The sequence below is a fragment of the [Clostridium] aerotolerans DSM 5434 genome (assembly GCF_000687555.1).
Lineage (GTDB): Bacteria > Bacillota > Clostridia > Lachnospirales > Lachnospiraceae > Lacrimispora > Lacrimispora aerotolerans.
The window spans coordinates 173,014-288,356 of the sequence record NZ_JHWJ01000002.1; the positions used below are offsets into that span (position 1 = coordinate 173,014).

Annotated in this window: 113 protein-coding genes, 1 pseudogene and 2 riboswitches (1 of these 116 running past the window's edge); of the genes and pseudogenes, 15 read left to right on the forward strand and 99 right to left on the reverse strand. The window is 42.7% G+C overall.

All coding sequences use genetic code 11. The features are described 5' to 3' along the window. A protein-coding gene (locus T546_RS0103510; RefSeq protein WP_026890425.1) for a spore germination protein crosses the window boundary here: on the forward strand, positions 1–1,100 show its 3' portion. It extends 310 nt beyond the left edge of the window; only the last 1,100 of its 1,410 coding nucleotides appear in the window; its start codon lies beyond the left edge, outside the window; the stop codon is at positions 1,098–1,100. A gap of 94 nt (positions 1,101–1,194) precedes the next feature. On the opposite strand, the gene guaB is transcribed toward T546_RS0103510, so the two are convergent. The 4 genes from guaB to T546_RS0103530 all read right to left on the reverse strand — a co-directional run bounded on the left by guaB (position 1,195) and on the right by T546_RS0103530 (position 5,444). Beyond that, positions 1,195–2,649: an IMP dehydrogenase gene (gene guaB / locus T546_RS0103515; RefSeq protein ID WP_026890426.1), complete on the reverse strand. Its 1,455-nt coding sequence runs from the start codon at positions 2,647–2,649 to the stop codon at positions 1,195–1,197. Positions 2,650–2,853: 204 nt separating this feature from the next. After that, positions 2,854–3,363: a DUF6106 family protein gene (locus tag T546_RS0103520; protein WP_051629609.1), complete on the reverse strand. Its 510-nt coding sequence runs from the start codon at positions 3,361–3,363 to the stop codon at positions 2,854–2,856. A gap of 85 nt (positions 3,364–3,448) precedes the next feature. Beyond that, complete coding sequence (groL, locus tag T546_RS0103525; RefSeq protein WP_026890428.1) at positions 3,449–5,068, reverse strand: chaperonin GroEL; 1,620 nt, start codon at positions 5,066–5,068, stop codon at positions 3,449–3,451. 85 nt (positions 5,069–5,153) lie between these two features. After that, positions 5,154–5,444, reverse strand: coding sequence for a co-chaperone GroES (locus T546_RS0103530; RefSeq protein WP_026890429.1), 291 nt, complete (start codon positions 5,442–5,444; stop codon positions 5,154–5,156). A gap of 269 nt (positions 5,445–5,713) precedes the next feature. On the opposite strand from T546_RS0103530, the gene T546_RS0103535 reads away from it, so the two are divergent. After that, positions 5,714–6,274, forward strand: coding sequence for a hypothetical protein (locus tag T546_RS0103535; RefSeq protein ID WP_026890430.1), 561 nt, complete (start codon positions 5,714–5,716; stop codon positions 6,272–6,274). Between the two features lie 131 nt (positions 6,275–6,405). Here the strand turns inward: T546_RS0103535 and T546_RS0103540 are convergent, their stop codons facing one another. The 7 genes from T546_RS0103540 to T546_RS0103570 form a co-directional block, all read right to left on the reverse strand. Further along, positions 6,406–6,753 (reverse strand): VOC family protein, encoded by a 348-nt coding sequence (locus tag T546_RS0103540; protein WP_026890431.1) that lies wholly within the window; start codon positions 6,751–6,753, stop codon positions 6,406–6,408. A 48-nt stretch (positions 6,754–6,801) separates the two neighbouring features. Continuing rightward, positions 6,802–8,022 (reverse strand): SLC13 family permease, encoded by a 1,221-nt coding sequence (locus T546_RS0103545; protein WP_330371849.1) that lies wholly within the window; start codon positions 8,020–8,022, stop codon positions 6,802–6,804. Positions 8,023–8,201: 179 nt separating this feature from the next. Further along, positions 8,202–9,362 carry a sialidase family protein gene (locus T546_RS0103550; protein ID WP_026890433.1) on the reverse strand — a complete coding sequence of 387 codons (1,161 nt, stop codon included), beginning with the start codon at positions 9,360–9,362 and terminating at the stop codon, positions 8,202–8,204. Positions 9,363–9,981: 619 nt separating this feature from the next. Beyond that, positions 9,982–10,890 carry a 4-hydroxy-tetrahydrodipicolinate synthase gene (dapA, locus tag T546_RS0103555; RefSeq protein WP_026890434.1) on the reverse strand — a complete coding sequence of 303 codons (909 nt, stop codon included), beginning with the start codon at positions 10,888–10,890 and terminating at the stop codon, positions 9,982–9,984. A 19-nt stretch (positions 10,891–10,909) separates the two neighbouring features. Next, on the reverse strand, positions 10,910–12,163 hold the full coding sequence (locus T546_RS0103560) for a four-carbon acid sugar kinase family protein (protein WP_026890435.1): 1,254 nt from the start codon (positions 12,161–12,163) through the stop codon (positions 10,910–10,912). A gap of 18 nt (positions 12,164–12,181) precedes the next feature. Next, positions 12,182–13,222, reverse strand: coding sequence for a 4-hydroxythreonine-4-phosphate dehydrogenase PdxA (pdxA, locus tag T546_RS0103565; RefSeq protein ID WP_026890436.1), 1,041 nt, complete (start codon positions 13,220–13,222; stop codon positions 12,182–12,184). A gap of 13 nt (positions 13,223–13,235) precedes the next feature. Further along, complete coding sequence (locus T546_RS0103570) at positions 13,236–14,390, reverse strand: iron-containing alcohol dehydrogenase (protein WP_026890437.1); 1,155 nt, start codon at positions 14,388–14,390, stop codon at positions 13,236–13,238. Positions 14,391–14,607: 217 nt separating this feature from the next. On the opposite strand from T546_RS0103570, the gene T546_RS0103575 reads away from it, so the two are divergent. Beyond that, positions 14,608–16,398 (forward strand): sigma-54-dependent transcriptional regulator, encoded by a 1,791-nt coding sequence (locus tag T546_RS0103575; RefSeq protein ID WP_026890438.1) that lies wholly within the window; start codon positions 14,608–14,610, stop codon positions 16,396–16,398. A 153-nt stretch (positions 16,399–16,551) separates the two neighbouring features. On the opposite strand, the gene bioB is transcribed toward T546_RS0103575, so the two are convergent. The 18 genes from bioB to T546_RS0103665 form a co-directional block, all read right to left on the reverse strand. Beyond that, positions 16,552–17,508: a biotin synthase BioB gene (gene bioB / locus T546_RS0103580; protein ID WP_026890439.1), complete on the reverse strand. Its 957-nt coding sequence runs from the start codon at positions 17,506–17,508 to the stop codon at positions 16,552–16,554. A gap of 18 nt (positions 17,509–17,526) precedes the next feature. Then, positions 17,527–18,051 carry a biotin transporter BioY gene (locus T546_RS0103585; protein WP_026890440.1) on the reverse strand — a complete coding sequence of 175 codons (525 nt, stop codon included), beginning with the start codon at positions 18,049–18,051 and terminating at the stop codon, positions 17,527–17,529. 201 nt (positions 18,052–18,252) lie between these two features. Then, positions 18,253–19,080: a rhamnulose-1-phosphate aldolase gene (gene rhaD, locus T546_RS0103590; RefSeq protein ID WP_026890441.1), complete on the reverse strand. Its 828-nt coding sequence runs from the start codon at positions 19,078–19,080 to the stop codon at positions 18,253–18,255. A gap of 13 nt (positions 19,081–19,093) precedes the next feature. Next, a complete protein-coding gene (locus tag T546_RS0103595; RefSeq protein ID WP_026890442.1) occupies positions 19,094–20,344 on the reverse strand; it encodes an L-rhamnose isomerase in 1,251 nt (416 codons plus the stop codon). A 23-nt stretch (positions 20,345–20,367) separates the two neighbouring features. Beyond that, a complete protein-coding gene (rhaM, locus tag T546_RS0103600) occupies positions 20,368–20,682 on the reverse strand; it encodes an L-rhamnose mutarotase (protein WP_026890443.1) in 315 nt (104 codons plus the stop codon). 13 nt (positions 20,683–20,695) lie between these two features. Continuing rightward, positions 20,696–22,132, reverse strand: a complete 1,437-nt coding sequence (gene rhaB, locus T546_RS0103605) for a rhamnulokinase (RefSeq protein WP_026890444.1) — start codon at positions 22,130–22,132, stop codon at positions 20,696–20,698. 95 nt (positions 22,133–22,227) lie between these two features. Then, positions 22,228–23,136: a LysR family transcriptional regulator gene (locus T546_RS0103610; RefSeq protein ID WP_051629584.1), complete on the reverse strand. Its 909-nt coding sequence runs from the start codon at positions 23,134–23,136 to the stop codon at positions 22,228–22,230. A 52-nt stretch (positions 23,137–23,188) separates the two neighbouring features. Further along, positions 23,189–24,373, reverse strand: a complete 1,185-nt coding sequence (locus T546_RS0103615; protein ID WP_242842180.1) for an isocitrate/isopropylmalate family dehydrogenase — start codon at positions 24,371–24,373, stop codon at positions 23,189–23,191. A 3-nt stretch (positions 24,374–24,376) separates the two neighbouring features. Then, positions 24,377–26,332: an aconitate hydratase gene (locus T546_RS0103620; RefSeq protein ID WP_026890447.1), complete on the reverse strand. Its 1,956-nt coding sequence runs from the start codon at positions 26,330–26,332 to the stop codon at positions 24,377–24,379. Positions 26,333–26,551: 219 nt separating this feature from the next. Beyond that, positions 26,552–26,794, reverse strand: coding sequence for a hypothetical protein (locus tag T546_RS0103625; RefSeq protein ID WP_026890448.1), 243 nt, complete (start codon positions 26,792–26,794; stop codon positions 26,552–26,554). A 203-nt stretch (positions 26,795–26,997) separates the two neighbouring features. After that, the gene (locus T546_RS0103630) at positions 26,998–27,972 is read right to left on the reverse strand and encodes an AraC family transcriptional regulator (protein ID WP_026890449.1); all 975 of its coding nucleotides are present in this window, start codon (positions 27,970–27,972) and stop codon (positions 26,998–27,000) included. Between the two features lie 16 nt (positions 27,973–27,988). After that, the gene (locus T546_RS22770) at positions 27,989–28,846 is read right to left on the reverse strand and encodes an MORN repeat-containing protein (protein ID WP_051629585.1); all 858 of its coding nucleotides are present in this window, start codon (positions 28,844–28,846) and stop codon (positions 27,989–27,991) included. Between the two features lie 13 nt (positions 28,847–28,859). Next, positions 28,860–30,287, reverse strand: coding sequence for a MocR-like pyridoxine biosynthesis transcription factor PdxR (pdxR, locus tag T546_RS0103640; protein ID WP_026890450.1), 1,428 nt, complete (start codon positions 30,285–30,287; stop codon positions 28,860–28,862). A 104-nt stretch (positions 30,288–30,391) separates the two neighbouring features. Next, a complete protein-coding gene (locus tag T546_RS0103645) occupies positions 30,392–32,065 on the reverse strand; it encodes a glutamine--tRNA ligase/YqeY domain fusion protein (protein WP_026890451.1) in 1,674 nt (557 codons plus the stop codon). Between the two features lie 96 nt (positions 32,066–32,161). Next, on the reverse strand, positions 32,162–32,437 hold the full coding sequence (locus tag T546_RS0103650; protein WP_026890452.1) for a hypothetical protein: 276 nt from the start codon (positions 32,435–32,437) through the stop codon (positions 32,162–32,164). A gap of 9 nt (positions 32,438–32,446) precedes the next feature. Then, a complete protein-coding gene (locus tag T546_RS0103655) occupies positions 32,447–32,995 on the reverse strand; it encodes a PadR family transcriptional regulator (protein ID WP_026890453.1) in 549 nt (182 codons plus the stop codon). Further along, entirely contained in the window at positions 32,979–34,184 is a 1,206-nt protein-coding gene (locus T546_RS0103660) for a macrolide family glycosyltransferase (protein WP_026890454.1), read from the reverse strand. Before T546_RS0103660 ends, T546_RS0103655 begins: the two co-directional genes overlap by 17 nt. A 187-nt stretch (positions 34,185–34,371) precedes the next feature. Then, positions 34,372–36,102 carry a L,D-transpeptidase family protein gene (locus tag T546_RS0103665; protein WP_026890455.1) on the reverse strand — a complete coding sequence of 577 codons (1,731 nt, stop codon included), beginning with the start codon at positions 36,100–36,102 and terminating at the stop codon, positions 34,372–34,374. A gap of 196 nt (positions 36,103–36,298) precedes the next feature. On the opposite strand from T546_RS0103665, the gene T546_RS0103675 reads away from it, so the two are divergent. After that, the gene (locus tag T546_RS0103675) at positions 36,299–36,790 is read left to right on the forward strand and encodes a hypothetical protein (RefSeq protein ID WP_026890456.1); all 492 of its coding nucleotides are present in this window, start codon (positions 36,299–36,301) and stop codon (positions 36,788–36,790) included. A gap of 61 nt (positions 36,791–36,851) precedes the next feature. On the opposite strand, the gene T546_RS0103680 is transcribed toward T546_RS0103675, so the two are convergent. The 16 genes from T546_RS0103680 to T546_RS0103755 all read right to left on the reverse strand — a co-directional run bounded on the left by T546_RS0103680 (position 36,852) and on the right by T546_RS0103755 (position 50,025). Next, positions 36,852–37,367, reverse strand: a complete 516-nt coding sequence (locus T546_RS0103680; protein ID WP_330371850.1) for a transcription repressor NadR — start codon at positions 37,365–37,367, stop codon at positions 36,852–36,854. Between the two features lie 15 nt (positions 37,368–37,382). Continuing rightward, complete coding sequence (locus T546_RS0103685) at positions 37,383–39,095, reverse strand: ABC transporter ATP-binding protein (protein WP_026890458.1); 1,713 nt, start codon at positions 39,093–39,095, stop codon at positions 37,383–37,385. Continuing rightward, positions 39,086–39,859, reverse strand: a complete 774-nt coding sequence (locus T546_RS0103690) for an energy-coupling factor transporter transmembrane component T family protein (protein ID WP_026890459.1) — start codon at positions 39,857–39,859, stop codon at positions 39,086–39,088. Before T546_RS0103690 ends, T546_RS0103685 begins: the two co-directional genes overlap by 10 nt. Positions 39,860–39,877: 18 nt before the next feature. Further along, positions 39,878–40,480, reverse strand: a complete 603-nt coding sequence (locus T546_RS0103695) for a hypothetical protein (protein ID WP_026890460.1) — start codon at positions 40,478–40,480, stop codon at positions 39,878–39,880. 1 nt (position 40,481) lies between these two features. Then, a complete protein-coding gene (locus T546_RS0103700; protein WP_026890461.1) occupies positions 40,482–41,237 on the reverse strand; it encodes a nucleoside phosphorylase in 756 nt (251 codons plus the stop codon). A gap of 100 nt (positions 41,238–41,337) precedes the next feature. Then, entirely contained in the window at positions 41,338–42,747 is a 1,410-nt protein-coding gene (locus T546_RS0103705; RefSeq protein WP_026890462.1) for a L,D-transpeptidase family protein, read from the reverse strand. 88 nt (positions 42,748–42,835) lie between these two features. Further along, on the reverse strand, positions 42,836–43,588 hold the full coding sequence (locus T546_RS0103710; RefSeq protein WP_026890463.1) for an ABC transporter ATP-binding protein: 753 nt from the start codon (positions 43,586–43,588) through the stop codon (positions 42,836–42,838). Positions 43,589–43,602: 14 nt separating this feature from the next. Further along, a complete protein-coding gene (locus T546_RS0103715) occupies positions 43,603–44,625 on the reverse strand; it encodes an ABC transporter substrate-binding protein (protein ID WP_026890464.1) in 1,023 nt (340 codons plus the stop codon). Positions 44,626–44,647: 22 nt separating this feature from the next. Further along, a complete protein-coding gene (locus T546_RS0103720) occupies positions 44,648–45,409 on the reverse strand; it encodes an ABC transporter permease (protein WP_026890465.1) in 762 nt (253 codons plus the stop codon). Then, positions 45,378–45,674: a thiamine-binding protein gene (locus T546_RS0103725; RefSeq protein WP_024836898.1), complete on the reverse strand. Its 297-nt coding sequence runs from the start codon at positions 45,672–45,674 to the stop codon at positions 45,378–45,380. The genes T546_RS0103720 and T546_RS0103725 overlap by 32 nt, the downstream gene beginning before the upstream one ends. An 85-nt stretch (positions 45,675–45,759) precedes the next feature. Beyond that, positions 45,760–45,871: riboswitch (TPP riboswitch) on the reverse strand. Then, positions 45,864–46,538 carry an HD-GYP domain-containing protein gene (locus T546_RS22780; RefSeq protein WP_084326142.1) on the reverse strand — a complete coding sequence of 225 codons (675 nt, stop codon included), beginning with the start codon at positions 46,536–46,538 and terminating at the stop codon, positions 45,864–45,866. (Overlaps the previous riboswitch by 8 nt.) A gap of 41 nt (positions 46,539–46,579) precedes the next feature. Further along, complete coding sequence (locus T546_RS0103735) at positions 46,580–47,071, reverse strand: transcriptional repressor (RefSeq protein ID WP_034597744.1); 492 nt, start codon at positions 47,069–47,071, stop codon at positions 46,580–46,582. Between the two features lie 48 nt (positions 47,072–47,119). Continuing rightward, positions 47,120–47,257 (reverse strand): FeoB-associated Cys-rich membrane protein, encoded by a 138-nt coding sequence (locus tag T546_RS22785; protein ID WP_034597746.1) that lies wholly within the window; start codon positions 47,255–47,257, stop codon positions 47,120–47,122. Positions 47,258–47,320: 63 nt separating this feature from the next. Next, positions 47,321–49,504 carry a ferrous iron transport protein B gene (gene feoB, locus T546_RS0103745; RefSeq protein WP_026890467.1) on the reverse strand — a complete coding sequence of 728 codons (2,184 nt, stop codon included), beginning with the start codon at positions 49,502–49,504 and terminating at the stop codon, positions 47,321–47,323. Between the two features lie 73 nt (positions 49,505–49,577). Beyond that, positions 49,578–49,796, reverse strand: coding sequence for a FeoA family protein (locus T546_RS0103750; protein WP_026890468.1), 219 nt, complete (start codon positions 49,794–49,796; stop codon positions 49,578–49,580). A 16-nt stretch (positions 49,797–49,812) separates the two neighbouring features. Beyond that, positions 49,813–50,025: a FeoA family protein gene (locus T546_RS0103755; protein WP_026890469.1), complete on the reverse strand. Its 213-nt coding sequence runs from the start codon at positions 50,023–50,025 to the stop codon at positions 49,813–49,815. 186 nt (positions 50,026–50,211) lie between these two features. Between T546_RS0103755 and T546_RS0103760 the strand changes: the two genes are divergently transcribed. Further along, positions 50,212–50,571 carry a metal-dependent transcriptional regulator gene (locus T546_RS0103760; RefSeq protein ID WP_026890470.1) on the forward strand — a complete coding sequence of 120 codons (360 nt, stop codon included), beginning with the start codon at positions 50,212–50,214 and terminating at the stop codon, positions 50,569–50,571. A 40-nt stretch (positions 50,572–50,611) separates the two neighbouring features. Here T546_RS0103760 and T546_RS0103765 read toward each other — a convergent pair whose 3' ends face one another. The 12 genes from T546_RS0103765 to T546_RS0103820 form a co-directional block, all read right to left on the reverse strand. Beyond that, positions 50,612–52,744, reverse strand: coding sequence for a M13 family metallopeptidase (locus T546_RS0103765; protein ID WP_242842181.1), 2,133 nt, complete (start codon positions 52,742–52,744; stop codon positions 50,612–50,614). A gap of 14 nt (positions 52,745–52,758) precedes the next feature. Beyond that, positions 52,759–53,853, reverse strand: coding sequence for a 30S ribosomal protein S1 (rpsA, locus tag T546_RS0103770; RefSeq protein ID WP_026890472.1), 1,095 nt, complete (start codon positions 53,851–53,853; stop codon positions 52,759–52,761). Continuing rightward, positions 53,834–54,685 (reverse strand): 4-hydroxy-3-methylbut-2-enyl diphosphate reductase, encoded by an 852-nt coding sequence (ispH, locus tag T546_RS0103775; protein WP_026890473.1) that lies wholly within the window; start codon positions 54,683–54,685, stop codon positions 53,834–53,836. The genes rpsA and ispH overlap by 20 nt, the downstream gene beginning before the upstream one ends. 2 nt (positions 54,686–54,687) lie before the next feature. Next, a complete protein-coding gene (gene cmk, locus T546_RS0103780; protein WP_026890474.1) occupies positions 54,688–55,374 on the reverse strand; it encodes a (d)CMP kinase in 687 nt (228 codons plus the stop codon). Next, the gene (locus T546_RS0103785) at positions 55,371–56,627 is read right to left on the reverse strand and encodes a BaiN/RdsA family NAD(P)/FAD-dependent oxidoreductase (protein WP_026890475.1); all 1,257 of its coding nucleotides are present in this window, start codon (positions 56,625–56,627) and stop codon (positions 55,371–55,373) included. The genes cmk and T546_RS0103785 overlap by 4 nt, the downstream gene beginning before the upstream one ends. 66 nt (positions 56,628–56,693) lie before the next feature. Beyond that, positions 56,694–58,193, reverse strand: coding sequence for a polyphosphate:AMP phosphotransferase (pap, locus tag T546_RS0103790; RefSeq protein ID WP_026890476.1), 1,500 nt, complete (start codon positions 58,191–58,193; stop codon positions 56,694–56,696). Positions 58,194–58,218: 25 nt separating this feature from the next. Beyond that, positions 58,219–59,340 (reverse strand): aldo/keto reductase, encoded by a 1,122-nt coding sequence (locus T546_RS0103795; protein WP_026890477.1) that lies wholly within the window; start codon positions 59,338–59,340, stop codon positions 58,219–58,221. 126 nt (positions 59,341–59,466) lie between these two features. Then, the gene (locus T546_RS0103800; protein ID WP_026890478.1) at positions 59,467–60,786 is read right to left on the reverse strand and encodes an aspartate kinase; all 1,320 of its coding nucleotides are present in this window, start codon (positions 60,784–60,786) and stop codon (positions 59,467–59,469) included. Between the two features lie 156 nt (positions 60,787–60,942). Beyond that, positions 60,943–61,530, reverse strand: a complete 588-nt coding sequence (locus T546_RS0103805; RefSeq protein ID WP_026890479.1) for an HD domain-containing protein — start codon at positions 61,528–61,530, stop codon at positions 60,943–60,945. An 18-nt stretch (positions 61,531–61,548) separates the two neighbouring features. After that, positions 61,549–62,010 carry a DUF523 domain-containing protein gene (locus tag T546_RS0103810; RefSeq protein WP_026890480.1) on the reverse strand — a complete coding sequence of 154 codons (462 nt, stop codon included), beginning with the start codon at positions 62,008–62,010 and terminating at the stop codon, positions 61,549–61,551. A 64-nt stretch (positions 62,011–62,074) separates the two neighbouring features. Then, positions 62,075–62,659: an ATP-dependent Clp protease proteolytic subunit gene (locus tag T546_RS0103815; RefSeq protein ID WP_026890481.1), complete on the reverse strand. Its 585-nt coding sequence runs from the start codon at positions 62,657–62,659 to the stop codon at positions 62,075–62,077. Beyond that, positions 62,656–63,057, reverse strand: coding sequence for a helix-turn-helix domain-containing protein (locus tag T546_RS0103820; protein ID WP_026890482.1), 402 nt, complete (start codon positions 63,055–63,057; stop codon positions 62,656–62,658). Before T546_RS0103820 ends, T546_RS0103815 begins: the two co-directional genes overlap by 4 nt. Before the next feature lie 263 nt (positions 63,058–63,320). On the opposite strand from T546_RS0103820, the gene T546_RS0103825 reads away from it, so the two are divergent. Further along, positions 63,321–64,520 carry an FprA family A-type flavoprotein gene (locus T546_RS0103825; RefSeq protein WP_024836916.1) on the forward strand — a complete coding sequence of 400 codons (1,200 nt, stop codon included), beginning with the start codon at positions 63,321–63,323 and terminating at the stop codon, positions 64,518–64,520. A gap of 35 nt (positions 64,521–64,555) precedes the next feature. On the opposite strand, the gene T546_RS0103830 is transcribed toward T546_RS0103825, so the two are convergent. From T546_RS0103830 to T546_RS0103855, 6 genes are all read right to left on the reverse strand, one after another. Continuing rightward, positions 64,556–65,140 (reverse strand): accessory gene regulator ArgB-like protein, encoded by a 585-nt coding sequence (locus T546_RS0103830; protein WP_026890483.1) that lies wholly within the window; start codon positions 65,138–65,140, stop codon positions 64,556–64,558. Between the two features lie 12 nt (positions 65,141–65,152). Beyond that, positions 65,153–65,299 (reverse strand): cyclic lactone autoinducer peptide, encoded by a 147-nt coding sequence (locus T546_RS22790; protein WP_034597749.1) that lies wholly within the window; start codon positions 65,297–65,299, stop codon positions 65,153–65,155. A 96-nt stretch (positions 65,300–65,395) separates the two neighbouring features. After that, on the reverse strand, positions 65,396–66,052 hold the full coding sequence (locus tag T546_RS0103840; protein WP_026890484.1) for a 3-oxoacid CoA-transferase subunit B: 657 nt from the start codon (positions 66,050–66,052) through the stop codon (positions 65,396–65,398). Continuing rightward, positions 66,052–66,711, reverse strand: a complete 660-nt coding sequence (locus T546_RS0103845; RefSeq protein WP_026890485.1) for a CoA transferase subunit A — start codon at positions 66,709–66,711, stop codon at positions 66,052–66,054. Before T546_RS0103845 ends, T546_RS0103840 begins: the two co-directional genes overlap by 1 nt. Continuing rightward, complete coding sequence (locus T546_RS0103850) at positions 66,701–67,471, reverse strand: acetoacetate decarboxylase (protein ID WP_026890486.1); 771 nt, start codon at positions 67,469–67,471, stop codon at positions 66,701–66,703. Before T546_RS0103850 ends, T546_RS0103845 begins: the two co-directional genes overlap by 11 nt. A gap of 30 nt (positions 67,472–67,501) precedes the next feature. After that, entirely contained in the window at positions 67,502–68,689 is a 1,188-nt protein-coding gene (locus tag T546_RS0103855; RefSeq protein WP_408643054.1) for an acetyl-CoA C-acetyltransferase, read from the reverse strand. Positions 68,690–69,059: 370 nt separating this feature from the next. On the opposite strand from T546_RS0103855, the gene T546_RS0103860 reads away from it, so the two are divergent. Beyond that, the gene (locus T546_RS0103860; protein ID WP_034597753.1) at positions 69,060–69,491 is read left to right on the forward strand and encodes a GAF domain-containing protein; all 432 of its coding nucleotides are present in this window, start codon (positions 69,060–69,062) and stop codon (positions 69,489–69,491) included. 17 nt (positions 69,492–69,508) lie between these two features. Next, positions 69,509–71,137 carry a thiamine pyrophosphate-binding protein gene (locus T546_RS0103865; protein WP_026890489.1) on the forward strand — a complete coding sequence of 543 codons (1,629 nt, stop codon included), beginning with the start codon at positions 69,509–69,511 and terminating at the stop codon, positions 71,135–71,137. A 15-nt stretch (positions 71,138–71,152) separates the two neighbouring features. Here the strand turns inward: T546_RS0103865 and T546_RS0103870 are convergent, their stop codons facing one another. From T546_RS0103870 to T546_RS0103935, 14 genes and pseudogenes are all read right to left on the reverse strand, one after another. Continuing rightward, a complete protein-coding gene (locus T546_RS0103870) occupies positions 71,153–72,463 on the reverse strand; it encodes a sensor histidine kinase (protein WP_051629587.1) in 1,311 nt (436 codons plus the stop codon). 8 nt (positions 72,464–72,471) lie between these two features. Beyond that, entirely contained in the window at positions 72,472–73,215 is a 744-nt protein-coding gene (locus T546_RS0103875; protein WP_026890491.1) for a LytR/AlgR family response regulator transcription factor, read from the reverse strand. A gap of 191 nt (positions 73,216–73,406) precedes the next feature. Continuing rightward, entirely contained in the window at positions 73,407–74,162 is a 756-nt protein-coding gene (locus tag T546_RS0103880; protein WP_026890492.1) for a LamB/YcsF family protein, read from the reverse strand. Between the two features lie 26 nt (positions 74,163–74,188). Next, complete coding sequence (locus tag T546_RS0103885; RefSeq protein ID WP_026890493.1) at positions 74,189–74,995, reverse strand: putative hydro-lyase; 807 nt, start codon at positions 74,993–74,995, stop codon at positions 74,189–74,191. Positions 74,996–75,029: 34 nt separating this feature from the next. Continuing rightward, positions 75,030–76,058, reverse strand: coding sequence for a 5-oxoprolinase subunit C family protein (locus T546_RS22795; protein WP_051629589.1), 1,029 nt, complete (start codon positions 76,056–76,058; stop codon positions 75,030–75,032). A 4-nt stretch (positions 76,059–76,062) separates the two neighbouring features. Further along, positions 76,063–76,749: a 5-oxoprolinase subunit PxpB gene (gene pxpB / locus T546_RS0103895; protein ID WP_026890494.1), complete on the reverse strand. Its 687-nt coding sequence runs from the start codon at positions 76,747–76,749 to the stop codon at positions 76,063–76,065. An 81-nt stretch (positions 76,750–76,830) separates the two neighbouring features. Further along, complete coding sequence (locus tag T546_RS0103900; RefSeq protein WP_026890495.1) at positions 76,831–77,895, reverse strand: DUF4392 domain-containing protein; 1,065 nt, start codon at positions 77,893–77,895, stop codon at positions 76,831–76,833. 38 nt (positions 77,896–77,933) lie between these two features. Continuing rightward, on the reverse strand, positions 77,934–78,791 hold the full coding sequence (locus tag T546_RS0103905; RefSeq protein WP_026890496.1) for an aminotransferase class IV: 858 nt from the start codon (positions 78,789–78,791) through the stop codon (positions 77,934–77,936). Then, positions 78,788–79,447, reverse strand: a complete 660-nt coding sequence (locus tag T546_RS0103910) for a cytidylate kinase-like family protein (protein WP_242842182.1) — start codon at positions 79,445–79,447, stop codon at positions 78,788–78,790. The genes T546_RS0103905 and T546_RS0103910 overlap by 4 nt, the downstream gene beginning before the upstream one ends. A 12-nt stretch (positions 79,448–79,459) precedes the next feature. Then, positions 79,460–80,158 (reverse strand): ABC transporter ATP-binding protein, encoded by a 699-nt coding sequence (locus T546_RS0103915; RefSeq protein ID WP_026890498.1) that lies wholly within the window; start codon positions 80,156–80,158, stop codon positions 79,460–79,462. Continuing rightward, positions 80,151–80,957, reverse strand: coding sequence for an ABC transporter ATP-binding protein (locus T546_RS0103920; protein WP_026890499.1), 807 nt, complete (start codon positions 80,955–80,957; stop codon positions 80,151–80,153). Before T546_RS0103920 ends, T546_RS0103915 begins: the two co-directional genes overlap by 8 nt. A 158-nt stretch (positions 80,958–81,115) precedes the next feature. Then, positions 81,116–81,949: pseudogene (locus T546_RS22800) on the reverse strand (branched-chain amino acid ABC transporter permease); the annotation flags it as partial. A 10-nt stretch (positions 81,950–81,959) separates the two neighbouring features. Then, positions 81,960–82,850, reverse strand: coding sequence for a branched-chain amino acid ABC transporter permease (locus tag T546_RS0103930; RefSeq protein WP_026890500.1), 891 nt, complete (start codon positions 82,848–82,850; stop codon positions 81,960–81,962). 89 nt (positions 82,851–82,939) lie between these two features. After that, complete coding sequence (locus tag T546_RS0103935; protein WP_026890501.1) at positions 82,940–84,160, reverse strand: ABC transporter substrate-binding protein; 1,221 nt, start codon at positions 84,158–84,160, stop codon at positions 82,940–82,942. 367 nt (positions 84,161–84,527) lie between these two features. After that, positions 84,528–84,600, forward strand: a riboswitch (Fluoride riboswitch). A 33-nt stretch (positions 84,601–84,633) separates the two neighbouring features. Between T546_RS0103935 and T546_RS0103940 the strand changes: the two genes are divergently transcribed. Continuing rightward, a complete protein-coding gene (locus T546_RS0103940) occupies positions 84,634–85,842 on the forward strand; it encodes a chloride channel protein (protein ID WP_034597757.1) in 1,209 nt (402 codons plus the stop codon). A gap of 55 nt (positions 85,843–85,897) precedes the next feature. Here the strand turns inward: T546_RS0103940 and T546_RS0103945 are convergent, their stop codons facing one another. Beyond that, entirely contained in the window at positions 85,898–87,637 is a 1,740-nt protein-coding gene (locus T546_RS0103945) for an ABC-F family ATP-binding cassette domain-containing protein (protein ID WP_026890503.1), read from the reverse strand. 481 nt (positions 87,638–88,118) lie between these two features. Between T546_RS0103945 and T546_RS0103950 the strand changes: the two genes are divergently transcribed. After that, positions 88,119–89,105 (forward strand): ABC transporter substrate-binding protein, encoded by a 987-nt coding sequence (locus tag T546_RS0103950; RefSeq protein WP_026890504.1) that lies wholly within the window; start codon positions 88,119–88,121, stop codon positions 89,103–89,105. 154 nt (positions 89,106–89,259) lie between these two features. Here T546_RS0103950 and T546_RS0103955 read toward each other — a convergent pair whose 3' ends face one another. The 17 genes from T546_RS0103955 to T546_RS0104045 form a co-directional block, all read right to left on the reverse strand. Next, entirely contained in the window at positions 89,260–90,417 is a 1,158-nt protein-coding gene (locus tag T546_RS0103955) for an endo-1,4-beta-xylanase (RefSeq protein WP_026890505.1), read from the reverse strand. 467 nt (positions 90,418–90,884) lie between these two features. Then, on the reverse strand, positions 90,885–91,475 hold the full coding sequence (locus tag T546_RS0103970) for a TetR/AcrR family transcriptional regulator (protein WP_026890507.1): 591 nt from the start codon (positions 91,473–91,475) through the stop codon (positions 90,885–90,887). A gap of 45 nt (positions 91,476–91,520) precedes the next feature. Then, the gene (locus T546_RS0103975) at positions 91,521–92,291 is read right to left on the reverse strand and encodes a flavodoxin family protein (protein WP_026890508.1); all 771 of its coding nucleotides are present in this window, start codon (positions 92,289–92,291) and stop codon (positions 91,521–91,523) included. A gap of 189 nt (positions 92,292–92,480) precedes the next feature. Then, positions 92,481–94,568: a sodium-translocating pyrophosphatase gene (locus T546_RS0103980; protein ID WP_026890509.1), complete on the reverse strand. Its 2,088-nt coding sequence runs from the start codon at positions 94,566–94,568 to the stop codon at positions 92,481–92,483. Between the two features lie 447 nt (positions 94,569–95,015). Beyond that, positions 95,016–97,121 (reverse strand): beta-galactosidase, encoded by a 2,106-nt coding sequence (locus tag T546_RS0103985; RefSeq protein ID WP_330371852.1) that lies wholly within the window; start codon positions 97,119–97,121, stop codon positions 95,016–95,018. 4 nt (positions 97,122–97,125) lie between these two features. Then, the gene (locus T546_RS0103990; protein WP_026890511.1) at positions 97,126–97,932 is read right to left on the reverse strand and encodes a carbohydrate ABC transporter permease; all 807 of its coding nucleotides are present in this window, start codon (positions 97,930–97,932) and stop codon (positions 97,126–97,128) included. Beyond that, the gene (locus T546_RS0103995; protein ID WP_026890512.1) at positions 97,925–98,815 is read right to left on the reverse strand and encodes a carbohydrate ABC transporter permease; all 891 of its coding nucleotides are present in this window, start codon (positions 98,813–98,815) and stop codon (positions 97,925–97,927) included. Before T546_RS0103995 ends, T546_RS0103990 begins: the two co-directional genes overlap by 8 nt. A gap of 28 nt (positions 98,816–98,843) precedes the next feature. Next, positions 98,844–100,166 carry an ABC transporter substrate-binding protein gene (locus tag T546_RS0104000; protein WP_026890513.1) on the reverse strand — a complete coding sequence of 441 codons (1,323 nt, stop codon included), beginning with the start codon at positions 100,164–100,166 and terminating at the stop codon, positions 98,844–98,846. Positions 100,167–100,254: 88 nt separating this feature from the next. After that, positions 100,255–100,638 (reverse strand): cupin domain-containing protein, encoded by a 384-nt coding sequence (locus T546_RS0104005; RefSeq protein ID WP_026890514.1) that lies wholly within the window; start codon positions 100,636–100,638, stop codon positions 100,255–100,257. A 144-nt stretch (positions 100,639–100,782) separates the two neighbouring features. After that, positions 100,783–101,712, reverse strand: a complete 930-nt coding sequence (locus T546_RS0104010) for an AraC family transcriptional regulator (RefSeq protein ID WP_026890515.1) — start codon at positions 101,710–101,712, stop codon at positions 100,783–100,785. A 25-nt stretch (positions 101,713–101,737) separates the two neighbouring features. Then, complete coding sequence (locus T546_RS0104015; RefSeq protein WP_026890516.1) at positions 101,738–102,253, reverse strand: DUF6622 family protein; 516 nt, start codon at positions 102,251–102,253, stop codon at positions 101,738–101,740. Positions 102,254–102,367: 114 nt separating this feature from the next. After that, the gene (locus tag T546_RS0104020; protein ID WP_034597759.1) at positions 102,368–102,766 is read right to left on the reverse strand and encodes a hypothetical protein; all 399 of its coding nucleotides are present in this window, start codon (positions 102,764–102,766) and stop codon (positions 102,368–102,370) included. Continuing rightward, positions 102,766–103,224, reverse strand: coding sequence for a LytTR family DNA-binding domain-containing protein (locus T546_RS0104025; RefSeq protein WP_026890518.1), 459 nt, complete (start codon positions 103,222–103,224; stop codon positions 102,766–102,768). The genes T546_RS0104020 and T546_RS0104025 overlap by 1 nt, the downstream gene beginning before the upstream one ends. A 109-nt stretch (positions 103,225–103,333) precedes the next feature. Further along, the gene (locus T546_RS0104030) at positions 103,334–103,846 is read right to left on the reverse strand and encodes a ferritin (RefSeq protein WP_026890519.1); all 513 of its coding nucleotides are present in this window, start codon (positions 103,844–103,846) and stop codon (positions 103,334–103,336) included. A gap of 163 nt (positions 103,847–104,009) precedes the next feature. Further along, a complete protein-coding gene (locus T546_RS0104035) occupies positions 104,010–106,172 on the reverse strand; it encodes a protein translocase subunit SecDF (RefSeq protein WP_026890520.1) in 2,163 nt (720 codons plus the stop codon). A gap of 21 nt (positions 106,173–106,193) precedes the next feature. Continuing rightward, on the reverse strand, positions 106,194–106,634 hold the full coding sequence (locus T546_RS0104040; protein ID WP_026890521.1) for a hypothetical protein: 441 nt from the start codon (positions 106,632–106,634) through the stop codon (positions 106,194–106,196). Positions 106,635–106,733: 99 nt separating this feature from the next. Further along, positions 106,734–107,309: a MarR family winged helix-turn-helix transcriptional regulator gene (locus T546_RS0104045; protein ID WP_026890522.1), complete on the reverse strand. Its 576-nt coding sequence runs from the start codon at positions 107,307–107,309 to the stop codon at positions 106,734–106,736. 324 nt (positions 107,310–107,633) lie between these two features. Here T546_RS0104045 and T546_RS0104050 point away from each other — a divergent pair, with 324 nt between their 5' ends. Next, entirely contained in the window at positions 107,634–108,167 is a 534-nt protein-coding gene (locus tag T546_RS0104050) for an ECF transporter S component (RefSeq protein WP_026890523.1), read from the forward strand. Between the two features lie 89 nt (positions 108,168–108,256). Beyond that, positions 108,257–109,411, forward strand: a complete 1,155-nt coding sequence (locus T546_RS0104055) for an SLC13 family permease (protein ID WP_242842183.1) — start codon at positions 108,257–108,259, stop codon at positions 109,409–109,411. Between the two features lie 62 nt (positions 109,412–109,473). Here the strand turns inward: T546_RS0104055 and T546_RS0104060 are convergent, their stop codons facing one another. Beyond that, complete coding sequence (locus T546_RS0104060) at positions 109,474–110,097, reverse strand: undecaprenyl diphosphate synthase family protein (RefSeq protein ID WP_026890525.1); 624 nt, start codon at positions 110,095–110,097, stop codon at positions 109,474–109,476. Positions 110,098–110,196: 99 nt separating this feature from the next. After that, on the reverse strand, positions 110,197–110,337 hold the full coding sequence (locus tag T546_RS0104065) for a cyclic lactone autoinducer peptide (protein ID WP_026890526.1): 141 nt from the start codon (positions 110,335–110,337) through the stop codon (positions 110,197–110,199). Positions 110,338–111,110: 773 nt separating this feature from the next. Here T546_RS0104065 and T546_RS0104075 point away from each other — a divergent pair. From T546_RS0104075 to T546_RS0104085, 3 genes are read left to right on the forward strand one after another with little or no spacing between them, the layout of a single operon-like run. Beyond that, positions 111,111–111,848, forward strand: coding sequence for a LytR/AlgR family response regulator transcription factor (locus T546_RS0104075; protein WP_026890528.1), 738 nt, complete (start codon positions 111,111–111,113; stop codon positions 111,846–111,848). Then, positions 111,817–113,118, forward strand: a complete 1,302-nt coding sequence (locus T546_RS25865; protein WP_051629591.1) for a sensor histidine kinase — start codon at positions 111,817–111,819, stop codon at positions 113,116–113,118. Before T546_RS0104075 ends, T546_RS25865 begins: the two co-directional genes overlap by 32 nt. A gap of 49 nt (positions 113,119–113,167) precedes the next feature. Beyond that, on the forward strand, positions 113,168–113,737 hold the full coding sequence (locus tag T546_RS0104085) for an accessory gene regulator ArgB-like protein (RefSeq protein WP_026890530.1): 570 nt from the start codon (positions 113,168–113,170) through the stop codon (positions 113,735–113,737). Positions 113,738–113,773: 36 nt separating this feature from the next. On the opposite strand, the gene T546_RS0104090 is transcribed toward T546_RS0104085, so the two are convergent. After that, positions 113,774–114,250, reverse strand: a complete 477-nt coding sequence (locus T546_RS0104090; RefSeq protein WP_024836961.1) for a phage holin family protein — start codon at positions 114,248–114,250, stop codon at positions 113,774–113,776. Between the two features lie 42 nt (positions 114,251–114,292). Then, on the reverse strand, positions 114,293–114,832 hold the full coding sequence (locus tag T546_RS0104095; protein WP_026890531.1) for a hypothetical protein: 540 nt from the start codon (positions 114,830–114,832) through the stop codon (positions 114,293–114,295). Positions 114,833–115,343 lie beyond the last annotated feature (511 nt).

Consider the following 115,343-nt stretch of genomic DNA (forward strand, 5'->3'; position numbering starts at 1 on the left):
TCTTCATCGACGGCTATGACCGGTGCTTTGTGGTTGACAGCAGAAGTTATCCTGCAAGAAGTGTTGCGGAACCGGAAAAAGACAAGGTAATGCGCGGCTCCAGAGACGGTTTCGTGGAAACTCTGACCTTTAACACCGCCCTGATCCGTAGAAGAATCAGGGATCCGAAAATGACGGTGGAAATCATGAATATGGGAGAAAGTTCTCACACAGACATTGCCATCTGTTACTTTAAAGGCAGAGTGGATGATGCACTCTTAAACAAAGTCAAAAGCAAGATTAAAAATGTAAAAGTAGATGCACTTACCATGAATCAGGAAAGTCTTGCCGAGTGCCTTTATCCCCATATGTGGTTCAACCCATTTCCAAAGTTCAAATATTCCGAGCGTCCGGATACGGCTGCCGCATGTATTTTAGAGGGCAACATTGTTATTCTGGTGGATAATTCTCCTTCCGCCATGATACTTCCTTCTTCCATCTTTGACATCATTGAAGAAGCTGATGATTATTATTTCCCTCCGGTGACAGGAACCTACCTCCGTTTGTCCAGATTTTTAATTTCGCTCCTGACCCTTTTTCTCACACCTCTCTGGCTGCTTTTTATGCAGAATGCAAATTATATTCCGTCCTGGCTTCAATTTATCAAGCTGTCGGAAGATCCTCAGGTACCTCTTTTGTTTCAGCTTCTTATCTTTGAATTTGCCATTGACGGATTAAAGCTTGCCGCCATCAATACCCCCAGCATGCTGACCACACCCTTAAGTATTATCGCCGGTATTGTCCTCGGAGAATATTCGGTAAAATCAGGGTGGTTCAACAGTGAGACCATGCTTTATATGTCCTTTGTCACCGTTGCCAACTATTCCCAGTCGAGCTTTGAGCTGGGCTATGCCTTTAAGTTCATGCGTATGATCATGCTGATCTTAACGGCGATCTTTAATCTATGGGGCTTTATCGGAGGCGTGATTTTAACCGTGTGTGCCGTGGTCTTTAATAAGACCATAGCCGGAAAGAGTTATATCTATCCGCTGATCCCATTTCATATCAAAGAATTAAAAAAGCGGCTGTTTCGTGGACGGCTGCCTAGTCAGTTAAAATAAAGAGTCTGGCAGGAATTTTTATATCATAGGGAGTAATTTCCTATTGCATAAAAAAGGCGGGGGATGCAAATGCATTCTCCGCCTATTCCTATTTTTACTGATCGATGCTGTAGTTTGGTGCCTCTTTTGTTATATGGATATCGTGAGGATGGCTTTCCTTTAAGGAAGCGGCAGTAATCTTTACGAATTTACCGTTTTCCTGAAGCTCTACGACAGTCTGCGCTCCGCAGTAACCCATACCGGAACGAAGTCCGCCTAACATCTGGAATACAGTATCCTCTACCAATCCCTTATAGGCAACACGGCCTTCCACGCCTTCTGGTACCAGTTTCTTGGCATCAGACTGGAAGTAACGGTCCTTGCTTCCATTTTCCATGGCTGCAATGGATCCCATTCCGCGGTAAACTTTGTACTTTCTTCCCTGATATAATTCAAAGGTTCCCGGGCTCTCATCGCATCCGGCAAATAAGCTTCCCATCATACATACGCTGCCGCCTGCTGCGATAGCCTTTGCTAAATCTCCGGAATACTTGATTCCGCCGTCTGCAATGATAGGAACGCCGTATTCCTTAGCCACCTGATAGCAATCCATAACAGCAGTGATCTGCGGTACACCGATTCCAGCTACGACACGGGTGGTACAGATGGAACCAGGTCCGATTCCTACCTTAACGGCATCTGCGCCTGCTTCAATGAGGGCTTTGGTGGCATCTCCGGTTGCTACATTGCCTGCAACCACCTGAAGATCCGGATACGCTTCTTTAATCATCCTTACGCAGCGGATTACATTCTCAGAATGTCCGTGAGCAGAGTCAAGAACGATCACATCTACTTTCGCATTCACCAGGGCAGCCACACGATCTAAGACATTGGCAGTAATTCCAACGCCTGCACCGCATAACAGTCTTCCCTGGGCATCCTTAGCGGATAAAGGATACTTGATCTGTTTTTCAATATCTTTGATGGTGATAAGTCCCTTTAAGTTGAAATCATCATCAACGATTGGAAGCTTCTCTACTCTTGCTTTTGCAAGAATCTTCTTTGCTTCCATCAGAGTAATTCCTTCTTTGGCTGTCACCAGATTCTCAGAGGTCATGCATTCCTTGATCTTTCTGCTGAAATCCTCTTCAAACTTTAAATCACGGTTTGTAATAATACCTACCAGTTTTTTGCCTTCTGTTACTGGTACACCGGATATACGGAACTTACCCATAAGCTCGTCCGCATCTTTTAATGTATGTTCTGGGGAAAGATAAAATGGGTCGGTAATGACGCCGTTTTCTGATCTCTTTACCTTATCAACCTCATCCGCCTGCTGCTCAATGGTCATGTTTTTATGGATGATGCCGATACCTCCCTGTCTTGCCATGGCAATCGCCATGCGGTGCTCGGTTACAGTATCCATACCTGCACTCATAAGCGGAATGTTCAGCTTTATGGTCTTTGTAAGGTTTGTCGTTAAATCAACCTGATTTGGTATTACCTGAGAATATGCCGGAACCAACAGCACATCATCAAATGTAATGCCTTCGCCAATTATTGTACCCATTAATGTATTCTCTCCTTCTTTCGATTTTAATACACAACGCTGTCATGCGATTTGTTTATTTAGTTACATAGTTTAACAAATTTTGTAAGGGTTGTCAACGGACATTTTATTGTATATTTCCGTCCAGGGTGGACAACAAAACTGGCAAAATGTAAAAAGAGAAAAAGAACAGGGACAGCTTTTACTGTCCCTGCCTTTTTCCCTTTATAACTGCGAAACCACCTTACGGGGGGCTGTCATCTTCATACATTTAAGCAGCTTGTCATTGGGCTCAAAAATAATCTTTGTTCTTTCTGAGCTGGACTGGCTGATCAGTGTATAAGTGTTGGCACCAGGAGTCTTAGAGGAAAAGTCCAGTACCTTCATTTCCTTAGTCTCATGATCCCTGGCTTCTGTGGAGCCGGTGGGAGCGACGATCTGTATCTCTTCCATGGTAGCTTCCCAGGCTTTCTTTCTCTTGCTTTTGCCGTAAATACGGTCAATGGATAATGAGCTGGTGACAAACAGATACTCATATTCCACTTCACTGTTTCTAAAAACCAGATAGGTGGCACCTCCCACAGCAAAGAGAATGATTACTCCGAAAATCCCAAAAGCCGGAGAAATGGATAGTAAAAATGCGATGACGCATAAAACTCCCATTAAAATCTTAAGCACCATGGTATAGGCCGGAGCTTTTCGCTTCACAAGCCATTCTGCATACATTTCATTCATAATGATACTGGATCCTTTCTTCCCTGCCCACATTACCAGGGCATGAAGACTTACCTTAAAGGTGTTTCTTCTGTAGGATTATGTCTTACATCATATCCATTCCGCCTGGTGCAGGCATTGCAGGTGTCTTTTCTTTAATATTAGCAACTACGGACTCAGTTGTCAATAAGGTAGATGCTACGCTGGTAGCATTCTGAAGGGCACTTCTGGTAACCTTGGTAGGATCTAAAATACCAGCTTCCACCATGTCTACATACTCTTCTTTATAAGCATCAAAGCCAACGCCGACTTTAGACTCTTTTACCTTATTAATGATAACGCTTCCTTCCAGACCAGCGTTAGCAGAAATGTGGTATAATGGAGATTCCAGTGCTTTTAAGATGATCTTTCCGCCTGTCTTCTCATCGCCTTCTAATCCGGCTACTACATGTTCAATTTCAGTGATTGCATGGATATAAGCAGAACCGCCGCCTGCGATTACGCCTTCTTCTACTGCTGCTCTTGCTGCAGATAAAGCATCTTCCATACGAAGCTTTGCTTCTTTCATCTCAGTCTCTGTGGCAGCACCTACACGGATTACTGCAACACCGCCGGATAATTTAGCAAGTCTTTCCTGTAATTTCTCACGGTCAAAGTCAGAAGTTGTTTCTTCGATCTGGCCTTTGATCTGTCCGATTCTTGCAGCGATTGCGTCTTTATCTCCGCAGCCATCAACGATAACTGTGTTTTCTTTCTGGATCTTAACGGATTTTGCACGTCCTAATAAATCAAGAGTTGCATTCTTAAGCTCATAGCCTAATTCGTCAGAGATGACTGTTCCGCCAGTTAACACTGCGATATCCTGTAACATCTCTTTTCTTCTGTCGCCGTAGCCTGGAGCTTTCACACCTACTACATTGAAGGTTCCTCTTAATTTGTTCACGATAAGAGTGGTAAGTGCCTCTCCTTCGATGTCTTCTGCGATGATTAAAAGTCTGGCTCCAGACTGTACCACCTGCTCTAATAAAGGAAGAATCTCCTGAATGCTTGATATCTTTTTATCTGTGATAAGGATGTATGGATCGTCTAAATTAGCTTCCATCTTCTCCATATCGGTGCACATGTAAGCAGAGATATAACCTCTGTCAAACTGCATACCTTCTACTAAATCAAGCTCTGTCATCATGGTCTTGGATTCTTCAATGGTGATAACACCGTTGTTGGAAACCTTCTCCATAGCGTCAGCAACCATCTCGCCTACTACGTCATCAGCTGCGGAAATAGCTGCAACTCTTGCGATGGAAGCTTTGCCCTTAATCGGCTCGCTCATGCTCTTGATCGCTTCTACAGCTGCTTCTGTTGCCTTCTTCATTCCTTTTCTAAGAACGATTGGGTTAGCGCCTGCTGCTAAGTTCTTCATACCTTCGTTGATCATTGCCTGAGCAAGAACGGTAGCGGTTGTTGTTCCGTCACCTGCTACATCGTTGGTCTTTGTAGCAACTTCTTTTACTAACTGTGCGCCCATGTTTTCAAAGGCATCTTCTAATTCGATTTCTTTTGCAATTGTTACACCATCGTTGGTAATAAGAGGTGCTCCAAATGATTTATCAAGTACAACATTTCTTCCTTTCGGTCCTAATGTTACACGAACGGTATCTGCTAACTGATTAACACCTGACTCAAGTGCTTTTCTCGCGTCTACGCCATATTTAATCTGCTTTGCCATGATTCATTCCTCCAGTTTTCTTCTAAAATGATAGAAAGCTCAAAAAGGGCTTTCTTAATGATTGACGAAAGATCCGTCACTTTATTTATTCGATCACTGCTAAAATATCGTTCTGCTTTACGATTACGAACTTCTCGTCTTCTTCGCCAGCCTCAATTTCTGTTCCTGAATACTTGGAGAAGATTACCTTATCGCCAACCTTAACCTGCATGGTAACTTCCTTGCCGTCTACCAAACCGCCAGGTCCTACTGCGATGACTTCCGCCTGCTGTGGCTTTTCTTTTGCCTGACCCGGCAGAACAATACCGGACTTTGTTGTCTCCTCTGCAACCAATGGTTTTAACACAACTTTGTCAAATAATGGTACTAATTTCATTGCAATTCCTCCTCATAGCTTTCTGCTTATTTTCTTTCTTTTGGCCTCCCGAAAGAAGTTTTTTTATTATTCACATACTAAGTTATATCACTCATTATTAGCACTGTCAATAGTTGAGTGCTAACTTTATATTTTTTTTACATTTTTGCCATATTAGACCCATTTTTTTGCCTTACCTACTTAGTTTATAGAAATTTTCTTATTATATACCTTTCTTTTTTCCAATAGAAGTATTACAATAACAAGGAGAATGAAAGGAGTGTTATTTTATGGCAAAAAAAGGTTATGGTTTTGGGAAATTCGTGGCATTCGCTACAATCGCCGGCGCAGTGGCAGCAGGCATCTCTTATTTTACGAAATACAAATCTTTTCACAAAGAGCTGGAAGAAAATTTTCATGACTTTGAAGATGATGGCAATGACGATATTTCCAAAATTGACAGCACGATGAACCGTAACTATGTTTCTTTAAATGCCAACAAGGACGAGCTTAAGACCGCAGCTTCCGATATGGCTGACGCAGCCAAGGATGCCGCCGTTGCTGCTAAGAACCTTGTGAAAGACGCAGCTAACATCGTAACCGATACGGCAAAGGAAGCGGCTTCTGCTGTGGCATTTACTGCAAAGGACATGTTTGACTCCACATTAGAAAAAGAAGATACCGAAGAAGACACAGAGGATATCACAGAAGACGGCGGTCTTGATTATACCGCATCCCAGGCTCTGCCCGAGGAAGAGGAAGTCATGACAGAACCGGAGCAGGTGACAGACTCTATAAAAGAAGCATCTGAAGACGATACAACAACCATCGAAGAGGATGACATCGAATAATTTTAAGAATTAACAGGATAAGGAGCTGTTTCCAGATGTAATATCAATGGGAACAGCTCCTTATTTTATTTCCAGAACTACTTTGTCAGTTTCGTGTATGTTGGAAAGCAGTTTCTTCTATAGATAATCTGTTATTTTTCCATAATGTGAATGGCAAAGCCGCCAAACTCACCGTCTAAATAGACGTTCTTTAATTTCCCATCCTCGGTATAAGCGGCAGTATCCATATTAAAGGAGAAGCCTTTCTCTTTCAGTTCTTCTGTGGCAGCGGTCAGATCAGGAGTCCGCATAGCGATATGCCCATTACAACCAAGGAACGGGGCTTTCATACATTCAAAGTATGGACCGGCAAATTCAGATTTCTGTCCATGGCGTGGTTCTATATTAAACATCATGGCTAAAAGCTGTGCAAGTTTCTCTGCCTCTTTTGCATCGGGTGTGTTGATGCCAACATGCTCTAATTCAAACCTGGCTTTCACAATGATACCTCTTTCTATATTTAAGTTTTTGGGGTTCCTTCTTTGTCCTTACATAGGGAACATCAGGAGTGAACCGGCTGTCAAAGCAATCAGACGAATAAAGTATTGGGGAATCGTAAATTTCCAGAATTCTGAAATCTTATAATTACCAACCCCCATAACCATTGCAGGCATACCATCAATAGGAAGGAAATGTCCACACCAGCCAGATATTACGATGGCACATGCGGCAGCCGTAGGATCAAGTCCAAGACTGGTGCAGGTGGCAATGGCAAGTGGTGTAAATACATAAACGGTTCCAATGGTTGATCCCGTCATGGTTGCCAGCACGCTTGTAAGAATACAGAATGCAAGGATCATAAGGAAAGGGTTAATATTAGTTCCAAGCATACCTGCTACGGTGGAACCTACCAGATTGGTTAATCCAGTGCTTCCAAGTGCATCAGCAATTCCGATTACACCGGCTGACATCAGTATAATAGGTGCACAGATGGCATCACGTATTTCTTTAAAATCCATAACTCCAATGACTAGAATGACTGCAACAGACAGACCAGGAATTGCATAACCTGCATCACCAATAAAGCCCTGGAGTATCATTCCTATTACTGCGGCTACGAAAGCAACGTATGTTACCTGCTCTTTCCACTTTGGCAGGTTACTTACCGTCTCTCCCTGAGATTTTGCTGCCTCTGTTGCCTTAGCAATGGGATGATCTGGAAGGAACTTATACTGGATCACACAGTTAAGTAAAAAACCAAGAGACAATATTAAGTTAATAATTGCAAACTTTACGACTGATACCTGTGCAAGAACACCTGCACTGTTAAGTACTGCTATTACGATTCCATACTGCAGTGCAGTATTAAATGGTAACAGTGGGTGGTTCGCTGCAAATCCGGCAGTCATAATAACTTTTGATGGAGGCAGCTGTTTGTTTTCTGGTAACGTTGAAAGTAAACCTATGGTCAGTACGTAATATGCAGTGGAACCAGTTCCGAATAAGCTGCAGCCAATCATAACAATTAAAATGATCAATAAAAACGCTTTGAATTTCCCTTTATTTGCTATGTTAAACATGGAACGCTTAAAGGCAGTAATAAAACTTGTTTTTTGAAGTGCTGCAATAATTGCCATAAATTCAGCAAGCATAATAATTGTGGAATTTGAAAATCCAGCAAATGCGCCCTTAATATCAGTGATTCCAAATATGACAAGCAACAGGCATGCTAGTAATGGAGGCGCGCCGAATGGTAGTTTGTCTGTCATAATCAGTATAATCATGAATACAGTGATTGCTAACGCTATCATCATTTGAGGTGTCATATTATTTTCCCTCTAGCCTTTCTTGGTGTCATCGTGCACGGCTAACGCTATGTCATGTACATTTATGACACATTTCGTTATATTTTTGTGTATCACTTCAAGGTGTAACATAGCAATAAATATCAGTGGCTCTTAGCCGCTGTAGGATTGTACAGACCGACCTGCTCACGCTTATCCCCAAGAATATCTTTTTCACTGAACTTTATATACTTTACTCCTTTGCGAGTACGAGCAGCATATACAAGATGTAACATTCCATCTTTGCTTTGCATGAGATAGGGATATTCATACTGCTTATTGTTTGTCTTATTCTCATCGCCCACATATCCTTCTCCCCGCTCCATGAAACGTATCACAGGGAAGGTCTGGCCTCCATCTTCTGATAATGCTACTGCCACAGGACAGCGCAGTCCTGGCCAGGCTGCTTTTCCAGGCTCAGGAGATGGGGTACAAGTTGGATTGTAAGCAATCGCGATACGTCCGCTTAGAAGCTTTATGGCGCTTATGCTGGAGTTATTGTTTGGCAAAGGGGTTGGTACCGGCTCACTCCAGCTCTCTCCCCAGTCAAAGGATTCGCTTCGATGAATGCGGTAAGCTTCCCGATTCCGCATAAAAGCCACTAAGTGCCCTGGATCAAGCTCAACAACATTGGCATGAACATGCCCGTTGCTCTTAGGCATCATAACCGTTTTCCAGGTTTCTCCCTGATCATACGAGATACGAAAAGCAGTTGGATCACCTGACAGACCGTCTAAAGAATCGGTACAAATCCAGTTTGAAAATATCCATGTCCCGTTTGAAAGAACCTGAATCGGCTGCCTACAAAAGGTACCTTCCTCAGGGAAATAGGTTTCATATGGTCCCCAGGTTTTTCCGCCATCACTGCTTTTTTGACAGCGGACTACCGCAGTATACTGCATGTTATCTTTCCCCTCCTGGCGATCAAGCTGAGCCGTGTACATTGCCCATACCTTATGATCAGGACCATAAAACAGAGAAGGATTTTGTTCACTACGTGTTGGATCGTTGGAAATATCTTCTGGAGGCAGCCATCTTGCGCTTCCTTCTGGAAGTATGGAGCAGATAATATGAACATCAGCGCTGCCTTCATAGCTTCCTGCAAACCAGCAGCAAAGAAGATCACCATTAGGAAGCTCCAGCAATGCCGGGGCGTGGGCAGTGGGATAACCACCATCAGGCAGCAATGCTTCATATACTTTCATTTCTTCATTTTCGTAGATTGTTCCATCCCAGGTGAGACCTGGAAGTTTTGGATATTGCATACGTTTCCTCCTTATTACCAGTAAATATAACATGACTCGCGATTACAAATTTTAACGCCAGATAAGTTATCAAGTAGTTGTAATCACCCTCCCCTCTTCTTCTACTGCCAGATAAATTGCTGATTAAGAAGAACTGTTTTATTCTTGATCACATTATGACATATCAGTTGGTAATTTACATCAAATTAAAACTCAAATACGTTGCATTTTAGAACAACATTGATAAAAATAGTGTTTAAAATTGAAATACATTTACAATAAGCAACTAATTTATTTACAAAAATTCATTGTTTTTATTCAATACACATAAAAAAAAACGGAAACCAGATAATAATCTGTTCCCGTTTTATGATTCCTTGTGTCAATCTTAAAACTATATATTGCAAACCATACGAAAGTACATAGTCACATTCTAACTTATTTTTTGGCTGGATACGTCTAACAAACTTCATGACTTCCATGATAGGGATGATAGAAACAGCAATTAGAATTGCTTCAAAATATTCCGTTAGTGAAATATGCCAAAAGAGTCAGAGATCCAATGACGGCTCCTAGGAATCATGTTTCGCCAGCAACCCCATCTGCAAAAAACCCATCCCCTGCATGAACAGATTCTTAATTAATTCATGCCCTTATCTGTGTTTTCCTTAAGCACTTTTGAAAGAGCTTCAATCCCTTCCTCACAAAGGTAGTTAAACGGTCTTCTGCAATCTCCTACAGGATAACCTAACATAGCCACTGCTTTCTTAACAACTGTATTGGGATTGCCATATTTAAATACACCTCTAAAACTTGCAATGGATTCCTGAACCACTTCTGCCTCTTCTAGTTTACCCTCAATAAATAAGTTGTAAATAGATGATAATACTTCTGGATATACATTAGAGCAGCCCGCAATGCCACCAGTGCCACCTTCCTTCAGGCAGGGAAGTATCAGAGAATCATTTCCGGAAAGTACATAGAAGTCTTTTTCAAGCTCACGAGTTTCTGTAATATAAGCTTTTAAATTATCCCAATCACCGCTTGAATCCTTGGCTCCAACAATTAAATCTACGTCCTTTGCAAGTTTTGCAATGGTTTCAGGCAGCAGCTTGTTGCCAGTACGGGCAGGAATATTATAAAGTACGATTGGGGTATCAACATGCTTTGCAATTTCAACATAGTGATCATATAATTCTTTCTGTGACGCAACTGCAAAACTTGGAGTGATAATGGATAAAACATCTGCGCCAAGCTCCTCTGCTTTCTTACTCATACGGATTGTATCTTTTGTGGATATTAAACCGGAGCCAGCATATACAGGTACTCTTCCCTTGACCTGATCGATGGCAGCTTCCAGTACTTCAACCTTTTCGTTTTCACTTAATATGTAGCCTTCCCCATTCGTTCCAAATGGGAAAATTCCATGTACTCCACCCTTAATAAGGCGTTCAACCTGATTGCGCAGTTCTGTAAGATTTACAGACTCATCCGGATTCATTGGGGTTAAGATTGGGGTAATAATGCCATTTAATTCTACTTTTTTCATTTTTGCTGTCCTCCTAGAGTTATTTGATTATTTTTAGTGCGATTCTACACAAAATATCTTCGGTTCCAAATCCTCCAGACTTAGAGATGATCTGTTGGCTATATCCATTCCAAATGAGCTTAGAAACAACCAGCCCTGGCTCTATCTCGCACACTGGTTCTATTTGGGTACACCCAACTAGTTTCATATATCCCATAAGTGTATCTCCTCCTGTCATAAGGATGGTCAAATCAAGCTTTTCCTCTGCAAGAGCTTTCACAATATGCCCATGTGCCTGTGGTATCAGTGTTCTTAGCTCATCAATCTTCTTGTTTTTGTCTGCCACGTAATTCACAATATTTTCTTCCGTGTCAAAAGAATCCACAATTACTTTTTTATTGGTTTTACACATCTCTACAATTTCTTCTAAAAAATTCCTGCCTTTTTTAGTATTGTAATAATCAGTATCGTATTTCTGCTCCATGGTGAGTTTTTTTCTTATAAAGCTATCATTTCGTTCTGCATATTCTAATTGGCTAAGTGTTATCTTATTTAGGCTTCCACATGCCACATACAAACCATCCGTCTTTTCATAGGATGATACCTTTTTGGAATTGCATAGAACCTTTTCTGCCAATCTCTCTCCAAGCACTGCACAGCCTGCGATGAGTTTCAGCCCATTCATCTTGACTAATTCGTCTAATCTATGATCAATATCTCTCACAGTCAGAGTGTCGCATACAATAATTTCTGACCTGGAATTCATCTGAGCCGTAATGGGTTCTTCTGCACGTTTACAAATAACAGAGATGTCACTTTGTTCCTTTATAATGTCTGGTATATACGACTTAGTAACTGGATCAAATGGATCTTTTCCAAATACACTGTCCTCCAGTAATTCTCCAGATATATAGTGGACTCCGCCCTTTGTAATTCTTCCTATTTCCGGGTGCCCTGGGAGAAAATAAATGGGAAAGCCTTTCACCGCATCAGCTACCGCCTGAAGTTCGGAACCAATATTTCCACGTAAGGCGGAATCCGTTTTTTTAAATATGATTCCAATCTCATTTTTAAGCGCCCAATCAGCAATGCTGTATACAACCTCATAGGAATCCTTTGCTGACATCGGTCTGGACTCTGAATCCACAACAATAATTTCAGTGTCTGTTTTTATATCGCGTTCCTCTAGCTTACCTTCTGTGAAGACCTGAGTACGAATGCCACGTTTGGCAAATTGTATGCCTGTATCTAACGCCCCAGTAATATCATCTGCTATGATCAACATCTTACCCATACAATCCCCCTCCATTCATTACTTATTTGACGCCAGGCGAATCGCATAGTCAATTGAATTAGCAAGGCTTAATTCGCTGGATATTCCTTTTCCAGCTAAGTCAAAACCGGTTCCATGGTCCACAGATACTCTTATAATGGGAATACCAAGTGTTATATTTACACCAGATACTGCATCCCATTTTTTAAGCTCCTTATTATAATGGAAGCCCTTGACCTTTAAGGGGATATGTCCCTGATCATGATACATTGCAACGACGATATCATACCAGCCACCTAAGGCTTTTGAAAAAATAGTATCAGGAGGTGTTGGTATTCCTTCGGGAATGCAGATACCTTCTGCTATGGCCTCATCAATTGCTGGTTGAATCTCTTCTATCTCCTCTGTACCAAACAGGCCATTTTCTCCGCAATGGGGATTTAATCCAGCTACTCCAATTTTCGGATTTTCGATACCAATGGCTTTACAGCCCTCATTTGCGATTCTAATCACTTCTAACACCCTTGCTTTTTTTACTTTATCACAGGCCTGACGAAGGGATACATGAGTGGATACATGCACTACCCTTAAATTTTCATGAGCCAGCATCATGGTATATCGATCAGTATGAGTGTATTCTGCATAGATTTCCGTATGTCCTGAGTAATGATGTCCAGCCATATTGATTGCTTCTTTATTTAATGCATTGGTTACCGTTGCATCAATGGATCCATTCAATGCCAGTTCAATTACTTTGACAACATATTGAAATGCTGCTTCGCCGCACATCTTAGATATTTTTCCATAGATATGCTTTTCCATATCAACCAGACCCATGTCATAAACATCAATGGTTCCATATTCAAAGACTGCATCTTCCACTTTTTTAACTCCATGGATCTTTATTTCATTTTCCTTATTCAGTCTTTTTATGATATCTTCCATACAACTGGCATCCCCGATTATGATAGGACGACACTTTTTATATACATCTTTATCCAGCAATACCTTTACGGATAACTCAGATCCATTACCAGCCGGATCACCCATAGTAATTCCGATAATCGGTCTTTTCTTCATTGTCTCACCTTCCTTATTTAAGAACCTTTAAATAAATATTTCTTATATCTTCAAGGCTTAATTCCTTCCTATTGTTAACGAGTAATCTCTGTTGTTTGCTTCCTGCTTCTACTAAGGATTCCAAATCTTCTTTCTGAACACCAAATTCTTTTAAATCTGTAGGAATGTTGGTCGTCTTTACAATATCAGCAATCTGGTCAATGACATACTGTGCTTTCTCAGCTTGCGTTTTTACTGAAAGGCCATGGAAAACAGCATCATATAATTCTGCAAGTCTGTCTTCACATGCATCTTTATTAAATTCCATAACATGCGCAAATAAAATTGCATTGGATACACCATGGGCAATATGATATTTTCCTCCAAGGGGGTAAGATAGCGCATGAACTGCTGTTGTACCGCTTCCTGTAATGGCTACGCCACCATAAAAAGCACCTAATAGCAGATTGTTTTTTGCTTCTAAATTATCAGCATCCTCATATGCTTCTCTGATATTATTAAAAATCAATTTTGCTCCTGCAAGCGCATAGGTGTCAGAGAATGGAGTTGCTTTCTTTGATGTATAACACTCGACGACATGAGCCAGTGCATCCACACCAGTGGCTGCAACGATTGATTTTGGAAGTTTCTTAATGAAATTTGCATCAAGGATTACGTAATCTGGTATCATATTGTCATTTACAATACCTTTTTTTGATTGTTCTTCTGGAATTGCAACAATTGCATTACAAGTCGCCTCGGAACCAGTACCGCAGGTAGTAGGAATCATGATTGTTTTCAGTTGTTTTCTTGCCTGTGTGGGATCATTAAGTAGATCTTTTACGGAGTATGCAGCACCTTTTAAAACAGAGCAAAGTTTTGCAACGTCCATAACGCTTCCGCCGCCAATGGCAATAATCAAATCGCCGTCATAATCCTCCACTTCCTTCATCACTCTTTCTGCATCCTGGTAAGCAGGTTCTGGTGTTAAACCATCATATACTCTGTACTGGGTATTTGATTCATCTAACAGATTTGTTAAAATATCTAAGAGTCCATGTTCGCGTATCCCTTTATCTGTAAATATAATTATTTTCTTTGAATCTTCTTTCTTAATTATTGCATTTACATGTTCAATACATCCTTCTCCGCCATATACGCAAGATGGGATTTTAATCTGATAGCTCATTTTAGTTCCTCCTAGTCATTTTCTCGTCTCAATATAAAACATCCTTTTCATATACTTATCTTACACTATCATAGTGCGGCGATTCAAGCGATACACTTTGCGTTTTACGTCTTATATTAATACATCTTATTACTAAATCGTTGCTTTTTGCGACATTTGATCATATAATAAGATTAAAATCAACGAACAAAACAGTTTTTACACATTGGGAGAGCTTATGGAGAAGGTTAAGATACTTGTTATTGCACCATACCAGGGAATGGCGGAAATATTTGAGAATATTTCTAAAAATCGTGATGATATAGAATTGACAATTCAAACGGGGGATTTAAATACCGGGCGAAAAATTGTTGAAAACTTGGCTCACAAAAATTATGATGTCATTATTTCAAGAGGGGGTACGGCTGAGCTGATTCGATCCTCTGTGGAAATTCCCGTTGTTGATATATCAATTTCGGGCTACGACATTCTTCGTAGTATTAAAATGGCTGAAAGTTACTCTGGCAAGCTTGTGATTGCTGGATTTTCCGGTATTACCAAGCAGGCAAGGGTACTCTGCGATCTGCTTCAATATGATATCAACATTATTACATTTGCAAGCGAAGATGGCGCACTTGCTGCTCTTCGCGCAGCAAGAAACGACGGTGCATCTCTTGTACTTTGTGATATGACTGGCGCGAATTACGCAAAAATATTAAATATGAACTCCATTCTCATAACTTCAGGTATGGAAAGCATTAACGATGCCATCAATGAAGCGAAAAAATTAGTCCATTCATCCAATCATGTGCACAAGCAAAAGAATCTTTTTCAGAGCCTTCTCACGGATGAGGACCGGGAGTTCCTGATTTATGATCCTGCAGGTTCTCTATGGTTTTCTAGTTTTTCCATTGACGGTATGAATGTATCGCTGATGAATGTGGTTCAGACATACCTAAAAGCCTTCTTAAAGGTTCCAAACCAAAGTGTTGCCAGACAGATACGTGATAAAGTTTACACGTTCACATGCCGTCATCTCTATATTGATGAGCAAAAATATACAGCTATCATTATAGACCAAAAACCTGCACTTTTTACGGAGGATGATATCGGAATCACCATATATAATAAGCCAGATTCGGATTCAGCCAATTTTTCAAGCTTCTTTGGAGGTTCCAATAAAATCGGTATCACAGCTCATATTATAGAGGAATACAGCAAAAGCTATCTGCCTGTTTTAATTACTGGAGAAGATGGCACTGGCAAAGATAAGGTGGCATCTCTTATGTACGAAAATGGCCCTTATAGTACATCACCTTTTTATGTCATAGACTGCAAATTTATCAGCGAGCGTAAATGGAACCATATTATGAATCATGAGAATTCTCCTCTTGCAGATGTACATTCTACCATATACATTAAAAATATCTGCATGCTCTCTCATTCTCAGCTTGAAAAACTATTTCACTATATCGATCACACTGACCTGGTAAAACGAAATCGCATGATATTCTCTCTTTTGATTACCAATGAGATATCCCCAGAAGCAACAGCTATGAAAGATCACCTAGAAAAGCGACTCTCCTGTTTAACCTTACACCTACTTCCATTAAGAGAGAGGAGTGACGATATCCCAAGTATTACCGCATTATATCTTCATAAATTAAATGTATCACTTGGAAAACAGATTATTGGTTTAGAAGCAGAGGCCATGGAGCTTTTCACTGTTTTTCCCTGGACTCACAATTTAGATCAACTGCAGCACGTGCTTAAGGAGCTTGCGGTAGTCACGAAAACTCCTTATATCACCTATAATGATGTGAAATATTTCCTTGATCAGGAAACGCCAGCAATACCTTCGCTTCCTTCCTCTGACTTAGATCTAACTCAGACTTTAGATGAAATCAACTATCAAATTATACTAACTGTATTGGCGGAGGAGCACGAAAATAAAGAAAAAACTGCAAACAGACTTGGAATCAGCCGTAGCACTTTATGGAGAATATTGAAGACTCACAATGGGATATAGATAATATTTAGATTCGAGAATCCTGCTTGCAGGATTCTCGTACTGAGGAAAGTTGCGTTAGCAAGAACTACCGATGACACTAAAACGCATCCTGTGGAGATTTATAATATAAAAAAAGCATTTTTCCATAAGAGATTTTTTCCTTTATCGTTATCACGGCTCAACGTAATATTGAAACCCTGCATCAGTAATCATCTTTATGGTATCATCAATGCCCTGACCATCTGCCGTCAAATAACCAGAGGCGAAAATGGAATCTGCTGCGTAGAACATCTGCTTTTCTCTTCCTTTTAGATAAACCTCTCTGCCTGCTGCACAACGAATGTCCGACTGAGGGCATAAAAGGCGGGCAAGACATAAGATCTTTAAACAATAATCCCCAGTTAAATACGAGGTATCTCTATGCTCCAGAGCGGTTCCTTCTAATGGGATAAGAAAATTGATCGGTACTGCCTTAGGCTGTATGGACTGTATCTGAAAAAGCATATCAACCACATCCGTGTTACTCTCTCCCAATCCGATGATTCCTCCGCAACATAATTCAAAACCAAGGCTTTTCAGTCTCTTAATATTGTCCAGGCGTTCCTCATATGTATGGGAGGTGCAGATATTGGGATAATGCTTTCTGCTGGTATTTAGGTTATGATTGATTCTGTCCACGCCTGCTTCTCTTAACATCACCCCCTGTTGTTCCGTCAAAAAGCCGATAGAACAGCATATGGGGCTGCCTGTTTCTTTTTTCAGCATTCTTACTTCATCAGCAAATTCCCTGATCTCTTCATCGGAAAAACGGATTCCGCTTAAGCCAATGCAATGACGGGCCAATTTTTTCTCCTTTACCGTATATCCGTCATGTTGCAGCTTCTCATAGGTAATTAGCCTGTATTTATCAATATCAGCTTTGGAATCCTTGGATTGAGCACAATAGGTACAGTTTTGGGAGCAGTCTCCGCTTCGTGCGTTGGTAAGGAGGTGAATTCCCACGGTATTTCCTTTATACTTTTTTCTAATTTCATATACCTCTTCTAAAAGAACTGGAAGCTCCTTGTCTGGCAATTCTAATATGGATAATGATATCTCTCTTGTCATATTCTTAAGATCATATTTCATGTTCCTACTCTCCTTTTATTATCTCATAGCCGGATACAGCTTTTTTATCAGCGATATACTTAGAACGGTCTTCAAACAGTCTCCCGCCAGAAATGGCAGAACACAAACCAATAAAGCTGCCACAAAACCGGTACCAGTGATGAGGCAATACCACAGTGTCCCAAATAAATATGTAAGAATCCAGCCAGCATAAATGGAGACAGCCATTGCTTTCATGGATTTTTTCCCAAGCCGTTCCATTAAAAATCCACTAAGATAGGCAGAAAAAATGTAGGCGACGATATATCCCCCTGTAGGACCAAAGATCCGACCAGGACCACCAGCGAATCCGGAAAAGACCGGAAGCCCTATCACTCCCAATAAAACATACACGAGCTGACTGACAGCCCCATATCTGGCCCCTAAAAGGCCCGCGGCTGTATAGGTGGACAAATGGGTCAGATTAACTGGAACGGGACCAATGGGAATGGTAATTTGAGCGAGTACTGCATTTAGAGCGGCAAAGAAAGCACATAGAACCCATTTTCTGCTTGTTGTAATCATGATCATAACCTCCTGATGTAATTTCAATTCTTTGCCATTATACAAAGACAAGTTCTTATTGTCAACCATTTTATCGTTTTAGGTTAACATTTAATTTCACCATAAAAAACCATGCAAAACAGCGTCTTGCTCTGGTTTTAAGCAGAACAAAACGCTGTTTTCATTTTCCTTTTGGTATGGTTATGATTTTTGGTTTAACTATTATTTCTCATAAAGAAATTCTTCTGGCAGCGTTACTTTAAAATCACGGGCCAGATCACGGAAGTTTCCTGCTGTGATGGTCTGAAGCTTATCCGGTCTTATGGAGAGGACCTTTACGAGAATTTCAGCAGATTTCTCCACCGTATGCATGAGGCCAAAGGTCAAGTCAAAGTCTTCTCCTGAGGCAAACAGGCCGTGATGAGCCCAGATAGCCACGTCATACTTTTTCATAAGCTCACTGGTAGCAACTGCAATTTCACGGCCTCCCGGCACCATCCAGCCAACTACACCAACACCTCCGGGAAATACCACAGGGCATTCAGTAGCCATTTCCCATAATTCTCTTGTAAATATCTTATCTTCTAAGGGAAGAACAAAGGTAAGGGCAATGATATTGGTTGGGTGGGCATGGTAAATGACCCTGTGAGCTCCGCCTGTGGCTTCCTTTTTTACCTCATGGTTCATCAAATGAGAAGGAAGCTCACTGGTTGGACGTCCGCCTTTTGTCAGTCCCCAAAGGATTCTGTAGTTTTCTCCGCTTTCATCCAGTTCTATGATGCAGGTATTGACTTCCGGCTCAAGAATTACATTGCGGAAATACTTTCCGCTTCCCGTTACCATAAAGCACTCTTTAGAAAGCCCCTTTACCGTTGTTCCAATGGGCTGCCATGGAGCATCAAAGGTAAGCTCCTCCTTGATAGATTCCACCTCTTCCGGCTTAATCCGGTAGCTTAAGTTGCCGCCGTTTCTCTCATGCCAGTTCTGTTGAAATCCATCATCACACAAACGGATAAAGCCTTTTACAAATTCTGTATCTAAAATTTTCATGTTTATTTTCTCCTTATTTCCGGTTTAACAGTACGTCTTTTTCATAAGCAGCCACTGTTTTAAACCAGTCTTCCTTTGCTGGGACTCCATTTAACTCACAGAAATAGTTCCACACATCACCAATGGGATAAAGCTTTAATTCTTCCTGAAGCATCATAAGCTCCGTAAAGCTGCGGGTATTCTGAAGCTCAGCCAGTTTTTCATTTGGTAAAAGCAGAGCATTTAACAAAGCCTTCTGCATATTTCTCATTCCAACCACCCAGGCACTGATGCGGTTAATGCTGGCATCAAAAAAGTCAAGGGCTAAAAGTACACGGTCTGAGCCGCCGCGAATGATTTCCTTTGCAATTTCCTTTGTCTCATCGTCAAATAAAACTACGTGGTCACTATCCCAGCGCACCGGTCGTGTTACGTGCAGGGCAACCTTGTCAAAGAATAAAAGCATGGATGAAATCTTATCAGAAACCACCTCGGTCGGATGATAATGTCCGCTGTCAAGGAGGCAGAGGATGTCATTTTTAGAGGCGTAGTTCATATAGAATTCATGGGAGCCTACGGTACAGCTTTCCATACCGATTCCAAATACCTTTGACTCCACGGCTACCAGCACCTTTGTTTTATCATACTCCATGGAAAGGATCTGGTCCAGAGAATCCTTAAGTCTTGCTCTTGGAGAGGTACGGTCAGCCGGAATGTCCTTAAATCCATCAGGAATCCAGATATTCATGGTACAAGGGGTTCCCTGCTCTGTAGCTAAGTACTCTGAAATCCGGATACATGCTTTTACATGGTCGATCCAAAATGAGCGAATCTTATTATCTTCGCTTGATAAGGTGGCATGCTCTGCATTGGCATGGGAGAATAACGTGGGGTTAAAATCAATGCCAATGCCCCGTTCCTTTGCAAATTCCACCCATTTTTTAAAATGCTTTGGCTCCAGTTTATCTCTGTCAGCCCATTCCCCATCTTCAAATATGGCATAGCTGGCATGTAAATTAATGCGGTGCTTTCCAGGAATTAAGTTTAATGCCTGATCCATATCCGCCATTAATTCCTGTGGGTTTCTGGCGCGGCCCGGATAATTTCCGGTGGTCTGGATTCCTCCGGAAAGAGCGCCTGCCCCATCAAATCCAGTTACATCATCTCCCTGCCAGCAGTGCATGGAAATGGGAATCTCCTTTAATGCGTTTATAGCCGCATCGGTATCCACACCAATCCCTTTGTAGCTTTCTTTTGCTGCCTCATATCTCTCTTTTATTGTCATCGCTTTCCTTCTCCTTTTCTCCATTAATCCAGATGAAATACTGGTGTTAAGCCAACCGATACCGGGCTGTTATCCGGATTGGTCTTCATGATGTCTGCCATGAAATCCCACCATTTGCGGTTGATTGTAGTATCGGCTGATTCTGCCCACCGCTCTTCGTCCTCAATTTCAATGTATCCGTAGAGTACGTTGGTCTCTTCGTCTAAAAAGATGGAATAATTATGGCCGCCGCACTGGCGTATCATCTCTTTCATCTCCGGCCAGAGCAGGTTATGTCTTTTTTCATATTCCTCAGCCATTCCTTCATTTAAATACATTTTAAATGATTTTCGGATCATAAAATTTCCTCCTTTATTTTTTCCCTTTTAGGGGCCTGTATTCCTTCACTGCAAAAGAACGGTATACGCCTTCTCTCGCCTGCTTTAAATCGGTAAATTCATGGAACGAAAGCATCTGGGCCAGTAGGTTTCCAATGGCAGTTGCTTCTCCTGGTCCTGCATAAACGGTTCTTCCAGTCATGTCTGCCGTCAGCTGGTTTAGATATTCCGCTTGGGAGCCGCCGCCTACCACATGAATGTCAGGATATGTTTTCCCGGTAATGGATTCTAATTCCTTTATCGTTTTTTCATAGCAGACTGCCAGACTGTTATAAATAACGGCTGAAATCTCTCCTGGTGTCTTTGGCTCCTGCTGATGGTGATTTCTGCAATACTCCCTTACTGCTTGTATCATGCTCTCCGGTGCCAGAAATACGCTGTCATTGCAGTCTACGAGAGAAGAGATAGATTCCTTGGAAGCCATCTCGCAAAGCTGTGCAAAGGAATACTCCTCTCCTTGCTCGGAAAGCTCTTTTCTTACGGACTGGATCATCCAAAGTCCCATAATGTTTTTTAAATACCGGTAACGGTAATCATAGCCGCCCTCGTTGGTAAAATTCGCTTCCATGCTTTTGACGGAGCAATCTGCTTTTAAAAGCTCTGTGCCCATGAGGGACCAGGTACCGGAGCTGATATAGAGTAAGTCTTCCATGGAACCGCCTGGGACCACGGGAACAGCCATAACTGCTGATGCCGTATCATGAGTGGCCGGAAGCACTACCTGACAATCAAACCCTACTTCTTCTATTATTTGGGGAGTCAGTCCGCCTGCCAGTGTTCCTGGCATGGAAAGGGGTGAAAACAGTCCCTCAGGAAGTCCCAGGCTCCGAATCAGTTCATAATCCCAGGTTCCCGTCTCCGGACTCACCAGCTGTGTGGTGGTAGCATTTGTGTATTCCTGTTTTTTTACTCCGGTAAGGAGATAATGAAAATAATCCGGTATCATTAAAAATGTTTCTGCTTCTTTTAACTGCTCAGGAGTTTGTTCCTTTACTGCCATCAGCTGATAGATGGTATTAAAAATCTGCTTCTGGATTCCGGTCCTTTCATAAAGGCTTGAAAGAGGTATGGTCTTATATACTTCTAAATCCATCCCCTTTGTCCGGTCATCCCGGTATCCAACGGCTTTAGAAAGAAGCTTTCCTTCCCGGTCAAGAAGGACAAAATCCACAGCCCAGGTATCAATGCCCATGCTCACCGGTATCTTACCAAGCTTTTTACACACTTTCATGCCTTCTTTGATTTCTGCAAATAAGGACTCCACATCCCAGCAAAGCCTTTCCCCCATCCGCTTCATGCCATTTTCAAAGCGGTATATCTCCTCCAGAACCATGTTTCCATCTTTTACTGTTCCAAGAATATGACGTCCGCTGGAAGCACCAATGTCTACGGCAAGATAGTATTTCTCCATGCTTACCCCTCCTAGTTTTCTTAGTTTAATCATAGTTTATTTTTCAACAAAAAATAAGGACGCTGTTTATTTAAAACAGCGTCCTTATTTGCACATTATCGCGATGATACGATTATAAGCTTCTCTTCTATATACCGAATAAAATCTTCCAGCATTTTTGATTTTCTCTTATTTTTTGAATAGATAAACCATGTATTTCTAGTAACCGGAGTTCCATCCCTTTTTGTTAAGGGTGTCAGACAAAGATCATGTTCGTTCACAAAGTTACTGGGCAGAAAACATAACGTGTACCCCAGTCCCTTGCCAATCAGCTGCCAGGCAAAATCAATAAACCCCACTTCCATACCCAAAGGGGGTTCTGTATGAAAATGATCCTGCCACCAATCACCTAAAAGCTCCTTGGTTCGGTCATTGGTGCTGTATGCAATCCACTGCAGATCGGGAAGCTGGTCCATATCGACCTTTTCCTTGGTAATGAGATATGCCTGATCCTCAGCAATCAGAACCTTATTAACAGCCCCCTCATAATCACCGCGGATAAAGGCAACGTCTACCGCTTCCTCTAACATCTTTCTGAACAGGATATTGCTTTGTTCATTCACAATGTGAAAATTTACATTGGAGTGGGTTTGATTGTATTGGTATAAAACATCAGTCAGAGTATATTTACTATAGGTGTAGGAAGAACCTATAACAATGGTCTCTTCACCGCTTTCTTTTAATTCGGCCAGTCCCCGATTGGTCTCTTTCATAAAATCCAGATATACGTTTGCCTGGCTTGCCAGAAATTCGCCTTCTTTCGTAAACTCCAGGCCCTTTGGGGTTCTGTTTACAATGGTCACCTGAAATTCTGACTCCATCTGCTTCAGCCTTTTTGTAAGGGAAGGCTGGGTCATGAATAACAGGCTGGCCACCTTTGACATATTTGGATTTTTGTAAAGCTCATACAGGATCACCCAATCAGAATCTTTCATTGCCATTACCTCTTTATCCGTTTCCTCCATTTTATCAGACCTTTTCCTTCCATACAAGGAGGAAGTTACACGTGAAAAGAGGTTATCCTATTTGATCTATGGTATTAAGAAGGTAATCCGTAAATTCAGCGGCACTGGCATCTTCTTTTCTGGTCGTGACCACTGCTTTTTTCTCTGTCACCGTACAAATATTGAGTGCCTGATCCAAAAGTGCTTTCTTTTCTCCAAATCCAATATGCTGGAGCATCTGCCCCATAGCCCGGATTAAGCTGCATGGATCTGCATATTCCCCTCTGCCCTGAGACATCAGATAGGGGGCTGTCCCATGGATTGCTTCAAACATGGCATATTGATTGCCCATATTGGCAGACGAGGCAGTGCCAAGCCCTCCCTGATGTTCCGCTGCAACATCGGTGACAATATCCCCATATAAATTAGGAAGAATGATTACTTCCATTTCTTTATTAAATTCTGGATCCATCATTTTGGCACACATGGCATCCACGAACCGGTCCTGAACCTTAATTTCCGGATATTCCTCTCCCACCTTATGGACCATTTTACTGAAGTTTCCGTCAGTCAGTTTCACGATATTTGCTTTTGTCACCACAGTAATGTTCTTTTTTCCATTCTTTCTTGCAAAGTCAAACGCAGCTCTGGCAATGCGCTCACTGCCTCTTGTTGTCTGGATCTTAAAATCAATTGCAAGATCTTCATTCACCTGAATTCCCTTATTGCCCCAGATATACTCTCCTTCAATATTTTCCCGGAAGAATGTCCAGTCAATATTTTTTTCTGGTATCTTTACCGGGCGGACTGCTGCAAACAGATCCAGCCCTCTCCTTAGGAGGCTGTTGGCACTGATGAGATTTGGCAGCCCGTCTCCTTCCTTGGGCGTTACCATGGGGCCCTTTACCAGAACATGGCATTTTTTAATCTCTTTCAATACCTCCTCAGGCAGGCTGTTCAATTTTTCCACCCGGTTTTCAATGGTCATTCCTTCTATGGTCCTTAATTCTATTTTCCCCTGGTCAATTTCTTCTGAAACCAGCTTTTTTACCACCCGAAGCGCCTGTTCCATGATAATAGGACCAATGCCGTCTCCAGGCAGGATTCCCACTATGATTTTTGGAAGCTCATTAAAATCCGTCACTTCTGTATTGGATTTCATGCGCTCAATTCTTTCATACTCTCCTTCAATTAAGCTTCCGAAGGTCTCCTGGGCTATTTTTCTGCTATCCATGATTTCTCCTTTTACTCCGGCCATATCTTATGCCTCCTGTGTCAGCTGCTTTTTTAAATAAGCCAGCTGTCCTCCGTTTAAGACGACCTCCATCTCATTGTCTGTGATGTCAAGCTTCACATCAAACTGAAAATGGCGTGTTTTATTCTTTATGGTTACGGTCCTTGTAGGAATCTGTTCCAGCAGGTTTTCGATTTCCAGTTCATCTTCCAGTTCCAATCCCTCGTAATCCTCAGAATTTGCAAATATCATAGGAATGATGCCATGATTGATTAAATTCCCCTTATGAATTCTGGCAATGCTCTTTGCAATGACTGCCTTTACCCCAAGATACATAGGATTTATAGCGGCATGCTCTCTGGAAGAACCTTGTCCATAATTTTCTCCGCCAATGATAATGCTTTTTCCCATGGCTTTTGCACGCGCCGCAAAATCAGGTGCATAGCGATGGTAGCAGTACTGCGACATAAGGGGGATATTGGAGCGCATGCTGCTGAATTCTGCACTTGCCGGTGTGATGTCATCTGTGGAAATGTTATCTCCACCTTTTAAGCTGATGGGGGCGCACAGATATTGCTCCGGTGCATCGGGTATTGGAAGGGGTTTGATATTTGGGCCCCTCACCACGGAAACCTCCACTGCTTCCTCCTCTGAAAGGGGCTTTACGAGCATTCCGTCATCAACTGCGAATTCTTCCGGCTCTCTTACTTCTCCCAGTTTCCAGATTTCTTCTCCCATAATATCCTCTGCCGTAGCAAAGGTACCAGCAATTGCGGTAGCGGCAGCGCTTTCGGGGCTTACCAAATAGATCTCAGCCGTAGGATTTCCTGCTCTTCCTTTAAAATTCCGGTTGGTGGTGCGAACGGCAATTCCTTTTGTGGCAGGAGTCTGTCCGATGGCACAGCAGGGACCGCAGGCAATTTCCAGCATCCTAACTCCTGCATCAAGCAGCATATCAATATATCCATCCTGCATCAGCTTTTTATATATCTGTTTTGACGCCACTGCACAGGTACAGCTTACCGTTTCATTTACCAGATGACCCTTAAATACCAGTGCGGCTTTTGCTATATCAGAATAGCTGGCATTGGTACAGCTTCCGATAAATACCTGCTGCACAGGCTTTTTTTCCACATCTCGGATAGGCTTCACGTTATCTGGCTGGTGGGGACAGGAAACCAGAGGCTCCAGCTCACTTAAATTGATTTCCATACAGTCATCATATTCCGCATCTGAATCAGGGATCAGCTCTTTGTAATCCTGTTCACGCCCCTGGGAGGCTAAAAATTTGCGAACCTGTTCATCTGCTGGAAAGATTGATGTTGTTGCCCCCGTTTCTGCCCCCATATTTGCAATGGTCGCCCTGGCAGAGACTTCTAACGCCTCAGCACCTGGTCCTACATATTCATATACATTTAAAAGGCCGCCTTTGATGCTGACACGGCGCAAAAGCTCCAGAATGATTTCCTTGGAATTACAGCCTGGCTTTAATGCACCAGTCAAATTCACCTTTATGACCCTTGGCATGGTAAGGCGCATGGGAACTCCTGTCATTGCGGTAGCCACATCCATGCCCCCGACTCCGATACAGAGCATGCCAATGGAGCCACCATGGGGCGTATGGCTGTCACCGCCCATACTGATTTTCCCCGGCACTCCAAACCGGGCCACATGGACCGAATGGCAGATGCCGTTGCCTGGACGTGATACATAGACTCCGTAGCGTTTTGCAACGGACTGGAGATAAATGTGGTCATCCGGCGTTTTATGATCTACGTACAATAAGTTGTGATCCAGATAGCTGACGCTGCACTCTGTTTTTACGCGGTCAATTCCCACCGCCTCAAAGGCCAGATAAGTCATGACTGCATTGATGTCATGGGTCAGTGTCTGGTCCACCTTTACAAATACTTCCTCTCCAGGAATCATGTTTCCTGAAACTAAATGTGATTCAATAATCTTATGTGTTAATGATTTTCCCACAAGTATGCCTCCTTATATGACTCTCCTATGATTTTATCCTCCCTTTATGCCCCTTGCATAATGAAATTTAGGAATGCTCTTATAAAAAATAAGAATAGGTTCCTTTTGTCCTAAATATAAATAAAAAAAGACCAGAGCCCTTCTTTTAAGGTTCTGGCCTGATCATCGATTTAACTTCTTATAATGAATGATTATAATATGTTATCTCCCATGATTATGTTATTCTGCTAGCTCCGTTTTTGATGAGATCAACAGTTCTTTTAAATCCATAATAGACATCTCGTGCTCGTCCAATATGGAGGATACTTCTTTAAACTGTTCCAGTTTTATCTTATCTTGAATTTCTTTTTCTTTTTCCTCTAATGTAACCAGACAATCCTTATACTGTTTCATGGATTCTCTTACCTCTTTTAATTCCTCGCTCAGTTTTTCAAGCGGTGTCTTTCTTACTCCTCTTGGCATTTCGGTTCTCTCCTTTACAGTAATTATTTGTCAACCTTATATAACAAATATATGCCAGCTCTATTTCTTTTATTACCATACATACCCATTTTAAATAAGATTTATCTTAAACTTTTTTTGATATTTAAGATATTACTTAAACGTTAAGTTCAGGAATGGAACCATTTTTAAGGAGTCAAGAGTTTATAATTTAACAATGTATTCTAAGGATTGGCTGTTTTATTCTTTTCCCTGTATTCTTTCGGTGACATACTATAATAACCTCGGAAGATTCTGTGAAAATAACTGGTGTTATCATAACCTACAGCTATGGAAATATCGGTAACAGATAACCTGGTGTTGAGCAAAAGAAAGGAGGCCTGATTTAACCGTTTGATCTGTAATAACTCTTTATAAGTCCGTCCGGTCAGTTTCTTTATGGCTCTGCTTAACCAGTATATATTATAGTTTAAGGATTTTGCAAGCTCCGTAAGTTCCCCTTCTTTATAATTTTCATCAATGAAGGTAAGAACCTGAAAAATAAGCTTTTGTTCAAAGCCTTCTCTTGTATGGCTGATCTTATCGGTATAATGCATCAGCTGCAAAAACAAGAGTCCCATGGTTACCTGATTGATGCTTCTTTTATTGGGCTGGTCGTAAAGTAAGGTCCATACCATATTTTCCACCAGATTCTGAATGGGAAGTACATCTGCCACTTGAAAATGAAGGTAGCTGGCATACCGGGGATCAAAGCAGAGACTGCCCACTAAAAAGTCCCGTAAAAGGTTTTCTTCTTCTCCCATCATCTCAAAAGCAGTATCAAAGAATTCAGGAAGAATGATGAAATTCACCGCAATATCACCTTCTCCTGCCGGGAAAATCTCCTGATCGGCATGCTGATTTAAAAACAGAAGCTCTCCTGTTTTTAAAACCACCCTCTCTCCATCAATGATATGAGTCGTCTCTCCCTTGCACATGTAAATCACTTCAATGTAATTATGCTTATGCCTTGGAAAATGAACAAATCTGGTATGAGGCCGTATCCGAATCATTTTCCCGTGTTCCAGCATCTTTTTGCTGTCGATGACCAGATCTCTGCCTTCTGTATACCGCTTTATGTCTATCTCTGTCCGGCCGTTTATGATTTCCCGTTCCTCATCAGTTATGACTCCAAGACGGTCTATGATTTCCTGATTCACAGGGCAAAGCCTCCTTTTAATCTGTTGAAAACTCAATAAAATTCTTCCATCGGTCTTCTTTTATGCCGCTCTCACTTAAGGTATATGCGTGATTTTCATCCTGGTCTGCCATCCGTTTATAAATGACTTTTCCCTCATCGTCATTTTCCTGAATCCAGCGGTCATCTGGCACGATAACTCCATCAGCCGTCTGAAAATCCCATTTGGCAGTCTCACCCGAAGCATTGGTGGTGGTATAGATCACTTCCCCTTCCATGAGATTGTCTTTAAAATTTCCTTCTTTTGCGCTTTTCTTGTTAATGTCTCCGATTGCTCCGTCATAATAATTATAGCCGCTGGCGCCGCTTCCGTTCATCTTTCCCTGAGACCAGGTACCGTAAGAGTAATCATACCGCTTTCCTTCGTCAAGGGTAATCACCTGGAGAGCCGTACATTTCCCCTGGGGCAGACCACCCGCAAATTCTCCATAAAAAACAGTGGTCCGCTTTAAAAACACCATGCCTTTTGCTCCTGTAATCTCCTTTGATAAAGCGGTTCCATCATACATGATGGGAAACTCTGTCCAGCTAAGCCCATAGCTGTCTATCAGCCTGGCTGCTCCTTCCAAATCCCCGCTATCAAAATATGAAGTAAGGCTATTTAAAAACTCTTTATCCGCCTCCGTAAGGGGAACTTCTGCCTTATCAGCCACCGGTTCCCCGCCGGCTTTCTCCTTTGCCACAGGCGCTTCTTTCTCCGCCGGAGCCGGTGTCTTTTTCCCATTTTGAAGAGTGCCTGCCACGGATAAGAGAAATAGTAAAAGAGCGGTCAGTCCTATAGCAGCCAGTACCCGGATATTTTCCTGTTTTTTAATTTCCTTCCATTTGTGATTCACAGCATCCCTCCCTCTATTCCTCCACCCTCCAGGCCTTTTTAAGAAGCTCTAGTCCTGTGGCAATCTCTTCTTCTTTCAGGCTTGCAAAACCCAGTACTATGGTCGGCGGGTAATTATTATGTTCCTCATGAATAAAGTATCCTGACATTCCATATACCTTAACTCCCGCCTGTTCTGCCTCTTTTATAAGCTCTTCTTCGGTCCTTCCCTTTAAATCCGTAAGCAGCAGATGAAGGCCTGCGTATTCCCCCTTTATGAGAAACTGTTCCTCAAATGGCTTAAGACCTGTAATTAAAACGTCATGCTTTGCCTTATATACGGCTCTCATCCGGTTTAAATGACGCTCATAGTGGCCTTCCTCCATAAACTGATAAAGAATATTCTGGTCAATGCGGGAAACCGTGGAGGCATAAAAGCTTACCTTTTCCCGGTAAACTGCCAGCAAAGATTTTGGAAGCACCATATAGCTCACCCGAATGGCCGGTGCAATGGATTTAGAAAAGGTCCCGATGTAAATGACCTTATCCTTCTGATCCATACCCTGTAAGGCTGGAATGGGCTGTCCCTTATAACGGAATTCACTGTCATAATCGTCTTCTATCAGATATCTGCCTTCTTTTTTACAGGCCCAGGAAAGAAGCTCCTGACGGCGCTTCACCGGCATGACAATTCCCGTTGGATACTGATGGGAGGGCATAACATAGGCGGTATCAGCCCCGCTTTCCTCTAAAAGTCTTACATCCATCCCCTGCTGGTCCATGAATACAGGGACTACCTGATAGTTTAAGCTATAGAAGACCCGGTATGCCTGTTTGTAGGTTGGATTTTCCATGGCTATGATCCGGTCACTGGAAAGAATCTGGGACAAAAGCATAAGAAGGTATTCGCTTCCCGCACCAACAATAATCTGTTCCGCCAGACAATTCACGCCTCGGGCCGAATGAAGATATGTGCGGATGGCTTCCCGAAAACCGGCCTCTCCTTTCGGGTCCCCGGTAACAAACATCTCTCTGTTATCATCCACCAGAGTATTTTTCGATATCTTCCTCCAGGTATTGAAAGGAAATGCACCAAGATCAATACCTCTTGGCGAAAAATCCACAAGAAAGCCGGACCCGGTCCTGGAATCTGGAGAGCCTGATTGTAACAGGGAAGCTCCCTTTTCTTTTATTTCCTGGCCGGTATGCACAAGGCCATCAATTTCCAAGACGTAATAGCCTTTATAAGGAACCGCCTCAATATAGCCTTCTGACAGCAATTGTTCGTATGCCATCTGGGTGGTGCTCCGGCTCACCTTTAAATGCTCCGCCAATAATCTGGTGGAAGGAAGACGGGTCGCCGGCTTTAGATTACCTTTTTTTATCTCTTCTTTTATATAAGTGTAAATCTGACTGTAATAGGGAAGACCAGCCTGATTTTTCAGAGGAATCATCAGCTCCAAGATATCGCCTCCTTTTTTGCTTCCAATGGAAAAAATGCCCCACGCCCTTTCTTTCCTCGGTCATGCAGCACTTCTTCCTTTGACCGGCATCTAGCCTGTCATCATTATTTTGTTATTTTAAAGGAACTCTTTAAGGATACAATCCGGTTAAATACTAAATGTTCTGGCGTGCTGTCCTTACAGTCCACACAGAAAAATCCGTTTCTAACAAACTGGAAGCTGTCATAAGCTCTTGCTTTTGTAAGCTCAGGTTCCACAAAACAGTTCTTTATAATGGTCAGAGAGTTGGGATTTAAGTTTAAGCTTCCGTCTTCATTTAATTTCCCTTTTTCTTCATCCACAATGTTTTCATACAGACGGCATTCTGCTACTACAGCCGTTTTTGCTGCCACCCAGTGAATGGTGCCCTTTACCTTTCTTCCTTCAAAGCCGGAACCGCTTCTTGTCTCAGGATCATAGGTACAGTGTACGACGGTTACATTGCCGTCTGCATCTTTTTCACAGCTTGTACAGGTTACAAAGTAAGCATTCATAAGGCGAACTTCATTGCCGGGGAAAAGGCGGAAATACTTTTTCACAGGCTCTTCCATAAAGTCTTCCCGTTCAATATAAAGCTCTTTGCAAAATGGTATCTTTCTCTCTCCAAGTTCCGGATTTTCCAGATTATTGGGAGCATCAAGATACTCTACGGTATCTTCCGGATAATTATCGATGACAAGCTTAATGGGATCTAAAATAGCCATCACTCTTGGTTTTTTCAGCTTTAAATCTTCCCGGATACAATATTCAAGCATGGCATAGTCAACAGAACTGTTGGCTTTTGAAACACCTACTAAATCCACGAACATACGAAGTGCTTCCGGTGTATAACCTCTTCTTCTTAAAGCGGCAATGGAAACAAGACGGGGATCATCCCATCCGTCTACGATGTTGTCCTCAACCAGCTTCTTAATATATCTCTTACCAGTTACTACATTGGTAAGATAAAGCTTTGCAAACTCGATCTGACGAGGAGGATTTGGATATTCGCATTCTTTTACCACCCAGTCATAAAGAGGTCTGTGGTCTTCAAATTCCAGAGTACAGATTGAATGAGTGATGTTTTCTATGGCGTCCTCAATGGGGTGTGCAAAATCATACATGGGATAAATGCACCAGGCATCTCCGGTATTATGATGGGTCATGCGGGCCACACGGTAAATAACCGGATCACGCATGTTGATGTTTGGAGAAGACATATCAATCTTCGCACGGAGCACCTTTTCTCCGTCCTTATATGTTCCATCCTTCATCTCTTCAAACAGCTTTAAGTTTTCTTCCACGCTTCGGTTTCTGTATGGACTTTCTTTTCCCGGAGTTTTGAAATCACCACGGTATTCTCTGATTTCCTCCGCAGTTAAATCACAGACAAATGCTTTTCCTTTTTTAATTAAAAGAACAGCACAGTCATACATTTCCTGAAAGTAATTGGAAGCAAAGAAAAGACGGTCCCCAAAGTCAGCTCCCAGCCACTTTACGTCTTCCATAATGGATTCCACAAATTCTGTCTTCTCTTTTGTCGGGTTTGTATCATCAAAACGGAGGTTGAATTTTCCACCATACTTCTGAGCCAGGCCGTAGTTAAGCAATATGGACTTTGCATGTCCAATGTGCAGATAACCGTTTGGTTCCGGAGGAAATCTCGTTTGCACGTGATTATAAACTCCTTCGGAAAGATCCTTGTCTATCTCCTGTTCAATAAAGTTTTTAGAAACAATTTCTTCTTTGTTATCTTCCATCTCTCTTCCTCCATGTCAGTATTTCCAATAATACATTATCATACCATACTTCATCCATTTAGAAAAGGGGGAAAAGAACAGGGATTTGCTCATTTTTCACTTTCTTCTGGCGGATTCCCATATTTCTATTTTCGCTTCATACTGCTGGTTGATCCAATCCAAAGCCTGTTCCCGTCCTTCTTCCGAAAATGGAAAGACTTCTTTTGTTTTTTGTTCGTCAGGAGTTGCCTCATAACAGTAAGGCTCCGGATATACCGTCGCTTCCAGACCCTCTTCTTCTTTTTTGATCCGATAACGCATTCCCATCATGCTTCCGGTGTACGCTTCTTTTTTAAAGAACTGTATTGGCACAAATGTCTCTTTTTTTAGCATAGCTTCTCCTTATTTCAGTAAATCAATTTCGTTTAGCATCTCATCGCACCATGCGATTACAGACTCTGCAGAAATGATTCCATATCTTAGTGGGGCATGGATAAAAAATCCCTGCTGTGTTTCCAGTGCCCCTTCCTTTTGTTTCATATATTCTTCCATTTTACCATATCCATCGAGTTTTTTCACGTGATCTTCTTTGTATTCTAAAATCATGCTCCTGATCTCATCTTTTTGAAGATCCTTAAAGAAGGAAAGCTTTAATAGAAACTCCGATCTGGCAGGCTGGTAATGGACCGGTTCTTTCAGCCAGCTTAAGAATTCCTCCCTTCCTTTCCCTGTTATGGCATACTTCTTTTTCCTGTCATTCGTCTCCTCCTCCACCCGCTCAATGAGACCTTCATCCTGCAGCACTTTGAGCACCGGATAGATATGGCCGTAATTTTCATTCCAGAAATGGGCGATGATCCGGTCGCAGTATTTCTTAATATCATAGCCGGTACAGGGGGAATTATTTAAAACTCCTAAAATAGCGTAACGTGTTTTATTCTTCACCGACATCTTTTTTCTCCTTCCAGGCTGCAAGCAGCTTATGAATCTCATCTGCTGCCTCTTTCATGCCTGCTGTTTTCTCAAACTCAAGACGCAGCTTCTGACAGGCTTTCTCATAATCTGGCTCATTCATGACCTCCCAGGCCTTTTCTTTTATAATAGAAGAAGTCGACTCCTTCCATGTCATCCTGATTCCGCAGCCCATAGATTCCACCTGCTTTGCCACCAGGAACTGGTCATTGACCATGGGGAACAGGAGCATAGGTACACCGCTTAGAATGGCCTCTTTGACGCTGTTTAAGCCACTGTGGGTAAGAAATAAGCTGGCATGCTTTAAGACCTCCAGCTGAGGCACATACGGCCTTACGATGAAATTGGCTGGGATATGAGTAAAATCAGATATCTGACACTTCTTTCCCACAGAAAGAACCACTACACCATCAAAGTCTATAAAGGCTTCCATGCACATTTCATAAAATTCTGATATCTGATTGTTTATGGTCCCAAGGGAAATGTAAATAACCTTCTTATCCTGAAGCTGTTCTATCGGGAAATCTCCCATGTCCTCTTCCCGGAGCATTGGGCTTACAAACCGGTAGGAATCGTCAAGAAACTGACTGCCTGGGTTAAATGCCTTTGAAGTATAAACAATATTTAAGTCCCCCTGATTCTGAAAAAAAGAGAGAGGATCAGGAACCGGCAAGTGATAGGAAGAGCAAAACCCATTAAGTCTTTGGTAAAACTCATCAAGCTGGGGATGGGTCCCCCGCTCTAACATGTTGTCAGGAATGGGAAGGCTGCTTAATGCAAAGGAGGAAACGGAACCAATCACAGGCACGCCAAGAATACCTCTTAAAAACTGTCCGGCTCCCAGAACGCTGTCACAAATCAGACAGTCAAAGGTCCTCTCCTTCCATACCTCTAAAATTACCGGGATCAGTATCTCATCAAGACGGATCATATATTCCAGTATGGTGAAAAACGGGTGGTTTCCCATAGGACGATATCCCTTATAAAATTCATCCAGTTCTTTCCCTCCATCTATGCAAATAGCCCCAGCCTCCGAAAGTGCATTACAAAAAGAATCAGCTCCAAAATACCATACCTTATCTCCTCGGTTCACAAGCTCTTCTACCAGAGGAAGGGTGGGATTTACATGACCGTGAAGATTGCCATTGACAAACAGTATATTAGACATACGCTTCTCCTACTATATCAGATTGATATACCCATACTATATCAGGCTGATATAGTTGTCAAGTAAAATTCATAAGGGAGGAGACGAAAGGCAGACAGGAAGCTGCTGCCTGTATTACAACGAAAAGAGGCAGCCTCCCTTCAATATTTGGAGACTGCCATCTGATTTTATTGTATGATTCATTTCCTTACATCCCAGGTCCGGATTTATTCTTTCCCGAACTTTTTGATGAACCAGGCCCTGCCTCCTGGTCAAAGGAGGGGTGGGCGGAAACTGTGGTGGGGGTGGTTGCCGCCGGAGCCGTGGTGGGAGCTGCTGTCGTAGGTGCTGCGGTGGTTGGTTGTGTGGCTGGCTGAGTAGCTGCCTGTGTGGTTGAGTGAGTAGCAGCCGGTGTGGTTGGCTGGGTACCTGCCTGAGTCGTTGGCTGCTGGGCACCTTTTGTCTCATCCTTTTTTCCGGTTCCATTGGAAGTGGTCAGAGACTCGGTTCCTGGCAGATGATAACAAAGGACCGGAATTCCTGCACTTATGTTCTCAAAAATGGTCTTTGCAACGGCTGGAGGCAGGTTGATACAGCCATGAGAGCCGCTGGTCTTATAGATAGAACCTCCAAAGGTGCTCCGCCATTTGGCATCGTGAAGACCGATATTGCCGTTAAATGGCATCCAGTAATCCACAGGAGTCCTGTAATTTTCTCCCTTAAGTGTGGCATTTCGTTCTTTATAAGTAAGGGAGTAAGCTCCTGCTGGAGTGGACCAGCCCTTTGATTCATTGCCTGATACGAAATCAGATTCCACAACCAGCTTGCCGTCTTTATAATAGTAGATATGCTGAGCCGTCAAGTTGATCTCCACATATGTATTTCCATAATCCTTAGCGCCTCTGCTGGCGCCCCTCTGCTTATACACTGGCTCTCTTACCTGACTGTTACCGGAACGAATCAGTTCCGCCAACTCGTCTGCCTCGGCACTCTGATTAATTCTCCAGCCATAGCTTCCTCCGGTGATTTTCACATTCTGTCCGGTGGAGGTGGTGAAATTCTTGGCTTTGTAGGCCGTATCATAGGTACTTGCCAGCTCTTTTACATAATCACTGACGGATTTACTGTCTAAATAAACCTTGCCGCTGTCATCGGTTTTGACCCATTTGGAGATGGTATCTCCGCTTAGTACTTTTTTCTCATCGCCGAAGTTATATGTAATGGTTGTGTTGACATACTTATTCATGGCCTGAACCTTGCTTACAAGCCCTGGATCATTGGTCGGCACCTTAGGAGAGATATAAGCTCCCGCCTCGTCTAAATTAAGCTCCGGCTTTAAATCCATAACTGCATTTGATATCTCTGACTTCAACTTTTCCGGGTTTAATTCTTTGCCATCCCTGGCCGGTTTAATCTGGTAACCCTGACCGGAAACGTAATCAGAAATTGATGCATTCTGGGCCTTATCCTCTTCTTCTACCTTTAAGCAGGATAATCCGCTTACTACAGTGTCAAATTTATTCTCGTCATACTGAATCATAGTTCCGATTTCAAATGACTGGGGCTTCCTTAAGTGCTTTGCCCAGGAAAGGGGCTTTTGCTCCCCCAGCAAGGATTCCAGCTTTCCGTCGAATACGGCTTCCAGACCGATATCCATGCCCTTAATCTCTTCCGTGGTTCCTCCGCGTTCCTGTAAGGTAAGCTTATAATCATCAATGGTCAAGGCAATCATCTTTTTGACTTCCATCACTGATTTTTTTGAAACGTCCATTCCATTGATAACGGTTTTAGGGAAAAACACCTTCTGATATGACCTGCCAACCTGTATGTAAGCAAAAGCAGCAATCAGCGCTGCTGCCATAATTCCGCCTCCGACTAATGCCAGCCCCGATACTCCAAAGGACTTCTTCTTCCTGCTGCGCTGTTCATGTTTTTCCATTTATTTCCTACCTCTTTACTATCCTTTTCGTTCAGAATCAATTATAACGGATAAACGCGAAATATGTCTAAATATTTATGGTATATTTCTTGACGTTTTTATTACGATTTCCATGAAGGAGTTATTAAGATTTTTCACAGAGAGGAATTGCCCTTCATAAAATGAAACTAAGAATGTTCCAAAGGAAATCATGTTCATGACCCGTTATACTCCTGTTTATGGGACCATCAGTTCCATTACTCCATTAAAAACCTCGGCTCTGGACCGCAGCTGTTCCATTCTGATCTCTGTTATGAGCCAAAGCCTGGGCCAGGTGAATTTTGTCGTCAATCCCAATACTTATGTCTTAGGCCAGCATACATTTGAAGAAGGGGATCCCATCATTGCTATTTATGATACCAGCGCTCCTGTTCCCTTAATCTATCCGCCTCAGTTTACCGCAGTCATCCTTGCGAAGAATGATGACGGTTTCCAGGCCATGTTTGATTTTTTCAATGAGGATCTTTTAAATACCGATGAGACCTTAAAGCTTAATATCTCCGATACTACCAAAGTGCTCTTGCCCAATGGGCAGACATTTTTCTACAATCCGGGAAACCACTACCTTTTAGTTCTTTACTTATTTACCACCCGAAGTGTCCCTGCCATAACAACACCACAGTCTGTCATTGTTTTTTGCTCGGAATAAACATATGAAAAATACCTGGCTCTCATTCATATATCTTTAAGAGCCAGGTATTTTTATGGAATTATTCTTCCACCAGAAAGCCTTTATTCTTTAATTCCTGTTGGATTCTGTCTAAATTCTTTATGGAATCCGCTGCTACCGTGTGGTAATGGCAGCCATTGGTAAGCGCCTTTAAAGGCTGGTCCTTCGATGTCTCCAGGGCTTCTACAAATTCCTCTGCGTCCAACCGGTTATTGATGATTAAATCCACATGGATCTCCCCATAGACCTCATGCTCTATGGATACGTCAAGAAGTCTGCCGCCATAATCCACAATGGTCTGAAGCTCACTTAAGGTATCTTCTGTCCTGTGTGCAGAGCGAAAGACTCTTACAAAGCTTTCCTCCTCTTTTCCTGGCTGATGGCGAAGCACATATCCTTTGTTGGTGGAAAGAATCTCCGTCTGCTCTGCCCGCATCAGGGCCACGTCCTGTACAATGACCTGCCGGCTCACTCCCACCCGTTTTGCAAGCTCTGTGCCGGAAACAGGCATTTCCTCCTGGTTTAAGATTTGTATTATTTTTTGTCTGCGTTCCACTCCATCCAATTTTTGTTACTCCCTGCCTTTATCTTTAATATCGTCTGTTGTTAAAAATATTCCCTGGTATCCCAATGCCTCACACAGCCTTGTCATATGAGGCTGTTCAAGCCTTGCCGTACTTAAGCTGTCCTTTTCATAAAAAACAGCTTCTTTCGGCCCGTCTGCCAGCACCTTTCCATGAGCCATGACAATGACCCGGTCAAAGTATTCTGCTACAAAGTCCATATCATGAAGAATCGCCAGGACAAATACTCCCTTGTCACTGAGCTTTTTTATGATTGATCCCAGAAGCTTACGCCCTTTTATGTCCTGAGCAATGGTAGGCTCATCTAAAATCAGCACCTTGGGCTCCATGGCAATAACAGAAGCAATGGCTACCATCTTACGTTCTGAAAGGTCGAGATCATAAGGATTTTCCTGCTCCCATTTCGTCATACCAACCAGGGAAATGGCTTCTCTGGCCTTTTTTTCTGCTTCTTCCCGGCTCATGCCAATATGAAGAGGTCCTACCATTACCTCATCAATTACCTTGTTTTTAAAAATCTGATCGTCAGGATTCTGAAACACGTAGCCCACCACACCCGCCAGCTTTGCAACCGTTTTGCTGGAAATATCTTCTCCGTTTAAAAGGATTTGTCCGTCCCCCGGCTTTAGCAATCCTTTCATAAGCTTCACTAAGGTGGTTTTACCCGCACCATTCTGGCCAATGATGGCTGTGGGCTGTTTTATTAATTTGAGAGACAGGCTCTGGATCACCAGCTTTCGTGAGGTATAGCCAAAATCCAGCTCCTGAATTTCAAAAAGTTCTTCTTGTTCCTTTGAGACCTCTTCTTCCCATAAAGCCCCTTGTTTTTCTATCTCCCTGCCGGAAAGGGTTTCTGGAAAGCTGTCCCTTTTCTCCACTGTTTGTGATAAAGTCACCGGATACTCTTTTTGATCCCCTGCTTCCCTGTAAATTTGAAGCTTCTTACACACCCTTGTATAGACCGGCGGTTCTACTCCATACTGGTCTAAATCCTCTCTGGAGAAAATCCGTTCCGGTGTATCATAGGCAATCTGTCTTCCCTGGTGCATAAGAAGGATCTTATCGCAGTATTCTGCCAGCTTTTCCATCTTGTGTTCTACCATCAGTATGGTGATGCCGGATTGTTTTAAGGCCTCTACCACCTGAAAGACTTCTTCGCTTCCCTGAGGGTCAAGCTGAGAGGTTGGTTCGTCAAGAACAATGACTTCCGGCTCCATGGCCAGGATGCTTGCAATTGCCACTCTCTGGTTCTGACCTCCCGATAAGTCAAATGGGTTCCTGTTTTTATAGTCTAAAATGTCCAGACGGGAAAGATTATCCTCCACCCGTCTTATGATTTCCTCTCTGGGAATCCCAAGATTTTGAAGACCAAAGGCAACCTCCTCAAACACCGTTTCCTTGGCTCCTGATAACTGGTTAAATGGGTTTTGAAACACCAGTCCCACATGACGGCAAAGCTTCGCTACCGGTGTTTTAGCCGCCTCCATACCATGAATCATGAGCGTTCCGCCGTAGGCTCCCCGGAACATGGAGGGCACCAGTCCCACAAAGGCCTGACATAGAGTGCTCTTCCCCGCCTTATTTTCCCCGATGATTCCAATAAACTGACCCTTCTCCACAGTAAAATCAATTCCATCAAGAGCCAGCTTGTCCGTATGAGGATAGCGGTATTTTAACTGCTTCACTTCAATCAGAGCCATACACGTATCCTCCATATGAGGGAAGCAAAGAGAAGAGCAGCCATGAAGGCGATAAATCTCTTATCTGCTCCCCGTAATTTACGATCCTGTAAAAAGGTCTTTTTCTCCTTGGAATCAAAGCCACGGACTTCTAAGGCTATGGCCCTTTCCCTGGTATTGATTAAAGAACTGTTTACCACAGGAGAAATCAGAGGAAGAAATGCCCTGGCTCTTACCAGTATATTGCCCTCTGTCTCCATGCCCCTGCTTCTCTGGGCATCCAAAATGGTATTCATGGTTCCCATCATCTGAGGGATGATCTGAAACACCGAACAGATCATATATCCGAACCTGGGAGAAAATCCAGCCTGTTCTAAATCATCCACAAGAACTGCCGGCCTGGTGGTCAGCACAAGGACCGCAAAGGCAAGGAGCATATTTAAGATATTAAGTCCTATTTTTAGTGCATATAAAAGTCCTTCCCTGTAAAAAATGAGAGGTCCCAGGGTAAATAGAATCTGTTCATTTTTCTGGTTAAAGAGACCGTGAATCAGAAATACCGTAAGAATAATGGTAAATGAAAACGCGATGAGAGGCAAGATTCTTTTTCCGATTTTTCCTGCTGCAATCAGACAAAAGCTTAATAAAAGGCTAAGGACATATAAATGGAAACCGCCTCCGATGAGAGGAATGGCAATGGCTGCTGCAATGTAAAATAACTTGGAAAAGGAATGGAGCCTGGTTAAAAAGGTATCCTGATCCACATAAAGACTAATGCTTTTCATAATTAACCGCCTTTTTCATTAATCCAGGCTTACAACTTCATCATCAATATCATACAGTGAGGTAAGTTTCCTGGGAAGTCCTTTCACAATAGCAAACACGATCAAAAGAGTAATAAACTTGTCCGGCACATCCACCACCACTTCATCTAAAAATGAGCCTAAGAAAACGGGAAGGCCAGAAGCCTGTGACCATGCAAACACTGCATCTCCCCAGATATTCCCGGTGGTTCCTCCCCAGAAGATAATGTTTAAAGGGGTGGAAATAACGACGGCTGTCAAGCCTGTGACGCAGGCTGTGAGTAAGGCACCCGGCAATGATTTCATATGGCCCAGTCTTGCCATGATTCCTGCTGCTGCACCGATTCCAAGGCTTGTTAAGGCATATACAAGAGTAATGGAATCCCCGGTGGTAAAACCAAAGATTAAGTTATTGGCTGCTCCGCAGATCCCGCCGATGACAGGCCCTCCAAGTATTCCGCCAATGCAGGTTCCAATGGAATCCAGCCAAAGCGGCAGCTTTAAAACAGAAGCAAATAATTTTCCCAGATAATTGATACCGATACAGGCTGGAATCAGCACAAAGCAGGCTGCATTCCATTTCGTTTTAAATAACTGTTTCATTTCATATTCTCCCTTCCTGGTTCTGACTGATCCGAACAAATGCTTGAAGTGCCGTAAGAATCTCTGCTTGTTCTCCCCTCATCATAGCTGATTCGCCGCCGGTATAAAGGTTTATGTTCTCTTCTAAGGATTCCTCATACTGGACTACGGTATTCAGGATGGAGGCAGTTTTTACTCCCCGTAAGCCTCCTGCCACAAACAGCGCCGCAGTTTCCATATCTGAGCCAAGAACTCCCTTTTTTGACCAGTACTCACATATTTCCTTTTCTTCATCAATATAAAAGCTGTCATGGCTTCTTACGATCCCTGCATGATAGGGAACTCCCGATTCTATGGCACCTTCCATTAAGGCCATAAAAAGCTGGGGATCCGGGACTGCCGGGTAAGCGGAATCTATATAGGAAGAGGAGGCCCCATCATTACGAACGGCACCATTTGCTATGATTAAATCTCCCAGAGAAACGCCCTTTTTAAGAGCACCACAGCTTCCAATCCGGATCATGGCCCTGACTCCCATGCGGTGAAGCTCTTCGACTGCAATGGCTGCCGATGCGCCTCCGATTCCGGTGGATACCGCCATCACCTCCACCCCCTGAAAGCTTCCCTTTAAGCTTCGAAATTCCCGGTTATACGCCAGCTCCCTTACATCCTCCAAATAGGGGGCAATCCGGTCAAGCCGTTCCGGGTCTCCGGGTAGAAGGGCAAAGGGGGCTGCCTGTTCCTTGAAAAGCTTTAAATGCGGCATAATTTCTGACATCAATGTCTTCTCCTTTCTGCCATTTAATGTCATCAATGTAACACAAAGGGATTGTCTTGTCAATCTGTTGCCAGGTGACAAGACAATCCCTTTCTTTTCTTTAATAAAAGCAGATAACCGGTATTCCGGAATAAACAAGACTGTAAAGGTCCTTCGCCTTTTTGGGAGGCAGATTGACACAGCCATGGCTTCCGCTGTTTTTATAAATAGCTCCGCCAAATTTACTTCTCCAATTGGCATCGTGAAAACCGATTCCACCGTTAAATGGCATCCAGAAATCTACATGACTTTCGTATTCATAGGTTCCGTCCGCCTTTTTATCTCCACGAAGAATCCGGTCCGTCTGCTTATAGGATAAGGTATAGATTCCTTCTGGAGTGGTATAATTCTTTGATACATTGCCAGTGACACAGGGCGCGTCCCAGACAAGGGCTCCATCCTTGTACATATAAACATGCTGGGCAGACATATCTGCTTCCACATAGGTTCCGCCCCAGTCATTGTTCCGGTCTGCGGCAGCTTTTATATACTTGGGTTCCTTCGTAATGCTTTGTCCGCCGCGAATGGCTGCGATCAGCTCCCCGACCTCAGCCGGCTGGTTGATCTGCCAGCCATAAGCTCCTGATACGTTTAAATCCCTGCCGCTTGTGGTACGGAAATTTCTTCCCCTGCCTGCAGTGTCGTACTTATCCCCCAGGGTCTTTACGTAGGCGGCTGCCTTTTCCTGATTCACCTGAATGGAGCCATCTGCCCCGGCGGTAATCCAGGTGCTTAGCTCCTCTCCTAAAAGAACCTCGGTTCTGTTTCCAAAGGCATATGTAATCTGCATCTCCCTGACCTTGTTAAGTGCCTCGCACTGTGCCTTTAAGCCAGGGTCATCCTTAGTAACAGTAACTGTGTCATAGCAGCCGGAATCTTCTAAGCTGATTTCCCGAAGCTCCTGGTTAAGCCCAGCTTTTACTACTTCCTCCAGCTTTCCCATGTTCACGCTGTTTCCCTGTACCTCCGGAAGAATGGTGAAGGGCACTCCCTGTTGAAAGGCGGATATCCTTGCATTAACCGTAGTTACGATTCCCTGTCCGCTTACAAAAGAAAGGCCATTCAGCTTTTCCTTTAATTTTCCTTCCTCAAAGGCTACCGTACTTTTTAAGCTGCGGCTGTTGTCCTCGGCAGGTCCTGCCACGCGGCCTGAGGCATTCTGCTCATCCAGTATGCTCTTTAATCCATCGGTGATCACCACCTGATATCCGATATCAGAGCCCTTGATGACCTCAGCCTTTCCGTCTTTTGTCTTAATCGTTAAGTTATATTCTCTTCCATAAAAGCCTTCTATCTGTACCTTTGCTTCTTCCACTGTCATACCGCCCACAAAGACTCCATTGATCTTTGTTCCAGGCACAAACTTTAAGGAAGCATCTGCCAGTGCACTCCCCTGTCCTGCCAGAATTAATACCCCTGTCAGAACCAGGACTTTAGCCATTGTAAGTACATGATTTCTTTTCCTGTCCATTCCCTCAAATCCTTTGCTGTATTTTATGGAAATCATTTCCATACCTGTCTAGGGTAACACGATTTTAAGGGAATAACAAGCGTTAAAATTACCTAATTTTTCCATCTAGCAAATGCTTTGTGATCTCTCTTTTGTATTCCAGGAATTCTTCTGATAAGTGAAACTCAGCGCTTCTGGGCTTTGGCTCTTTGATTAAGATCTCCTTAGTTATCTTTCCGGGAGACCCGGTCAAAAGGCAGATACGGTCCGATAAAAGAATGGCCTCGTCAATATCATGGGTGATAAAGAGAGTGGATAGCTTAATCTCCTCCATCACCTTTAAGTACCATTCATGCATGGCATGCTTGGTAAGCATATCAAGGGCTGAGAATGGTTCATCCAAAAGGGCAATGGGCCTTTTAAATAAATAAGTCCTTAAAAGAGCTGCTCTTTGCCGCATACCGCCTGAGAGCTGGGAGGGATACTTTTTTTCTGTCCCTTCTAAGCCAAACAGTTCAAAGTATCCGGCTGCTTTTTCTCTGGCCTCCTTTTTTCTCATTCCGGAAAGCAATAGGGGAAGTGCCACGTTGTCAATCACCGTCCGGTATGGAAGGAGCAGATCCTTTTGAAGCATGTAGCTGACGTTACCTGGTTTTCCTGTAACCTCTCTTTCGCCAATAAAAACATGGCCCTCCTCCGGCAGGCTGAGACCTGCGAGAATCTGAAACAGGGTGGTCTTTCCTCCTCCGCTTGCGCCAAGAAGGGAGACCAGCTCCCCTTCCTTAAGCTCCAGAGATACGCCATCTAAAATAGTTCTTCCATCAAAAGACTTTTTTATGCCTTCCGCCTTTAAATGTACCATGTAAGCCTCCTGTTTTACTGTGGCAAGTAGTCGTTTGAAAAGCCGGTATTTTCCGGTATTGCAGGATTAGAAAGTCCATTGTCGTTAAGCCAGTTATAAAATCCGTTCCAACGCTTCGGGTCCATATATCCCCATACATCCACTCCAGCCTGATACTTATCAGCAAGGTATTTCTGGCTTGCCAAGACAAGGCCTTTATCAAGCTCTGGAGCTGCCTTACATAATATTTCTGCTGCTTCCTCCGGGTTCTTAGCTGCGTCTTCATACCCTTTGCTTACGGCAGCGAGAAATGCTCTTGCCGTTTCCGGATCATTCTTTAAGAAATCATTGCCAGCTATAATGACTGGTGTATAATAATCAAACACCGGGTTTAAATCTGCAAATTGAAAATAATCGGTATCCAGTTTTTCTTCTTCCATCTTAACGCCAGCCCAGCCATAGAAGATCCAGATGGCATCCACTGACTTTGTTTTTAAAGCAGAAACTTCATCGGTCACTGTGCTCGGAATCATCTCTACCTTAGAAAAATCTCCACCGTCAGCTTCCACCACATCTTTTATCATGGCTTTTTCCACTGGATTATCCCAGGTAGCATATTTTTTACCTTCCAGACCTTTGGGAGTATCCATGCCTTCCCCTTTTCTCGAGATAATTCCGGAAGTATTATGCTGAATCACAGCTGCCACAGCTGTAATCGGCAGGGCGTTATCCCCAACCAGTGCCGGGGCCATAGTATCCTGAAAGGACATGCCAAATTCCGCTTTTCCAGAGGCAACTAAAACGGCTGCCCCATCCTCCGGCGGCTGTACGATATCAACTGCAAGTCCGGCATCTTTAAAATATCCTTTTTCCTGTGCGATATAAAGGCCTGTATGATTGGTGTTAGGCGTCCAATCAAGGACAAATGTTACTTTCTTTAAATTCTCTGCTTCTGTATTGCCAGTCTGCGTTTCCTGCTTCTTACAGGCACTTAAGGATGCAGCAACTGCCGCTGCAAGTAAAACTGCCATCCCTGCTTTTCTTATGATTTTTTTCATTGTTTCCTCCATTTTAATTCTGTTAGATTTGTTCACACGGCATACATTTTTTAGAAAGGTAGTCAACCCCTTTCATGAGAAGAAGGCTGATGACTGATATGAGAATAATCACTGCGAACATTTTATCAAAGGCAAAGGCCTTTTTCACCCGGGTCATATAGACGCCAAGACCGCCGAATCCCCCCAGCCATTCGGAAATGACCGCACCTACCACTGCATAGGATGCGGATATCCTCAGGCTGGAAAAGAACTGCCCCATGGCTCCCGGAAGCTTGATGTAACGAAAGATGCTGACATTCCCTGCGCCCATGGAACGAAGTAAGGTGACTTCATCCGGATCAACGGATTGAAAACCGGAAAGGAGTCCGATGGCAACAGGAAAAAATGTGGTCAGCACGATCAGTATGATCTTCGGTGTCATTTCATAACCAAACCACAACACTAAAAGAGGGGCTAAGGCCACCGTGGGAATAGTCTGGGTCAGTACAATGACCGGATAAAATGCCCGGTAGAGTCCATGGAAACGATCCATAATGACAGCGATTAAAAATCCCAGTACCACTCCAAGAAAAAGTCCTGCAAATGCCTCCTTTAGGGTTATCTTCCCATGCTCCATCAGTGCCGGGAACTCCGTGATCAGTGCACGTCCCACGCTGATGGGAGACGGCAGAAGGTAAGCTTCTATGATACCGGCGGAACATACCCCCTGCCACAGGAGCAAAAGCCCCAATACAGCGGAACAGGACCATAGCTTATTGGTGATGCTTTGTGACTTTCTTATCAATGGTCAATACCTCACCTTCCGGCCGGTAGGTAACTTTAATATAAGCGGCCACAGAAGGAGCGCCTGCACGAATGGCGATATGCTGGCATTCCTTTACAATATCCATCAGTTCATCATAATCTCCTTCAATGGCAGTCTCAAATGGCCCAACATAATAAGTCAGCCCCGTGCTTTTGATATAATCAATGACTTCATCTACAATACGGATTAAATCCTCATCATTTTTTGCCTCTGGAAGTGTCTGAATTGCTACGCTTGCATTCATATGTGTTCTCTCCTTTTCCTGTTATGTGCATTATGCCCGTAAGGGCTGGTATGAAAAAACCCGCCCGGATATCCGGGCGGGTCAACAGGCAGAGCCTGAAAGTTTCCTACGCTGGCATTATCCAGATCAGGTTACAGGGTTCAAAACAAGATGGTTTTATCTCAGCCGGACTTCATCCAGCACCCCTTTTTAATTTTCTCTGAAAGTATACATCGAACCAGCGGGAATGTCAAGCTGGCCCGGTCCCAATGGGCACTGAATGGCTGCTGTCACTTTCTCCCAGTTAAGCAGCGCCAACAGACCGATATCCGGGTCAAACATTTTTCCTAAATTATTTTTAATTTCCTCATAACAGTAATCCAGGGAATAGGCCTTTCGGTAACCCCGGTCAGAAGTCATGGCATCTATAGAATCACAGATAGCTATAATCCTGGCTCCCAGGGGGATGTCTTCTCCTTTTAACCCCTTTGGATAGCCTTTGCCGTCATAACGCTCATGATGGTATAGAACAATATCCTTTAATTCATTTAGATGCCTTGATTTACTTAATATATCGGCTCCTGTCTGGGGATGCTTTTTGATTGCTTCCCATTCTTCCGGTGATAGCCTGTCCGGTTTGTTTAAAACCGCATCAGGAACCCCTATTTTTCCAATATCGTGAAGATGGGCCGCCACATGGATCTTATCCACCTCTTCCCTTTTAAGCCCCAAAACCTCAGAAAGGGCCAGCGCCATTTCGCTGACCCTTTGAGAATGCCCGGCTGTATAAGGGTCCTTGGCATCCAGTGCACTAACGATACACTCGATGATCTCATGGTAATCTATCCCATTACTGCATAGCTCAAATCCGGTTTCTATATTCATATGCTTTACTCGTCTTTTAGTTAGCTAAAACTAACCATTAATTAGTAACATCCGGCCTGTTCGCATTCACAGGGCTTTACGGAAATGGAAGAAATCTTCTGATCACTTAAATATCCGCAGGCGGAAAGTCCTGCCCGTACAACCAGATTCCAGTTCTTTGCTGATAAATGATATGTGGTTTCATCATCAAGAACCACCGTGCATGCATTTTCCATAGAGCAGGATTCTGAATAGGCTATTTTATACATGTTCTTTCTGCTGATGGCACCGATCTCTTCCAATACATTTACCATACGGTAAACCGTTGCAGCTCCAATGCTTTCATCCACTCTCGACGCTTTATAATAAATCTCTTTACAGCTGGAGCACTCATGTTCCAGAATGATATCCAGCAGCGTGAGGCGCTGTTTTGTTATTCTGCATCCTTTTTGCTTCAGTCGCTCAATAATGAGGTCCTTCTGCATTTTAGATGTACGATAGCTTCTGGAGTCGGTTACTTTTCTTTTTTCACTGATTACGTTACGATTTTCCATATTGGCACCTCCGTTTACTGGTATTGATTCGTTATTAATTGGTATCGATTAGCTGCAATGTCCTCCGCAGTCCTTACAGGACTGACCGCACTGAATGGATTTTCCGTTCTTCTTATCACGGACCATACTTCTCACTGCCAATGAAACTGCGCCGATGACGGCTAAGAGTACAACCACTGTTCCCATAATGAGCCTCCTTATATGATGAGCCTGCATCTTCATGCAGGCTCTATCTGCGTGTACTGCGACTTATTTGGCGCCTGCCACACTTTTAAAATTTGCTTTTGAAACTTTGCTGTCTTTGCCTGGTCTTACCAGAAGGTAGATAAATCCGGCGATCAATGCAAATGCAACGATTGTGAATACTCCAAAGCTTCCTGTGGTAATGAGTGTACCAATCTGGTAAACGCAAAGAGCCACTACATAAGCAAGGAGCGTCTGGTAACCGACTGCATACCAGAACCATCTGGCGCTGTTCATCTCTCGTTTGATGGCACCCATAGCAGCAAAGCAGGGAGCGCAGAGAAGATTAAATACCAGGAAGGAATAAGCAGCTACAGAAGTCATGCTTCCTGCAAGAGTTCCCCAGATTTCGCTTCCGTCTTCTGCCACTTCTGCAAAGCCGTAAAGGATACCAAAGGTTCCTACTACGTTCTCTTTCGCGATCAGGCCTGTGATGGCAGCGACAGCTGATTTCCAGTTGCCCCAGCCAAGAGGAGCAAAGATCCAGCTGATGGTACTTCCCACTGCTGCCAGGATACTGTGATCAAGCTCAAGAGTATCAAGAAGTCTGAACTGTCCGTCCACCCAGCCAAAGTAAGAGGTAAACCATACAACGATGGTTGCAAGAAGAATGATGGTACCAGCCTTCTTAATAAAGGACCAGCCACGTTCCCACATGCTTCTTAAAATATTCTCTACTGTAGGCATATGATACGCCGGAAGCTCCATAACAAAGGGAGCCGGATCGCCGGAGAAAATCTTTGTCTTTTTTAAAATGATACCGGAACAGATAATTGCTGCAATTCCTACAAAATAAGCACTTGGAGCTACCCATGCTGCCCCTCCGAACAAGGCACCTGAGATCAGGGCAATAATGGGAAGCTTGGCACTACATGGAATAAAAGTAGTTGTCATGATAGTCATCTTACGGTCACGATCATTTTCAATGGTACGGGAAGCCATGATTCCAGGAACACCACAACCGGTACCGATTAACATTGGAATGAAGGATTTTCCAGAAAGACCGAATTTACGGAAGATACGGTCCATAATGAACGCAACTCTTGCCATATATCCGCAGCTCTCAAGAAAAGCAAGGAAGATAAAAAGTACTAGCATCTGAGGTACGAAGCCAAGAACAGCGCCTACACCAGCGATAATACCATTTAAAATCAGTCCCTGAAGCCAGTCCGCACAACCGACTGCAACCAGAATGTTTTCTGCTATGACTGGAATTCCAGGAACATCAAGGCCAAAGAAGGAAAAGCCTTCACCAAATAAATTATCATTGGTCCAGTCCGTTGCCCAGCCGCCCACGGTAGTTACAGATGCATAGTATACGAGGAACATAATAGCCGCAAAAATAGGCAGAGCAAGAAACCGGTTGGTCACAATCCGGTCGATCTTATCAGATATTGTAAGCTTATCCCGTTTGCTTCTTGTGTAGCACTCATTAATGATGGAAGAGATGTACACATACCGCTCATTGGTTATAATACTTTCCGTATCATCGTCCATCTCACGTTCGATTAAGGTGATTTCTTCTGATACATCCGGTACCCGCTTTAACTGGGTTTCGATCTTACTGTCTTTTTCTAAAAGCTTAATGGCAAAGAAACGTTTCTGCTCTTCTGGCACCTCGTTTCCTAACTTTTCCTCGATGGAATCCAATACGCTTTCAAGCTCAGCCTGAAATTTATGAACCGGAACGTTATTTTTCTTTCCATTGGCTAATGCAACCGCTTTTTCTGCGGCCTGAGAGATACCAGTTCCCTTTAAAGCGGAGATTTCTACAACTTCACAGCCAAGCTTCTGGCTTAACTTGCTGATATGTATCTTGTCTCCGTTTTTCTCAACGATATCCATCATGTTGATAGCCATAATAACCGGAATTCCAAGTTCCATCAGCTGGGTGGACAAGTAAAGGTTACGCTCGATGTTAGTTCCGTCCACGATATTAAGAATCGCATCCGGCCTCTCTCCGATTAAGTAGTTTCTGGCAACTACTTCTTCCAGAGTATAGGGAGAAAGGGAATAAATTCCAGGAAGGTCCATGATGATAACATCCTTATGGCCCTTTAACTTTCCTTCCTTTTTCTCAACTGTAACGCCGGGCCAGTTCCCCACAAACTGATTTGATCCCGTAAGCGCATTAAACAGCGTTGTCTTTCCGCAGTTTGGATTTCCTGCTAATGCAATCTTAATTGACATACTCTACCTCTTTCTGCCTGTCAGCATTAATATGTTTGGTATTAGTTTTACCTAACTCATCTGTAAAAAAAAATTATTCCACAACAATCATTTCCGCATCAGCCTTGCGAAGGGATAATTCATATCCTCTTACTGTGACTTCAACCGGATCTCCAAGAGGTGCGACCTTCCTTACAAAAACGTCTACGCCTTTTGTGATGCCCATATCCATGATTCTTCGTTTCACAGGGCCTTCACCTGTCAGTTTTGTAACCTTGACTGTTTTTCCTACCGGGATTTCCTTTAATGTCATCTTCTTTTCTCCTTCTCTAGCCTACCATAATCTTATTGGCCATATCTTTTCCGATTGCCACTCTGGAATCTTTTACATTAACAATCATATTGCCTCCGATTTCAGAAACAACGGTCACAACTCCACCTGTAACAAATCCCAGATTCTCTAAAAACCGTCTTGTTTCTTCTTTTCCTCCGACTTTACGGATTACATTTGGTTCTCCAGCTTTTACCATTGTCAAGGGCATCCTTCGTCATCTTCTTTCTTTTATATTTATTGATAATCAATTCCATTTCCTGTAGGTTAGTATATGCTAACCCAGGGAAGTTGTCAATATCTTTATCAATATTTTTTATCAATAAATTTTTATTTGATGTTATGTCATTGGTATGATATACTGAAATAACTATTTTAGATTGAGGTGACGCTAATGATGCATACCAATGAATCATCGGAAAACTACCTGGAAGTCATACTTGTTTTAAGTAAGACTCGTCCAGTGGTAAGATCTGTGGATGTAGCGGAAGAGCTTGGTTTTAAAAAATCCAGTGTCAGCGTTGCTATGAAACATCTTCGTGAACGAAATCACATTACGGTTACAAAAGAAGGATTTATCTATCTGACGGAAGAAGGCAAGGCGATTGCAGAGATGATCTATGAAAGACATGAGCTTCTATCCAATTGGCTTGTTACACTGGGAGTATCCAGAGAAATCGCTGACGAAGATGCCTGCCGAATCGAGCATGTCATCAGCAAGGAAAGCTTTGACGCACTGAAAAAACATATTAAATGAAAAAAGGACCTGTTCATAGCGGTCCTTTTTTCATGCTTCATTACCAGATCTTCACCCTTTTTTCCGGGGGAACGTACATACCATCGGTTTCTTTGATCTCAGGGTAAGCCCAGTAAAAGCTATCGGTGGCACTTAATACTGCGTTCACCCTCACCTTTGCCGGGGAGTGGACATCTGTGTTAAGTCTTTTAATCATGGCCTCAGGCGTGTATTTGGAGGCCCAGATGGTGGCATATTGCCGAAACAGATGGCGCAGGGCTTCTTTATCGTCTCCCGCAATGCTTGTGATGCTTTCAAGAGCCCCTAAATCAGCGATGTTTTCATTTAAGGTCTGGGCACCGTTTACATGGCGGCCCTCGTATCCATCCTGGCTGTCATAGTATGCTTCCACCTGACTGGCCAGTTTCTTAAATTTAGCCCGGTCCTCATCCGTCCACCATACATGATAATTACCATTTTCATCGTATTGAGAGCCGGAAGAGTCAAAGGCGTGGCTGACCTCATGGGCGATGACCATGCCGATTCCTCCCAGATTAGAAGCATATAACGCCTTGGAATCATAAAAGGGAGGCTGTAATATGGCGGCCGGAAATACGATTTCATTTCCTGTAGGGTTGTAATAGGCGTTGACCGTTTGAGGCGTCATGCCCCACTCCCCTTTATCCACCGGCTTTTTCACCTTTTCCTTCTCCATCTCATTCCTCGCTTTTAACAGGGAAATGGTATTGCCGATAAGACTTCCTCCCTTTTCTGCCGGAAGGACCTGGGCTTCTTTATAATAATCCGGCCACTCATCGGGATAACCTATCTTAAGGGTCATATGGTCCAGCTTTTTCAGCGCTGCCGCTTTCGTCTTTTCCCCCATCCAGTCCAGAGCCATGATCTGCTTCTTATAGGTATCAATGATGGTTTCTGCCATGGCCTTAATGGCTTCCTTGTCTTTTTCCGAAAAGCATTTCTCCACATAAAGGCGGCCAAATTCAAAACCAAGCATATCCTGAGTCATCTCACTTGCCAGCTTTTCGTCCGTCTTATTTTCCTTGATTCCATTTTGAATTTTGTGCCAGTTCATATAGTTATCCCGAATCTCAGGCGTCAGATACCCGGCAAAATCATTGATCAGGCAGAATACCGCGTAATTTTTAAGAAGAGGCAGAAAATCTTCGTTTAAATACCCGCTGATTTTCTTTAACTGTTCTTGTTCCGTTACCACAAGGCTTGGCTGCTTTGAAAGTCCGGCTGCCTGCAGGAATATATCCATGGTACCGTCAGGGAACATCTCCTTTAACATCTCAGGTGTGTAAGGGTTATAAATGATTTCCGGGTCTCCTTGTTTGCTAAGTGGAAGGGCACTCTTAGCCAGATCCTTTTGAAATGCCAGGATATCTGCTCCCGCCGCTTTCGCATCTTCCTGGCTTAGGCCAGAGCTTTCCATGATCGTTTCTATATATGCCTGGTAATTTTTTAGAAGTTCTGATAAGGACTCATCTTCCAGAGTTTCCTTTCCAGGTCCAATATCTGCTCCGTTTAAATAGAGCGCATAGCGGCTGGAATCCTTCATATCCTCATACCACTGGGGAAGAATGAGGCTTCCAACTCCCAAGTCTGAATAAACAGTTCCCAATGCCTTCATATATTCTGATACGCTTTTTGCATCTTTGATACTGTCAATATAAGGGTTCAATGGTTGAAGACCGGCATTTTTTCTTCCTTCCATATCAAGAGCTGTCAGATAGTAATCCCCGATTTTCTGCTCGATGGACCCTATCTTTGCATTCGCCCGGTCATTGACTGCACTTTTTAGCACACCATCTAAAATATCATACGACTTCCTATCCAAATCATAAAAATAGCTCCATTGATTGGAATCCTTTGGTATCTCTTTTTCGCTTAATACTTTTTGGTTTACATAATCATAATAATCCTTTGCAAGGGCTCTCTCTTCCTCTTCTGACTGGGCACTTTCTGCTGTTCCGGAGACATTGACCGGCTGAGCCTTCGTTTCCTCCGGGTCAGCCTCCTTTTTTTTGCTGCATCCACTTAAGATAAATGACAGTGCCAGAACAAGTGCCAGGAATAAGCTGATGGTTCTTTTCATAAGTTCCCCTTTCTCTTTCTTCCTTTTATTGGACTCAAAAAAGGAAGTGGATGGCTCCACTTCCTTATCTGTCATATATCTTATTATGTTTAAGCTTCGTCAGAATATACAGGACCGTCTTCAATTTCATCCTGTGCCTGAAGTGCTTTGATGCTTAAACTGATCTTTTTCTCATCTTCGTTAAAATCAACGACTCTTGCTTCGATTTCCTGACCAATTGCAAGTACATCAGATGGCTTCTCTACGTGCTCTCTGGAAATCTGGGATACGTGAAGAAGTGCATCTACGCCTGGCTCTAACTCAACGAATGCGCCAAAGTCTGTCATACGAGCAACTCTTCCTGTTACCACATTGCCTACTGCATATTTCTCAGAAGCATCTTTCCATGGATTTGTCTCAGGGAACTTTAAGCTTAATGCGATCTTATCGCCGTTAATGTCCTTGATTAAAACTTTAACTTTTTCTCCGGCCTTGAATGCTTTTTTAGGGCTTTCTACTCTGCCCCAGCTCATCTCAGAGATATGAAGTAAACCGTCAGCGCCGCCAAGATCGATGAATGCACCGAAATCAGTTACGTTCTTAATGGTTCCTTCTACAATATCACCAGCATGGATTCTGCTGAATAATTCCTTCTGTAATTCTGCTCTCTTAGCAACCATAAGCTGCTTTCTGTCGCCGATGATTCTTCTTCTCTTAGGATTGAATTCTGTAATGATGAATTCGATTTCTTTATCTGCATATTTAGATAAATCCTTCTCATAAGTATCAGAAACAAGGCTTGCAGGAATGAATACTCTTGCACCTTCTACAACAACGCTTAAACCGCCGTCAAGGACCTGTGCAACTTTTGCAGTTAATACTTCGTGGTTTTCGAATGCTTCTTCCAGCTTCTTGTTGCCTCTGTCTGCTGCAAGTCTCTTGTAGGATAAAGCAACCTGACCTTCACCATCGTTTACCTTAGTAACTTTGGCTTCCATCTCTTCTCCAACCTGTACAACGGTGGTAAGATTTAAATTCTGGTCATCCGTGTATTCGCTACGCGGGATGATGCCATCAGACTTGTAACCTATATTCAAGACGATTTCATCTTCTTTTACGTCGATGACTTTACCAGTGACGATCTCTCCTGTACGTATGGTTTTTAATGATTCTTCTAACATTTGTTCAAAACTTAACTCTGACATTAGTATGAACCTCCTCGATAATATGATTCGGGGTTGAAGCCCCGGCTGTAATACCTACGCTGCGCACAGAATTTACACAATCAGGATCTAAATCACCTAGTGTCTGGATATAGTAAGTATTCTTACATTCCCTTCGGCATATCTCGTACAGCTTCTGGGTATTAGAACTGCTTTTTCCGCCTATGACAATCATGGCATCCACTTCTGAAGCTATCCGCTTTGCTTCCACTTGTCTTTCCTGTGTTGCATTGCAAATCGTATTTAAAACAAGTATATCATACCGCGTTTCAGAAATTTTTTCAACTAAATCTTGAAATTTCTTGTAATTAAATGTCGTCTGTGATACAATACACAGCCTTTCTCCTTCGATTAGAGGTAAAGCTTCCACTTGTTCGGGTGTTTCCACCACTAGAGTATTTGCATTTCCCCAGCCTTTAATACCCTCTACTTCCGGATGCGATTCATTTCCAATAATTATCAGGCGTCTTCCGTCTTTATTCTGCTCTTTAGCGACCTTGTGTATCTTCCTGACATAAGGACAGGTGGCATCAATGACCTCAATGCCATTCTCTTCTAAGATCTCATAAACCTTCCTGCCAACGCCGTGGGATCTTATGACCACCACACCATCCTTTAGCTTGCGAAGCTCTTCTTCTGTCTTTATGACTTTTACGCCCTTTTCTTCTAAGTCCCTGACCACTTCCTCGTTATGAATGATGGGACCGTAGGTATAGATGGGCTTATCGTTTCGCTTCAGCTGTTCGTAGACTTGGTCAACGGCACGCTTTACGCCGAAGCAGAATCCTGCTGATTTCGCAACTACCACTTCCATGACTACTTCTTCCCTTCTTTTTTTCGTTCAAGGAACAGCTCCAAAATACGATCCTCCACCTCTTTTTTTGTCATGTCAGAGGAATCCAAAAGAAGGGCATCCTCTGCCTGTCTTAAAGGGGAATTTTCCCGGTTCATATCCCGGCTGTCTCTCTCTATGATATCTTTTTCTATGTCTTCCAGCGTGTACTGCCCCTGGTTTTCCTTAAGCTGTGCAAATCTTCTCTTTGCCCTCACCTTGCTGCTTGCAGTGAGATAGATTTTTAAATCTGCTTCCGGGAGCACGCAGGTTCCTATGTCTCTTCCGTCCATGATTACGCTTTCATTTCTGGCTAGCTCTTTTTGAAGCTCCACCAGCTTTTCTCTGACGGGCAGATATATGGAGGTGGCTGAGGCCATGTCACTGACTTCTCCGGTGCGGATGAGTCCGGAAACATTTTCCCCGTTTAAAATCACCTGCTGCTCCCCGTTTTCGTAGGAAATGGTCACCTTTACGTCTTTCGCTGCCTGAGATATGGCGGCTTCGTCTGCCGGTGAAATGCCCATTCTTAAAAAATGAAGGGCCATGGCACGGTACATTGCTCCTGTATCCACATAAACAAAATGAAGCTTTTCTGCTACTGACCTTGCAATGGTACTTTTTCCGGCACCGGCCGGACCATCTATGGCTATATTATAAACCTCTTTCATCCTTGGAACTTCTCCTCTCCTGCAGCATTCCCTGCTGCCCATCCAGTGGACCAGGCAATCTGTAAATTATACCCTCCGGTCACTGCATCAAGATCCAGTACCTCTCCTGCAAAATAAAGACCGGGAACCAGCTTTGATTCCATGGTTGAGGGATTTACCTCCTTTACGGAAACACCGCCCTGAGTGATAATTGCCTCATTATAGGCACGGAGCCCGGATAAGGTAAGGGTAAATGCCTTGGTGATCTGAATGATTTTTTGGCGTTCTTCCTTCGTAATCTCATTGACCTTTTTCTCCGGCGATATCTGGCTTCTGTCTATCATAACAGGAACCAGCTTTGCGGGGTAGAGGTGATTCAAAGAGTTTTTAAACTGCTTATTGATAGCTTCTTCAAAATCCCGTAAAAGCCTGGTATCTAACTGCTCTTCGGTAAGTGCTGGCTTTAAATCAATGGATAAGGTAAGCGGACCTTTTTTTAATTCTTTGGCAGCATAGCTGCTGGCACTTAATAATACAGGGCCGCTGACGCCGTAATGGGTAAAGAGCATTTCCCCAAATTCCCGGTAAATGGTCTTTTTCCCTTTTAATACTGTGGCCTCCACATTACGAAGGGATAATCCCTGAAGCTCCTTTACCACCGGCTCCTCAACCACAAATGGAACGAGGGCTGGAGATATGGGCGTAACCGTATGACCGGCTTCCTTAGAGAGCTCGTAGCCGTCTCCCGTGGATCCGGTCAGGGGATAGGAATAGCCTCCGCAGGCAACAATCACGGAATCTCCCGTAAACCGGACTTTCTTTCCTCCGCTATTTACGAGAAGTCCGGTTATGGAACCGTTTTCTATGAGAAGCTTTTTCACCTCTGCGCGGTAGTGAATGGTGACCCCCAGATCCATCAGTCTTTGATTCAAGACCCGGATTACATCAGAGGATTTGTCTGATGCAGGAAAGACCCGGTTTCCACGCTCGGTTTTAAGCGGGCATCCAAGCTTTTCTAAAAGATCCATCATATCAAAATTGGTAAAACCGTAAAAACTGCTATATAAAAATTTGGCATTGGTCACAACGTTTCCAAATAATTCTTCGGTATCACAGGCATTGGTCACATTGCAGCGGCCTTTTCCCGTGATAAAAACCTTTTTGCCAAGCTTTTCATTTTTCTCAAAAATGTGGACGGTACTGCCCTTCATGGCTGCTGCTATACCAGCCAGCATCCCTGCAGCGCCACCGCCCACGATTAAAACCGTATTCATGCCGTATCCTCCTGGTTCATTCACTCCTTTTCTACTTTACACGAAAATAGAATAAAATACAAGCGGTCACGGTTTTTTCTTTGACTCCATAATCTTTGCTTCCAGGGCTTCCACCACTGTTTTTAAGATCTTTACTCTGGCATAATACTTACAGTTTCCTTCTACTACGATCCAGGGAGCATAGGTGGTTGAGGTACGGACAAGCATCTCATTGACTGCTTCCTCATACTCATCCCACTTCTCTCTGTTTCTCCAGTCTTCTTCCGTTATTTTCCACTGCTTCTGAGGATTTTCCTGGCGGGCTTTAAAGCGCCGCTCCTGCTCATCCTTATCAATGTGAATCCAGAACTTTAATACCACAGCACCTGCATTGCCTATGTGGTTTTCCATCTCATTGATTTCCTGGTAAGCCTGCTTCCACTGATTTTCACTGCAAAAGCCTTCCACCCGTTCCACCAGAACACGTCCATACCAGGTACGGTCAAAGATGGCGATGTGACCTGATTGTGGCATGTGATTCCAGAACCGCCAAAGGTAATGATGGACCCGTTCTAAATCGTTTGGTGCTGATGTTGGGTATACTTTATAGCCTCTGGGGTCTAAATGACTGGTGAGACGCCTGATGGCGCCTCCTTTTCCTGCTGCATCCCAGCCTTCAAACCCAATGACTACGGGGATTTTTAACAGGTAGATCTGACTGTGGAGCTGTTCTAAGCGCTCCTGAAGCTCGTCAATTTCTCTTTTATACTCTTCCTTTGTTAAGGTCTTTGTTAAATCAACTCCGGAAAGCACTCCATTTTGATATTCCTTCGTGCGGACGGGAACTTCCTTTTCCTTTCGCTCTCCACGGATCAAACGAAGGTGGTATGCCTCCTCCAGCCGGTCTGCCACATGGGTCATGATCTTTACGGCTGCATAATCTTTATCCGTGGCTTCGATAATAGTCCAGGGAGCATAGTCCATATCCGTGTTTTCAAGCATCTCTTCACAGATGCCAATAAACCGGTCATACTCCTTATTCCTTCTCCAGTCATCGGAAGAAACTCTCCAGCTGGTACTTTTTGAGCTTTCCAGCATTTTAAACCGGGCCTTTTGCTCTTTTTTAGAAATGTAGAGAAACAGCTTGATGATGACCATGCCATCATCTGTCAGCTGGCGTTCAAAGGACTGGATATCCTTATATGCTCCCTCTATGGCGCACTCTTCTATCTTCTCGTCAAACCGCTCCATGGTCACCTGTCGGTACCAGCTCCTGTCAAAGAGAGCGATTCTTCCCTGGGCTGGAAGCTTGGTCCAGAAACGCCATAGAAACGGGCGCATCCGCTCCTCCTTGCTGGATTTGTCATTGGCATAAACATCGAAGCCTCTTGGGTCAAGGGCCTGGATCAGATGATTGATCTGGGTGCCTTTTCCCGATGCTCCCATGCCTTCGAATACAATGGAAACAGGGATATTGGCATCCTTTAGCTTTCGCTGCAGCTCTCCTAACCGTTCACTTTGTTCCTTGATCTTATCCTTGTATTCTCGTTTATCAATGGTTTTAGACAAATCGATTTTCTCTAGCATAAGCCATCCCTCCTGGATTAAGCCGTCATGCCTCCATGTGGGAAAATACCTTTGCCACTTCTGGCATGACCTGACTGATCTTTATCATCTGCGGGCACTCTTTTTCACAGCGGTGGCATGCCTTACAGCTTTCCGCATTAATGGAAATGTTCCGGTACCCTTCCACTGCTTCCTTTTCTTTATGGGCAGCTGTCATATTGTAAAGGGTGAAGATATCAGGAATAGGAAGTCCAAAGGGGCATGGAATGCAGTAGCGACAGCCAGTGCAGCCCACAAGCGCCATGGAATCGTACACTTCCTTTGCCTTTTCATACATTACCTTTTCTTCTTCCGTCACCATATGGACATGACTTCTGTCCGCAAAAGTCAAGTTTTCTTCTAACTGGGTTTCATCGCTCATTCCGCTTAGGAGCAGACTGACTTCCGGCTGATCCCATAAGAAATCAAGGGCATATTCCACACAGGATTTATCCTCCGGGAAAATCTCTTTTACGTGGGCGGCCGGTGCTGCCAGCTTACCGCCTAAAAGCGGTTCCATGATAACCACGGCAAGTCCCTTAGAAGCGGCCTCTAATAAGCCTTTTTTGCCTGCCTGATGGGTCAGATCCACATAGTTATACTGAATCTGGCAGAAATCCCATCCATCATAATAATCTAGGATATCCTGAAATACATCATATGAATCATGGAAGGAAAAACCAAGATATTTAATCTTTCCCTGTTCTCTTGCCTTTTCCATCTTTTTAACAAGATCGAATTTTTTAACCGTATCTTCAAATCGGTCTCTGCCTAAGGCATGAAGCAGATAAAAATCAATGTGGTCTGTCTGAAGCTTCTCTAACTGCTCGTCTAACACAGCTTCAAAATCCTCTTCCTTTTGAAGCTTCCAGACAGGACATTTGGTAGCCAGATACGTCTTGTCCCGGTATCCGTCAAGAAGAGCTTTTCCTACAATCCGCTCGCTTTCTCCCTGGTGATAAGGATATGCGGTATCAATGTAATTGACTCCTTCGTCAATGGCATGACGAATCATCTGAATGGCCCGTGCTTCATCTACCTGATCGTTTTCTAATACGGGAAGTCTCATGGCTCCAAACCCAAGTGCTGATACTTTCAAACCTGTTTTTCCAAATTCACGATACTGCATAATTACCCTCCGCATGTGTATTTAATACTGTAATTGTATCATATTAAGCCTGACATAAAAATACTTTTCTGGAAAAAAAGAGAGACAGGAATCACAGCTTTATAGCTGTTCGTTCCTGTCCCTTTTTTATACTTCTGTCATAATAAAGATATCGTAGATTGCCTTGATGGCTTCCTCAAAATCTGCATTCTTTACACCGATAATAATATTCAGTTCACTGGAACCCTGGTCAATCATCTTTACGTTGACCCTGGAATGAGCCAGTCCTGAGAAAATTCTTCCGGCAGTCCCTCTGGTCGCTTTCATTCCACGACCGACCACCGCGATTAATGCAAGATCTGATTCCATTTCAACAAAATCCGGTTCCACAGCCCGATGGATTCCTGCGATCACAGACTGCTCAAATTCTTCAAATTCGGATTGATGAACAAAGATGGTCATGGTATCAATGCCAGATGGCATATGCTCAAAGGAAACGCCGTACCGCTCAAATACCTCTAAAACCTTTCTCCCAAAGCCAACCTCAGTATTCATCATGGCCTTTTCAATATTAATGGAGCAGAACCCTTTTTTACCTGCGATTCCAGTAATGGTGTAATTGGGCTTTCTGCAGGTGCTTTCCACAATTAAGGTTCCCTTATCCTCCGGCTTATTGGTGTTTCGGATATTAATGGGGATACCTTCTTTTCTTACGGGGAAAATGGCATCCTCATGAAGCACGCTTGCGCCCATGTAAGCCAGTTCCCTGAGTTCTCTGTATGTAATGGTCTCAATGACTTCAGGATTTTTAATGATTCTAGGATCAGCTACCAGAAAACCAGATACATCGGTCCAGTTCTCATACATATCTGCATGAATGGCCTTTGCTACAATAGAACCTGTGATATCAGAGCCGCCTCTGGAAAAAGTCTTAATGGTCCCATCCTTCTTCGCTCCGTAAAAGCCTGGAATGACTGCCCTTTCTGTATGACCAAGACGCTCTCCCAGCTCCTTGTCTGTAAGGTCTGCTAAAAAGGCTCCGTCCTCATCAAAAAAGATAACGTCTGCTGCGTCGATAAATTCGTAGCCCAAATACTCTGCCATAACGAGGCCGTTTAAATATTCACCTCTGGAAGCCGCATAATCCTTTCCAGCCTTCTTAAGGAAATTCTCTTCGATGGTGGAAAATTCAAAATCTAAGTTCAGGTTTAAATTAAGACCGTCAATGATCTCATCGTACCGTTCTCTGATCTTTTCCAAAATCTTTTTATAGCTTTTTCCCTGTGATGCTGCTTCGTAGCACTGATACAGCATATCAGTTACTTTTTCGTCCTTGTCACTACGCTTTCCAGGTGCGGAAGGTACCACATATCGCCTGCTTTTGTCTTCCCGAATGATATCTCCAACCTTTTTAAACTGCTTCGCGCTGGCCAAAGAGCTGCCTCCGAATTTCACAACTTTTTTCATAGCGTCTCTCTCCTCTGATACAGGTTATTATCTGGATATTTAACGGAAATAATATCCCAATTACTTTCTGATGTCAAGCATTTTTCGAATTTATTGCATAATTTTCCATTTTCATGAATAAATAATCGAATAAATAATCTTTTACTGTCCTAATTCTTAAGAAAGTTGTTCCAGTTCTGCGTTTACACTCTCTTCACAGGAACGCATGGCGAGAATGGTCTTTTCAAACAAATCCTCCAGGGTCCAGCCAAGAGCCTGTGCGCCGTCTGTTATTACATCTCTGGAGCAGCCGGCCGCAAACTTTTTATCCTTGAATTTTTTCTTTAAGCTTGAAACCTCCATATCCATGACACTCTTTGAGGGACGCATTCTGGCTGCGGCACCAATGAGACCTGTAAGCTCATCAGCAGCAAACAATATCTTTTCCATCTCATGCTCTGGCTTTGTATCCACGCAGATACCGTAGCCATGGCTTACAATGGCATGGACAAGCTCTTCTTCTGCCCCGATTTCAGAGAGAAGCTCCGGAGCTTTTTTGCAGTGCTCCTCCGGGAATACTTCAAAATCCACATCATGAAGAAGCCCTGCAAGCCCCCAGAACTCTTCCTCTTCGGAATAGCCCATTTCTCTTGCATACCACCGCATGACTCCTTCTACGGTCAGTCCGTGAAGCAGATGGAAGGGTTCCTTGTTATACTTCATAAGCAGTTTCAGCGCTTCTGGTCTTGTAATTGCTGTTTTCATCCTATTCGTCTCCTTTTCCTAACGTTCCGTGTTCCTTGTAAATTCTCTCTGGGTGTTGCTTTCCCCTGTTACCTGGATTCCGTTCTCTTCTAAGAGCGCGGCTGTCATGCCGCTGCCGCCTGTCCTTGTTCCGGTAAAAGTACCGTCGTAAATGATTCCATGACCGCAGGAAGGGCTTCGCTCCTTTAATATGGCCCGTTTGCAGCCATAAAGCGTTCCGACTCTGAGGGTTTCTTCTGCCCCTCGTTTAAAATACTCCGTGACGTCCTGCCCCTGATCATTTTTTACAGACCCATCCGCTTGCCTCTCTGCCGGCAGACGGGGCGTCATTAAGCCACCTAACTGCTCCGGGCAGACTGGAATCAGATTATAATCTTTCATCAGCGATACCACTTCTTCTCGTTTGCCGTTACCGCCGTCATAGCGGCAATTCACTCCCAAAAGGCATGCGCTTACCAGTATGTTTTCCTTATCCTCCATCTTTAAGCCTCCTTTTATAAATCTTACTGTAGCAAAAAAAAGAAAGAGGTTCAATCCCTCCTTCTTATTTTCGTTCCACAATTTCATCTATAATCCCATAATCTTTGGCTTCCTGGGCCGTCATATAATGATCCCGGTCGGTATCCCGGTCAATCTCTTCTATGGTGTGCCCTGTATTTTCTGCCATGATCCGGTTAAGCTTAAGCTTATCTGATTCCAGCTTTTTCGTAAAAATGGAGATATCCGTTGCTTTTCCTCCGATGTTCTGGACTGCCACCTGATGAATCATGATTTCAGCATTGGGAAGGGCAAACCGCTTCCCCTTTGTTCCTCCTGCCAGAAGGAATGCACCGTAGCTTGCTGCAAAGCCAAGACAGATGGTGGAGACGTCACATTTGATGTGTCTCATGGTATCGTAAATGGCAAAGCCTGCTGTGACCGAACCGCCAGGGCAATTAATATAAAAGGAGATATCCTTAGACGGATCCTCTGCTTCCAGAAAAAGAAGCTGGGCGACGATAAGTCTAGCCGATTCATCACTGACCTCTTCTCCTAAAAAGATGATCCGCTCTTTTAACAGGCGGGAAAAGATATCATAGCTCCGTTCTCCTGCCGACGTTCTCTCAATGACATATGGCACAAAACTCATGCTGCGCACCTCCAGTTTCCTGTTTCTCTGGAAACAATCTCCACCGTTCTAAGTTCCTTACAGATTCCTTTTTCTCTGTACGTCTTTGGCGTACATCCGTATTCCTTTTTAAAGGCCAGAGAGAATGCCTGCTGGGACTGATAGGATGCCTCCAGGGCGATGTCAGCAATGGATCTTTCTTCTTCCATAATAAGCTTTTTAGCGGCCTCAGAAAGCCTTCGTTCCTTAATATAGCGGTGCAGGGTACACCCGGTCACTTCACAAAACATGCGGTTTAGATGAAACCGGGAATATCCGGCTCTCTTTGCAATGGTCTCCAGATCCAGTCCTTCCTCCAAAGACAATTGGGTTTCCACATATTCAATTACATTTTTAACGGTCCTTTTCTTACCTTCCATGTTCCACCTCCATCTTATGCCTCTCATTATATCAGCCAATAAATTTTTTGTCTTAATAAAAAATGCGGTTATTTTCAGCTTTTTTCCGTAAAATAGTTGGATACAGCCCATCATTTGAACCGGATAGAGAGAAAATTCATCAAGAGGGGCTTAATAATAGTAAATCCTACTATTTTTGTAGAAAAAACAATGACATTTCCTTTTAAATATAGTATACTTTTAATTGACAAGATATATCGAACGAAAGAAAGGAAGGCTGCAACATGTATTGTGTAAAAAAAATCAACGACGATCTATTCTGGGTCGGGGGAAGTGACCGCCGTCTGGCTCTGTTCGAAAATGCTTACCCGATTCCGAGAGGAATTTCCTATAATTCTTATGTCCTGCTTGACGAAAAGACGGTTCTTTTCGATACCGTAGACCGTGCCATTACCGGACAATTTTTGGAAAATGTGGAAGCTGTGCTGGATGGAAGGGATTTGGATTATATTATTGTCAATCATATGGAGCCAGATCATTGTGCTACCTTAGGAGAGATTGTAAGAAGATATCCAGATGTAAAGGTCGTATGCAATGCAAAGACCGTTCCCATCATTAACCAGTTTTATGAATTCGGTGTTGATTCCAGAGCAATTATTGTAAAGGAAGGAGATACCTTAAGTACCGGTAAGCATAACTTTACCTTTTATCTTGCTCCCATGGTCCATTGGCCGGAGGTTATGGTTACCTTTGATACAACAGATAAGATCCTTTTTTCAGCCGATGCCTTCGGTACCTTTGGCGCTATGAACGGGAATTTATTTGCAGATGAATTGAATTTTGAACGGGACTGGCTTGATGATTCCAGAAGATATTATTCCAATATCGTTGGCAAATATGGTCCGTCTGCCATGACTCTTTTAAAGAAGGTGGCTCCACTTGATATTCAGATTCTCTGTCCACTTCATGGTCCGGTATGGCGCTCCGATATTAACTGGTACGTGGATAAGTACTTGACCTGGAGCAGCTATGAGCCAGAGGATAAGGCAGTTATGATTGTTTATGGTTCCATTTACGGCAACACAGAGAACGCTGCTAATATCCTTGCCAGCCGTCTGGCAGACAGGGGCGTGAAGAACATCGTTGTTTATGATGTATCCGTCACACATGCCTCTATTCTCATTTCAGAAGCGTTCCGGTGCAGTCACCTGGTATTTGCCTCTGCTACCTATAACAGCGGTATTTTCAGCAACATGGAACACCTTCTTATGGATATGAAGGCCCATAACGTGCAGAACCGAACCGTTGCTCTTATGGAGAATGGGACCTGGGGTATTACTGCAGGAAAGAAGATGGCTGAAATCATCTCCGGCATGAAGAATATGACTATTCTTGATGATATGGTCACCATCAAATCTTCTGTCAAAGAAGATCAGCTTGTGGATATCGCAGCTCTTGCTGATGCCATTGTAAAGACCTTATAATTCTTAACATACAAAAAACCCTCCCAGGATACAGCTCATTTAAGCTGTTCCCAGGAGGGTTTTTGATTTCTTATCTTTTGAAGCACCAGTAAGAATGCAGCGGCATAGATTCCCCATCTGATGAGACCTCCAATGTTTATGTAATGAATCACAGTTAATATCATACAGCCTGTATTTGCCAGAATCAGGATAATTCTTGCTTTTTTCCTATAGTATATCTTTTCTTTCTCATCCAGTCTCTTATTCTCATTATCAGCCGGACTTAAGAAAAATATGATGCAGTCACATAAGGCCAATAATCCCCACAACAAGAACTGATTGATTTCCATCTGAGATAACAAAAGAATGATTGAAATATAACAGCAGGAAAACAGATAGCATCCTGTTTTTGTCTTTGCATGATATCCCCCTGCACTTCTTCTTAATGGTATTAATACGCATCCAATCACGATTAACTCCGGCACTAAATGAAAGCATGCTGCAATCCATAAATATGAAATACAATGAGCGATCTTTAAGATCAGACACTCCATTCCAAATTTATAAAGCTCTCCATCTTCCTCCGAAATAATCTGATGGAATACCAGCTTTTTGGTAAACCATATTTCCCATGGTATCATCCTGAAATCACCTTAGAATTTTCTTAATTTCTTTGCATTTTCAGGTAGTTTTGGCTGGTAGCCAATGAAAAAGCAGGAACTGTTTGCTTCTGTTTTCGCAGAACTTAAGATTACTTTTGATGCCAGTTTGAGTGATAATTTTTTTAACTCATCCTTCATTTTGACGCCTCCATTCTTTTTTCTTATTAAGAATATATGACTTCTTCCCAGCATTATTCAAAACCTAATACAATCTTAAGATTTTGACCGTGTATCTTAAACTTCCATCACTTTTAAACTGGGAGAAACGATCAAAGGAGCTTCTGTCTGATTCTGTACATCTTCTACAGAAATGCCGGGAGCAATTTCTTTTAACAACAAACCTTTACCTGGTACAACGTCAATAACTGCCATATCCGTCACAATGGTCTTAGCCACATGAGCTGCGGTCAGAGGAAGTCTGCATTTACGAAGTATCTTCGGTGATCCGTTCTTATTGATGTGCTCCATAGCCAGAATGACTTTTTTAGCGCCTACCACCAGATCCATGGCTCCGCCCATTCCCGGCACCTTTTTGCCTGGAATCATCCAGTTGGCAACATTTCCTTCTGAATCAACCTCCAGTGCTCCTAATACCGTAACATCTACGTGGCCGCCCCGTATGATGCTAAAGGAGAAAGAGCTGTCAAAGAAGCTGGCCCCCTCTACAGTGGTCACGTAATTTCCGCCTGCATCAATACAATTAGGACTCTCATTACCCTCTCCGGCATTTGGTCCCACGCCAAGGATACCATTTTCCGCTTCCAGCATAACATGAACATCTTCCGGTATGTAATTTGCCACCATGGTAGGCATTCCTATCCCAAGGTTGACGACATCACCATCTTTTAATTCCTTTGCCACTCGCTTCGCAATAAATTCTCTCTTATCCATTATAATCCCACCTTTACTATGGCATTTACAAAGATTCCAGGAACATTAATATGATTTGGCTCAAGCGTACCAGTCTTTACCACCTCATCTACCTCAGCAACTACATAATCAGCCGCCGTAGCCATGACAATATTAAAGTTACGGGAGGAACCTCTGATGATTAAGTTTCCCTCTTCATCGGCCTTTTCTGCCTTTATAAAGGCCACATTAGCCTTTAAGGGCATTTCAAGAAGATATTCTTTTCCCTCGATCTCCAGCTTCTTTTTTCCTTCCTCCACTATGGTACCTACGCCAACAGGAGTTAAAACACCTCCAAGTCCTGCACCGCCTGAACGGATTTTCTCTGCCAGGGTTCCCTGAGGAAACAGCTTTACCTCTGCTTCTCCTGTCATAAGAAGTCTTCCTGTCTCCGGATTGGCACCGATATAGGAAGCAAAGATACGGCTGACTCTTCCGCTTTTTACCAGTTGATAGATGGATAAATCCTTGGTTCCTGTATCATTGGATATGATGGTCAAGTCCTTGGCAGGATTGGTGTTTAACAGTGTATTCACCAGATGCTCCGGATGACCTCCTGCCAAAAATCCGCCCACCATGATGGCATCTCCGTTTTTTACTATTTCTACTGCTTCTCTGGCTGTCATCAATTTACTTTTCATGATTGATACCTCCTTTGCTTTCTTCTAAGTAATCATACAAAACACTTCCATAGGGAAGGGTAAGATCTGCGATAAAATGCTTTCCTTCCAGGCATTTCTTTATGGGAAGGTCTGCCACCGGTGCATTGACATGAGGCGTCAGACTCAGTCTTGCAGGCCCTGACCAGGCACCCTTTACTGTGATGTCTTCCAGTTCATAGGATACCAGCTGAGCGATCTTAGGACTTCCGTCCACGTCGGGAATCAGCTTTAAGTTCACCTGGGTCTTTCCTATGGTTTTAGCAACTGCCTGATGATCAAGAGTGTTATATTTAAAGGGCATGGTTCCCATTGCCACAAGAACGTTATTATAGATCAAGGTGCCAGTGAGAGTTTCTGTCTCCTCCACCTTTAGAGTGGGATGACCCCATTTTTTAGGAAATCCCCAGACTTCCCGGCCTCCAAGAATGGCGGGACCATTGTTTAAATACATCTGAGAAATAAAGTTACAAGGTTCTCCGTGATAGAGGCAGGGAATGACGACTCCGCTTTCTTCGTAGGAACCTAAGCCAGAGGAATCCGGCATTTTGATCCATTCATAGACCACTGTATTGCTCCCGTCCGGCTCCAGGGGCTCCGGGACAGCCTGACGAATAATTTCCGGGTCGGATTCATAGGTGACGGTAAAGAATTCACGGTTTATGAACCGGCAGGGAGGACGGCCGTAGCTGGCACTTGCAGCCGGCATGGATTGTAAGGATAAAATATCTTCTTTCTTCATACACATCTTCCTTTCTTTGTATTATGTATTTTAAATAGCAGCGTTTTCTACCAGCATGGCAATTCCCATGCCTCCTCCGATACATAAGGAAGCTACACCATAATGAGCGGATCTGCGCGTCATTTCATGAATGAGAGTGACCAGTATTCTGGCTCCGCTGGCCCCTAAGGGATGGCCGATTGCAATGGCTCCTCCATTGACATTGATTTTTGATGAGGGTATTTCCAGTTCTCTTGTGGCAGCCACTGACTGAGAAGCGAATGCTTCATTGATTTCAAAAAGATCAATATCCCCTACGGTAAGTCCCTGTCTTTTCAGTAAGGTGTCCACTGCCTTTAATGGTCCCATTCCCATATATGCAGGATCAATGCCCACCAGGGAGTACCCCTTAATGTAAGCTTCCGGTTTTAATCCATGCTCCCTGCATGCCTCATCTGATGCTACAAGCATGGCTGCTGCGCCATCGCTGATCGGGGAGGCATTACCGGCTGTGACAGTTCCATCTGGCCGGAATACGGTTCTTAAGGTGGTTAGCTTTTCTACTGTAGTATCTGCTCTTACGTGTTCATCTTCGTTAAAGAGGATTTCTTCCTTCTTCTTTTTGATGGTTACTGGTACGATTTGTCCGTCGAATACGTGATTCTTCTGTGCTTCTGCTGCTTTTTTATTGCTCTCATAAGCAAATTCATCCTGTTCCTGTCTTGTTACGTGATATTTTTCAGCAACATTTTCCGCGGTAAGACCCATATGATAATCGTTGATGGCACAGGTAAGGCCGTCTCCCACCAGGCTATCCACCAGCTCACCGCTTCCAAGGCGGTAGCCGTTTCTTGCATTTCTCAAAAGGTAGGGAGCACTAGACATATTCTCCATTCCTCCTGCCAATACGATGCTCCCCTGTTCCGCCAGGATGGAATTGTATGCGAGGGCTACTGCGTGAAGGCCGGAGCCGCACACGGTATTAATTGTTGATGCTGGCACTTTAACTGGGATTCCTGCTTTTATTGCAGCCTGCCGGGCCGGATTCTGACCATTGCCAGCCTGAAGGACATTGCCCATATAAACTTCGTTAATGAAAGAACTATTTACATTACTTTGATTCAGACACGCTTTTATAACGGTTGCCCCCAATTCCGTGGCACTTATGGTGGAAAGAGTACCATTAAAGGATCCAACTGCAGTTCTTAAAGGACTTACTAACGCTATTTTTTTCATAATCATTCATTCCTTTCATTTATTCGTTTGTCAGTTACCAAGATGAAACAATGATTTCAAATGTGAGACTTCCATTCAAAAATAAGCGATGTAGAATGGTTTTTATCTGCTCCTTTCTGTTGTCAATTGAATTACAAACGTATTTTGCTACTCTTAAAGTTTGATTTCAATACAAGTGGCATAACTTACAGTTTTTGTTGTATGACTGACAGAAAAAGGAGCATTCGGAGCATAAGTTTCTTAAATCTATGGTTTAAAGTTCTTAATAAATAACTGGAAGCATATATTAAAAATCGGTATGATAATCAGAAGCTTCAGACCTTAAAAAGTAATCTTAAATCCAACTGCATAGGACGAAATAAGGGGGAATTATATGGACATCTTTCGCTTAAAAGAATTGTTTCAGAAGCTTTATGAAGCTACAAATGTAGCTGATATTGGCTGCCATATGATCTTAAATGGACGTTTAAAGCCCGTTTATAAGACTGAAACCGATCAACTTGGAATGGAGAGATGGAGAACCATACATGAAGAAAATCCTGTATTGATTAAGAATACTCCCATACTAAAGCAGATCATGAATGATAAGAAACCACTTTCCATCTACGACACCAAACATGATTCCAGATCAGCGGAAGAATTTTTTCTTTTTGGAGTTGATAGTGTCATGATCCTACCATTTGTAAGAAAGGAAGAGGTAAACGCAATTATCTCCATCGTATCCATTGGAAAACTTCACCGTTTTACAAAAGAAGAAATGGATGTCTGCATGAAGCTTATAATTGATTATTTAGAATATTTATAATTCAGGGGGAAATGACTATGAGAATAGCAAATGAAATTTTATTATACTTAAAAAATTCAGGAGTAAATCATATCTTCGGAATACCGGCTGGTACAATCAGTCCTCTTTTTGATGCTTTAAACGACGTTTCTATAAAGCCCATTGTTGCCAAAAATGAAGGTGGAGCTGCTTATATGGCTGCCCGATATGCCAGTGTAACTCAAAAGCTTTCGGTGTGTATGGGCGCCAGCTGCGTAGGTGCCAATAATATGATGAATGGTGTGGGAGATGCCTACAGGGGGAAGGCTCCTGTCCTGTTTATTACCGGCTATGTCCACAGATGGCAGATTGGTAAGGGCGCCATACAGGAGCTTAATACCGAAGAAATCTTCAGGCCCATTACAAAATACAGCAAAACAATCTTAAAGGAAGAAGATGTGATGAAGGAGCTGGCTTTTGCAATCAGGACCGCCTTAACTGCTCCCATGGGACCGGTCCATTTATCCATTCCAATGGACATACAGATGGCTGAGATACCTGATGACATGCCTGACTTTAAAGCACCAATTTATGGTTCTTCCCCAGAAGCGCAAGTAATGCTTTCTAAGGCCTGTAAGGTTATAGAGGAGGCAAATAAGGGGCTGATTCTCGTTGGAAAAGGAGCAAGAGGAAGCTCTCACCTGGTAAAAGAATTAAGCTTGCATCTTAACTGGCCGATTATAACGACTCCAAGTGGAAAAGGCGTAATCTCTCATGATTTTCCTTTAAACTTAGGTAATTACGGCTTTGCCAGCACAGATGCCGCTCTTTCTTATGTGAACGATTCCGCTGTTGACTGCCTTCTCGTTCTTGGTTCCAGTTTGGGCGAGTGCTCCACCAATAACTTTAACAAAGCTCTCACAGAGGGAAAAACTGTCATTCATATTGACTGGGACAAAAAAGAGCTTGGAAAGGTTTATGAGACTCAGGTCAAAGTCAATGCCGACTTAGCTGAGGCTTTGCCCTACCTCATTCAGAATACCAGGGCATCAAAAAAAGAACGGGTTCAAAGAGGAGTCATTAACCACTCGTCCCCTATCTCCTGTACCGGAGTCAGCCTTAAGAAATTTATGGAAGAGTTACCAAAATACATGCCATGCGATACCTTTTACGTTACAGATATGGGGGAGTTTATTAATTATATCTTAAAGTATTTAGAGATACCTGAGGCAGGAGATTTTGAGGTGAATTTAAACTATGGTTCTATGGGAAATGCCATTGGAGGAGCCATTGGCGTACAGACTGCTTATCCAGAAAGAAATGTAGCTGTTTTTGCAGGCGACGGGTGCTTTTTTATGAACGGCATGGAGGTACTGACAGCAGCAGAATATGAGCTGCCCATTATTTATTTTATTATTAACAATGCCATGCTGGGCTTCGTAGAGCATGGTCATGAATTTCTCTTTCAAAGAATTGTTGAGGATTTTCACCAGAAAAGAATCCCCATCGCAGACATGATGGCAGCCTGCGGCTTAAAGACCATGGTCATCGACGACAACAGTCAGATCGCGCAGCTTCCAGAATTCTTAAAGGACAGAAAAGGCCCGGTCATCATAGAGATTATGACAGACGGAAGCGAGCCATCTCCAAACGGTGACCGGTTAAAATCTCTGCAAAATCAAAAATAGCAGCAGAACCCTCTATTATAAATTAAAAATGATTTTACAGCTGAATTTTTTATTCGATTCCTCTAAGACCATGCTGCCGTCATACTTTTTTATGATATTTTCCACATTCAGCAGACCAATACCATGGTTTTTACCCTTTCTTGATACGGGCTTTCCCATATACCACTTTTCAATGGGCATGGTACGGTTGGTAATGTTAATGACAATGAATTCATTGTATTTGTCCAGCTTCATATCTATGAATCTGTTGTTCGGGACCATGTCGCACGCCTCGATTGCATTATCCAGCAGATTTCCAAAAACAGTGGTGACTTCAATGGGTTCCATGAAGCTTAAATCAACAGCCCCGATTTCCAAGTTAAATTCAATGGAATGAAGGCTTGCTATTCGTTTCTTATCATTTAGCAATACGTTTAATATGGGATTATTGGTGTAATCCTCCAGGGAAAGAGGCATGAGCATCTGACCGATTTCCCTGGCATAGGTTCTGGCCGTGTCATGTTCTTTTGCCTCATACATGGATTCAATCATATTCAAATGTTTATTGACATCATGGAGAATTTTAATGGATTCATTGTATTTCTCTTCCTGATCTTCGTAGAACTCATATTGAAGGGTTGACTGCTGCTCCAAGAGCTTTAATTTTATCTTAAGCTGGCTGTTTTCCTCCACGAATCTGGCAAAATAAGAAAAATAAAGATCGGCAATCAAAATACACCCCATATTAACGAGAATCAATATGTGGTCCTTCTGGCTGTTTACCTTGGATATGACAAGAAAGATAACAGCTAAATTGGCAACGCTGTATAAGATAACAATAATCTCGATGAGGCATTGGGTCCTGTTAAACGTCCGGCCTGCCTCTTCCTTCCAAAGCTTTGCTATGATCTGATAATAAGAAATCAGTACAAACAATTTGGAAAAGGTGATTTCCATGCTTTTGGCCATAATAGGCTCTACGTTATGTATCTGAAACTTCCATAAGATATAGTCTAAAACTTCAACTCCTACTGCCTCGCATATGGATAAAATTAAAATTAATACGGTAACATCCACCAGCCGGTGTATCACCTTTTTATTGATATGATGAAACAGAAAAAGATTGACTGTGCCAGGAAGAACGATCCAGCTTAAGATATTTATAATGGGATTATTTAATAAGTTAAGACATACAAGGGCAAGAAAGACCCCTGTTTTTACAAAGAAATATAAGTAACGTTTTTGATAGATTCGCTCATTTCTTTCTTCTATGAATTGAAATACAATAACAATGTTGACCAGACATGAAATGATGGATCCATATATAAAAATAATGTAACCTTCCATCTCTTCTCCTAAATCGAATTCTGTATAAATGTATTTAATTTTTTTCTAAACTCTGCGGATCGTTTCTGTGAAACAGGTATGATATCGTTATTATTTAAAAAAACTTCGTAGCCTTTTATCTTTTTCACATGTCGTAAATTTACTAAAAAACACTGGTGGCAGGTTTCAAAATTATGTAACTGCATCTTGTCTGCCAGATCTTTCATTTTATCCTTAAAGAAATATTCTTCCTTTTCCAGTTTGATTTTTATCTTTCTATTAAAGTATTCAAAATAAAAAATATCATCTACTTCAAAATCCTTGATTCTGCTTTCCAGTTCCCCTTTTTCTGTTATCTCCATAATCTCAAATGCCACGGTTTCTTTATCCTCGTGTTCTTCCTGAATGCAGGATAAGATCTCATCCAGCTGACGGTCTATCTTATCCTTTGTAACAGGCTTCACTAAATATGCAAACGCATGAACCCGGTTCACAGCCTGCTTGCAAAACTGTTTATAGCTGGTGGTATAAATAATTTTTAAACCTCTGTTAGATTCTCTTATTTTCTTGCCTACCTCTATTCCATTCATTCCGCCTAATGCAATATCAAGAAATAATACATCAAACGCCTCACTGGATTCAAGCAGCTCTTCTCCCGAGCAATACTTCTTGATCTCATAAGAAAATGGGCTCTGGCTCATGTAACCGTTCACCAACGTTTCTAATTTTTCCGCATCCTTCCTGTCATCGTCACAAATAGTTATAGAAAGCATCCATAATACCCTCCTGTCATATACATAAAGTTCCGTTTGTGCCAATATTTTGTCAAGTTTTTTGCATACTGCCGATTATTACTTCTATAGGCAGAGCTTCTGTCGATGGTATCTTTTGACTCTGTTAATATATTAACACAATTTCCACAGAAATTACCAATATGTAATAAATAACCCTTTGCAAGTAATTATTAAAACCCTTTTACTTCAATTCCCTTTACGGCAAGCTCCTCCCGAATCCTTTTCACAAAGGCTAGAGCGTTTCTGCCATCCCCATGAACACAGACGGAATCAGCCTTTATGGAAATATCCTCCCCGCTAATGGCTCTTACCCTGCCTTCCTTTGCCATGCGGACCACCTGCTTTACTGCTGCTTCTTTCTCTTCAATCACAGCTCCCTTATGGCTTCTTGAAACAAGGGTTCCATCTCTTTCGTAAGCCCTGTCTGCAAATACCTCGCTGGCAGAAGAAATTCCGCAATCCCTGGCTGCCCGGAGCATCTCACTTCCGCTTAAGGCCAGGAGCACCAGACTGTCATCCACGTCATGGATGGCTTCGCAGATGGCCGCTGCCAGTTTGTAGTCCACGGCTGCCATGTTATACAAGGCTCCATGGGGCTTGACATGATAAAGGTGTATGGAAGCGCTGTCACAAAATGCTTTTAATGCCCCGATCTGATAGGTGACACATGCCTTAACTTCTTTTGGAGACAGATTCATGTTTCTTCTGCCGAATCCATTTAAATCCGGAAATCCAGGATGGGCCCCCGGCCTTACTCCGTGTACTTTACAAAGTGCGACGGTACGTTCCATAATAAGCGGATCTCCTCCGTGAAATCCGCATGCAATGTTTGCTGAGGTAATAAGCGGAAGAATCTCTTCATCCATACCCATCTTGTAGGCTCCGAAGCTTTCTCCCAAATCGCAGTTCAAATCAATGGTTGGCATATTTCTTCTCCTTTCCTTTACAGGTGTCAGCTATATTTAAGAACCGTGTTCTTCACATCGGTAATAAACATATGTCCTGGTGCATGGGTCATGGCAAAGGACGGCTGGCTGTTCATTAAAACAGCCTGAGGCGTAACGCCGCATGGCCAGAATACCGGAATTTCTCCTTCCTTCACCGTTACCGGATCGCCGTAATCAGGGGTCGTTAAGTCCTTAATTCCAATGAGTTTCGGGTATCCGATATGTATGGGAGCACCGTGTACCTTTGGCATGGCGGCGGTCACCGAAACGGCTGCCGGAACCTGACTATGAGGTATGGGCCTCATGCTGACCACCATAGTTCCGGAGAAAACTCCGGCAGAGGTGCATGGAATATTGGTGTTGTACATGGGAACATTGACCCCTTCTTCTATCTGCCTTACGGGTATGCCTGCTTCTAAAAGCTCCGCTTCAAAGGAGAAGCTGCACCCGATGAGAAAGCTTATGAGCCTGCCCTTTGTTTTCTGGTATTCATCAAACAACGAGGAGATATCTGTCGGTTCTCCCGTGCAGATTCCATTTTCATAAATCCGGTATCTGGGAATGTCTCTTGTAAGATCACTGCCTTTTGCCGTTATGGGAAATGACTTACTGCCTGCATCCGATACCTCTAATAAGGGACAGGCTCTGGGATTTCTCTGACAGAACAGCAAAAAATCCCAGGAAAGCTCTTCCGGAAGTATGACCAGATTTCCCTGAGCATACCCGTTGCACATTCCGGTGGTAGGACTATCTATCACTCCTTCCCGTATCAGTGATCTTACCTGCCATGGCTTACTTTCTGCATAATCCATATAGTTTCTTCCTTTCATACTGAATCGTTCTATCTTACTTATCTGCCACTGGCAGGAACCTCTTACAGGCAGCTACAAGCCTTTGTTCCTCTCTCCGGCAGATATTCACTGCCTCCTGTGGAGTTACAAACTGAAATGTCACCCATTCTCCGGGACGTAACTGAGCCAGGGCTGGAATGTCCGTGGAAATTACTGTTGCTATCTTAGCATAGCCTCCTGTTGTCTGGTGGTCTGACATCATCACCATGGGAAGACCAGAGGCTGAAACCTGTACCGAGCCTTCTACGATTCCGTCAGATATGATATCCGCTCCCTGTATCATATCAATTACAGGACCTTCCAGCCTGCAGGCCATGCGGTCACAGTCACTGGATAGCCGGTAAGGATTGCGAAGAAAGGTCCTCACTCCCTCCTCTGTGAATGCCTGAATCTGCGGCCCTTCTACTGCCCGTAGAAGTACATATTCCTCTGTCCCATAATAGCGTTTGGGAGTAGACGATCTTTGAAGCAATGGCTGTTCTGCGTTAGGCGCAGATCCCTTTCCATTTCCCTGGATGCTTTGCCAAAGGGCTCTTACCTCTTCTGCCGATTTTCCGGTAGGGAGAATATCTCCCTGCTTTAATACTCTACCATGAAAGCCTCCAAGCCTGCATTTTAAATTGGTGGAACGGCTTCCCATAACGAGAGGAACATCAACACCTCCATACACAGCCAGGTAAGTCCTTAAGCCCTCTTTCGCAAGGGAAAGGGTGAGCACATCCCCTTCCTCCGCACAAACTGGTTCATACATAGGAACCGGGGTTCCATTTAAGAAAGGCTCCATGTCTGCGCCGGCCAAAGAGAACACCTCAGGGGAGGTGAAACGAATTTCTCCCCCCCTTAACGTAAATTCCACCACAGCGGCCCTACATTCTCCCTCTAAATTACCGGCCAGGAGATTGGAGAGTCTCATGGAATATTTATCACAGGCTCCGCTTTCCTGAAAGCCCTGGCTTTGATATCCTCTTCTTCCCAAATCCTGTACCGTTGACAATGCTCCCGGCTGTAAGATTTCTAATGCCACTTAGTCACCTCATTTCCTGTGTCCGGCTGATTTCATCAAATTCCTTTTGATCTATTGGAACAAACCGGATGGAGTCACCCGCCTTATAAAGCTTTTCTTCTCTCATCTGAAGCTCAAAAAGCCGAAGAGGAGTCCGCCCGATCAGCTGCCAGCCGCCGGGTGACTCCATGGGGTATATTCCAGTCTGCTCTCCTCCGATTCCCACTGACCCTGCCGGAATAACAGTTCTTGGCACGGAAAGCCTTGGAGCATTGATCCGGGGATCCATGCCTCCAAGATAGGGAAATCCTGGCAGAAAGCCAAGCATATAGATGCGGTAGTCCCTGCCGGAATGAATGTGAACTACCTCGTCTTCCCTTAAGCCGGTATGCTCTGATACAAAGGAAAGGTCTGGTCCGTATATTCCTCCGTAGCAGACTGGTATTTCGATTAATTTCCCTGAATCCGTTTCTTCCTTCTCTTCCACTTCCTGTAAGGCTAAAAGGTATTTAGATACCTGTTCATAATCAGTAATCAGGGGATTGTAATAAACAAGAAGAGAAGAAAAGGCAGGGACTGTCTCTATGATTCCTTCCGTCTTGGAGGAAAGTACCTTCCGGTTCAGTTCCATAACCCTTCGGTTCGTTGCTTCATCAATGGAATTTCCCAGCTCCGCAAGTACCCCACGGTCTCCAACTGCCTTAAGTATCATAATGCCCCTCTCCTTTCTTTATAATAAATCGCTTACTTGCTCTGAACCTATCCCGCCTTCACGTTAGCGGTGATTTTCCTGCTACCGAAAGAATCCTTTGGCAATGACGGGAGCAAACCAGTGCTCTGAATTGCCGGAGTACCGAACGGCATAGGCTGTACACTGACGCATCAGACTAAGGATACCTGTATTCATTCGGGTATTAAAGCCATCAATTCCGGGTAAAAGAGAACCTGTCATGTCCACCAGACCGCTCCTTGAAGCCACCCGCATCACCTCTGCCTCCATCTCTTCCCGGTGAAGAATCTCCATATCCCGCTTTAGATAGGCAATGGCAGCCATCATGGCGTAACAGCCCCAGTCCGAGCAGGTGGCTGTTATGATATGATCGGTGCTGCTGGCAGAAAGAATCCCTCCCTTGCAGCCACAGATGCATTCCTCCGGTCCGGTAAAGGGGACGTATTTGGTGATGTGGCTGGCAATGGCGCCCATGCCGATTTCATTTCCAAGATCACCGATTGCAATGTTTAAGACTCCGGCAGCCCGAAGCATCTCCCATAGGATATCGCTCTTGGCTTCCAGGGCTGTCACATCCCGTCCTGCTGCGTTATGGTAGACTCCCAGATGATTAGCTCCCGGTGCTTCCACGGAAATAACGGCTGTGGGCATGGCCTCTCTCATGAGCCACTCTCCGTCTATTTCTGCCCGCTTGGAATTTTTCGTAAAGGCAGCCACTCCCATGCTGTAGGGAAGGTCTCTTACTACCTTTAAATCTTCGTAGATATGAAGACCTACCACTCCGGCGCACTTTTTCACCGGTTCCACGCAATCCTCAGGGCAGAGGATGACAGGCTTTGCCCCAAATGCCAGAACCAGCGATCTTGCCAGAAGAATGGAGCTTACCATTCCATCCATTTCCGGCTGCTTATGGGGAAGGAGTACAAATCCTGTGAGAATATAGACAAAATCATCTTCCTTCACTGTGTTGCACAAGCTTTCCGCCGCACTCATGGCAAGAGGCTCTCCCATGTAAGCACGGCTTCCTGCATAGAGGATCCTGCATACCCCGTATCCCCTGGGGTCTAAGTTCATTAAAGAATCCAGGTTTTCTCCGACGTTTCTTTTTTCCAGCTCTGCTCGTTCCATCATACCCTCCCGAATGTCATACCAACGTGTGATAAGGATCAGTCAAACAGGCTATTCTTTCCCGTATAGGAAAGATATTCGCTGATGACCTCATTCTGTATCCGGGATAAGGAAACAGGGTCCTTTCCTCCTACCGGTTTGCCGTCGATTAGATTTGCATGGAGGCAGAAATTAGAGGAGGAGGTCACGATGATCTCGTCTGCGTCCATAAGCTCTGATAAGGTAAAGGGGCGTTCGATTACCGCAATTCCCAGCCGATAGCAGGCAGATATCATATGGGTCTTAGAAATTCCGCGGAGAATCATGGTGTCATTGGGATGAGAGTAGAAAACTCCACCTTTTAAGATAGAAACATTGCTGTGAGCGCATTCCGTCACAATATCTCCCCGGTGGAAAATGGTCTCATCGGCTCCTGCTTCCTTTGCCTTCTGAGAGGCTATCACAGATGGAATGAGATTTAAGGTCTTGATGTTGCAGTGATAAAATCTGGTATCCTCTCTGGTGATGAGTTTAATGGGGACATCAGGATCATTTAACTTATTGGGGCGGATCATGACCCACAGCTTACCGGTCATATCGTCTCCATAAGTATGATTCCTGGCACCTGCTCCCCTGGTCACCTGCCAGTATACGAAATGAGTTTCTCCCTCCACCATGGAAAGCAGACTGGTCAAAAGCTCTCCGAATTCCTTTTTCTCCATGGGAATCTTAATATCCAGAGCCTTTGCACTGGAATAAAAACGGTCCAGATGATCCTCTAAGAGATAAACCTTGTGGTTGCCTCCCACGGAAGCATCATAGACTCCGTCTCCAAAGAAATGAACCCTGTCGTTAAATGGCACGGTAAGTTCCTCTGGCGTTCCGATTGTTCCATCATAGTAAGCAAGTTCTTTCATAGTTTCACCTTCTTTTCCGTAATGACACCAAATCTTAATCTTATGTATTCCTCAATTAACTCCACACATTGCTTTAGCCCCAGGCGCTCCGTATTGAGACACAGGTCATAATTTAGGGGATTTTTCCACTGCCTTCCGGTATGATACATATAGTAGGAGTTTCTGTATGTATCCAGCTGATCCACATATTTTTCTGCCTGCGGCTTTTTAATCCCCTGGCGCTCCATCTCTCGATTTATTCTGAATTCATAGGGAGCATCGAGAAAGACTGATACCACATTTGGTTCATCCTTTAATATAAAGTCAGCAGCTCTGCCGATACACACATAGGATTCCTGTATGAGCAATTCCTTAAGTACCTTAGCCTGATAATTAAACAGATTCTGATCCGATAAGAAATTTCCGCTCTCCGGTGGTATGACCTCTCCATTATACACCCTTTTAGAAGCACGGTATAGAAATGTTTTCCTTGTATTTTCGTCTGCTTCTGCAAAAATTCTCTCATTGATTCCGCTGTCCTCTGAGGCAAGGCGAAGAAGCTTCCGGTCATAAAGGTCAATGCCGTAATCCATAGCCAGCTCTTTACCGATCAAGCTTCCTCCGCTTCCACAGGTACGGGTTATGGCCACTGCAAAATAGTTGCTGTCATCCATCATAACGCTTTCCTCCTATTGTCCCAGGTATGCTTTCTTCACCCGCACATCCCGTAATAGCTCTCCTGCATCTCCCTCCATGGAGATTTTTCCTGTTTCCATGACATAGGCACGGTTTGAAATGGACAATGCCATTCTGGCATTCTGCTCCACCAGTAATATGGTGATCCCATTCTTATTTACTTCTTTTATAATGGAAAATATCTCCTTGACTAGAAGAGGGGATAACCCCATAGAAGGCTCATCCATAAGGATCATCTTCGGCCTTGCCATTAAGGCACGGCCAACAGCCAGCATCTGCTGCTCCCCACCTGATAAGGTTCCTGCAAGCTGCCGTCTTCTTTCCTTTAGTCTGGAAAATCTGTCATAAACGTCTGTCATGGTGGCTTCCATATCCTTCTGATCTGCAAATGCTCCCATTTCCAGATTCTCTTCCACGGTCATCTGTGGAAAGATATGTCTGCCCTCTGGCACATGAGCAAGCTTTAAGCGGATAATGCTGCTGGGCTCTGTTTTTCTTAAATCAGTCCCTTCAAATTGGATTTCACCTTCATCCGCCTTTTTAAGACCGGATATGGTCCTTAATATGGTGGTTTTCCCGGCTCCGTTTGCACCGATTAAGGAAACGATCTCACCCTGGTTTACGTGTAAAGATACGTTATGGATGGCTTTAATTGCTCCGTAGGATACGGATAAGCTGCGGATTTCAAGCATCTTCCCCCACCTCCTCTTCCTCTTTTCCCAGATACGCCTCAATGACTCTCTGGTTGTTTGCTATTTCCTTTGGAGTACCGGAGGCTATGGTGGTTCCAAAATCAAGCACCTTGATTCGTTCGCAGATCTTCATGACCAGGCTCATATCATGTTCGATGAGAAGAACCGAGATTTTAAATTCCTTTCGGATATAATTGATGATTTCAAGCAGCTCCTCTGTTTCCGTGGGATTCATGCCAGCCGCTGGTTCATCTAACAAAAGAAGCTTCATATCCGTCGCAAGAGCCCTGGCAATTTCAAGCCTTCTCTGCTCCCCATATGGTAAGTTTCCGGCCTCCAGCTCCTCTCTGCCTTCTAAGTGAACCACCTTTAAAAGCTCCTTCGCACGGCTCATTAAGGCCGCCTCCTGCTTCCAATACCCGGGAGTGCGGAATATGGCATGAAACAGGCCATAAGAAAGCCTGGCGTTCATGGCAGCTTTTACGTTATCAATAACCGACATTTTCTTGAATAACCGGATATTTTGAAATGTTCTTGCAATTCCCGCTTCTACGATCTGATAGGTGCTTTTTCCATTCATGCGCTGCCCATTTAAATAAAAGGAGCCTTCCGTTGGTTTATATACTCCGGTAATCAAGTTAAATACAGTGGTCTTTCCTGCTCCATTTGGCCCAATGAGTCCAATAAGCTCAGATTCTCCAATCTCTAAGTCAAAGCTGTCAACTGCCTTTAACCCGCCGAACTGGATTCCAAGGCTTTGAGCCTTTAACACTGGGGGCTTTTTTGCCGCTTCTGCCATGGTCACACACCTCCATTCCCTTTTGTTCCGAAAAGCCGTTTGATGATGCGGGTCAAGGAAAATTCCCAGGTTCCGAATATTCCTCCTGGCTTAAAGATCATGACCAGTACAAGAATGATAGAATAAACCAGCATCCGGTATTGGGAGAACTGACGGGTCATCTCCGGCAGGGAGGAAAGGAAGGCCGCGCCTATAATGGAGCCGGTCAGAGAGCCGGTTCCGCCGATAATGACTTCGGATAACAGTTCTGCAGAATACATGAAATTAAAATTGGTAGGAATCATGGCGGTCATATAATGAGCATAAATCCCGCCCCCCACACCGGCAAAAAAAGCTGCCACGGTAAAGGTCATTACCTTATAATAGGTCACATTGATTCCCGAAGCTGCCGCTGCGATATAGTCCTCCCGTATGGCTTTTACCGTTCTTCCAAACCGGCTCCTTACATACATATACATGATTGCAACACAGCCTGCCATAATCCAGTAGCACCAGTAAAAATCAGACAGCTTTAAAATCCCGCTCATGGTCTTTCCGCCTCCTGTAATGGCGAAGTTGCAAAAGCACACCCGGATGATTTCAGCAAATGCCACGGTCACAATGGCAAGGTAATCTCCCCTTAGGCGAAGGGCCGGTATGCCCACCAGAATTCCCGTAACTCCGGCGGCGGCCCCTCCTGCTAAAAGGGCAACGAGGAACAGAAAAAAATCCGGCAGACCTTTTCCGGCAAGAGCTGAGGATACAATGGCTGAAGTATAGGCCCCCACAGACACAAAACCTGCATGCCCCAGAGAGAATTCTCCCATAAACCCTACCACTAAATTTAAGGAAGCTACCATTATAATTGTATAACAAGCTGTCGTGCATATTCCCTTTATATACTGGGTGGAGGCACCAAATACTCTGTTTTCAAAGAGAAGGACAAATAATAAAAAGACAAATAATACGCCTAAAACGTTTAATAAATAAGATCTCTTAATTTGTTTTTCCATGTTCTCCTCCTTACACCTTCTCGCCCACATTCTTACCAAGAATGCCGGACGGTTTTACCAAAAGGATGACGATCAGTATGGCATAAGTAATGGCTTCATACCAGCCTGGAGCAAACAGCTTAACAAAAATCTCGATCAGACCTACTAAAATGCCTCCAAGCATGGCACCCGGTATAATTCCAATTCCCCCAAGGACCGCAGCGATAAAAGCCTTAAGCCCCATCATGGACCCCATATCATTGGTCACTCTTGGATATTTGGTGCAGTACATTAAGGCTGCCACAGCCGCCAGGGCAGAGCCAATGGCAAAGGTAACGGTAATCACCTTATTTACATTGATTCCCACCAGCACAGAGGCATCCCGGTCCTGTGGAACAGAGCGCATGGCCTTTCCCATTTTCGTCTTCTTGATAAAGAGCTGGAGTCCTGCCATCATTATGACTCCTATGAAAATGGTGAGAACTACATTAAGAGGTAGGGCTGCCCCCAGTACGTTGATGGTCGGCAGATCAAAGATCTTCTGCACGTTCTGAGGCTTTGCGCCAAAGAGCACCATGGCCAGATTTTCAAGGAACAGACTCATGGCAAGTGCCGTAATAAGGGCTGACATGGAACCGGCCTGACGGACAGGCTTATAGGCCACTACCTCTACCACCACACCAACGAGAGCACAAACGATAATTGCGGCCAGAACCGAAAGCCAGGCAGGCATTCCGGCATTTACCATCAAAGGTATGGTATAAAATAAGGTGTATGCCCCAATCATGATAAAATCGCCGTGGGCAAAGTTTATCATTCGGATAATTCCATAGACCATGGTATAACCCAGAGCAATCAAAGCATAAATAGCTCCCTGATTCAGCCCGTTGATGACGCTTTGAAAGAATAATGAAAATGTCATAGGCGGATTCCTTTCTCCTTGAAATGGAAAATGTGCAATAGAGCCGATGTCCGGCCTTCATGCACATCTCCTGTTTATATCTATGCTTCCTATTTCTTTGTGCCTTCTGGTGACAGGGTCATGAGCCATTTTACCTTACCGTTATCAAAGGTATTGATGGCAACGGATTTTTCCGGGTCTCCGTTTTTGTCAATCGTAAAGGTTCCGCCTACCCCGGTAAAGGTCATTCCGGTCATTCCTTTTACCAGAGATGAGGTATCAGAAGCACCACCATTTTTAGCTGCTTCGGCAAGCATATAGATGGCGTCATAGTAGAGAGCAGCACAGGCATTTAAGCTTTCCTTGCCGTATTTTTCTGTATATTTGTTTACAAAGTTAGAGACAGCAGGGGCTGTATCTTCTGAGGAGTAGTGGTTAGTAAAATAGCAGTTGTTGAACTTATCTTCAAAGCCCTTGGTATCTGCTCCATCCCAACCGTCACCTCCCATAATGGCTCCGTCAAAGCCTGCATCCCTGGCTGCTCCTACCAAAAGAGGTACGGTGTCTAAAAAGGCGGGATAAAACAGGAAGTCAGCTCCCTTTGCCACCACCTGAGAGGTCTGGGAGGAAAAGTCTGTATCCTTTGTGGTGCATTCCCCGGTATAGACCACCTCAATGCCCGCTTCTTTTGCATTTTCAATGAAGGCATCCTTTAAGCCGTTGGAGTAATCGTCATCCTTTGCATAGATAATTGCAGCCTTTTTCCAACCCTTTTCCTTGGCAAACTGTGCTGCCATCTTTCCCTGATATGGATCAATGAAGCAGTCTCTGAAAATAGTCGGGCCTTTTAAGGTCACATCTTTATTCGTCGCCCCTGTTGCGAGCAGGAGCATATTGTCCTTGGTTGCCTGTTCTGCAATAGGAAGGGTGACGGAAGAAAAGAAGCTGCCTACAACGGCATCGGGACTTTCCTTCATCAGGCTGTTATAAGCGTTAATGGCCTGCTTGGCATCACTTGCATCATCTTCTGCTTTCCCGCCGTTTACGATTTCAATTTTGTATTCCGAATCGCTTTTGTTAATTTCTTCTGCCGCCATGGTAACGGCATTTTGGGCCCCCTCACCATAAATAGCAGAGCCTCCGGTCAAGGGAGCGATAACACCTACCTTAATGGTCTTTCCCTCTTTTGCCGGCGCCCCACTGGCAGCGGCTTTTGTATCCCCCGAAGTGCTGCCCCCTGCAGCACCTTGCTGGGCAGATGAACTGCAGCCTGCCAGGAGACTGGCAGACATGGCCGCCGCAAGGACGAGAGAAAATAATCTTTTTTTCATATTCGGTTCCTCCTCATGCTTTTTTAGTTATGCAAACATTACCAGAAACAAAAAAAGGAGCTTTTTCCCACGTTGATGCTGGGGAAAACCTCCTCGTTCTCCTTTTGAGTCCAATGTTAAAAGGACCCGAAAAAGCGAAAAGAGCCGCAACCGTAATGAAACGGTTGAGACTCCTTCGTTCTCTTGTTTGATATGTTGGGTGAATTATAGCACTTGTTTTTCTAAAATACAATACATTTTTAAAAAATATTATTTTTTGTGAAATATATATATTTTTTTAAACTTTTTTACTTCATCTTCACAAAAACGGTTTCAATATCTGTCTATGACAACTCCACCTTGAAATATAGTCTTAACCATGGTATAGTCTTTCACAGGGAATGAAGTTCTCCCCTGGCTGCGGCCTAAATTGCTGTTTGGCTGATGACTTCTGCTCGGTGCAGGAATTATCAGCTTTTTATGTTGGAGGTATTATGTTAAAGAAAGTATTTCTTTTATACCGTGACCCTATTTTACTCACCTTAATTGCTGTTCCTATTGGAATTTTAGCAGGCCTTGTTGACACCGTATTCGGACGTACCCTGCTTTGGCTTACGGAGATCCGGTCACACCATATTTTCTGGTTTCTCCCATTTCTTGGCGTGGCAGGCGTCTTAATCCTGTGGTCTTACAAGAAAGCTGGCGGGCGAAGCATAAAAGGTATGGCCCTGATCTTTGAGACCGGCCACGGAATAAGTCCGGATATCCCTCTCCGGCTGATTCCCTTTTCCATCTTAAGCACATGGATTACACATCTGTTTGGAGGAAGTGCAGGAAGGGAAGGAGTTGCGGTACAGATTGGCGGCACCATTGCCCATTGGTTCGGCAGACGGCTTCCCATCAAGGATAGCGGTAAAATTCTTTTAATCGCTGGTATGGCGGCTGGCTTTGGCGGTTTGTTCCGCACTCCCATTGCTGCTGCATTTTTCGCCCTTGAGGTCCTTACTGTAGGAGTCCTGGAGGAAAAAGCAGTCCTGCCGGCACTTATCGCTTCCTTTACAGCAAGCTATATTTCCGGCTTATTAGGCCTTGAAAAGTTCACCTTTCTTTTAAAGGATCAGATTCCTCTCTCCTGGGAGCTGGTTCCAAAGCTAATCATTGCAGGTGTTATATTTGGCCTTACAGGAAGCTTTTTTTCCTTCTGTCTTCATAAGACAAAGGAATCCCTTTTAAAATGGTTTAAAAAGCCTTACCTGCGGATTTTTATGATAGGTACAGCCATCAGCCTTCTCTCCCTTCTTTGCTGGGAAGGACGGTATTCCGGTCTTGGTACAAACTTAATCGCCATGAGCTTTGACCATGGCATATACACCTGGGATTTTGCTTTTAAGCTTTTGTTTACCGTGCTCACACTAGCCGCAGGCTTTCAGGGCGGTGAGGTGACTCCCCTTTTTTCCATAGGAGCATCTCTTGGGGTTGTCCTCTCTTCTCTCCTCGGTCTTTCTCCTGTCTTTTGGGCAGCACTTGGCTACGCAGCAGTCTTTGGGAGCGCCACCAATACCCTTCTGGCCCCTATGATCATGGGAGCTGAGATTTTTGGTTGGGAATATTTCCCTTACTTTGCTATCGTTTGTGCACTGGCCTATAGCTGCAACTTTAATCTGTCCATCTATCCGTTGCAGAAAAAAAAAGATAGATATTAAAAGGGTGCTGCAAAATGAAAAACATGGATTTCATTTTGCAACACCCTATATTTTATTAAAGAAGCTTTATGACCTCTTCCAGTTCTTCCGATAACACCTTCGCCAGCTCAAAATCCTCATTTTTCAAAGCTGATTCTATTTTTGTCTCGATTGTCTTTTTCTTATCTTCTATCTCCAGATAATCCTTGCTGAAATGTTTGGCATAGATCATCTTACGGAATTTCCGGATGCTCATCTTCCGTATGGTCTTGTCTTCAATCATTAAAACATAATCCGCACAATTGGCTATGGTCTTAAAATCGTGAGATACCATCAGCACGGCACCCTTATATTCCTTTACTGCCTTTTCCAGGGCAATCTGAGAATACGTATCCAAATGGCTGGTAGGCTCATCAAGGAGGAGTAAATTGGCTTTTGTCACTGAAATTTTCGCCAGCTGGAGCAGGTTCTTTTCACCACCGGATAAATTGCTGATTTTTTGACTTAATACTTCATCATTAAAACCATAGTCCAGCAAATGCTCCCTGATTTCATCATAGGTTTTAAATCCTGCCTCAAAGAATTCATCCTGTACTGTATTATCTTCCTTCAGCATCTCTCCCTGAATCTGAGATAAAAATGCCAGAGTCACGTTTTCCCCTAACTCAATGGTATCCAGCTGATTCTTATAGATATCACGAAGAAGGGTTGTTTTTCCGGTGCCGTTAGGACCTATGAGTGCCACTTTATCCGATGACCCCATCTCAAAACTGGCATCTTCCAATAGGACCTCCTGAAAAGCCACATGGTAATGATCCACCTTTAATACCGTGGTATCAGTCACTTCACCTAATTCCGGTAATCGGATTTCCGGCTGACGAATTTCCACAAAGGGGGCTTTAATTCTTCTGGCTTCCAGACGTTCCAGTATCTTTACTCTTGCGTGGAGCGATTTACCTCTGGCTGCTTCTGTATGATTGGAAGCTACATTTCTAAGTTTATTAACAATTCCCTTTACTCGTTCAATTTCTTCGGTATCAGCCGCAGCCAGCTCCTGCAGCTCAATCTTTGTCTGAAGGAGGGAAAGCTTATAATCAATATACCTTCCATTAAACTCCTGAAGCTCTTTATTTTCCAGATGAATGATCTTATCAAAGCAATGATCCAGCAAATACCGGTTGTGGGTTATGATTAACATCATGCCTTTGTGGGCATTGATTAAGTCCTTAAGTGAATTTAAGTTTTCAAAATCTAAAAATGCATCCGGCTCGTCCATGATAATGAGATGAGGATTTGTAAGCATTTCCTTAATGACCTGAATAAGCTTATATTCACCACCGCTTAAGCTTGAAACCAGTGATGTTTCAAGTCTGCTTAAGTCAGCCAGATAAAGCTTCTTTCTGATGTTGTTTTCAAAATCATCACCGCCAATGGCTTCCAATGCATCAAGAGCCTCCTGATATTTTTCCAGTAATGGCTCAATGTCTTCTGAGGTTCCCATCTCCACGCAGATCGCGTCAATTTCACTCTGCAGGCGGATAAATTCTTCTCCGATGTAATCGAATACCGTAATATCTCTTGTTTTATCAAGCTGTGAGAACTGGCTGACATAGCCAATTCTTAAACCGTTAGTAATCTCCAGCTTTCCCTCATACATAAACCGTTCCGGGTCCATGATGATGTCCGTCAAGGTACTTTTACCGCTTCCGCTGGTTCCTATGAAAGCACAATGCTGCCCTTCCTCCAAGGTAAATGAAATATCTTTATAAAGCTCCTTTTCCGGAAAGGAAAAGGAGAAATTTTCTAACTTTATCATCGTTACTCCTGTCCATGTGTCCTGCACACTTTGGTATTTGAGTGAGATAGAAAAGGATTAAAAAGAGCTTACCTAAATAAGCTCTTCCTTCTACGATCCTATCATTTATAATTTTTATCAAGTTATGTCTGTTTTAGACGATTATTTCTCGTCAACCTTCGTAGCATACCATTATTTGCAGTAGATTTCAACTATTTTGAAGCAATTGATCAAATATCAGCGTCTAATCTTATTTATAAGTTCTTATGAATTACCATCCTCTATATTGACAGTAAAAAAATACTGTGATAGCATTATGAAGTTAGTTAGACAAAGCTAACCAGTCCATTCAAAATTAAATTTGGATATAAGAATAGGTTCCATTAAGATTACTCCTTTTGCAGCTATATGATTGCTTTATCTCTGTCTTATCTGTTGCAAACGGAATTCTTTCTTCATCCTAACTTGTACATAGAGATAAAATAAATAAGGAGACAGTACTATGAAATTAATAACAAAAAGGAAGTTGATTCCCATCCTTTGTTTGTGTGTGACGGTTGCATTCACAGCCTGTCAAAAGACTGATAAGGAGAGCACTAAGCCCTCAGGGAATATCACAAAGACCAATGATTCAGCCAATGATCAGAATACAGCTTCTAACCCAAATAATACAGCAGATGCCGGCACTCATACGGTAAGTACTATTATGGGTGATGTTGAAGTGCCCATAAATCCTGCCAGAATTGTAGCCCTTGGCAATCCCGGCGACTTAGTATCCATGGGAGTAAAACCAATTGCAGGTGATAATGAAGTGGATTTATTTGATGGTCTTTTAACAGCTGACACTTATACTAACATTACAAGCGAAGATTATGAAGGCATTTTATCATTAGAGCCAGACCTTATCCTGATTGCCAATACGCCCCAAAAAGAGGAATATGAAAAGCTCTCCGCCATTGCTCCTACGGTAGCAACAGAAGCTGACACAAAAAGCTTATCCGAACGGATTCTTTTTACTGGTAAGGTGATTGGAAAAGAAGCTGAGGCGAAAAAGGCACTCTCCAAATTCGAGACTCAGGCAGAAGAATATAAAGCCCAGCTTAAACATGCCGGAATTGAAAATAAGACCATAACTGTTATGGAAGGAACTTATTTATTCGGTGACAAATATGGAAGAGGTGCTGATATTGTCTATAATTATCTTGGCTTTAAAGCTCCCGATAAATTGCAGGAGGTATTTCAAAGAGGTGATCAGTATTTGGAGATATCAATGGAAGTATTACCGGAATACTGCGGCGATTACATACTTAATTCCGTATGGGAAGGCTCCGAAGACTTGTCTCAGAATGCCGTGTGGAACAGCATCCCTGCAGTTAAGAACGGTCATGTTATAAATATAGATTTCTCCAATTATTTTTCAAGAGACTTATATACTTCCGGCAAGCAGATGAAGCTTCTCGTGGAAGCCTTGCTGGCCTTAGGTGAATAAATCTATGGCCTGATCTATATTTTATCCATTAGAAAAGGAGCACAGCTTTACTGCGCTCCTTTCCTGTTATAATAAAAGCTTTTTTATACTCGCTGTCCCTACCAGCGTTTATTGCCCCCGTAAAACTTTAAAAACAAAATGAATATTTACTCAATTATTTACCAAATACATCGGTAAAGGCATCCAGTGTTCTGTAATAGGAAGCCTTAGGAGTATTTAAGTTAGAGTGGAGTAATGGATTCTTATCACGTCTCCAGGAAACGTCATCAGAAAGTCCCCACCAGGTAAAGCCTGTAATCTTACCGCCAGACTTTTTAATTTCGTTAACGGATTTCATTATATCGTATACATATGTAGCCTGCGCCTGCTCAGAACTTGCTCCGGCATCAAATTCAGTAATCTGAATTTCTAAGCCTGCATTTGCGAATTTCGTATATGCCTGCTTAAAGTAAGATGCACTTGGGAAAGAGGTTTCTAAGTGAGCCTGACCGCCAACACCATTACAGATTTTTCTATCTGAATTGATGAAATTGATCATTTTTACAATATTGTCGGCTTCCATATACTCATTATAATCATTATAGAATAAGCTGACTTTATCGGTAAGTTTGAAATAGCTTAATGTTTCATAGGCATAACGGAATGCATCTTTTACAAACTGAGGATTGGTTGATACGTTGCCGTAAATGCTGACCCAACCAGTTCCTCCTGGGGAGTGAAGATACTCATTTACCACATCCCATGCGTAAACAACGCTGCCGTACTGGCTTGTGTAAACGTGATTCATCACAGTCTTAATATAGAATTCCAAACGTGCATTCATTACAGACTGGCTTACGAAACCGGTTCCGCCGTTGTAATTGGTTCTAAAAAACCAGTTTGGTGTCTGGCCGTGCCATACAAGAGTATGACCACGCAGTCCTAAATTATTTTCATAACAAATCTTTAAAACCTTGTCCACTGTGCTGAAATTGATCTTCGGAACGGTAGACTCTGTATAATTACTAGGAATATAGTATCCCAGTGATTTGGCTTCTGCTACTGAAATCAGTGTCGGTGAACCACCAAGCATGGCGTCCGGCTTCATCTCATTCTCAAGGGTGACACTGTTGTACCTTTGTTTAATAACATTTAAGGTCTGTTGGTTCTGGAGCTGATATAAATTTACACAGGTACCTACCCGGTTGTATTTGGCTCCATACGTATTCAGCAGAGTCTGATCTGCCGTTGCTGCCTGAGTAACTCCTAATGACGATAAGGTAAGCGCCATTGCAGAAATCACTGTCAAAATCTTTTTCACTGACTTTTTCATTGTATTACCCCCTTTTGTATAATTGGTTAACTAAAAGGATTCTTTGCCGGTCGTAAAAAACAGATATCGTGATACCAACATCGAACGAAGTCCCCCCTTTCCATTCTCCCTTTTACAATACCAGAACAAAAAAGCTCCTTTTCCTCGATTCATAGCTAAAAATAAAATCATTTTTTATCTCCAGCTATGTGGTCATAAAGACAATACTAATGTAACACGTTATGCACTTTTCCCTGTAAAAATGTAAAAAATCCGATTCTGTTCGTCATATTTTCTTATAAAACCGCAAATATTACATCTAAAATTCGATTTCTCTCTGTTTATCACATATAAAATGCATTCCTTAAAGACTCTGAAACAGTTGTACTGTCCTAAAAAAACTGCACGATTTGAGGAACCTTCTATTAAGAAAAAAAGCAACCGGTGATACATTCTCCGATTGCTTTTTGCCCTTACCCTTTCAATTGTCATTTTAGATTGGCTCCGCCATGGGCTAAGCCTTTCATCGTAAACTCCATGAGGTAATCCAAAACCTGAGGAAAGTACTGAAGCCCAATTTCCTCTTTATGGGTCTCGACAGTAATAATTGCCGTAAACATGGCCACGATCATGCCGGTGTCAATATCGCTTCTCATCTTCCCGTCTGCCTGCCATTTTTTTATGATCTCCAAAAAATCATGATACATGAAATCGAGATGATCAAGCCCTTTCTCTTCACGGAATTTCTGCTCTATTTTGTCAAACACGTCCTTGTTATACCACTCTTTAAGAATTGGATTTGACTTCATGCCGTTTAAATTAAGTAACATCAGTTCTTTGACTAAACTTAAGGGATCCTGTTCCAGATCAATTGACTTCATTATCTTTTTCTTTAGCTTCTCATTTTCTTCCATGAATATGGCCATGAACAGTTCCTCTTTTGAGGAATAGTAATTATAAAACGTGCCTGTCCCGATTCCCACGGATTTTGTGATATCGGATACATTAGTATCCTTAAAGCCTTTCCGGACAAAAAGTTCTTTCCCGCAATGAAATAAATCTGTTTTCGTAGTTTTCAATCCTACCCCTCCCACATGTTCTGTATATCAGTCACAGCAAAATCCCTAACTCTGCCTCGACATCCGATGCCCTATAAAATCAAAAAACCAGCCCGCCAGCTTTTTGACAGGATTCAAGGAGACATCGTAATAATAATCCGACTGGAACCAGCCCTCTTCTTTGTAATGCCGATAGTCACAATATTCATCGCTTAGCATTTCTTTCATGGTCGTCCGCGACATCCGGAACATCATCAGCCTGAAAAATGAAGGGTTTGGAGGAGACGGACGCATAAGCACCCGGTAAAACCTAGCCGCTGCTTTTTTGATTTTACGGGAGTTTTTTTCTTCTGCGGCTTTTGTAATCGGCTCCAAAGTCGTCAATACACAGCCTTTTGAAACACTATATCCGGAATTTTCTCCCATACTGTCAAGGTATTTCACAATAGAGTTTCCTCCAAAAACCCCCTGAGTAACAATGGAGGTGAATGCCTTTCCAAAAAAACATGGCCGATGTAAAACAAAAGCCAGCCGATCCAGTAGATTCTTCATGGGCGCTGAAACTTGAAAGGAATAATTAGGGGTGGCAAATATAACACCGTCGGAATGGTTTATCTTATCAATCAGTAAATCCCGGTCGTCGTGAATGGGACAGAATTCTTCTCCCTTATCAAAACATAGCTTGCATCCCCTGCAAAACTCCAGCCGATAGTCCTTTAAGAAAACATACTCAAATTCCACTTCTGTGTACGAATTCAAATTTCTCTCAAATTCACGGACTGCTTCATAAGTTGCCTGCTTGCGGGCACTTCCTATAAACGCGGTAACCCTTTTCATTTAAGTCATCCTCCTGATTAGCAAAATATGAATGAATATTAATTTGTTCATTCATATTTTAACACCCCTTTGTTTACCCGTCAAGTTAATTTCTTCTTCCCTTATGATGGCAGATAGGATCTCTCCAATAGAGCAAAAAAAGGAACGCAGACAAGCTGCGTTCCTTCCTATAAACTGATTCATTTCATTTTAAAACAATGAAAATGACAGGAACAGGGAAGCCATTAAGGAAGCTACCAGAGAAACCACGGTAATCTGTGTGTTAATGGATGGACCCGCGGTATCCTTAAAGGGATCTCCTACGGTATCTCCAACGACTGCTGCTTTATGAGCATCGCTGCCCTTTCCGCCATTGCCGCCTGCTTCAATGTATTTCTTCGCATTATCCCAAAGTCCGCCAGAGTTGCTCATGAACAGGGCTAAGAGAAGGCCGCTGATAATATTACCGGTGAGATATCCGCCTGTTGCTTCCACGCCGCCGATAAATCCAACAACGATCGTAACAATGATGCTGACAAATCCAGCCGGAATCAGCTCTTTTAACGCACCATGAGTCGCGATGTCGATACATTTATCGTATTCTGGCATGACTCCTGGTTTTCCTTCTTTTAAGCCTTTGATTTCTCTGAACTGGCGATGGATTTCAGAAACCATACGCTGTGCATTTCTGTCAACGCCAAGCATCAGCATGGCTGAGAAGATGGCTGGAATCGCTGCTCCCACTAACATTCCAAAGAATACGGACGGATTGATGATATCAAAGCCCTTTAAAACGACGGAGCCTGCTGCCTCATTGACCTCGCTCATAAATGCACCAAGCAGAGATATAATCGTAAGACCTGCTGCTGCAATAGCAAAGCCCTTTGTAACTGCCTTTACTGTATTACCTGCGCTGTCGAGAGAGTCTGTGATTTCCAGAGCTTCCTCTCCTAAATCACCCATTTCCACAAGACCTCTGGCATTATCCGCGATCGGCCCGTAAGCATCATTGGATATGATCATACCAACGATGGAAAGCATACCGACTGCTGCCATAGAAATACCAAACATTCCCGCAATGGGATCATCGGGTGAAATGGATGCACAAAGATGATAGGAAATCATTGCTGAAATTCCAATACCGACCATGGAAGGAAGTACACTTAAAAATCCATAGGATACACCGGACAAAATAGTAAATGCCGGGCCGGATTCTGATGCCTTTGCCACATTTCGGACAGGTTTTTTGTCGTCATTGGTAAAGTAATCGCTTGTAATACCTATAACAACGCCCACAAGCAGACCAATTGCCGTTGCTCCCCAGATACGCCAGTCAAAGGAAAAGAAAGCGGTGGCGCCTGCGGTCAGAACTGCAAAGATGCCTGTAGTAAGATATGTACTCATATTGAGTGCCATGGTAGGATCGCCTTTTTTCCCCATACGTGCGGCCATAACTCCAAAGATTGAGGATAACAGTCCAAGGGCTGCATAGCAAAATACCATAGCTGCGTAATCGACTCCCATCTTATTGCCAAGAGCGATTGCCATAACCAGAGCAGAAGCCATGGAAGCCACGTTAGAATCGAATAAATCCGCTCCCATTCCTGCCACATCACCTACATTATCACCGACATTGTCTGCAATAACTGCTGGATTTCTTGGGTCATCCTCTGGAATACCAAGTTCCACCTTACCGACAAGGTCAGCACTGATATCTGCTGTTTTCGTAAAAATTCCTCCGCCTGCTTTGGCAAAAAGAGCCAGGGAACTCGCCCCAAAGCTAAAGCCAAGAAGTGCGGTGGCATCGTGGGTAATCGCCATGACTAAGGCAACACCTAAAAGAGAGCTTCCTACAACCGCCATTCCCATAACGGCACCGCCGCGGAATGCGGATAAAAAGGAAGGTCTTAAGCCGCCATTTCTGGCTGACTCCGCTGTCTTTATATTTGCCATGGTTGCCACTGTAATTCCGATTTTACCGGCAAACGCGGAAAAAACAGTACCGCATAAATAGGCGATCACAATGATCAGATTCGGTAAGATTGATCCGCCTTTCCAGATAGGAGCCGGTAGGAATATAAAAATAGCAATCGCAGCTGCCCCACAGAATTTTGCCAAAACAAGATATTCTTTTCGAAGAAATGTATTTGCACCCTTCCTTATGTAGCTGCCGATCTCTTCCACTCTTTCATTGGAAGACGGCTGAGCCTTGACCCATCGAAACAGCCAGGCCGCAAACCCAAAAGCAAGTGCAGATACCAAAATGGAAATAATTAAAAATAAGTCTAAATTACTCATACACTATAAACCCCAACTTTCTTCTCTTATTATTTTTTATTGTGTACTATATAACTATATACCTTTTTTCCAATTATTTTTTATTTTACCCATCACCTCCATTAAGTGAAAATGAACGGGCTACCAATATCTCTACATGAACAGGCCCTTTATTTGTGCGCAGGAAGCCCAGAATAAAAGAATGAGTTACCGCAGTATAAAAGCATGGGGGAACCCTTAGACTGCTTAAAACCTGGAAGCCATGTGGCTTCTAAGCGTTCTATTTTTCTGGTTATCACCTCCTAAGTATATTTCAAGCCATTAGGCATTGATTTTAATAAGCTTCCAAATAACAAGTGTCATTTTTTCAAAACATTATATCTATTATACAACTTTTAAAATGACAAAACAATTAATTTCTTGAAATTATGTGTTTATTTACTCATTTTTTATCAAATATAAATGCAGTTACTTATCTCTTTTTACCACAACGGTCTGATAACCGACGATTTCTCCATTTACAGATATTTCTCCATACAGGAACGTTCCAGACCCAATATCATCCATCAGTTCAGAAGAAAGCGTTACCGGTTCCCTGTTAAAATTTTGGATAAACAGATACTCAAACTCATCAGATTCTCTGGAGCACACTTCTACTCCCTCTGGAATCTCTCCTCTTACCAGGGGTTCTATCTTACTTTCCTTCAAGACCCTTCTAAAAAAGTCATCATAGAATTTGGCTTCCGCATCTGCGCATACATAATAAGCAAGGCCCTTTCCATACTGATTTCTGGTCAGTGCCGGATATCCCTGATAAAAATCATCTCCGTATACAAAAAGCGCTTCCGCTCCCTGGACTCTTATAAGATCGCAAAGGTTGCGGCACTCATACTCCTTCTCTTCCCATGATCCAGAAACAGGAACCAGGTGATTGACCTCTCCATCGTACAGTCCGTCAATCTCAGTACTCCGAAGTCCCAGGACATCCATAAGACCGTAAGGAACACCTCCCAGAAAACAATTATCCCACTCATCCACAATGCCGGACCAATAGGTTACCATAAGTTTTCCGCCTTCCTCTACAAAGGTCCGGAGCTTTTCTTCCACCTGACTGCGGAACATATATAGCATAGGGGCAGCTATAAACTCATATCCTGAGAAGTCATCTTCCATGGATACGACATCTACATTAAAGCCCAGTTTCTTTATAGCACTATAGATCTTTACACAAGCCTCGTGATGATAAAGACCGTTATTCCTGGGTCCCTGGGAATCTTCCATGGCCCAGCGGCTTTCCGTATCGTAAATCAATGCGACCTTAGACCGGACACTGGTTCCAGCCACTTCCTTTAAGGAATTAAGGGCTTCTCCAATCTCACATACTTCCTTAAATACCCGGGTATCCTCACCGCCATAGTGGTCGATGACTGCTCCATGAAACTTTTCAGAGCTTCCATTACTCTGCCGCATTTGAAAATACAGCACGCTGTCAGAGCCGTGAGCCACCGCGTGAAGGGAATCCAGCTTTAGCATACCAGGCTTTTTCAGCTTGCTGACCCCCTGCCAGTTCGTGCTGCTCGGACTGGATTCCATTAAGAGGAACGGCTTCTTTTTTAAGCTTCTCATAAAATCATGCTGAAGGCCATTGTCTCTGGCGGTAAGAATCTCCTCCCTCTTATGCCAGAGAGGATAGGAATCCCAGGATACCACATCAATCTCCTTAGAGAAGCGTTTGTAATTCAGTCCCTTAAAATCATACATGAAGTTAGCTGTGACCGGCTGCATGACACCTGCCTCCCGAAGGGCTCTTATTTCACAGGCGGCAAAATCTGAAGTCTGCTCTGTCACAAACCGCTTCCATTCCAGGTTCAGACCATGAACCATATTCTCCCCAATGGTGGATGGACTTTCAATCTGTTCAAAGGAAAGATACTTATGGCTCCAGAATGCATTGCACCATTTCTGGTTCAGTTCCTCAATGGAATCGTATCGTTTTTTCAGCCATCTACGGAAGGCATCCTGACAAAGAGGACAATGACATTCTCCCCCGTACTCATTGGAAATGTGCCACATAATGACTCCAGGATGGTCTTTCAATGTCTGAGCAAGCTTCTGGTTGATCCGTGCTACCTTTTCCCGGTATACCGAAGAGGTATAGCAATGATTATGCCTGCCTCCAAACAGCTGGCGCTGCCTTGTTTCATTCACTCTAAGCACGTTAGGATAACGGTCTGACAGCCATTTGGGCCGGGCTCCGGAGGGAGTAGCCATGATGACAGAAATTCCATTTTCATAAAGCTGGTCCACCCGTTCCTTAAGCCAGGAAAAATCAAACTTCCCTTCCTCCGGCTCCAGAAATGACCAGGCAAATACACCAAGAGTAATCGTATTGATACCGGCCTGCAAAAACAGCTCTATATCCTTATTTAATATTTCAGGCTGGTCCAGCCATTGCTCCGGATAGTAATCTCCTCCATGCCATAATCCCAAGTTATTCATAAGCAGAAGTTCCTTTCTAAAAAGCACCGCTACCATTTCCCCACAGGAAAAACCGGCCGCGGTGCCTGTAATCATATTTTTATTTTACTGCACCTGTAATTCCCTCTGCAAAGCTCTTCTGAAGAAGGAAGAAGATAATAACCGTTGGAATAGTACAGATTAAGACCGCCAGCATAAGGGTTCCGTAATCCGTCACATATCCTTCTGTTAAGTTTGCCACCAGCATAGGCATGGTAATGCTTTTTGCATCTGACATAATTACCTTTGGCCAGAGATAGCTGTTCCAGGCGTTCATAAACGTAATGGTCATAGCCGCTGCGTAGGTCGACCGCATGGTAGGTAAGAACATACGGTAAAAGATCTGAAATTCCGACAATCCGTCTAAGCGGGCCGCCTCCATGATATCCGATGGAAAGGATCTGGCGCTCTGACGAAACAGCATGATTAAAAATGGCGTGGATATGGTCGGCAGTATGAATCCCAGGGTACTGTTTAACAGCCTTGCCCTTGAAAACATCTGATAAAGAGGTATCATGGTGGCCGCAAAGGGAACCATCATAGCCAGTAAGATCACACTCATGACCCTGTCCTTTGCCTTATCATGAAACACCTCAAAGCCGTATCCTGCTATGGAGCAGATGAGCAGGGAGATGAGAGTCATGATAATGGAATATTTAAAGGAGTTAAAAAGTGCCGTGCCAACGTTCTGGGAGCCAAACAGCTTGATCCAGTTATCCATGAGAGCCGTGCCAAACATCAGCGTTCCTCTGGTAACATCCACGCTCCGGTTGGTGGCCGCGACCATCATCCAGTAAAGCGGAAATACAGAGATCAAAGAAATAATGATTAAAAATGTATAAGCGAAGAGCTTTTTTCCCTTAGTCACGTTTATCACCTACCTTTAACTGAACGAATGCAAGCACTGCCACCAAAAAGAGAATCAGATAAGACATGGATGCCGCATAGCCGAAATTAGGTACATACTTAAATGAAACATTATAAATATAGTGTGACATGGTAATGGTAGCGTTTGCCGGTCCGCCATTGGTTAAGTTCACGGATTCATCAAACAGCTGCAGGGTTCCGTTGGTGGACATGATTGCAGTCAGAAGAATGGTTGGCCGCAAAAGAGGCACCGTAATCCGAAAGAATGACTGAACGGGGGATGCTCCATCGATTTTAGCCGCCTCATAAACAGAATATTCAATGTTTTGAAGGCCGGATAAGTAAAATACCATGTTATAGCCAGTCCATCTCCAGATCAGTGCCAGAATGATTACGACTCTGGCACTGTTTGGATGTCCTAAAAAGTTATAGCCTGTGGATAAGAATCCCAGTTTCATTAGGATAATGTTCACCAGTCCGTCCACAGCGAATAAGGAGCGGAAGATTACAGCATAGGATACCAGTGAGGTGGCACATGGCAGAAATATGGCGGTACGGAAAAGCCCTTTAAACCGAAGGTCCTTATGATTTAACAGGGAAGCCAGCACCAGGGCTAAAATCAACATAATAGGCACCTGAATGATCAGATAGATAAAATTGTTTTTCAGCGCCTGTACAAAAACCGGATCCTTAAACATTCGGATGTAATTGGTCACACCCGTCCATTTCATCTTGTTGCCGATTCCTGTCTGGAAGGATAGGAAGAGGGCCTGAATCATGGGCAGAAAGCTCATGATTGCGATTAAAAGAACCGCAGGAGTTAAAAATGTCCAGCCTGCCCTGCTCTGTTTCTGACCCAATGAAAGCTTATTCTTAGAATGAATCACTGGAAATGCCACCTCCTAGCGTCTCTTACTTGCCCATTGCAAAATTAACCGTATCCTCTGCATTCTTGATCTCTGCATCGATGTCTCCGCCTGCTACTACCTTTGTAATGGCAGTTGCCACAGCATCACGTGCTTCGTAGTAGTAAACTCCCGTATTATTGGATGGCACCTTGGAAGCAAAATCAGTAATCATAGAGTAGACCGGAGCATCTCCGAAGAATTTCTGAGGCTCACCATAAACTTTACTCTCAGCTGCCGGAAGGTAGGTTGCCATGGCTCCGGACTTTGGAAGAATGGTTTCATAAAGCTCTGTACTTCCTGCAAAGGTCTTGCTTAAGAAATCATAGGCGAGATCCGGATTCTTGCTTGCAGACGTTACTGCCCAGCTGGATCCTCCGTTATTAGAATAATTAGTAGCGCCTTCCACCCCTTCTAATTTAGGCATATTGGTGATTGCCCAATTGCCGGACTGGTCTTCCGCGGTCTGAATGCTTGCCATGATCCAGCATCCGTTGATGGTTCCGCCTACCGTACTGTTTGTTAAGGTTCCTACATACTGATCCCAGTCATTGACTTCTATAAGAACACCGCTCTTTACTAAAGAAGCATAGGTTTCCATTACTTTTTTCAGTTTGTCATTGCCGACCATGCTTGGTTTTCCGTCTTTATCAAACAGACTTCCGCCAGCAGATTGAAGCATCATTACAATCAGGTCGGATTCTCCAGCCTGACAGGATAATAAAGGTTTGCCTGTCTTAGCAAGAATCTTTTCTCCCATTTCCTGATACTTGCTCCATGTGATATCTTTAAAATCATCTACCGTATATCCGGCTTCTTTTAAAACATCTGTCCGGTAGCAGGCAACAACAGCTCCATTGTCAAATGGGACACCGTAATTCTTTCCTTCTACCACCGAATAAGCCGTTTTTGCTTTTGGAAATTTGGAAAAGTCAATACCGCTGCTTGTCAAGTCTTTGAATGTATCCGGATAGCTGATTACATTTTTCTGGAAGGCATTATCCTGAAGAAGAATGATATCAGGAAGAGAATCCTCATTACCAGAGGTGGCGGCTGTGGTCAGCTTTGTCTGAACATCTGCCCATGGGGTTTCCACCACATTAAGCTTGAAATCCGGGTGATCCTTCTGGTAAACCTTGGCTGCCTCATTCATGGCATAGATGTTAAAGGCTGGATCCCAGCACCATACCGTCAGTTCATTGGAAGCCTTGGCTCCCTCCCCCTTTGTATCCCCGGTGGTACCAGTACTGCCACCTGCTCCGGTGCCGCAGGCGGTCAGGGATGCTGCCATAGCCCCTGCCAATAATAGAGATGCGATTTTTTTCTTCATAGCGAAACTCCTCCTTTAAATTAATATAATTTCAAAGATCGGATGAATCTCATCCAAGCATCTTTTTCAACCCACACCCTGAATACATTCAGGGGAAAATCACTTTATCATGCTTGATCACATTACGTTTGTCCTTCCCATCCGGTACCATACGAAATACCAGAAAGGCAGCCTCCTCATTGGTTCGGTTCTCAATGGTATGAACGGAATTACCCACACGGATGACCATCCCCTTAGATGCGGTCTCCCGGTAGATGCCTCCTTCATCCTTCCACCTGACGGTCAATTCTCCAGAGGTAACAACAAGTACCTCCTCGATTGCCCGATGCATATGCCATTCCTGTGCAGATTTCGGTGAAATCACATTCTCATGAATCTCAAATTCATCAAAGATAAAATAATTGACCCTTGTTCCATTTCCCTTTTCTACGTAAATGGAATCTTCCGGGCGGTATAGTTCTAGCTTGTCCAAATCATATTCCCCCATTCATTTCCAATCCAGTAAAAATAAGCTCATGTTGTCAACTTGTAAATATTAGCTATATTATACCAATATTTTCGCTTATAAAGCTTTTAGATTCAATTAAAAAAAGCGCAAATTCAATCATTTGCGCTTTTAATCCCAGCCTTTTTGTTCACTGATCTTACAGTACAGCAATCTGCTCTCATAATTTTCTGAAGATTTCTTCCACTGATAAGGGGAAATATTCATGACTTTTCTAAAATTCCTGTTAAAGGCGGAAATAGAAGCAAATCCAGATAGAGCCGATATCACTTCCATATTTTTTTCCGTTCTTTTTAACAGCTCACAAGCATTCTGGATACGGATTAAGTTGATATAATCCACTGGCTTCATATTCATTCCCTCCTCGAACACACGGCGGAAATGGCTTTCGCTGATGCTGCAGGCATCTGCCAGATCGCTGATTCTGATTTCCTCCATGTAGTGGCTTGAGACAAATTCCAGAGCACCGGCAATGAGGGTGGTGTTGGACCTGGATCTCATGATCTTCTCCTCATCATCGGAAAGCCTTAAAAATTCCACCACACAGGCACCAAGAAGTCCTCTTATGCTGTCCTTATAGTATGGCTTTTTACTTCGTGCCTCCTCCATGATTCCAAGTATCAGCTTCGCCAAAACCGGATTTTCCTTTTCGGTTAACAGATACCCGGTTTTCTTAATGCGCTTTAACATGGTTTTCTTCATCATAGAATCATATTGACTTAAGTCAGAGACCAACTTATCTAAGTCTACATACATCCATTCCCAAAATCCCTTTGTCCCATGATCGCTGTTCGTGGTATGGGGAAGCCGGGGAGGGACCACCATAAACGATCCCCCGGAAAATGGAATATGCTCCTGTCCCAGCACAACCTCCCCGCTTCCCCAGTGACAATATCCAATCTCTAATAAATTATGAAAATGGAGAAATTTAATCTGCTTTCCGTATTCTCTGATCCAATCCTCTCCCAAAAGAGCCAGTACGACTTCCCCCTCCGGAATTTCATAATACCGATACTCTACCTTCTCCCTTTGTTTTGCCAAATAGCTTCCCCCTTTTTACACTCAGCTAAACCTCTGCACCCCTGCTTTCCAAATAAGCTCTGCACCCCACGATGACCTGATAAATTCCCCCAATGAACATACCCACGGAAACACCGCAAACCACCGAATAAATGATATTAAACATTAAGTCTCCGTAAAAATCCGGCTGAATTGCTAAAACAACATTAAGAATGTACTTCATAAAAAAATTAATCAATATGATTGCCAGTGGAAGGTAGGAGCCTGTGCGGTAAAACACTCCTTCCTTTTTATATACCCTTCGAAAACGGCTATACAGGACATACCCAAGCATGCTTCCAAGACCTGCTGCTATCACATAACAGACCAGGGCAATGGAAAGATAATGAAAACTTGTAAAAAGCTTTTCCAGGCCCCATATCATAAAAATCAGGGGTACGATTATCATCCTTCCAAAAGAGACTTCTCCATCCCTGGAAGAATTTATGCCCCTTACAATGAGAAAAGCCAAAATAAACCATACCATAGCGGGAGTCCTTTTTATTACTTCAATCAAAAACATATCAATTCCTTCTTTCTTTTATTGGTACCCCTACCATAGTATCAATCGAAGAATTAGGCAATATGCTTTGACGTAAGCGGTCAAAATCCCCTCCTAAGCGGTACTTATTTTACCTTATCTGCTGTCCCTCTTTTTTTTCAGCAGCTCATTCATCTTTTTTACTTCCATCTTTTCAAGCTGATAGTTGAACAGACGTAAGACAAGATAAATCATTATTACCATGACCGGACTTGCAAAAATAGAAGCCATTGACATGCCCCAGTGAAACAGAAAATTACCGGTTATGACAAACAGCCATACGATAAAGAGATATAAAAGCTGTCTCCATATGGAAAATTCGAAGATGATCCCTCTGAAAAATATATGCTTTAACATGGCAGCCAGGATAGAACAAGCCAGATATTCATAGAGAATGGTTCTGTTTAACTCGTTGCCAAGTAAAAGCTGCATCAGGACAATTACGGTAAATACCATAGAAGTAAGCTGAAATATCTTTTTGATTTTGCTCTGCATTATTCTTTATCCCCCATTCCCAGTTTTCTTTTTAATCCAGGCACATACCGTCTTGATATGATCACCTTTTCCTGATTTACTAAAAGGGCCTCCAGGTTTCCACTTAATTTGGGATAAAAAGAATAGATCTTATCAAAATTCAGCAGCATGGACTTGCTGATACGGATAAAGGAGCACTCTGAAAGCTGTTCTTCCAAAACGTAGAGCTTTTCCGATATCTCCAAGGTCTCTTTTTCCGTGTATACAAAAACCTTTCGGTCAATGGACTCCAGGTAAAGGACATCACCTGCAAGAATCTTAAAGAATTTTTCCTCTTTTTTACAAAGAAGATAGCCGGCTTCCTTTTCCCCTGGATTAAGAATATCAATGGCCTGGGTCACATGCTTTTTCATACCATGTATCCGGAAAACCACTTCCTCTTCTTCCTCCTGGGGTATGAGGTTAATGTGTATTTTCATAAGAAATACTCCTGATTCAAATAAGAAAAAGCCATCCCTGCCATGAATGAAACTACCTGGCATCATGACAGAGACCGCTTTTTATATAAGTACTATAATGTTAAGTTATTTAAAGAACAAGTGACGGTGCTGTATAGACTCTTGTGGCCAGTTCAGAATCGATTAAATAGAGTCCTTTGGCATCATTACCAAATAAATCGTATCTCTTTATAATCTCATCCGTGTTTTTCTCTTCCTCATTCTGCTCCTTTACGAACCAGTCAAGGAACTGCATGGTACGGAAGTCTTTCAGATCATAAGCTGCTGCATAAATATCATGAATGGCAGCCGTTACCTTTAATTCGTGTTCATAGGCATTCACGGTTGGCTGGCGGAAATCCTCATACGTATAATGAGGAGCCTTGATGTCATCCAGTACTACCTTTTCACCGTTGTTTAACAGATAATCCATAAAGAGTAACGCATGATCCCGCTCCTCCTGGGTCTGAATCTTGAACCAGTTTGCAAATCCGTTTAAATTACTGTCTGCATAATAGTTTGAAATATCCAAATACAGATAAGCAGAATAAAATTCAAAATTAATCTGTTTATTGATTTTTTCTACGATAATTTTATCTAACATGATTTCATCCTCCTTTTAATAATTAGTTACGTGTGTTACTATATTCTAACATTTTTGATAAAAATATTCAATCTGCCAATCATTAAATTTTTCAAAACAAATAAACGAGGAATAAAATAAAACCGGAACACCATGTATATCATGATATTCCGGCCTGATGATTTTATTTTTCTTTTTTCTTCTCCCACATTGCCCATAAGGTACCGGCAACACAGATAGAGGAATAGCATCCGGTGATAACACCAAATAACATTGGCAGAGAGAATTCAATGATGGACTCAATCTGGAAGTACATGGAAGCAACCATGATGACCACAACACAGATGGCGGTTGCCATGGATGTATTAATGGATCTGCCAAGAGTCTGGCTTGTACTTATGTTAACAAGATCCACGACTGACATCTTGCTGTCATTCTTTTTGTTCTCACGGATTCTATCGTAAATAACAATGGTATCATTAATAGAATAGCCGATAATCGTCAGTACCACCGCCACAAAGGCATCGTTTAACGGTATTCCAAATAGTACAAAGGCAAAGAACACGACCATCGTATCGTGGAACAGGGCGATCATAGCAGTGATTCCCGCGGGCAGACCTGAAATAGCAGAGAATCTGACCCATACATAAACGATAATGAAGAGAAGTGCAAGTCCAATGGCAAGTGCTGCATTCCTAAGTGCCTTGGCACCGATGTAAGGCTCAACCACGTAGGTCTCAGAAAGCTTTGCATCCACCTTATCTGAAGTAGTGTTGATGGCTTCTGTAATGGCCTTCTGCTCATCCGGAGACATACCTGCATTTCCTGCAAAGGTAACAGAAAGTCTCTTAAGTCCGGTCATGTTGTCCTCTTTAATCTGGACAGTTACCGGTCTGTTGGTCTCCTTCTCTACAGCAGCCTGAATCTTTTCTGTATCTGCTTCATTGGATACGGAGTAGCTTAAAACAGCACCTCCGGTAAACTGGGTATCAAGAGCAACCCCCTTTGTAAAGCAGCCTACAATACCTGCAATGGTAATAACGCCTGAAATAATGGCAAATAAATACTTCTTCTGGTAGAACGGTATGGTCTTAATATCCTTTCTCACACGGAAGTGTTTCATATCATTAAACTTCTTGTTCTCGATGAAGGATAATAAAAGATGCTTGGAAACCCAGATACCTACAAAAAGGTTAACGATCATACCGATCATAAGGGTATAACCAAAGCTTAACATGGTACCTGAACCTAATGCCATAAGGATGGCAGCAATAATAGCAGCTGTTACATTACCATCAAATACGGATGAGAATGCATTCTTATATCCATAAGTAACTGCACCTTTGATGGAGGCACCCTTTTTCAGCTCATCAGAGATACGCTCTGATGTAATAATATTGGTATCCACCGTCATACCAAGAGTCAGGATGATACCTGCAATACCTGGAAGGGTCAGTGTATACTGAGGAATGGAGATTGCAAGCATCTGAATGATCATCTGCATGAATAAGGTAATGCAGGCGGTAATACCTGGAAGCTTGTAGAACCCGATCATAAATACACAGATGATGAAGAATGCTGCAATTCCTGCATAGATCATAATATTTAAAGCATTGTTACCAAGAGCAGGGCTGATGGTAGAGAAATTAGAGGTTGCAAGGGAAAATGGAAGCGCACCTGCGTTGATCTTCTCAGCAAGGCTTTTTGCTTCGTTATAATCCTGCATACCTGTAATCACAGCCTGTCCGCCGGAAATCTTTGTCTGTACGGTCGGGCTTGAAATAAGGTCGTTATCCATATAAATGCTCATGCGTTTGCCAATTAAGTTACCAGTGGCATCTTCAAAGAGCTTTGCACCTTCCTGATCAAAGCTAAGTGCTACTTCATATGCCTTGATTCCGTTGTTGGTGGTGGTTTCTGGTGCTGCTGTTTTAACATTCTTACCCTGAATCAGAACTTTGCCGTCTGGATCCCGGAAGGTAAGCTCAGCCATCTCACCAAGCTCTGCAATGGCATCCTCTGGATTAAAGTTTGTCTCACCGGACTTCCAGGGGAACTGAACGATGATATAACCGGCATTTTTATCGACCGTTACTTCACGGTCTGAAATATTCTGGTTATCCATACGGGTTTCAATAATCTCTCGCGCTGTCTGGAGCTCTGCTTCCGTTGGCTTTCTGTTTAAATCCTGAGGCTCAAAGATCGCCTCCACACCGCCTCGGATATCTATGCCGTAACGCATATCTAAGATACCCTTCACATCGCTTCCAAGACCAAACACTGCGAGAGCGCAGAGGGCTGCCAAGGCAACCAAGATCCCAGTAAGCATTTTCTTTCCTGGTTTCATATCGTATCCTCTTTTCTACTTTTAATTTTGACATAATGGATGAACGAACCATAAGCTTCCTTTTTCTCCATCTGAATCGTGGATAAACCGTATCAGAAACATTTTCCCTATATAGCCGTCCTGCAATAAAACCGTGATTACGGCCCACAGGATCAGAGGAATAAAAAGAAGTTCGGTTCGCAAGATTAAGTACTTCATTGGCATCACTCCAAAGGAAGCTCTGCCAATGGAGGAGTTCATCATCTCTCCACTTGCTTCTTCGTCAAAACCGATATACTCTATGATGCCCTTGACGCCCTTATGGCTGGCCCCCTTCTCAGACACCGTCTTTTTCACAGGATAGGGCAGCTTTCGGCCAATGTCGATATTAAAAATATTAAATTCAGACGACAGCAGCGCAAAACAGAATAAATATGCCATGATTCTGCGGATAACACTGCTGCTTGCGGCCTGATTTCTCATAGGTCCCCCTCCTGCAACATTTACACAAATTACTTACTTTTCAGAATATAAACAACAAAAAGCATTGTACTACAAATAATCTGGAAACACAACCTTTGCTTATTCCATAGACCCCATTAACTTCCTAAGAATTTTTTCCAGATTTTCCTTTTCTTCTTCTCCTAAAACAGAAAACAGACCATCGCTTCCATTCTCCATTCCGGTCAGCTGTAAACTCGCTGCTTCCCTGCCTTTTTCCGTCAGAAAAATCTTTTTGCTCTTCTCATCAGAACCCTGAATGGATATTTCTTTTTTATTAGAAAGTTTTTCCAAGACCTTTTTTAATTCTTCCTTTAACAGACCTGAAGATTCCTTTAATTCCTTTGGAGAGATGCCGTTGTTTTCTGCCAGTATATTTAATATGTAGCCTTTTAACTTCTTTCCCTTATTCTTTCCATCTGCCTTTTTCATAAGACATTCATTTGCTTTCTCATAAAGAACAAATAATTTAAGATCAGACTGAAGCTTCTTTAATTCTTCCTTATCAATATCTTTTACAGCATTCACTTTCATGCTGTCCTTTTTTCCTGTTATGGATTTTGCAAGAGATTTTCCTTTTCCGCAATGAGGGTCTTTTAACGAACAATGCCGTTTGCAATAAGGGCAGTGATCCTCTTCTGTCCATTCTTTTTTCATGGGAACACCTCCGTATTTCTCTCGAAATATAAGTCTTTAGTAATGAATTCACTTAAATCTATAACTTTTTTTCAATAGATACCATTCCACATAGCTTAAATTCTTAACCTTGAAAGGCTTTAAATGCCAATTCTGGTCTAATTTCTATTATATTTATATGGAGGAAGAATATCAAGCAAATATTCTCATTTACAATAAGAATAAATCCAATCCTTAAAAACTGGTATGTATGATTTTATTCAAATTGGCTATTTGAATAATACCAATGATTCATTATGATAGACTTAAATTATTTCTAAGAGCACGACTAAAGGAGGGAACATCATGAAATCCATGGGAACTAAGAAAATCGTATACGGCGCCTTAATGGCTTCACTGATTACCGTAGCAACTATGGTAATTCATATTCCATCGGCCTTTAACGGCTATATTCATCTGGGAGACGGCCTGGTTTTAATCAGCGGCATTCTGTTAGGACCAATGACAGGAGGCATTTCTGCCGGAATTGGCTCCATGATGGCAGATCTTTTATCAGGCTATGCTTTCTACGCACCTGCCACCTTGATCATAAAGGCATTGGCTTCCTTTCTTTCCGGATATCTTTATCAGAAGCTTATGAAAAGAAGCGGCACCTTCACGTTCCGGCTCGTTCCCTTTTTAAGTTCCGGACTCATATGCAGCAGCATTGTCACGGGAGGTTACTTCTTATTTGAATGTGTGGTCTATGGCAAATCTGCTGCCCTATTAAATATTCCTCTTAACCTTGTCCAGAACAGTTTCAGCCTGATCATAGCCGGTACTCTGCTTCCATTTCTTCTTCGCAGAAATGAGTTAAGGAATGACCTGCAGTCCATATAAATAGCTTGACATGGACTATGAAAGTGCATATAATGCAAATGATTTCAAAAAGATCAGACTAAAATTATACTCATAAAGGACATTAATATATGATACAGCAAGAAATGCCCATGGATAAACATCCAGGGAATTATCTGGTACAGACCTGGATTAAGATAAAACAATATGTAACCAGTAACGTGATTTTCTCCGTTTCCCTCTTTGCAGCAATCATTTCTTCCTTTTTTCAATTACCAAGGTGGGAATATATTGATTTTAAAGTTATCATCTGCCTGTTTGAATTAATGATTGTGGTAGACGCATTCGATCAGTTTCATTTTCTACAGTATATCGCCACCAAGGTGTGTAAAAGCTGTAAAACAGAGCGCGCCCTTACCATGGCACTTTGTCTCACCTCTTTTCTCGTTTCCATGCTCTTGACCAATGACGTTACCTTGCTTGCCATTGTACCGATTTTAATTATTATCTCTAAAAAAAGCAGTTATGACATTGTGATTCCCTGTGTGCTGGTTACCATAGCCGCCAATTTAGGAAGCAGCATGACCCCCTTTGGAAATCCACAGAATCTGTTTTTATTCTCCTTTTATAAGATGAGTACGGAAACGTTTCTTCGATTCTCTCTGCCACTTTGTCTTCTTAGCCTGGTGCTCCTTGTTTTACTCGGTTTTATTGTTAAGTCAAGGAAGATAGAGTTTGAAATGGAGGACGTACGGATTCGGGATAAAAAAGGAATGGGGTTTTATACCCTTTTACTGATTCTTGTTATTTTAAGTGTGTTTAACTTGATTCCCTATCTGGCCGTTTTTCCCATTGTGATTTTATCCACCTTAATCACAAACAAAAAGCTGTTAAAACAGGCTAATTATCAACTGATATTTACTTTTGTTTTTATTTTTGTAGCAGTTGGGAATGTATCACATATTCCACAATTAAATCAATATCTCTCCGACCTGGTTCATACGCCCAAAGCAACTTATATCTACTCTCTTTTGCTGAGCCAGATCATAAGCAATGTTCCGGCAACCATTGCAATTGCTCCCTTTAGCTCCCATGCCCAGGCTCTTTATTACGGAGTGAACATCGGAGGGCTTGGAACACCGGTGGCTTCCCTTGCCAGCATTATCGCCTACTCTCTTTACAGCAGCCAGTACGGCGAGAACAAAGCAAAGTTTTTAATTCATTTCACGATTCTTAATTTCAGCTGCCTTGCGGTTCTTGGAATCGTGGGCTTCCTGATGATATAAGTAAAAAAAGCAGCGGATTTAAGAATAAAACCGCTGCTTTTTTCTATGGAAACGAATACTCATTACCCCCCTAGGGTCACATCCTGTCTGGAATACCATTCTATAGCATCATAAATATGCTGAGGTCTAAAATCAGGCCAGTAATCATCTACAATGTACATGTCTGAATAGACCGATTGAACGGGTAAAAAACCAGACAACCTTCTCCGTCCGCCCCAACGGATCACCAAATCAATTCTTGAGACATCAGATGTCTTTAACTGAGGTCCTATGGCTCCGTCCTGAAGCCCTAAATCCCATTCCCAGCTATAGTTTATGAGAAAATTAATCTTCATGCCACCCCCGCCAAATCTGGATCTGGTGGTGTAGGGCTTTAATCTCTCAGGAAACATGGCTGATGATGTTTTTCCCAGTACCAGAAGTTCTGCGTCTTCTTTTGATAATCTCTCTACCGCTTTGATACATGCCTCTGAGAATGCCTCCCGCTGTGTGGTGGGACGCTTGGTGTTATCCGCAGTAAAGCCGTAAAAGGTCATTTCTTCAATTCCCATATCTTTACAGATATAATAAAGGTCCATTCCCGGAGAAATTCCACTATCATATCCGTCTTCTTTTTTCATTCCCTGTTCCAGCGCCCAACGCCGGTTTCCATCAGGTATGATTCCAATGTGTTTTGGAATTCTCATTTGCTTCCTCCTTTTTCCATTTGGAAATATACAAAGAGTATAGCCATTTTTTATCATTCCATAATGGCAGTGAGCAAATGAGTAAAAATTCTCAGCAGACTATTTTTTAAACTGCTTTAGCTCTGCCGGCATCTTAGGCTGATGGTATATGTACATGCATCTGCTTTCTGCTGCCAGCTCTAAAGACTTTCTTGCCAGCTTCTCCATGAGTTTTGCTGTATTGTTTGTATTACTTTTCATAGTAACTACCTCCATCATTTTTCTATAAGATGGGTCCATTATAGTATCCTTGCACAAAAAATATATCACATCGTAATAATAACGGTACTGCATGTAATTTTTTCCACCTATTACTTCAAAGGGAGAATTAACCTCTTTTTTTGATTTCATTCCGGTCTTTTGCAAAGATTATTAGCAGCAAAAGGGTCAGACAAAGCAATATATTGATTAGATTAAACAGGGAAATCAGATTTTCCAGCAGAAATTCATTACTATATTGGAATCTAATTCCACTCCATTCTAAATAATTGGTAATAATGATCGTAATAACAAAATTTATATTGTAAATTTTTCTATCTGACTTTATTAAAAAATCTTTATCAAAGATGGTAAAGAACAAATACGTGATTAAAATAAGCATCCCCACCGCAAGTAATAAAAGCAAATATAAATTCAAATAGCATCACCTCGATTCCGTCTGTAATAATATGTCAGATTGTGCTTCCGCTTTGCAGAGCAATACGAAAATATAACATTTCTCTTACAAAATACTTAACTTGTTGAAATTACGAGGTTATTTGTAATTTTTCCTTATTCCATTTCTCTCATTTTTTATTCATACTATAGCTAATACTTCTATACAAAATAAAACAATTATATAGTATAATATATGTTGTTTGTTACCATATTTTTCGGGAAACACCCGGAAAAGCATGCCGATTACAAAGCACACCCCCTTGATGCTTGGCAAGTAATGGAAACTATTGTAAAAACTAAATTAAGGAAGTGAGAATATGTTACGAGTCGCAATTTGTGATGATGATTTTCTGTTCACAGGTATGTTAGAAAAAACATTAAGAGCTGAAGCTGAAGCTAATGGAATTGAAATAGAAATCGATGTATTTTTTGATGGTGTTATGCTTGAAAAATATATCCGCCAGGGAAACATATTTGACCTCATATATCTGGATATTGAAATGTCCCAGCAAAACGGTATTGAAGCTGCCCGCCATATCAGGGAGACCGATAAATCGGTATTATTAATTTATATCTCCGGGTATGAGCAGTACTTAAAAGAGTTATTTGAAGTAGAGCCCTTCCGTTTCCTGTCAAAGCCTTTGGATCATTCTAAATTCTCCCAGTATTTTCATGAAGCTTACCAGAGGATCAGCGAAAATAACGTTTATTATCAGTTTAACTTTAATAAAGAGATCAAAAAGGTTGCTCTAAAGGATGTCATTTATTTTGAAAGCCGGAACCGGATCATACATATTTATCTTAATAATGGGGAAGAGGAGTTTTTCTACGGTAAGTTAAATGACGTAGAAAAGGAACTAAAGGAAATCAACCAGCGCTACTTAAGAATCCATCAGTCTTATCTGGTAAATTATGATTACGTAAGAAAGATGAATTTCTCCAATCTGGTCATTGAAAATAACGGCGAGCAGATTACGCTTCAGATCAGCGAGGACAGGCAGAAAAAGATAAGGATGCAGTTATGTGATCTGGCAAGCAGAAAGGCAGGTGTCTGATCCTGTGAATATGCTTTCTACTGCCATAGTCAGCCCGTTTCTTGCACTTTTTTATATCCTGGTCATAAGAAAATGTATCCATGCTTTTTTTCTTCCTACTCCCTTAAAACTGCCTAATTACCTGGTCTGGATCGCCTATTTTCTTTTTCAGGTATACGTTGGCATGGGAGAACCGCTTTCACCGGTCATTACATTACTGTTAAACATGTTTTTTGTATTTTTAGTCACCAGCTGCGCTCATTCGGAAAGCTTAAGAAAGTGTTCCATCTTTTCATTTCTCATCTGTGCGATCTGGATGCTGGTGGAGATCATTGTTCACATGATCTTATATATGCTGAATTTTGATGATAACGCAGGACTTTCAGGAAACATTATTTCCAAGATATTAATGCTTGTTTTTGCAATCATCACAGGCAATTGCCTTCAGCAGAGAAGTATCACCGATATCTCCTTTCGGTATATGGCCATCCTTTTTATTGTGCCGGCAGGAAGCATTTACATCATGCATAACATCTTTGTAATCAGCAATCAATCCAGTGACGAATTGTTATTTTCTTTTATTTCAGGCATCTTACTTTTATTTATTAATTACGTGATCTTTGAAGTATTTGAGTCCCTGGCACAGAATACGGATTACCAGAAAAAGACCCTGCTTTATGAGCAGCAGTTGGACCTTTGCAATCAACAGGCAAAGGAAAGGGAAGTTCAGGATGCTGAGTTAAGAATGCTTCGTCACGATATCAAACAGCATCTCGTCTGCCTCTTAGGGATGGTAAATGCAAATAAAAACGAAGAAGCTGTCCATTACTTATCAGCCCTGCTGGAAAACGGAACCTCCAGGAAAATCAATGAAATCTCACGAAGCGGAAACATCGTGGTGGATTCTCTGGTGAATTATAAGTGCTCTGTGGCACAAAAGGAGCACATTGAATTTAACGCCAACATTTTTATACCTCCTGTTCTCCCATTCCAGAATGGAAACCTTACGATTATTCTTGGAAACCTTCTGGAAAATGCCCTGGACGCTTGCCGTCATATCCAAAACGGAAAACGAATGATTGGAATTCAAATGACTTATCAAAAGGAAATTCTCTCCATTGTGGTATGGAATGCCTTAGAAGATTCCTCAAAAGATACCCCATCAAAGCATGGTATGGGTATGCTTTCCATTGAACAGGCCGTTGCCACTTATAATGGAGAAGTGATAACAGAGACAGAAGGTAACATTTTTAAAGCCGCCGTCATCCTTTACGAGGGCGGTGGAGCATGACAAAAGAGTTCAAATCTTTTTTCCTACAATTGAAGCAGGAGGTTGACTGATGGAACGGTTATCCGTTGTATTTACAAATTACATTATGAAAAAAGGAGTCATTTCTAAGGAGAACTACGATATTTACCTTTACGGCTTTCAAAGCTTCTTAGAGCTGTTTCTCAATATTATTTGCAGCGTTTTCATCGCAGTTGCTCTGCATATGGAAATTGAATGTCTCCTGTTTTTCTTATTTTTTATTCCTCTCCGCTCCTTTAACGGAGGACTTCATCTGGAATCCTATTATTCCTGCCTGGTCTTCTCCTGCATGACCATGACGGCGATTTTATTCCTTGTAAAGTATATCCATTTAAGCGCACCTGTTTCTTTTATCCTATTTCTTGTTTTACTGACAGCTATTAAACTTACCGGGTCCTATAACCATCCAAACCGGCCGGTGGATGAGGAGGAGAATAAAGAATTTGAACGAAAAACAAATCTTACCTTCTTACTCAGTATCCTGGCAGCCTTGGGGTTTCTGGTGCTTCAATGGGATCGGTACCTTTTACTCCTGGCATTAACCTATCTTCTTGTCTTTATCACATTGGTGATTTCTAAATTCAACATGAAAACGAAATAATCAGGAAAAGGGAAGGGAATCCTTGTAACCGGAATGTTACAATTTCTTTCCCTTTTTTTCTATGGTGCCTTGCATTTCGGTTAATACCTTTTTTAAAAAGTCCGGAAGATTCGCCCCCATCCGCCCTGCATTTTCTAAAATAGAAATGAGTTCATTCATGATCAGCCAGATGGAAACCAGCAGGCCAAATATGGTTTTATGTTCAAATTTAATCCCTAATTCTGATGTAAATTTATAGATAATGTAATCGGTACAGATTGCCACAAATATGATGAATATGTAGCTTGCCTTTTTGTATATGCCTAACAGGCTTTTTTTACTGTTCCAACCATATTGCCTGTTATTGGGATGATCAAGAGCCTCCTTTTTTGACGCCAGCATCCCGGAAAGATAATCAATGATCATCAACAAGGTTAATAAAAATACAGTTGGTATTAACAAATCAAATTGATCCATGACCCACGCACCTATTGCCCCCATCGTGCCTTTTTCTACAAATATTTTTTTATCCATGCTTAATCTCCTTCCCAATTGATTTGTTATGTAATATGGTTCCTACTTAAAATATTTCTCTTTTAACAGGCTATAAAAATTTTTTCTGACCCGGTGAACGTATTGACGGGATACCAGATTCTTTTCTCCAATGACAGCATCGGACTCGTCCAAAAAAATTATGTCGCATAGAATATGGTACTGCTTCCCCTCCTGCTTTCCCATCAATCCTTTTAGGTCCTCCAGAAAGACACAATCTTCAAATTCTGATTGATCCATATCCATGTTTGTAAAGAAATCATCCTCCATTACCATCTCGCTGTCGAAATGCAGCTTACTCTTTTTGTACAATTCCAAAAATCTGTTCTTCAATGCTCTGCTTAGAAAGTAAATGCATTGCCCCTCTTCCTGATAATACCCCATGGAATTAACTGCCTCCAAAAGACAAAGTACGAATTCTGAATGCATGTCCTCTTTTTCGTCCTTATATAAAAGACGAACATATTTGCTTATAAGCGGTTCCATTTTATCTGCAATCAGTAAGAATTTCTCTTTGTTCCCATCTTTATATTCCTTTATTAGTTTTTGTACACTATCTCCCATTTTCTTCCCTCCTAAAAGGTAAAAAGAAAAAAAGGGTAAAATTGTAAACTACATTTTTTACAGATAAAATATTTTTTTGTTCTTAATAATTGATTTTAGTTAAAAAACTATCACTTTTATAAAACACGTTAAAAACACTGAACAAGAGGAAGAAAAATCTTCTTATTCAGTGTTTCACAAGTTATTGACCGGTATTATACGTAAATCAGAATACAATAAATAAATTTTTAACAAAGTGTTCAAAATTCTATTATTATCTAATAACAGTCTATATTTAACTGTTCATATATACAGCTATACCGTGTTGTAACCTGTAAACTTGCTTGTAAAATGGTGATATTAAGAGATTACAAGGGTATGGTACTAATAATTGGGAATGTATTTAGGAATGCAAAAGTAAGAAGTGAAAAAGAAAAAATGGACCGCCAAATGGCAGCCCATCACCTATAACATCACTTATAAACAGACAGTTTTTAATAAGCCTTGTAATTGGCTGCTTGAACAGCAGCTG

Excerpts from the sequence above, each read along its gene's own strand:
- T546_RS0103610 (WP_051629584.1), bottom strand. The coding sequence starts at position 23,136 with ATGGAGGAAACGGATAAAGAGGTAATGGCAATGAAAGATTCTGATTGG.
- T546_RS0103910 (WP_242842182.1), bottom strand. The coding sequence starts at position 79,447 with ATGATGGATGACAGCAACTATTTTGCAGTGGCCATAACCCGTACCTGT.
- T546_RS0103945 (WP_026890503.1), bottom strand. The coding sequence starts at position 87,637 with ATGATAAAGTTAGAAAATTTCTCCTTTTCCTTTCCGGAAAAGGAGCTT.
- T546_RS0104085 (WP_026890530.1), top strand. The coding sequence starts at position 113,168 with ATGGAACGGTTATCCGTTGTATTTACAAATTACATTATGAAAAAAGGA.
- guaB (WP_026890426.1), bottom strand. The coding sequence starts at position 2,649 with ATGGGTACAATAATTGGCGAAGGCATTACATTTGATGATGTGCTGTTG.
- T546_RS0103760 (WP_026890470.1), top strand. The coding sequence starts at position 50,212 with ATGCATACCAATGAATCATCGGAAAACTACCTGGAAGTCATACTTGTT.
- T546_RS0104045 (WP_026890522.1), bottom strand. The coding sequence starts at position 107,309 with ATGAAAAAAGAATGGACAGAAGAGGATCACTGCCCTTATTGCAAACGG.
- T546_RS0103975 (WP_026890508.1), bottom strand. The coding sequence starts at position 92,291 with ATGAAAAGGGTTACCGCGTTTATAGGAAGTGCCCGCAAGCAGGCAACT.
- T546_RS0103905 (WP_026890496.1), bottom strand. The coding sequence starts at position 78,791 with ATGAAAGAACTTGCTTACTATGATGGAACAATCGGAACGCCAGAGGAA.
- T546_RS0103955 (WP_026890505.1), bottom strand. The coding sequence starts at position 90,417 with ATGAAAAAGTCAGTGAAAAAGATTTTGACAGTGATTTCTGCAATGGCG.
- rhaM (WP_026890443.1), bottom strand. The coding sequence starts at position 20,682 with ATGATCCGAAAATCATTTAAAATGTATTTAAATGAAGGAATGGCTGAG.
- T546_RS0103800 (WP_026890478.1), bottom strand. The coding sequence starts at position 60,786 with ATGAAAAAAGTTGTGAAATTCGGAGGCAGCTCTTTGGCCAGCGCGAAG.
- T546_RS0103710 (WP_026890463.1), bottom strand. The coding sequence starts at position 43,588 with ATGGTACATTTAAAGGCGGAAGGCATAAAAAAGTCTTTTGATGGAAGA.
- T546_RS0103735 (WP_034597744.1), bottom strand. The coding sequence starts at position 47,071 with ATGGAAAATCGTAACGTAATCAGTGAAAAAAGAAAAGTAACCGACTCC.
- T546_RS0104075 (WP_026890528.1), top strand. The coding sequence starts at position 111,111 with ATGTTACGAGTCGCAATTTGTGATGATGATTTTCTGTTCACAGGTATG.
- T546_RS0104060 (WP_026890525.1), bottom strand. The coding sequence starts at position 110,097 with ATGAGAATTCCAAAACACATTGGAATCATACCTGATGGAAACCGGCGT.
- T546_RS0103645 (WP_026890451.1), bottom strand. The coding sequence starts at position 32,065 with ATGGAAGATAACAAAGAAGAAATTGTTTCTAAAAACTTTATTGAACAG.
- T546_RS0104050 (WP_026890523.1), top strand. The coding sequence starts at position 107,634 with ATGAAATCCATGGGAACTAAGAAAATCGTATACGGCGCCTTAATGGCT.
- T546_RS0103825 (WP_024836916.1), top strand. The coding sequence starts at position 63,321 with ATGTATTGTGTAAAAAAAATCAACGACGATCTATTCTGGGTCGGGGGA.
- T546_RS0104025 (WP_026890518.1), bottom strand. The coding sequence starts at position 103,224 with ATGAAAATACACATTAACCTCATACCCCAGGAGGAAGAAGAGGAAGTG.
- T546_RS0103690 (WP_026890459.1), bottom strand. The coding sequence starts at position 39,859 with ATGAAAAGCATTAGTCTTTATGTGGATCAGGATACCTTTTTAACCAGG.
- T546_RS22785 (WP_034597746.1), bottom strand. The coding sequence starts at position 47,257 with ATGGGAACAGTGGTTGTACTCTTAGCCGTCATCGGCGCAGTTTCATTG.
- T546_RS0103695 (WP_026890460.1), bottom strand. The coding sequence starts at position 40,480 with ATGAAACAGTTATTTAAAACGAAATGGAATGCAGCCTGCTTTGTGCTG.
- T546_RS0103545 (WP_330371849.1), bottom strand. The coding sequence starts at position 8,022 with ATGACAGACAAACTACCATTCGGCGCGCCTCCATTACTAGCATGCCTG.
- T546_RS0103660 (WP_026890454.1), bottom strand. The coding sequence starts at position 34,184 with ATGTCTAATATACTGTTTGTCAATGGCAATCTTCACGGTCATGTAAAT.
- T546_RS0103845 (WP_026890485.1), bottom strand. The coding sequence starts at position 66,711 with ATGAAAAGTAAATTGATGACAGCCAGAGAAGCAGTAGAAATAGTAAAA.
- T546_RS0103865 (WP_026890489.1), top strand. The coding sequence starts at position 69,509 with ATGAGAATAGCAAATGAAATTTTATTATACTTAAAAAATTCAGGAGTA.
- pap (WP_026890476.1), bottom strand. The coding sequence starts at position 58,193 with ATGCTAGAGAAAATCGATTTGTCTAAAACCATTGATAAACGAGAATAC.
- T546_RS0103595 (WP_026890442.1), bottom strand. The coding sequence starts at position 20,344 with ATGACAATAAAAGAGAGATATGAGGCAGCAAAAGAAAGCTACAAAGGG.
- ispH (WP_026890473.1), bottom strand. The coding sequence starts at position 54,685 with ATGGAAGTGGTAGTTGCGAAATCAGCAGGATTCTGCTTCGGCGTAAAG.
- T546_RS0103935 (WP_026890501.1), bottom strand. The coding sequence starts at position 84,160 with ATGAAAAAAAGATTATTTTCTCTCGTCCTTGCGGCGGCCATGTCTGCC.
- T546_RS0103520 (WP_051629609.1), bottom strand. The coding sequence starts at position 3,363 with ATGAATGAAATGTATGCAGAATGGCTTGTGAAGCGAAAAGCTCCGGCC.
- T546_RS0103615 (WP_242842180.1), bottom strand. The coding sequence starts at position 24,373 with ATGGCCGGAGTAAAAGGAGAAATCATGGATAGCAGAAAAATAGCCCAG.
- T546_RS0103830 (WP_026890483.1), bottom strand. The coding sequence starts at position 65,140 with ATGATACCATGGGAAATATGGTTTACCAAAAAGCTGGTATTCCATCAG.
- T546_RS0104015 (WP_026890516.1), bottom strand. The coding sequence starts at position 102,253 with ATGTTTTTGATTGAAGTAATAAAAAGGACTCCCGCTATGGTATGGTTT.
- T546_RS0103850 (WP_026890486.1), bottom strand. The coding sequence starts at position 67,471 with ATGAAGAAAGAAGATATTTTATCCTTACAATCCATGCCGGCTGCAAGT.
- T546_RS0103665 (WP_026890455.1), bottom strand. The coding sequence starts at position 36,102 with ATGGAAAAACATGAACAGCGCAGCAGGAAGAAGAAGTCCTTTGGAGTA.
- T546_RS0103535 (WP_026890430.1), top strand. The coding sequence starts at position 5,714 with ATGGCAAAAAAAGGTTATGGTTTTGGGAAATTCGTGGCATTCGCTACA.
- T546_RS22790 (WP_034597749.1), bottom strand. The coding sequence starts at position 65,299 with ATGAAGGATGAGTTAAAAAAATTATCACTCAAACTGGCATCAAAAGTA.
- T546_RS0104090 (WP_024836961.1), bottom strand. The coding sequence starts at position 114,250 with ATGGATAAAAAAATATTTGTAGAAAAAGGCACGATGGGGGCAATAGGT.
- rhaD (WP_026890441.1), bottom strand. The coding sequence starts at position 19,080 with ATGAAAATTTTAGATACAGAATTTGTAAAAGGCTTTATCCGTTTGTGT.
- pxpB (WP_026890494.1), bottom strand. The coding sequence starts at position 76,749 with ATGATACTTAAGGCAGTTGGAGACCGTGGGGTACTTGCGGAGCTGGGA.
- T546_RS0103570 (WP_026890437.1), bottom strand. The coding sequence starts at position 14,390 with ATGAGCTATCAGATTAAAATCCCATCTTGCGTATATGGCGGAGAAGGA.
- rhaB (WP_026890444.1), bottom strand. The coding sequence starts at position 22,132 with ATGGAGAAATACTATCTTGCCGTAGACATTGGTGCTTCCAGCGGACGT.
- T546_RS0103785 (WP_026890475.1), bottom strand. The coding sequence starts at position 56,627 with ATGAATACGGTTTTAATCGTGGGCGGTGGCGCTGCAGGGATGCTGGCT.
- T546_RS0104035 (WP_026890520.1), bottom strand. The coding sequence starts at position 106,172 with ATGAAACCAGGAAAGAAAATGCTTACTGGGATCTTGGTTGCCTTGGCA.
- dapA (WP_026890434.1), bottom strand. The coding sequence starts at position 10,890 with ATGAAAAAAGTAGAATTAAATGGCATTATTACCCCAATCTTAACCCCA.
- T546_RS0103870 (WP_051629587.1), bottom strand. The coding sequence starts at position 72,463 with ATGGAAGGTTACATTATTTTTATATATGGATCCATCATTTCATGTCTG.
- groL (WP_026890428.1), bottom strand. The coding sequence starts at position 5,068 with ATGGCAAAGCAGATTAAATATGGCGTAGACGCGAGAAAAGCACTTGAG.
- cmk (WP_026890474.1), bottom strand. The coding sequence starts at position 55,374 with ATGAAAGAGGTTTATAATATAGCCATAGATGGTCCGGCCGGTGCCGGA.
- T546_RS0104030 (WP_026890519.1), bottom strand. The coding sequence starts at position 103,846 with ATGTTAGATAAAATTATCGTAGAAAAAATCAATAAACAGATTAATTTT.
- T546_RS0103675 (WP_026890456.1), top strand. The coding sequence starts at position 36,299 with ATGACCCGTTATACTCCTGTTTATGGGACCATCAGTTCCATTACTCCA.
- T546_RS22780 (WP_084326142.1), bottom strand. The coding sequence starts at position 46,538 with ATGAATATAGAAACCGGATTTGAGCTATGCAGTAATGGGATAGATTAC.
- T546_RS0103705 (WP_026890462.1), bottom strand. The coding sequence starts at position 42,747 with ATGGACAGGAAAAGAAATCATGTACTTACAATGGCTAAAGTCCTGGTT.
- T546_RS0103655 (WP_026890453.1), bottom strand. The coding sequence starts at position 32,995 with ATGTCGGTGAAGAATAAAACACGTTACGCTATTTTAGGAGTTTTAAAT.
- T546_RS0103795 (WP_026890477.1), bottom strand. The coding sequence starts at position 59,340 with ATGCAGTATCGTGAATTTGGAAAAACAGGTTTGAAAGTATCAGCACTT.
- T546_RS0103805 (WP_026890479.1), bottom strand. The coding sequence starts at position 61,530 with ATGAAAACAGCAATTACAAGACCAGAAGCGCTGAAACTGCTTATGAAG.
- T546_RS0104020 (WP_034597759.1), bottom strand. The coding sequence starts at position 102,766 with ATGCAGAGCAAAATCAAAAAGATATTTCAGCTTACTTCTATGGTATTT.
- T546_RS0103715 (WP_026890464.1), bottom strand. The coding sequence starts at position 44,625 with ATGAAAAAAATCATAAGAAAAGCAGGGATGGCAGTTTTACTTGCAGCG.
- T546_RS0103930 (WP_026890500.1), bottom strand. The coding sequence starts at position 82,850 with ATGACATTTTCATTATTCTTTCAAAGCGTCATCAACGGGCTGAATCAG.
- T546_RS0103880 (WP_026890492.1), bottom strand. The coding sequence starts at position 74,162 with ATGCCAACCATTGATTTGAACTGCGATTTGGGAGAAAGCTTCGGAGCC.
- T546_RS0103685 (WP_026890458.1), bottom strand. The coding sequence starts at position 39,095 with ATGGCTCTGATTGAAGTGAAGCAGTTAAAATACCGCTATCCTCATACG.
- T546_RS0103900 (WP_026890495.1), bottom strand. The coding sequence starts at position 77,895 with ATGGAACGAGCAGAGCTGGAAAAAAGAAACGTCGGAGAAAACCTGGAT.
- T546_RS0103765 (WP_242842181.1), bottom strand. The coding sequence starts at position 52,744 with ATGACAGATAAGGAAGTGGAGCCATCCACTTCCTTTTTTGAGTCCAAT.
- T546_RS0103875 (WP_026890491.1), bottom strand. The coding sequence starts at position 73,215 with ATGCTTTCTATAACTATTTGTGACGATGACAGGAAGGATGCGGAAAAA.
- T546_RS0103625 (WP_026890448.1), bottom strand. The coding sequence starts at position 26,794 with ATGCCAAGAGGAGTAAGAAAGACACCGCTTGAAAAACTGAGCGAGGAA.
- T546_RS0103550 (WP_026890433.1), bottom strand. The coding sequence starts at position 9,362 with ATGCAATATCCAAAACTTCCAGGTCTCACCTGGGATGGAACAATCTAC.
- rpsA (WP_026890472.1), bottom strand. The coding sequence starts at position 53,853 with ATGTCAGAGTTAAGTTTTGAACAAATGTTAGAAGAATCATTAAAAACC.
- T546_RS0103575 (WP_026890438.1), top strand. The coding sequence starts at position 14,608 with ATGGAGAAGGTTAAGATACTTGTTATTGCACCATACCAGGGAATGGCG.
- T546_RS0103915 (WP_026890498.1), bottom strand. The coding sequence starts at position 80,158 with ATGCTTGAAATCCGCAGCTTATCCGTATCCTACGGAGCAATTAAAGCC.
- T546_RS0103750 (WP_026890468.1), bottom strand. The coding sequence starts at position 49,796 with ATGACATTAAAGGAAATCCCGGTAGGAAAAACAGTCAAGGTTACAAAA.
- T546_RS0103860 (WP_034597753.1), top strand. The coding sequence starts at position 69,060 with ATGGACATCTTTCGCTTAAAAGAATTGTTTCAGAAGCTTTATGAAGCT.
- T546_RS0103585 (WP_026890440.1), bottom strand. The coding sequence starts at position 18,051 with ATGATTACAACAAGCAGAAAATGGGTTCTATGTGCTTTCTTTGCCGCT.
- T546_RS0103950 (WP_026890504.1), top strand. The coding sequence starts at position 88,119 with ATGAAATTAATAACAAAAAGGAAGTTGATTCCCATCCTTTGTTTGTGT.
- T546_RS0104065 (WP_026890526.1), bottom strand. The coding sequence starts at position 110,337 with ATGAAAAGTAATACAAACAATACAGCAAAACTCATGGAGAAGCTGGCA.
- T546_RS0103940 (WP_034597757.1), top strand. The coding sequence starts at position 84,634 with ATGTTAAAGAAAGTATTTCTTTTATACCGTGACCCTATTTTACTCACC.
- bioB (WP_026890439.1), bottom strand. The coding sequence starts at position 17,508 with ATGAAATATGATCTTAAGAATATGACAAGAGAGATATCATTATCCATA.
- T546_RS0103700 (WP_026890461.1), bottom strand. The coding sequence starts at position 41,237 with ATGTCAGAAATTATGCCGCATTTAAAGCTTTTCAAGGAACAGGCAGCC.
- T546_RS0103530 (WP_026890429.1), bottom strand. The coding sequence starts at position 5,444 with ATGAAATTAGTACCATTATTTGACAAAGTTGTGTTAAAACCATTGGTT.
- T546_RS0103920 (WP_026890499.1), bottom strand. The coding sequence starts at position 80,957 with ATGGCAGAAGCGGCAAAAAAGCCCCCAGTGTTAAAGGCTCAAAGCCTT.
- T546_RS0103560 (WP_026890435.1), bottom strand. The coding sequence starts at position 12,163 with ATGGGTAAGATGTTGATCATAGCAGATGATATTACTGGGGCGTTAGAT.
- T546_RS0103650 (WP_026890452.1), bottom strand. The coding sequence starts at position 32,437 with ATGCTAAAAAAAGAGACATTTGTGCCAATACAGTTCTTTAAAAAAGAA.
- T546_RS0103885 (WP_026890493.1), bottom strand. The coding sequence starts at position 74,995 with ATGGATTATGCAGAAAGTAAGCCATGGCAGGTAAGATCACTGATACGG.
- T546_RS0103985 (WP_330371852.1), bottom strand. The coding sequence starts at position 97,121 with ATGATTACAGGCACCGCGGCCGGTTTTTCCTGTGGGGAAATGGTAGCG.
- T546_RS0104055 (WP_242842183.1), top strand. The coding sequence starts at position 108,257 with ATGATACAGCAAGAAATGCCCATGGATAAACATCCAGGGAATTATCTG.
- T546_RS0104095 (WP_026890531.1), bottom strand. The coding sequence starts at position 114,832 with ATGGGAGATAGTGTACAAAAACTAATAAAGGAATATAAAGATGGGAAC.
- T546_RS0103820 (WP_026890482.1), bottom strand. The coding sequence starts at position 63,057 with ATGGAAGGTAAGAAAAGGACCGTTAAAAATGTAATTGAATATGTGGAA.
- T546_RS0104000 (WP_026890513.1), bottom strand. The coding sequence starts at position 100,166 with ATGAAGAAAAAAATCGCATCTCTATTATTGGCAGGGGCTATGGCAGCA.
- T546_RS0103840 (WP_026890484.1), bottom strand. The coding sequence starts at position 66,052 with ATGGATAAGAGAGAATTTATTGCGAAGCGAGTGGCAAAGGAATTAAAA.
- T546_RS0103810 (WP_026890480.1), bottom strand. The coding sequence starts at position 62,010 with ATGGAGGATAAGGAAAACATACTGGTAAGCGCATGCCTTTTGGGAGTG.
- pdxA (WP_026890436.1), bottom strand. The coding sequence starts at position 13,222 with ATGAAGAAAAGACCGATTATCGGAATTACTATGGGTGATCCGGCTGGT.
- T546_RS0103980 (WP_026890509.1), bottom strand. The coding sequence starts at position 94,568 with ATGAGTAATTTAGACTTATTTTTAATTATTTCCATTTTGGTATCTGCA.
- T546_RS0103725 (WP_024836898.1), bottom strand. The coding sequence starts at position 45,674 with ATGAATGCAAGCGTAGCAATTCAGACACTTCCAGAGGCAAAAAATGAT.
- T546_RS0104040 (WP_026890521.1), bottom strand. The coding sequence starts at position 106,634 with ATGAGAAATCAGGCCGCAAGCAGCAGTGTTATCCGCAGAATCATGGCA.
- feoB (WP_026890467.1), bottom strand. The coding sequence starts at position 49,504 with ATGTCAATTAAGATTGCATTAGCAGGAAATCCAAACTGCGGAAAGACA.
- T546_RS0103815 (WP_026890481.1), bottom strand. The coding sequence starts at position 62,659 with ATGAGTTTTGTGCCATATGTCATTGAGAGAACGTCGGCAGGAGAACGG.
- T546_RS0103755 (WP_026890469.1), bottom strand. The coding sequence starts at position 50,025 with ATGCCCTTGACAATGGTAAAAGCTGGAGAACCAAATGTAATCCGTAAA.